Source organism: Dermacoccus nishinomiyaensis (assembly GCF_900447535.1).
Taxonomy (GTDB): Bacteria; Actinomycetota; Actinomycetes; order Actinomycetales; family Dermatophilaceae; genus Dermacoccus; species Dermacoccus nishinomiyaensis.
In genome coordinates, this window is sequence record NZ_UFXX01000001.1 from 560577 (window position 1) to 675919 (window position 115343).

Sequence of the window (115343 nt, forward strand, 5' to 3'; positions counted from 1 at the left end):
CGAACTGCGCAACAGCGGCGTCGACGCCGTCGTCGAGACGAACGCGGATCCGAGCCGTCACGTCGCGCGGACGGTGACGCTCACCGTCCACGCGCAGGGGCCCGGTTTCGACGACTTCCACTACCTCACGCACATCCGACGGGTGAAGGTCGCCTCGTACGGATCGCGCATGGTGGAGGCCGACGACACCTCGTGCCAGCTCGAGGTCGTCGTGCCCGGCGGCGGCACGTACGAGATCGACACGTACACGAAGGAACAGATCGCGCACGACGTGCTCGATCACTACCAGTGGTGGGTCGGCTCCGTCGACGCCGTCGCGACGGAGGCCGCCCGCTGACGCAGCCTCCCCCGCGTCGTTGACGTGCTGACGTGACGGGACGCGGGAGGCCGCGGTGAGGCCGCATGACGAAGGCCCGGTTCGAGTGAGAACTCGAACCGGGCCTTCGTCATGACCGGGCGACGATTGCCTCGCCCCGCGCGGCCACGCGAGAGCGTCAGCGCAGACGCGAGACGAACTTGTCCATCGTCGTCATCGGGCCGGTGAAGAACGGGATCTCGTGACGCACGTGACGGCGCGCCTCGGTGTAGCGCATCTCGCGCATGAGGTCGAGGATGCGGTGCAGGTCGTCGGCCTCGAACGCGAGGATCCACTCGTAGTCGCCGAGACCGAACGAGGCGATCGTGTTGGCGCGCACGTCGGGGTACTCGCGCGCGGCCATGCCGTGGTCGTGGAGCATCTTCTTGCGCTCCTCGTCGGGCAGCAGGTACCAGTCGTAGCTGCGCACGAACGGGTAGACGCAGATGTACTCGCGGGCACGCTCGTCGGCCATGAACGCGGGGATGTGGCCGCGGTTGAACTCGGCGACACGGTGCATCGCCATGTTCGACCAGAACGGCGTGAGGTGACGCCCGAGCTGCGTCGCGAGGAATCCGCGGTAGGCGCTCTGCAGTTCGTCGACGGATTCGCTGTGCATCCACAGCATGAGGTCGGCCTCGGCGCGCAGGCCGGCGAGGTCATAAGCGCCGCGGACGGTGACGCCCGTGTCGGCGAGCGAGTCCAGGAAAGCCTGCGCCTCGGTGGCGATGGCGTCGCGGTCGCCGTCGATCTCCTTGGAGACGGAGAAGACCGACCACATCGCGTACACCAGCGAACCGTTGATGCGATCGACCATGACGTGCTTCGGTTCGGCCTTGCTCGCGGTGTCTGCGGGGGTGTTCGTCTCGGACGTCATCGTCCGCCTCCTTGTCGTGGCACTTCTTCGGATTCTGGTGGAGAGTCTAGGCGCGGGGCGCGCTCGAGGTGACGGCGCGATCGGCGGCCGCGCGGGCCGTCGCGACGCACGCGGGGATGCCGACACCGTGCATCGCGGCCCCTGCGACAGCGAGTCCGGGCAGGTCGGCGAGCGCGTCCTCAGCCCGTTCGATGCGCGCCAGGTGGCCCAGGGCGTACTGGGGCAGCCCGTCCCGCCAGCGCTGCACGTGCTGATCGCGCGGCGTCGGCAGCGGGTGGCCGAGGGCGTGCTCGAGGTCGGCCAAGCCCGCTGCGGCGAGGGCGTCATCGCCCTCGCCGAGGATCGCGTCGTCGCGGTGACGCCCGAGCGAGACCCGCACGTACGTGACGTCGGGGGCAGCCTCGGCGAGCCACGGCCACTTGATCGACGAGAACGTCGACGCCTTGATCGTGCGGCCGTCGACGGGCGGGACGAGGAAGCCCGTACCCTGCGGAAGCTGCTGTGCGACAGCCGAATCGAACGCGTAGGTGACGATGGCCATCGAGGCGTACTCGATCTCGGCGAGCGCGTCGGCCGCCTCGGGCGCGAGGTCGGCGAGCAATCGGGCTGTGACGGGCGCCGGCGTCGCGAGGACGACGGCGTCGAACGTATGCGGCTCGGGCAGGCCCTCGACGTCGACCTCGACGTGCCAGCCGGCGCGGTGCGCGAGGGCGCGACGCAGGTCTATGACGGTGGCCCCGGTGCGGATCGCCACTCCCCTGGCGTCGAGGGCTTCGCGAAGTTTCTCGGGCAACGACCCCATGCCCCCGGCGGGTGCGCCGAACACCTGACGGGCGTCGTTCGACGAAACGGCCGACGACGCCGCCGCAGCAGCCTGCGTCAGCAGGGTGCCGGCGCGCAGCGCGGCGTAAAGGGCGGGGACGCAGGCGCGCGTCGACAGCTCGCGCGCGTGACCGGCGTACACGCCACCGAGCAGCGGTTCGACCATGCGGTCGACGACGGCCGAGCCAAGTGCCTGCTCGACGGCGTCACCGACGCTGATGTCGGCGTCAGCATCGTCGAGGGTGAGGCTGACGGCCCGTTCGTCGGCGGCGCGCGCGACCTCGGCGTCGTCGAGGAGACCGGCGGCGGCGTGTGGGTCGGACGGGATGCCCATGAGCGTGCCCGCGGGCAGCGCCTCGAGCGAGCCTCGCGACCACAGCATCGCTGGAAAGCGTTGCGGGTGAACGGAATCGACGCCGAGCTCGGCGAGCAGCGCGACGACTTCGGGCCGACGCCAGAGCGCCGACTCGGCGCCGACGTCGACGGCGTGCCCGGCGATCACCTCTTGGCGCAGCTTGCCCCCGACGCGTTCGTTCGCGTCGAACACCGTCACCTGCGTGTCCGGGTGCGTCGTGCTGACGTGCCACGCTGCGACGAGCCCCGAGATGCCACCACCGATGATGCCGACCTTCATGTGATCCAGCATTTCACCTCGCACCCCCAGCCACGTCGTCGAGGGGCGCCTGCGGCCCAGATGGTGACGAAGGTCCTACGTGCGTACCCGCCGTCATCATTGCGCCGCCTCTGCGCCCCTGGACACGACGCGCACGAGACTCGACTCGCCCCTAGGGTGACGCCATGCGCACGCCCCACCCGACCGCCGACGTTCCAGAGCAGGGCATGCCCACACCGCCACCTGCCGATGCGGCCTCGACCGGCGGCGTGCGGCGCCGTCACCGAACCTTGTCGAACCTGACGCCCGCCGAGCAACTGCGCGCCGGGCGTCTCGGGCTGCGTCTGCCCCAGTTGTTCGTCGGCCTGACGCTGTACGGCGCCGCGATGGGTCTGTTCGTGCGCAGCCATGTCGGCCTCGACCCGTGGGACGTGTTCCACATGGGCGTCAGCGAACACACGGGGCTCGACATGGGCACCGTCACGATCATCACGTCGTTCGCCGTGCTGCTGTTGTGGGTGCCGCTGCGCCAATGGCCGGGGCTCGGGACGATCGCGAACTCTGTCTGGATCGGGCTCGCCCTCAACGCGACGCTGGCCGTCACGCCCGACGTGCACGGCGTCGCCTGGCAGGTGGCGGTCTTCTCGCTCGGGCTGGTCCTCAACGGCATCGGCGGTGCGATGTACATCGGCAGCCAGCTCGGCCCCGGCCCGCGCGACGGGTTGATGACAGGCCTGCACCACCGCACCGGTGCGAGCCTGCGCCTCATCCGCACCGGCATCGAGGTGAGCGTCCTCGTCATCGGGTGGCTGCTCGGCGGCGTCGTCGGGCTCGGCACCGTGGCCTACGCCCTGCTCATCGGCCCGCTCGTGCAGTTCTTCCTGCCGTGGTTCATCGTCGACCTGCACCGTGGAGCTGCTACGCCCCATGAAGACGTCGGCCCCGAAGCGCACTGATCCACTGCCGCCGCCCTCCACCTTCACCGCGCTGCCCGCCTCCCGAGCGCAGCTGAGTCACTTCGTGCGACCCGCGTCAGTCAGGACTGACTCACGTGGCACGAAGTGACTCAACCGCAAGAACGAGCGCCGAACCTCAGGCACTCAGCCAGCGACGCACCCGTGGTGGTAGGTCGTCGCGACGGCGCGTCAGCGCGAACTGGTGCGACGCGACGACGACGGCCGCAACGAGCAGACTCGCGCCGGCGAGCGTCGTGTCCCACATGACGGTGAGCGCGGACGCCACCCCGAGCGTCATGACGAGGTGGATGCGGCGGGTGCGCATCGCGAGCAGCACACCGCACGGCAGCACGGTGAACGCGTACCAGGAGTGCACGACGGGCGCGAGCAGGACGACTGCGGCGAACACTCCCGCGTTCGTCACCATCGCCGACGGCAGTTTGCCCGTCGGCCGGCGCAGCGCCGCCCAGATGACAAGGATGACGGCGAGACCCATGCCGGCGCCGCGGATGAGCGACATCGCGAGGTCGCCGGCCTCGTCGCTGATGAAGCCGAAGAAGTAGCGGGGCAGGTAACCGAGAGCCGTGGGGATCGAGGCGGGCGTGACGACGACGCCCGGCACGCTGAGCGCGCGGATCCAGCCGACGCCGAGGCCATACGGGATGCCGCACAGCGCCGTCACGAGAGCCCCCAGCAGCCCCGCCTGTGCGAGGCGGGCGAAGCGTCGACGCAGGTCGACGCCCACCGGCAATGACAACAACACGACGGGGACGACGGCCACGATGGCGGTGAACTTGACCCCTGCGGCGATACCGACGAAGACGGTGGCCCACACCCAGCGCCCCGCCGCTGCCCACACGAGCGCGGCCGTGACGAGGCCCATGAGGAGCACGTCGTTGTGCTCGCCACCGAAACCGTGGGCGAGCATGAGCGGGGAGGCCAGCGTCAGGGCGCTCGCGAGCGCGGGGCTGACGTCGAGGCGACGCGCGAGACGCGGCATGGCCCAGGCGGTGAGGACGAGCCCGATGATGATCGGGACGCGCTGCAGCCACACGAGAACCGTCGGTTCCTTCACGACCTCGGTGCACAGGGCGCCCCACGTCAGGGGCAGCGGACCGTATGGCGTCGGGGTGTAGCGCCAGATCGGGTCGACCATCGAGGTGAGCAGTTCGGGCATCTCCCCCGGGGAGACGACGTACGGGTCGCGGCCCGACTGCGTCAGTGCCCCCTGCGCGAGGTAGCTCCAGCCGTCGTGGGAGAACATCGGCGGCGCGATGAGCCACGGCAGGGCCCACAGTGCCGTCAGGCGCCGGACGACGGCCGTCGCCGCGCGTTGCGCGACGCCGTCGCGGGGCGTGTGCCGGGTGGCGCGCACAAGGTCGACCCAGGCCCACGCGAGCAACAGCATGCCGGCAGCGACGATGATCCAGCCCGCGACGCGCCCCAGCTGCTGCTGGTAGAGCCAGTGCAGCGGCGCGAGCACGTCGCGCACCGGGCCCGGCGGCAGGTCGTTCGTCATGAACCCGCCGAGCATGGCGAGCGCGGAGCCGACGACGCCGCGCGCCGTCAGCCCCTTGCTCGTCGTGAGCGCCTGGGCGGGGCGCTCAGCGCGCGGAAACGCTGTGGACACGCTCTACGACCCGGGTGACGACGTCGGGGTCGGTGCTCGGCAGGACGCCGTGACCGAGGTTGAAGATGTGGCCCTTCGCGCGCCGCCCGGCTGCGACGATCTCGTCGACACGCGCCGCGAGCGGCTCCCACGGCGCGAACAGCAGCGCCGGGTCGAGGTTGCCCTGCAGCGCGTACTGGTTGCCGGTGCGCTCGCGGGCCGCGTCGAGGCTGACGCGGAAGTCGACGCCCACGACGTCGGCGCCCGCCTCACCCATCGCACCGAGCAGCTCGCCGGTGCCGACGCCGAAGTGGATCTTCGGCACGTCGATGCCGGGAAGATCGTCGACGGCGGCGAGGGCCGTGCGGGAATGGGGCTGGACGAAGCGCAGATAGTCGTCGAGCGGCAGGTTGCCGACCCACGAGTCGAACAGCTGGATGGCGCTCGCGCCCGCTGCTGCCTGAACGCGCAGGAAGGCGCCCGAGATCTGCGCGAGGCGCGCGCACAGGTCCTTCCACAGCTGCGGATCGCCGTACATGAGCGCCTTGGTGTTCTCGTGGTTCTTCGACGGCCCACCCTCGATGAGGTACGACGCGAGCGTGAACGGCGCGCCGGCGAACCCGATGAGCGGCGTGCCACCGAGCTCGGCGGTGATGAGCTGCACCGACTCGGTGATGTCGGTGACCATGTCGGGCGTCAGCTCGGGCAGACGCGCGAGGTCGGCGCGCGTGCGGAACGGTTGGGCGACGACGGGGCCGACGCCCGCGACGATGTCGAGGTCGACACCGGCCGCAGCCAGCGGCACGACGATGTCGGAGAAGAAGATGGCCGCATCCACGTCGTGGCGGCGCACGGGCTGCAGCGTGATCTCGGTGACGAGGTCGGGGCGGCGGCACGACTCGAGCATCCCGACGCCTTCACGCACCTTGCGGTACTCGGGCAGCGAACGCCCCGCCTGCCGCATGAACCACACCGGCGTGTACGGCACCTCCTCGCCGCGGGCAGCCTTGATGAGGACGGAGTTGCGCGGGTCTGCGTTCACTTCGGTCACGTCGTGGATTCTCTCACGCGCCCCTTGCCGCGACGCGGTCATCCGCGCGTCGAGGGTGTGACGTCTCGTCCGACATGGAGTTGGGCCCTGTCGAAGTCGCTCCCAGTCCGTCCCGCTCCTGCGGCGCGTCAGCCGCCCGCCCACGCTGGCCCCATGACGACCGACACGACGACGACGCCGCACGCCGACGACGCCCGACGTCCCACTGACGAACTGCGCACCCCGCGCCTGACGCTGCGTCGATGGACGAATGACGACGTCGACGCCGCTCACACCGGCCGCGGCTACGTGACGGAGGCTGCGCGCGCCATCCTCGACGAAGCGCTCGCCGGCGGCCTGCGCCGCGGCGTCGCCGTCACCGATCTCGACAACCACGCCTCGCAGCGGGTGGCCCGCAGGATCGGCATGCACCACGTCGGCCGCGCACGCGTCGACGACGACCAGGAACTGGAGTTCTTCGTCAGCTGACGACGGACGCGCGCAGCCCCGAGACGCGCTCGGCGCCGAGCCGACGTCCCGTCACAGCGTCACGAGGACCACGCCGACGACCGTCAGCGCTACCCCGACGAGTTGCACCATTCGCAGCCGCTCGGCGAGCACGACGCGGGCGAGAAGGAGCGTCGCGACGGGGTACAGCGAGCCGAGCACGGCGACGATCGACACCTGCCCCTGCGCGGACGCCGCCGCGAACAGCAGGTTCGCCGTCAGGTCGCCCATGCCCAGCAGCGGCAGCACGAGCACGTCGCGGCGCGTCAGCGGTTCACGGGCGAGCCCCTTCGAGCGCAGGGCGAACAGCGTCGGCAGCAGCAGCGTCAGCGACCCGCAACGCATCGCCAGCATGGCTCCCGACAGGTCGTGCCGCGCACCACCGTCCATGCAGTACAGCGACACCCCGAACCCGAGCGCGGAGATGCACGCGAGGACGACGGGGCGTCGTCCGACGTCGCCGCTCAGTTCCGGTCCGCTCGCGAGCACCGCACCGGCGAGCGCCACGAGCAACCCGATGCCGATCGAGGGCGTCCACGCGTCCCCGCGCACGAGGCCGAGGACGACGGGGACGATCGCGCCCAGCGCCGTGATCGGCGAGACGACACCCATCGTCCCGCTCGACAGCGCCGCATACAGACACATCAGCCCGACGGCGCCGCTCAGCCCCGCGCCGACGCCCCACGTCGCCCACGACGTCCAGTCGGACGAGCCGTGCGTGCCGGCGAGGGAGACGACGCCGAAGAAGATCAGTGCCGCGACGAGTCCCCCGAGCTGCGACAGGGCCACCACCTTGACGGGGTGGAAGCGTTTCGCCCACAGCCCGCCCACGAAGTCGGCCGTGCCCCACACGGCGGAGGAGAGCAGCGCCACGAACGTCACCATTCGCGCCACTCTAAGGCCATACGCCCGGCGAGACCCCAGCGCACCGCCCGGACCCATCTGCAATTTTCGTCCACAATCACTCCTGGTAACCGTGGACGAAAATCGCAGATGGGGACAGGAATCGCCGATGGGTCCGGGCGGGGCCCTTGACGACCCGCGCGGCGTGGCTCCCAGGTTTCGCGTGATAACGCCCCTAGGGTTACCGCCATGGGCATGCACACGTTGAGGCACGATGACGCGACGTATTTCGCCGACGTCGTCGAAACGGTCAAGGCCGCCGCCGTGCGCCCGCAGGTGCACCTCACCGAGGTGCCCGCGCCGCGTCGCATCGCCCCGCACGCCGTCGCGTTCTCGGCGGAGGTCGTCGACCCCAAGAACGCTGACGACGTCCTCGGCACCGGCCGTTTCGTCCTGCTGCACGACCCCGCCTCCCCCGAGGCGTGGCACGGTACCTGGCGCATCGTGACGTTCGCGCGCGCCGAACTCGAATCCGAGATGGCGACCGACCCTGCGCTCGGCGCCGTCGGTTGGGACTGGCTCCTCGAATCGCTCAAGGACGCAGACGCGACCTACTCCGCGGAGGCCGGCACTGTCACCCGTGTCGTCAACGAGAGCTTCGGCGGTCTCGGCGAGCGCCCCTCCGGCGTCGAACTCGAGGTCCGTGCGTCATGGACGCCCGACGAGTCGAACATCGCCGCGCACCTGCTCGGCTGGTCGAACCTCATGTGCACCGTCGCCGGTCTGCCCCCCGTTCCGGAAGGTGTGACGGCGCTTCCCGGGCGCTTCTGATCCATGAACGACTCCCCCACCTCACGACCCGCGGCGCACCGCGACGAAGCCCCGCCAGCGCGGCGAGCGAGCGACGAGCCGGTGTCGGCCCGCTCTTCCTCGAGTGAATCCCCGGAACCGCAGGAAACGCCCGCGTACCCCCTCCTCGAAGCACCGGCGGACGGCGTCCCGGACGTCATCACGACCGCTGCTCAACTCAAGGAATGCTGCGCCGCCATTCGTGCTGGCCACGGCCCGGTCGCCATCGACGCCGAGCGCGCCTCGGGTTTCCGCTACGGCAACGACGCCTATCTCGTGCAGTTGCGCCGCGAGGGCTCGGGTACGTGGCTCATCGACCCCGTCCCGCTCAACGATCTGAGCAGCCTCAACACCGCGATCGGCAGTGCGGAGTGGGTGCTGCACGCCGCGACGCAGGATCTGCCGTGCCTCAAGGCCCTCGGTCTGCGCCCGCGCAAGCTGTTCGACACCGAACTCGGCTCACGTCTCGCGGGTCTGCCGCGCGTCGGCCTCGCCGCCGTCACCGAGCACTTCGTCGGTGTGACGCTCGCGAAGGAGCACTCGGCGGTCGACTGGTCGACGCGCCCCCTGCCGCACGATTGGCTCGTCTATGCGGCGCTCGACGTGGAGCGGCTCGTCCAGGTGCGTGACGCGCTCGCCGCTGACCTCGAGGCGCAGGGCAAGGCCGAGTGGGCGCGTCAGGAGTTCGAGGCACTGCTCGACTTCGAGGGCCCGACGCCGAAGAAAGAGCCGTGGCGACGCACGTCCGGCCTGCACGCCCTGCGTGACCTGCGTCAGCTCGCCCGCGTGCGCGCCCTGTGGCAGACGCGCGAGGACATCGCGCAACGCCGCGACACGACGCCCGGGCGCGTTTTGCCCGACGCCCTCATCATCGACCTCGCACGACGCAACCCGCACGACACCTCCGGCCTCGTCGGCCCGCCCGCCATCCGCCCGCGCGTCGGTGACGGTTCCGCGCGACGCCGCCGTCCGCGTCCTGCGCACCGGGGTCTCGCGCGCTACGGCGAGCGTTGGCTCGCGGCGCTGAAGGCCGCCGACGCCTTGCCGAACCGCGAGCTGCCGACGGCGACGCAGCGAACCTCGGCTCCCCCGCCGATCCGCGCGTGGCATGACAAGAACCCGGCAGCGGCCGGGCGTCTTGACGACGTCCGTTACGGCTTGCAGCGCTTCAGCGAGGAGCGTCGCGTACCCGTCGAGAATCTCGTGACGCCCGATCTGCTGCGCCGCGTCATCTGGTCACCGCCCGCCGACACGAGCGAGGACGGCTGGCACGCGGCGCTGAGCGCCGGCGGAGCTCGCCCGTGGCAGTGCGACATCGTCGCTCCGCTGCTCGCCGAGGCGGCTCTCGACCACCCGTCGCGCTGACGCCCTGCACGCCCGGCCCACGGGTCCCCGCCGTGCCTGCACGCCCACCGAACGCCCGCTGCAGCTGCGTCACGTGCCGCTGCGTGCGGTCAGTCAGGACTGACGCACGCAGCGCCGGGTGACTCACCCAGCCCCCTCCCGTGCACGAATCCGCCCCCTTTCGTACTCAGCGGTAACAAAGCGCGTTAGCCTGGGCACGTCAGCTTCGTCTAGCTTCGGGAGGCATCGTGCCCCGCACGCTCCATGAGGTCGTCTTCGTCGACGGTGTTCGCACGCCGTTCGGCAAGGCCGGTGAGAAGGGCATGTACGCCCAGACCCGCGCCGACGACCTGGTCATCAAGTGCATTCGTGAACTCATGCGCCGTCAGCCGAACCTGCCGCCGGAGCGCGTCGACGAGGTCGCCATCGCGGCCACGACGCAGATCGGCGACCAGGGTCTGACGATCGGGCGCATGGCCGCCCTGCTGTCGGGTCTGCCCAAGTCGGTGCCCGGTTACGCCATCGACCGCATGTGCGCGGGCGCGATGACGGCCGTGACGACGTCCGCGTCCGGCATCGCGTTCGGCGCGTACGACGTCGTCATCGCCGGTGGTGTCGAGCACATGGGCCGCCACCCCATGGGTGAGGGCACCGACCCGAACCCGCGCATCGTCGCCGAGAAGCTCGTCGACCCGAGCGCCCTGGTCATGGGCAAGACGGCCGAGAACCTGCACGACCGTTACCCGGCGATCACGAAGGAGCGCTGCGACGCGTTCGCCGTCGCCAGCCAGAACAAGCTCGCGAAGGCGTACGCGGAGGGCAAGATCCAGCAGGATCTCGTGCCCGTCGCGACGCGCAACGTCGAGAAGGGCTGGGGCCTGGCCACGGCCGACGAGCCGCCGCGCCCCGGCACGACCGTCGAGGAACTGGCCAAGCTGAAGACGCCGTTCCGTGCGCACGGCAACGTGACGGCCGGTAACGCGGCCGGTCTCAACGACGGTGCGACGGCGTGCATCCTCGCCTCCGAGGAGAGCGCGAAGGAGCTCGGCCTGCCCGTCGGCATGCGCCTGGTCGACTTCGCGTTCGTCGGCGTCGACCCCGAGGTCATGGGCATCGGCCCCGTCCCGGCCACCGAGAAGGCTCTCGCCAAGGCGGGCCTGACGATCGACGACATCGACCTGTTCGAACTCAACGAGGCCTTCGCCGTGCAGGTGCTGGCCTTCCTCGACCACTTCGGCATCGACGCCGACGACGAGCGCGTCAACGCCTACGGCGGCGCCATCGCGACGGGTCACCCGCTCGCGAGCTCCGGCGTGCGTCTCATGACGCAGCTGTCGCGCCAGTTCGCCGAGCACCCCGAGGCGCGCTACGGCGTCACCGCGATGTGCATCGGCATCGGCATGGGTGGCTGTGTCATCTGGGAGAACCCCAACCACCCTGACTACGGCAAGGAGAAGACGGCCTGATGAGCGACAACCAGACACAGTCGAGCGCCGAGAACGCGCGCGCCGAGGTCGTCACGCACGCCCTCAGCCAGGACATCACGCTGCCGTCGACCGACGGCAAGGGCGCCGGGACGTTCGTGCTCGTCACCCTCGACAACGGCTTCGACCACACGAAGCCGAACAGCTTTGGCCCACAGGGCCTCGCGGAGCTGGAGAAGGCCGTCGACGCCGCCGCCGAGCGCGCCGCGAAGGGCGAGATCGTCGGTTTCGGTGTGACGGGCAAGCCGTTCATCATGGCCGTCGGCGCCGACCTCATGGCGCTGCCGTCGATCACCGACCGTGAGCAGGCCGTCGACATCGCCGAGCAGGGTCACCGCGTCTTCTCGAAGATCGCCGACCTCGACGTGCCGACGTTCGCGTTCGTCAACGGCGCATCGATGGGTGGTGGCGTCGAGATCGGTCTCTACTGCGACTACCGCACGATGAGCGCCGACGTGCCCGCCTACTCGCTGCCCGAGTGCTTCCTCGGCCTCGTGCCCGGCTGGGGCGGCACGTACCTGCTGCCGAACCTCATCGGCGTGGAGAACGCGCTGCAGCTCATCATCACGAACCCGCTGAGCAACAACAAGATGGCGACGGGTGCCCAGGCGTTCAAGCTGGGTGTCGCCGACGAGCTGCTCGCCCCCGTCACGTTCCTCGAGGACTCCCTCGCCTTCGCGGCCGCCGTCATCAGCGGCGAGAAGAAGGTCGAGCGCCCGGAGGTCAACAAGGACGAGGCCGCGTGGAAGGCCGCGTGCGACAAGGCCCGCGCCTTCACGATGCAGAAGACCGGTGGCGCCGCCCCCGCTCCGCTGCGCGCCATCGACCTCGTCGAGGCCGCCCGCACGAACACGCGGGCGCAGGGCTTCGCCGGTGAGGACCAGGCGCTCGGCGACCTCATCATGAGCGACGAACTGCGCGCCGGTCTGTACGCGTTCAACCTCGTCCAGAAGCGTGCGAAGCGACCCGCTGGTGCGCCGGACAAGGCGCTCGCGCGCAAGGTGACGAAGGTCGGCGTCGTCGGCGCCGGTCTCATGGCCAGCCAGATGGCGCTGCTGTTCATCCGCCGCCTCGACGTGCCCGTCATCATGACGGACCTCGACCAGGCACGCGTCGACAAGGGTGTCGGCTACGTCCACGACGAGATCGACAAGCTGCTCGCCAAGGGCCGCATCTCGCAGGACAAGGCGAACCGTCTCAAGGGCCTCATCACGGGTTCGACGAGCAAGGACGGCTTCGCGGACGCCGACTTCGTCATCGAGGCCGTCTTCGAAGAGATGGGTGTCAAGAAGAGCGTCTGGGCCGAGGTCGAGCAGATCGTCACGCCCGAGTGCGTCCTCGCGACGAACACCTCGTCGCTGTCGATCACCGAGATGGCAGCGGACCTGAAGCACCCCGAGCGGGTCGTCGGGTTCCACTTCTTCAACCCCGTCGCCGTCATGCCGCTGCTGGAGATCATCCGCGGCGAGAAGACGGACGACGCGACGCTCGCCACGGCGTTCGCCACCGGCAAGTCGCTGAAGAAGACGTGCATCCTCGTGAAGAACTCCCCCTCGTTCGTCGTGAACCGCCTCCTCGGCCGGTTCATGGGCGAGGCGGGCAAGATCGTCGATGAGGGCACGCCCGTCGAGGTCGTCGAGAAGGCGTTCGCCGGTGTCACCCCGATGCCGCCGTTCATGCTCATCTCGCTCGTCGGCCCCGCCATCGCGCTGCACAACTCGGAGACGCTGCACGGCGCCTTCCCGGAGCGCTTCTACGTCTCGCCGAACCTCGCGAAGGTCGTCGAGGAGAAGATCCCGAGCTTCTACGGCGCCGACGGCAAGCTCGACGACTCGATCTTCGAGAAGTTCAGCAAGCCGGCGGACGCGAAGGTGCTCACCGAGGAGCAGGTGCGCGAGCAGGCCCTGTCGGCACTGGCCGACGAGACCCGTCGCATGCTCGACGAGGAGGTCGTCGCGGCCCCGATGGACATCGACCTCGCGATGATCACCGGCGCCGGCTTCCCGTTCTGGAACGGCGGCGTGACGCCGCTGCTCGACCGCACCGGCATCGCCGAGAAGGTCACCGGTCAGCGCTTCCTGCCGAAGGGCGCCGCGAGCGTCGCCCGCTGATCGCGGTCCTGACGTCGGCGTGAGCCGCCCACGCGGGGCGTACCTCTTGACGGGGTGCGCCCCGCGCCCGCGTCTCGACACGCCGACCGCGACGATTCGGGGCGCTCGCGGCGGTGGCATACCATCGTTGAATCGCTGCGCATCGGCGAACCGCGACCGGCCACAGGGCCCGGTCGGCCGGCTCGCACCGGTGCGCGTGGGAATGACGGGGTGAACCGCAGTGTTCTTCCCGCCGACGCGTGACGTGCCCCCGGGTCGCGTCGCCGCTCGTCACACCTCGGCGTGATGGGTTCATCTGCACCAACTGATTCGGAGATTGTCACTGTGTCCAGCAACGCGCCCCTGAACCTTCGGATCATCGGCGGCAAGCAGCTGTCCGGGTCTATCGACGTGCGCACGAGCAAGAACGCCGCCGTCGCCTGCCTGTGCGCCGCGATGCTGAACAAGGGGCGCACGACGCTGCGCAACCTCGCGCGCATCGAAGAGGTCAACCGCATCACCGAGGTGCTCGACTCCATCGGCGTGCAGACGCGCTGGCTGCCGGGCACGAGCGACCTCGAGATCACGCCGCCCGCCAAGATCGACCTGTCGACGATCGACGAGGGCGCGGCGCGCCGCACCCGCACGATCCTCATGTTCCTCGGCCCGCTCATGCACGAGTTCGACTCGTTCGAGCTGCCCAACGCCGGCGGGTGCGACCTCGGTGCGCGCACCGTCGAGCCGCACCTGCACGCGCTGCGCGCGTTCGGCATGGAGGTCGTCGCGAAGGACGGGTACTACAACGTCGAGGTCAACAACTCGATCCGCCCGACGAAGCCGATCGTCCTCATCGAGCGCGGCGACACCGTCACCGAGAACGCCCTGTTCGCCGCAGCCCGCTACGAGGGCACGACGATCATCCGCAACGCCTCGAGCAACTACATGGTCCAGGATCTGTGCTTCTTCCTCGAGAAGCTCGGCGTGACGATCGAGGGCATCGGCACGACGACGCTCAAGATCACCGGCGTCGCCGAGATCAACGAGGACGTCGAGTACTTCCCGAGCGAGGACCCGATCGAGGCGATGAGCCTCATCGCAGCCGCCATCGTCACGAAGTCCGAGATCACGATCAAGCGCGTGCCGATCGAGTTCATGGAGATCGAACTGGCCATCCTCGAGGAGATGGGCTTCCAGTACGAGATGAGCGACGAGTACACCTCGGACAACGGCTTCACGCGCCTCGTCGACATCACGACGAAGCCGGGCCCGCTCAAGGCGCCGACGGACAAGATCCACCCGCTGCCCTTCCCCGGCCTCAACATCGACAACCTGCCGTTCTTCGCCGTCATCGCTGCGTGCGCCGAGGGCAAGACGCTCATCCACGACTGGGTGTACGAGAACCGCGCGATCTACCTCAACGAGCTGACGAAGATCGGTGCGACGGTGCACCTCATGGACCCGCACCGGGTCATGATCGAAGGCCCCGCCAAGTGGCGCGCAGCCGAGGTCATGTGCCCGCCCGCGCTGCGCCCCGGCGTCGTCATCTTGCTCGGCATGCTCGCCTGCCCCGGCACCTCGACGCTGCGCAACATCTACGTCATCAACCGTGGCTACGAGGAGCTCGACGAGCGTCTCAACGCACTCGGCGCCGACATCACGAGCTTCCAGGACTGATGCTCGACGGCTGCCTGCGCGGTATGCCATGACGAAGCCCGCCCGGTCGCGTACCGGGCGGGCTTCGTCGTGTCTGGGGCCGGCGTTCCTCAGACCTCCAGCGTCCGCGCGATCGGCACGCCCGGTCGGTAGCAGAGGTGACGGTGGCTGGGCGCGTCGAGAACGGCGAGGTCAGCGCGCGCACCGGGGCGGATAACGCCCACGTCGTTGCGCCGCAGCGCCTGCGCGCCGCCGGCCGTCGCAGCCCACACGGCTTCGGCGGCGCTCATGCCCATCTCGCGCACGGCGAGGGCGATCATGAACGGCATCGAGTCGGAGTAGCACGTGCCCGGGTTGCAGTCGGTCGCGATGGCGACGCTGACGCCCGCGTCGATGAGGCGCCGCGCATCCGGGTAGGGCGAACGGGTCGAGAACTCGACGCCCGGCAGGAGCGTCGCGACGGTCGACGAATCGGCCAGTGCCGCAACGTCACTCGCCGACAGATAGGTGCAGTGGTCGACGCTCGCCGCACCGAGCTCGACGGCGAGTTGGACGCCCGGTCCCTCCCCGAGCTGGCCGCCGTGCACACGCAGTTCGAGCCCCGCGTCTCGGCAGGCGCTCAGGATCGTCGCGCTCTCGTCGCCGTCGAAGGCGTGCGCACTGCCCGGCTCGCAGAACACGTCGGCCCAGCGAGCGTAAGGGCGGCACGCCTCGAGCATCTCGCCGCAGACGAGGTCGACGTAGGCGGCACGATCGCTGCCGCTCGGCACGACGTGGGCACCGAGATAGGTCGTCTCCGGGGTGAGCCGGCGGGCGATGCGCAGCGCTCGTGCCTCGTCCTCGACCGTCAGCCCGTAGCCCGACTTCACCTCGACGCACGTCGTGCCCTGCGCGCGCATCTCGGCGATGCGCCGCGCGACCAGCGCGGTGAGGCGGTCGTCGTCAGCGTCGCGGGTGGCGGCCACCGTGGTGGCGATCCCGCCCCCGTCGTAGCGCTCGCCCGCCATGCGGGCGGCGAACTCGGCCGAGCGGTCGCCGTCGAAGACGAGGTGTGCGTGGCTGTCGACGAAGCCGGGCATCAGTGCGGCGCCGTCGACGTCGACGCGGCGGTCGGCGTCCGGCGCTCGGCGCGCCTCGCCGACCCAGGCGATGCGGTCGTCTTCGACGACGATCGCCGCGTCGGTGAGGAGGCCGAGCAGGCGCTCGTCCTCGCTCGCGCCAGCGCGGGCGTGCTGCGGGTCGTTCGTCACGAGTTCGGCGATGCCGGTGACGAGCGTCGTCGTCATGTCTGCCTCCAGAAGGAGTCGATGGCGTCGTGCAGGAGCCGCCCGATGCCGCCGGGCGCGAGCGTCTCTTCGAGGCGGTGGCGCCCGCCGCGCACGACGACGCGTCCGTCGACGATGACGTCCGTGACGTCCTGCGCAATCGCGGCGAGCAGGATCTGGTCAGGCGAACAGCCTGCGGTGCGCAGGGATTCGGCGTTGACGACGACGAGGTCGGCGCGCGCTCCGACGACGATCTCGCCGGCGTCGGGCCAGCCGATGCCCGCGTGCCGCGTCGCCGCGGCGAGCAGGTCGCGCGGGCTCAGGCGACCGCGCTCGTTACTCGTCAGCCGCTCGTGCATCTCGAGGCCGCGGGCTTCTTCGAACATGTCGATGACGGCGTGCTGGTCGCTGCCGAGGCTGAGCCGCGCGCCCGCGTCGTGCAGTGCAACGGCCGGCCCGATGCCGTCGGCAAGGTCGCGTTCGGTCGTCGGGCAGAAGCAGGCCGTCGCGCCCGCGCGGGCGAGCGTCGAGACGTCGTCGTCGCTCAGATGCGTCGCATGAACGGCGGAGAAGCGCTCGCTCAGTGCGCCGGCCTCGTGGAGCAGACCCACGGGCGTGCGCTGGTAGTGGGCCACTGCGGCGGCGTTCTCCGCAGGCTGTTCGGAGACATGGGCGTGGAGGATCTCCCCCGGCGTCGCGGCGACGACGTCCGCCAGTTCGTCCCGAGCGACAGCGCGCACCGAGTGAATGGCCGCGCCGACCACGGTGTTCTCGTCACTGAGTGCGTCCTCGCGCAACTGCGCGTGACGCCGCGCCCAGGCGTCGACGGAGCCGTCGCTGAAGCGCCGCTGCTCAGCGCTCATCGCGGCGTGGCCATCGGTGTCGAGGCCTCCGTGGAGGTAACACGTGTCGAGCAGCGTGAGCCGGATGCCGGCCTCGCGGGCCGCTTGACGCAGCGCAGAACCCATGGCGTTCGGGTCGTCGTAGGGCGTGCCGTCGGGGCGGTGGTGGACGTAGTGGAACTCCCCCACCGCCGTGACGCCGGCCAGCGCCATCTCGGCGTACACGGCGCGCGCCAGTGCGAGGTATGTCGACGGATCGAGCTGCGCCGCAACGCGATACATGCGTTCACGCCACGTCCAGAACGTGCCGCCATCGTCATGCGTGCGCCCGCGCAATGCGCGGTGGAACGCATGGCTGTGGCAGTTCGCGAAACCGGGCAGTGCGACCCCGTCGAGCCTGATCACGTCGTCCGAGGATGCGTCGTCAGAGGAAACGCCACTCGGCGCCCCACCCGTCGATCCACCCGACAGCCCATCTCTCGGTGACGCATTCGCCGTCACCTCGACCCATCGCCCGTCCTCCTCGACGAGTCGGACGTCGCGCGCGAGGCCGTCGCGAAGGTGCGCGAACGGCACGTGGTAGATGGTCATGACGCGAGATCCTCGAGCACGCGGACGAGTGCGTCGACGCCGCGCAGGCAGTCATCGGTCTGCGCGAACTCCTCGGGCGAGTGCGACGTGCCCGTCGGGTTGCGCACGAACAACATGACGCTGGGGATGCCGTGGTTGGCGAGGATGCCGGCGTCGTGGCCGGCACCGGTGCCGAGCATCGGCACACCCTCACCGAGCGTGCGGTGCACGCGCGCGACGAGGTCGGCGTCGAACGGGGTCGTCGGCGTCCATGACTCCTCCCGCCATTCGCCACCGAGTTCCGCTGCGCGACCTGCGATCTCGTCGATCGCTGCGCGCACGTCGTCCTCGCGGACGCCGCGGGCGTCGACCCACGCCGTCACGTGGGAGGCGATGGCGTTGATGCCGCCGGGCGTGACGTCGAGCTTTCCGACGGTCGCGACGACGCGGCGCGCGGCACCGTCGTCACGCGAGGTGGCCGCCGCCCGCACCTGCTCGATGAACCGGGCGGCCTTGACCAGCGCGTCGTCGCGGTCGCCGAGCGCCGTCGTCCCGGCGTGGTCGGCGTGCCCGGGCAGGTCGGCGCGAAACCGTCCGTGCGGCCAGATGTCGGTGCCGACCGCGACGGCGGCGCCGAACGGATCGCCCGCTGCGTCACGGGGCAGGTCGACGAGGGCCCGCCCCTGTTCGACGTGCACCTCGACGAAGCACGCGAGGCGCGCGAGGGCCGCGTCGTCCCGCCCGAGATCCGACGGCTCACGCCCAGCGCGCTCCCACGCCTGTGCCATCGTGACACCGTCGGTGTCGCGTAGGCCGAGGGCGCGCTCGGCCGTCAGCGCTCCGGTGATGAGGCGCGAGCCCGCGCAGGCGACGCCGAAGCGCGCGCCCTCCTCGTCGACGAAGTTGACGACACCGATCGGGCGCGCGGGCGCGAACCCCGACTCCTTGAGTCGGCGCACCGCGAGCAACGACGAGACGACGCCCAGGGGTCCGTCGAACGCCCCACCGTCGGGCACCGAGTCAAGGTGCGATCCGGTGGCGACGCCAGGCGTCCGATCCGGCTCGCCCCACCACGCCCACTGGTTGCCTGCGCGGTCCTCGACGACGTCGAGACCGAGCGCTTCACACTCGCCGTCGAACCATTCGCGGAGCATGGAATCCTCACGGCTCCAGGCGAATCGGCGGTATCCGCCGCTGTGCTTGTCGCGCCCCACCGGGGCGAGGTCGGCCCACAGGCCCTCGAACGTGCGCTCGGTCATCGAAACCCTCCGGGTCCTCGTCGTCATCGGACATGTCCGGCCGGAAGCGGGGCGGGGCATGCCGAGCACGCCACGCCCCCGCGTCCGACGCCGTCCGGCTCAGCCCTCGCTCATCGGGATGCGGACGCCGCGCTCGGCGGCAACGTTCTCGGCGGTGTCGTAGCCTGCGTCGACATGGCGGATGACACCCATGCCGGGGTCGTTCGTCAGCACGCGCGCGAGCTTCTGCGCGGCCAGCGGCGTGCCGTCCGCGACGGAGACCTGCCCCGCGTGCATCGAGCGTCCGATGCCGACACCGCCGCCGTGGTGCAGCGAGACCCAGCTCGCGCCGCTCGCCGTGTTGACGAGGGCGTTGAGCAGCGGCCAGTCGGCGATGGCGTCGGAGCCATCCTGCATGGCCTCCGTCTCGCGGTAGGGCGAGGCGACAGAGCCGCAGTCGAGGTGGTCGCGCCCGATGACGATGGGGGCGCTCACCTCGCCGTTCGCGACCATGTCGTTGAAGCGCAGGCCGGCCTTGTCGCGTTCGCCGTAGCCGAGCCAGCAGATGCGCGCCGGCAGGCCCTCGAAGTGCACCTTCTCGCGGGCGCCCTTGATCCAGCGGTGCAGGCGCTCGTTGTCCGGGAACAGGTCGAGCACCGCCTCGTCCGTCGCGTAGATGTCCTTCGGGTCGCCCGAGAGCGCCACCCAGCGGAACGGGCCCTTGCCCTCGCAGAACAGCGGGCGGATGTACTTCGGCACAAAGCCCTCGAACTCGAACGCGCGGTCGTAACCGCCCTGGCGCGCCTCGTCGCGGATCGAGTTGCCGTAGTCGAACACCTCGACGCCCTTGTCCTGGAAACCGACCATCGCCTCGACGTGACGCGCCATCGACTCCTGCGCTCGCTCGGTGAACTCCTCGGGCTTCTTCGCGGCGTACTCGAACCAGTCGGCGACGTCGATGCCGATCGGCAGGTAGCTCAGCGGGTCGTGCGCGCTCGTCTGGTCGGTGACGATGTCGATGGGCACGTCGCGGCGCAGCAGCTCCGGGAAGACCTCGGCGGCGTTGCCGACGACGCCGATCGACACGGCTTTCTTCGCGTTCTTCGCAGCGACGGCGCGGTCGATGGCGTCGTCCAGATCGTCGGCGATCTCGTCGAGATAGCCGTGCTCGACGCGGCGGTGCAGACGCGCCGGGTCGACGTCGACGATGAGGCACGTGCCACCGTTCAGCGTGACGGCGAGGGGCTGGGCGCCGCCCATGCCGCCGCAGCCGCCGGTGAGCGTCAGCGTGCCCGCGAGGGTGCCGCCGATCGTGCGCTCGGCGATCGCCGCGAAGCACTCGTACGTGCCCTGCAGGATGCCCTGGGTGCCGATGTAGATCCACGACCCGGCCGTCATCTGGCCGTACATCGTGAGACCCATCTGCTCGAGGCGGCGGAACTCGGGCCACGTCGCCCAGTCGCCGACGAGGTTCGAGTTTGCGATGAGCACGCGCGGCGCCCACTCGTGCGTCTGCATGACGCCGACGGGCCGGCCCGATTGCACGAGCATCGTCTCGTCGGCCTTCAACGTCTCAAGTGTGCGCACCATCGCGTCGAAGCTGCGCCAGTCACGTGCGGCGCGGCCGGTGCCGCCGTAGACGACGAGGTCGTCGGGGCGCTCGGCGACCTCCGGGTCGAGGTTGTTCATGAGCATGCGCAAGGGGGCCTCGGTGGCCCAGCTGCGAGCGTTCAACTGGGTGCCGCGGGGTGCGCGGACGGGACGGGCGCCTTCCATGGGGTGCTCCTCGGTCAGGTTCGGCGGAACTGCGGGTGGGTCGATGCGGAGGGTGGAGGGACGATCGCCCGCTGGTGTGCGTGAGCAACCGTCCAGGACGCGTCAGTCGAGCGAGCCCGCGGCTCGGGCAGCGGCGTCACGGACGGCGCCGCTCTTGACGAGCGCGACGGCGCGTTCGATCTCCGGCGAGAGGTAGCGATCCCGCCCCGGCATGCCGGCGGGCTGGCCGGCCTCGTCCGTCAGCGCGTCGATGACGGCGGCCGCGACCGGCCCGGGCGTCAGCGGTGCGCGCAGCTGGATGCCGCGCGTCGCCGTCAGCGTCTCGATGGCGAGGACGCGGGCGAGACCGTCGACGGCCCGACGCAGCTTTCGGGCGCCGGCCCAGCCCATCGAGACGTGATCCTCCTGCATCGCGCTGCTCGGGATCGAGTCGACGCTCGCGGGGCTCGCGAGCCGCTTGAGTTCGCTGACGATGCCGGCGGCCGTGTACTGCGCGATCATGAGGCCCGAGTCGGTGCCCGGGTCGTCGGCGAGGAACGGCGGCAGGCCGTGGTTGCGGGCGACGTCGAGGAAGCGGTCGGTGCGGCGCTCGCTCATCGACGCGACGTCGGCGATGACGATGGCGAGGAAGTCGAGGACGTACGCGACGGGCGCTCCGTGGAAGTTGCCGTTCGACTCGACGCGGCCGTCGAGCGTCACGACGGGGTTGTCGACGGCGGCCGCGAGCTCGCGGTTCGCCACGGTCGTCGCGTGCTCGAGGGTGTCGCGGGCCGCGCCGATGACCTGCGGCGAGCAGCGCAGCGAATAGGCGTCCTGCACGCGGGTGCAGGCGCCCGGTTCACGGTGGGATTCGCGGATGCCGCTGCCCGCGAGCACCTTGCGCAGGTTCGCCGCCGAGAGCGCCTGGCCGGGGTGTGGGCGCAGCTGCTGCAGGTCGTCGGCGAAGACGGCGTCCGAGCCGAGCAGGCCCTCGACGCTGAGGCCGGCGGCGACGTCGGCGCTCGTCAAGAGCATGCGTAGATCGGCGATGGCGAGGCACAGCATGCCGAGAATGCCGTCGGTGCCGTTGATGAGCGCCAGGCCCTCCTTCTCCTGCAGCTGGACGGGCTCGATGCCGGCGGCGCGCAGCGCGTTCTCGGCGTTCGTCAGGTGGCCGGCGGCGTCGACGACCTCGCCCTCGCCCATGAGCGCGAGCGCGCAGTGCGCGAGCGGCGCGAGGTCGCCGGAGCAACCGAGCGAGCCGTACTCGCGCACGACCGGGGTGATGCCGGCGTTGAGCATCGCGACATACGCGTCGAGCGTCTCGGGACGGATGCCGGTGCGCCCGGTCGCGAGCGTCGAGATGCGCAGGAGCATGAGCGCGCGCACGACCTCGCACTCGACCGGTTCACCGCTGCCCGCGGCGTGCGAGGCGACGAGGCTGCGCTGCAGCTGCTGACGCTTCTCGAGCGGGATGTGCTGCGTCGCGAGCGCACCGAAACCGGTCGAGATGCCGTAGTGCGGCACCGGGTCGTTGGCGAGGGCGTCGATGATCGCGCGGCTCTTCGCGACCTCCGCGCGACTCGCCTCGCTGAGCACGATGCGCGCGTCATGGCGGGCGACGGCGACGACGTCGTCGATGCTGAGGGCGCCGATGCCGACCTCGACCTCGCAGGCAGCGCTCATGTCAGGGGGCGTGACGCCGGCGCCGGGCGTCGCGGCGGGGTCGTGGTGGTGCTGAGGCATCGAGGCGTTCGTCATGACACCACCTTCGCCCGTGACCACACTCGTGCGTGACCCAGGACGCGCTTTTTGTCTCGGATACGAGACACTGGGCGCATGTCGTCGTACGTCCCCGCCGCCGAGCACGTCCTCGCGCTCTTGCAGCGCATCGCCGCGCGCCCCTCGCCCGCACCGGCGGCGGCTCTCGCCCGTGAGCTCGACCTGCCCCGCTCGTCCGTCTACAAGTTGCTCGGCGTGCTGCGCGCCGCAGGGTTCGTCACGCACGACGAGGGGACACGACGCTGGGGGTTGGGGCCAGCCGCGCACGAGCTTGGCTCGGCCTACCGGCGTCAGGCGCCGCTGCAGCGCGCGGCGCAGAGCATCGTCACCGACCTCGCGGAGCGGACGGGGGCCTGCGCGCACCTCGCCGTCCTGCACGGGCGCGACGTCGTGTACGTGCTCGAGGAGCGACCGCTCGGGGTGCCGCCACTCGTCACCGACGTCGGCGTGCGGCTGCCCGCGACCGTGACGGCGAGTGGCCTTGCGATTCTCGCGGCCCTGCCCGCTGCGCAGGTGCGTGCGCTGTTTCCGCGCAGCGACGACCTCGTCCGACGCCGTGAGAACGGCAATGCGCCGGGGACGCTCAAGGAGCTGCGCTCACAACTCACGCAGGTGCGCCAACGCGGCCATGCCTGGGAGAACGGCTCGGTGACGGAGGGCTTTGCGTCCGTGGGGTGCGCGGTGCTCGACCACAACGAGCTACCGGCCGCGAGCCTCGCGGTGACGTGGGACGAGGGGCGTCTCGCGCGCCACGGTGAGGATCCGGCCGAGCGACACGATCGGTTCGTCGCGGCGTGTCGAGCGAGCGCGCAGGCCCTCACTCGCCGATTGAACGGGTGAATGATTGCGGGGCTGAACGGCGCGAGGCCCCCGTGGAGGTGAACTCCACGGGGGCCTCGGGCGAACGGCGCGCTGCTCAGGAGCGCCCGTCGTCCTTGGCGTGCTTGCCGCCGCCCCACGGGCCCGTCGTGCGACTGATGCGGTAGTCGATGCGGTTGTCGACGCGGTGGTCGACCTGGCGGCCGAAGTGCTCGTCGAAGTTCGACTGCAACTCCTGACGCACGTACTCGACGCGACCGAGGAACTCCTTCTCCTCACGACGGCGGTAGTCGTAGCGCACCGCCTTGAACGTCGCGACGCACATGAGCACGAGCACGACGCTGAACGGCAATGCCGTCGCGAGAGACGCCGCCTGCAGCGCCTTGAGCCCGCCGGCGAGGAGCAGGCCGATGGCGATGGCACCTTCCATGAGGGCCCACAGCACACGCGACCACGTCGGCGGGTTGGGGTGACCACCGGAGGCGAGCATGTCGACGACGAGTGAACCCGAGTCGGAGGAGGTGATGAAGAAGACGGCGACGAGCAGGATCGCGATGACGGACAGCACCTGCCCGAGCGGCATGTCCTGCAGCACCGTGAACAGCACCTTCTCCGCGACGACACCGTCGGTCTTGTCGACGAGACCGCCGTCACCGAAGAGCTGACGGTGGATGCCGGCGCCGCCCATGACGGCGAACCAGACGAACCCGACGAGCGTGGGCACGAGAAGCGTGCCGGCGATGAACTCGCGGATCGTGCGCCCGCGGGAGATGCGGGCGATGAAGACGCCGACGAACGGCGCCCAGCTGATCCACCAGCCCCAGTAGAAGATCGTCCACGCAGAGTTCCAGTCAGCGCCCTTCTCCCCCGTGTAGGCACCGACGTCGAAGGTCATGCCGAGCACGTTGGCGAGGTAGACGCCGAGCGCCTCGGTGAGGTTCTGGAACAGGAACAGCGTCGGGCCGAGCAGCAGCACCGAGATGAGCAGCAGACCGGCGAGGCTGAGGTTGATGTTCGACAGCCACTTGATCCCCTTGCCGAGGCCGGAGACACACGACAGCGTCGACAGGAACGTGATGCACACGATGAGGATGACGAGGATCGTGTTGTCCGTGCTGTCGAGGATGCCGATGGACTTCAGACCGGAGGCGATCTGTTGCACGCCGAGACCCAGCGACGTCGCGACACCGAACACGGTGCCGAAGATGGCCAGGATGTCGACGAGGTCGCCCATCCAACCCTTGACGCGCTCGCCCAGGATCGGCTCGAGAGCCCACCGGATCGAGATGGGGCGGCCGCGACGGTGGATCGCGTACGCGAGGGCCAGCCCGATGACGGCGTAGATCGCCCACGGGTGCAGACCCCAGTGGACGAAGGTCTGCGCCATCGCGAGCTGTGAACGCTCGGCCTCGCCTTCGGGCCAGCCGGGCTTCGGCATCGTCGTCGCGTAGGTGAGTGGCTCACCGACGCCGTAGAAGACCAGGCCGATGCCCATGCCCGCGGCGAACAGCATCGCGAACCAGGAGAAGACCCCGAACTCGGGCTTCTCGTCGTCGTTGCCGAGCTTGATCGAGCCGTAGCGGCTGAGACCCATGAAGGCGGCGAAGGCGATGAACCCGCCGATGACGAGCATGTAGTACCAGCCGAAGTTCGTGACGATCCACGACTGCATGTTCGGCAGCACCTCACCGGTGCCGTCGGGGAAGGCGACGCCGAGCACGGCCACCGCCAGGATGACGATGAGTGCCGGCCAGAAGACGCGTGGCGCGACTCCGCCCTTGCCGAGGCGCACGCCCTGGCGTCGCAACTTCTCTGCGATGACCTCGTCGTCGTCGTCCTCGGCGATCTGCGCGGCGTCAGACAGATCGGAGGGCAGCGGGTCCGACGACTCGCCCTCGTGGCGCGCCGCTTCCTCGGGTGTCTGCGGGGTTGCGGCCTCCGTCTCCGGCGCAGCGCTGTCGTCGGTGATCGCCGTTGCCGGGGTGGCGCCCGGCGGGCCGTCGGCCTTCGGTTCTTCGTCTTGCATGCGATGTCCTCCCTGGTGTCCATCGTGCGGTCGGAAGTCACGACTCTTCCGGATCGCAGGCCACATCTCAAGTTGTTACTGGCCGGTACCCGGTCGGATCTGCTCGCGATCGAGTTCGGTCCGCGGTGGTCTGCCGCGACCGTGCGTGCTGGACGATGCCGCCTGTCGACCGAACACTGCTGATGCCCGCGATGCCGAATGAGCGCCCCGGACGCCTGACTGTGGCACGATGCGGGAACCCGTTTCGTCTCCCGTCGCACGTGAGGACCGCTGCTCATGACCAAGGCAACCTCGCATCTCGCGTCGGGGCCCGTCGCCCTGGCCCACCGCGGTTTCTCCGGTTGCACCTCGCATGCGCTGGAGAACTCGATGGCGGCGTTCCGCGCGGCTGCCGAGCTCGGCTACCGGTGGGTCGAGACCGACGTGCACGCCACCGTCGAAGGGGTGCTCGTCGCCTTCCACGACACGACCCTCGACCGCACGAGCGACGGGGCCGGCGCGATCGCGCACCTGCCATGGGAGGTGGTCGCACGGGCGCGCATCGCCGGGCACGAGCCGATCCCGCGACTCGAGGAATTGCTGACGCAACTGCCGCAGGTGTGCGTCAACATCGACGTGAAATCGGCCGGCGCGGTCACACCGCTCATCGAGTGCATCGAACGGTGCGGCGCGCACGATCGCGTCCGCATCGCCTCCTTCTCCGACGCGCGGCGCCGAGCCGTCCTCGCCGGCCTGACGCGACCGGTCCGTTCATCGCCAGGGCAGTCGCGCACCACCGCGCTGTGGCTCGCGGCGCACCTGCCGGTGCTCGGTTCGCCCCTCGTCGCGCGCCTTGCGCACGGCATCGACGCCGTGCAGATCCCCGAACGTCAGGGCCGCCTGCGCGTGCTGACGCCGAGACTCCTGCGCGTCCTGCACGGCGCCGGGCTCGACGTCCACGTGTGGACGGTCAACGAGCGCGCCGACATGGAGCGTCTGCTCGACCTCGGCGTCGACGGCCTCATCACCGACCGCGCCGACGTGCTCAAGGACGTCCTCGTCGAACGGGGTGGATGGGGCTGAGCAGAGCGGCTCGACGGGCGATCGCCTGGTTTCGTCAGCCTGCAGCGCGGACCTCGTCTTTGATGGCGTGGCCGTGCAGAGGCCAGGTGCGGTGTGCTGGACGCACGTGGTTGGGAGTGCGCCGAAGTGGCGAGGCGCGATCGCTGAGCCGCGACCGTCGAGAATCGTTGACACGGCGGGTATCCGGCGAAAGTATCTTTACGTCAAGATACTTTCACCGGAAGGCGCCTCATGCTCACGTTGCATCATGTCCAGGTCTCGATGCCCGAGGGTCGCGAGGACGACGCCCGACGTTTCTACCGCGATGCCCTCGGCCTCGACGAGGTCGCCAAACCCGGCGTGCTCGCGCAGCGCGGCGGCGCGTGGTTCCGCGCGTTCGCTGACGACGGCGCCGTCGCGGCCGAGATCCACCTCGGGATCGACGAACCGTTCGTCCCCGCCAAGAAGGCCCACCCCGCCCTCGTCGTCGAATCGACAGCTGCCCTGGAGGCCCTTGGCGTGCGCATCGAGGGCGCCGGTTTCGACGTGAACTGGGCCGAGCGCCACACCCTCGACGGCTACGAACGCTTCCACTGCCGCGACGCGTTCGGCAACCGCGTCGAGGTGCTGACGCCCGAGCTCTGACGGCTCGCGAGCGCGATGCGTCAGTCGTGCGACGGCTCGGGCGCATGCCCGAGGGAACGGTTGATCTCGGCGATCAACCGGCGTCCGTGCACACCCCACGCGTGCCGCTCGTCGGCACTCGCGCGCGTCAGGGCGCGCTGCCACGTGAAGACGCGCCCGACCCGGGCGATGAGCAGGGCGTCGTCGACGGCGGCGCTCAGCGCAGTGCTCGAGACGACGTCGCTCCACACGCTGAGGTAGGCGCGCAGGATGCGCTCACGGGCTGCGCGGGCGGCGTCGTCGTCGAGGCCCTCGCCGATGCGCTCGAGCGGGACGAGCAGCGAGCACAGCGGGTTGCCGACGCTCGCGTCGCCCCAGTCGAAGATGCGCGCGTCGTGAGCGCCCGCCGAGGTGCCGTCGGCAAAGACGTTGCCGGCGTGCAGGTCGTCGTGCTGAATGGTCAGCGGCAACCCGACGGCGTCGAGCCGCTGCGCGGCGCGGCGCACCTCACGTGTCGTGTCGGGTTTGAGCCCAAGGCGTTGCCACCGGCGAGCAGATTCGCGCGGCGACATGTCGGGCACGCCCGCGTCGCGCAGTTGATCGACGACCCGCGTCGACGAGCGTTGCAGTCGCGCGTAGCGTCGCACCACGGACGACATGAGGCTGACGGCGTCGTCGTCACGCTGGACGTCACGCAGCACCGGGCCCTGATCGGGCATGAGCAGCCAGCCGCGCTCGGGGTCGTCGGCCCACACGACCGGAACCGCGTCGGGCGTGACGGAACGCAACGCGCGCAGGACGGCGGCCTCGGGGCTCATCTCCGGGCTCGTCGCCTTGAACCACACGCGCCCTTGATCGGTCGTCTCGGCGACGAGCACCGTCGACCAGGGACGCACCCGCGGCTGCAACGGCGTCGTTGGCACACGTTCGAGACCGCGCCGCGCGAGGGCCGTGTCCATCCAGCGCACAGCCTCCCAGCGCCACGTCTCACTGCTCCAGATCGCGCTCGCGGGCGCGACCTGATCAGAGCCGGGGAGAACAGGAAGATCGGGTGACTTCACCACGTCGTTCGACCGCTCAGTCGATGTCGGCGTGAGCGGCGACCGGCATGGCGTCCCCGAGATCACCCGTCGCACCGGCATCACGTCCCGCGGCCTGCGTGCCTGCGTCACCGTCGCGGGTGCCTGCACCGCCGCCAGGCGCGTGTGCACCACCGCCGTACGCATCGGCGCGCGTGAGTGCTGCGTCGTCGCACCCGAGAGCGTCGACGATGTCGGCGGCCGTCAGCCCCACGGTCGCGAGCACCTCGCCGCGCGAGGCGTGGACGAGGAACTCCTTGGGAATGCCGAACGTGTCGAGCGGCGTGCGCACACCGGCTTCACGCAGGCGTCGCGCGACGGCGCTGCCGACGCCCGCCTCGACGAGGTTGTCCTCGATGACGACGACCCGGCCCGCGGCGCGGGCGAGGTCGACGAGTTCGTCGGCCACCGGGTAGGTCCAGCGCGGGTCGATGACCTGGACGCGACGGCCCCGATCGGTGAGCAGATCGGCGACGCCGAGTGCCGTCGAGACCATCGACCCGACACCGACGACCAGCACGTCCACGCCGTCGCCGCCGTCGGGTTCACGCATGACGTCGAGGCGACCGAGACGTCTCTCGGCGACGAGCGGGTCGGCGACGTCGCCCTTGGGGAAGCGGATGACGCTCGGCGCGTCGTCGATGTCGACGGCCTCGCGCAGCAGTTCGCGCACCTGTGCGCCGTCGCGCGGGGCGGCGAGGTGCAGGCCGGGCACGATCGAGCAGATCGACATGTCCCACATGCCGTTGTGCGAGGCGCCGTCGGAGCCGGTGACGCCGGCACGGTCGAGCACGAACGTCACGCCCTGACGGTGCAGTGCGGTGTCCATGAGCAGCTGGTCGAACGCGCGGTTGAGGAACGTCGCATAGACGGCGACGACGGGGTGCAGGCCGCCGTACGACAACCCGGACGCCATCGTGACGGCGTGCTGCTCGGCGATGCCGACGTCGAACACGCGCTCGGGGTACTTCTTCGCGAACCCGTCGAGCCCGACGGGGATGAGCATGGCAGCCGTGATGGCGACGATGTCGTCGCGCTCGGCGCCGAGGGCGACCATCTCGTCGCTGAACTCGTCGGTCCAGATGCGGCCACTCACCTCGAACGGCAGGCCCGTCTCGGGGTTGAACTTGCCGATGCCGTGCCACTGGTCGGCCTCGTCGGAGAACGCGGGCTCGTAGCCGCGGCCCTTCTGCGTGATGACGTGCACGAGGGTCGGCCGGCCGTAGTCGCGAGCGCGGCGCAGCGCGGCCTCGACCGCCGCCTCGTCATGTCCGTCGATCGGGCCGAGGTACTTGATGCCGAGGCTCTCGAAGACGCCCGTGTCGGGGTAGACGATGTCCTTGAGACCACGCTTCACGCCGTGCAGCGCCTCGTACATCTTCGTCCCGACCTTCGGCGTCGCCTGCAGGCGGTTCTTGCCCCAGTCGAGCACCTGGTCGTAGGTGTGCATCGTGCGCATCGTCGCGAGGTGATGCGCCATCCCGCCGATCGTCGGGGCATAGGAACGCTCGTTGTCGTTGAGCACGATGACGAGCGGCAGGTCGGCGTCGGCGGAGATGTTGTTGAGCGCCTCCCACGCCATGCCGCCGGTCAGGGCGCCGTCACCGATGACGGCGACGGTGTGACGGTCGCTCTCACCCTTGAGGCGGCGCGCCTTGGCAATGCCCTCGGCCCAGCTCAGCGACGTCGAGGCGTGCGAGTTCTCGACGACGTCGTGCTCCGACTCCTCGCGGCTCGGGTAACCCGACAGTCCGCCGGATTTCTTGAGCTTGCTGAAGTCGTGACGCCCCGTCAGCAACTTGTGGACGTAACTCTGGTGGCCGGTGTCGAAGACGAACGTGTCCTTCGGCGAGTCGAAGACGCGGTGCATCGCGATGCTCAACTCGACGACACCCAGGTTGGGGCCCAGGTGCCCACCCGTCTTGGAGACGGATTCGACGAGGAACTGACGGATCTCGGCGGCGAGCGCGTCGAGCTCCTCGGCGGGGATTCGCTTGAGATCGTCCGGACCCGAGATGGTTTCCAGCAGCGTCACGTCTCACTCAGCCTTTCGAAAGTGCAGTCTCCTGAGTCTAGGTCGTCGACCGCGCAGCCGCCATGCGGGCGGGGGCACCCTCCCGTCGCGCCCCGTCGGAGCCGGTAGCGCCGTCGGAGATCAAAGGCCGGGACTCTGCCCGCCCACGCACCCGCCCCGAACGCCGGCGCATCACAGCCGAGGGACGAACGTCTTGCCGCGCATCGCCTCGTGCACGAGACGGACGGCGCGCGCCGTGGCACGCAACCGCAGCCCCTCCGCGGACAGGTGCTCCATCACCTGCGGCACCGCGCGCGGTGGCAGCTCGTCGGCGAGGTCGACGCGGATGCGGCGATATGACTCGCGCATCGCGCCGAGTTGAGCGTCGACATGCCACGTCGCCACCCAAGCGAGCGCCACCGGGTGACGGCGCCATGCGTCGTAGGCCCGAAAATCCGAGGGGCACTGATCGAGCAGCCACTGCGTCGCCGCCTCCTGCCACCCCGGTGCACCCGGCGGCGGCACACCTCTCGGCCAGCCCGGAGGGCCGGTGTTCACCTCGTCCGACATGACCCCAGCGTACCCCATTGTTCGAACACGTGTTCTATTTGATGACCGCCCCACGAGACCGCAGACCGGCGCGAGACACGCCCCCGAAGCCAGGTGCTCTGTGGCATGCTGAGCCCGTCACACGGGAGCCCGAGGCGCGGGCTGAGAGGGCATCGCCATGCCGACCGTCCAACCTGATGCGGTTCATGCCGCCGTAGGGAGTGTTCGATCGTGGCTACCCTGACGCCTGCCCCTTCCCCTGCCCACGACGATGCGCCACGCCTGGCGCCGGCCGCCGCCACCCCAGAACGGCGCGAGGCCCGCCGCAGCGCCCTCGTCGGAAACTTCGTCGACCAGTTCGACATCTTCCTGCCCGTCATTGCGCTGGGTGGGGTGCTGTCGACGCGTTCGACGATTCCCGACGGCCTCGTCTTCGCCGCGACACTCCTGGGCCGCCCCCTCGGGGCGTTCATCCTCGGCACCCTGGCCGATCGTCGCGGACGAGCCCGCGTGTCACGCGGCGCACTGCTCGGCCTGAGCGTGTGCACCGGCCTCATGGTGACGCTCCCCCTGCACACCTCGACGTGGGCCGTGGCCGCTCTCCTGGCGTTGCGCTTCGCCGCCGGATTCTTCCTCGGCGGGCAGTACTCCGCGGCCATCCCCCGCGCCCTCGCGCTCACAGAGCCGCAACGACGCGGCCACCTGAGCGGCCTCGTCATGGCGATGTCACCCCTCGCGAACGCCACCATCGCTGCCGCCACGATGATGCTGACGGCCTCACTCGGCGGCGCGTACACCACGTGGGGGTGGCGCCTGCTGTTCGTCGTCGGCGCACTCCTGCCGTTGATCCTGGCCCTCACCGCGAGGTCAGCGCACGCCGGGCCGGCAGGTCACAGCCACTCTCCCCACGAATCCGACAATCGCGATCCCGCCGCGCACGACGCGACCGACGACGAGGAAGAGCGCGTGACGGGCCGTGTCGTGGCCGCATTGTTCACCCTCATGACGGGGCTGTGGTTGTTCACGATGATGGGGGTCTCGGTGCTGACGAGTTCGCTGCGCCCGCACTTCTCCCCCCATGACGTCGGGCTCGTCATGCTCGTCGCGACGGCCGTCAGTGCGCCGACGATGGCCGCGGCGGGTGCCGTCTCGACGCGTGTGGGCCGTTCACGCTTCTTCATGGCGTTCGGAGCACTGGCCTGCATCGCCGCCCCCGCCGCCTATCTCGTGGCAATGCATGCCGCGTCATCGGGCAGCATCGTCGCCACGACGATCGCCGTCGCGACCGTCCAGATCGTCACCGTCTCCGCCTACGGCCCGGTCGGCGCCTACCTCGCCGAACACTTCCCCGAGTCGCGACGTTCGCGCGGTTACGGCAGCGTCTATTCGGCGTCGATCGTGCTGCCCGGCCTGTACCCGTTCTGGCTGCCCACCGTGACACAGTGGCTCGGCCGTTCGGCCGCCGTCCCGCTCGTGCTTTGCGTCGCGGGCCTCCTCGTCACTCTTGCCCCCGCGTGGATACGCGGAAGTAACGTTGGTGGTTACGAAAAAGTAAGTTGAGTGGGTGAAATCAGCTCGAACCGGTGGCGACGCCGTGATGATCTTGTTAACGTCGTGACTCGGTTCACATCGACTATCGAAGGATGAGCATGTTCACCACACGCCGTACCGCCAAGATCGCCCTCGTCGCCACCGCCGTGGCCGGCACCGTCACGATGGCTGCGCCCGGCGCGCAGGCCGCGACGAGCGACACGACGAAGGACACCATCTGGAACCTCGGCTACGACACGTCGGCGACGACGACGATCAAGAAGTCCGGGCAGTCCTCGACGACGACCGGCTTCACCTTCTCCACCCTCCACGTCGAGAAGGGTGACCTGAGCTCCGACATCATGCTCAAGGACTTCAAGATGCCGGTGAAGCTCGGCAAGCTGCAGATCGCCATCGCGACGATCTCGCAGGAACCCGTCGGCAAGGCCGTCGGAACGATCGACCCGAACACGCACAAGATCGTGCAGACCCAGAAGGTCAACCTCCACATCAAGGATGTCTCGGCCACGGGTAAGGGCCTCATCAACCTCGTCGGCAAGAACTGCCGCACGAGCAGCCCCATCACGCTGACCGTGACGGGCAAGCAGGGTGGCTTGTTCGACCCGATCAACCTCTCGGGCACGTTCACCATCCCGAACTTCGCCAACTGCGGCCTGTCGACGAGCCTCGTCAACAGCCAGGTGGCCGGCCCCGGCAACACGATCAACATGACGCTGACGCCGCACGGCTGATTACGGCCAGCCTCACACGCATCATCTCGGCCGCCGGTACCCCACGGGTGCTGGCGGCCGACGCGTCTCGACTGACGGCAACCGCCACCCGCCCCGATAGCCGCTCGAGCATCACGCACCTGCACGACGAATGTGCGGCACATGCTTCGTGCAGACGCGTAATCGTCGAGCAACTGATGGCCGGCGCGGTTCACCCAGCGGTTGCAACCTCCGTCACCGTCGTCACCCGACGAAGTTGTAGTGCCACCACTCGGGGTTGGACCCGCGCCGATCCATGTAGTCGGGGCGGTCGAATCCCCAGCGCTTGGAGTTGGCCGTCAGCCACACGTCGTAAGAACGCCCGAAGTACAGAGGCGAGTTGATCGCGTTCGTGCGGGCGATGCCGAAGTCGATCGCGTTGCCCAACCCGTGGTTCGAGGTGCCAGGGACGGCCGCGCGGGGGTAGCCGAGAGTGCGGTAGAGCAGCTGCTGACGGCTCAGGGTGCGGTAGGCCTCGGTGATCGTCAGCGCCACACCGAAACGAGCCTTGAAAGCCGCGGCCAGTCCGAGATATCCGACGGCCGCCGCGCGCGAGAGATACCGCGGCTCGTGCGGCAGGTTGCTGACGTTGACGCTCCAGCTCGGCAGTCGTGTGACGGCCGACATCGGCAGACGGCCGTTCACCGCGCGCGCCGTCGTCGCGACGAGGACTGCGGACGTCACCCACCGCCCCTTGAACCCACCCTCGGCGATGCGGAACCACAGGCCGCTCGCGTCGTAGGAGCCTGTCAGCGTCGTGGTGCTCGCCAGCGTCCCGACGATCCGGGCGCGCGGTTCCAGCGTGGGCTGATCGCGCACGTTGACGCGGTAGGAAAGCGTCGCGGTCGTCCGTCGCACGAGGACCGACGTTGCCCCCGCACGGGCCACCTGCCTCGACGCAGGAACCGCTGCGAAAGCCTGCGGCGCCCCTTCGATCACGAGGGCCGTCGTCGCCGCAGCGAGGCCGGCGTGTCGAAGTGCGCCACGTCGCGTCAGTGTCTGCATCGCAGAATTCCCCCGTCACTCGTCGGCGCGCTGCCCGCCCCGCCATCTGCCTCTTGAGTGTGACACACATCACCGCGGCTCGCGGGATCGTGCGTCACGCTCGTGAGACAGCGGCGCGCTGCGGCAGCACCGGTGCGGCCACCGCCTCGAGACACACCCCCACCCGGGGGCACCCACGCGTCGTGCCGTCCGCGCGAGAATGGGCCCATGACTTCTTTCGACGCCTGGCTCGAAGCCGCTTCCATCGATGACTCCGTGCGCGAACTGCGCCCCGATTACCGTGCCGTTCTCGTCGTCGCGCAGGGCCTGCACGGCGGTGAGTCGAACGAGGAGAGCGACACGCTGCTGTTCGCCGCCGAGGAGCACGTACGCGGCATGCTCGAGCACACGCCTCCCGAGGAACTGCCGCACATCGCGGCCTGGCGCGATGCGTACCGCGCGTTCGGCGCGAAACCGCAGCGCACACGCAACTCGGCGGAGGCGCTGCTGCGCCGAGCCGACGCCCTCCCCCGCGTCAACGCGCTGACGGATGCCTACAACGCGGTGTCCGTGCGTCACCAGACGCCCCTCGGCGGCGAGGATCTCGACGCCTACGACGGTGCGCTGCGCCTCACGCGCGCCACCGGCGACGAGGAGTTCTCGACGATGTCCTCGGGCGCCGAGACGATCGAGCACCCCGACGCCGGCGAAGTCGTCTGGCGTGACGACGCCGGCGTCACCTGCCGCCGTTGGAATTGGCGTCAGTGCTATCGCACGCGTCTGACGGGCGAGACGACGAACGCGATCTTCATCTGCGATGTCCTCGACGTCGAGCCCGGCGACGGCGAGCAGCGCGCCACCGAGGTGCGCGACGCCCTGTGCGAGGCGCTCGAGGCCGTCAGCCCCGGAGTGACGCTGACGAGCCGCATCCTCTGATCCATCGGCGGCGCCGATGTGGCCCGGGTTTCACGACATCGGCGCCCCGTTTCCCGGGCAACATCGGGGCGGGCGACGTCACGTCGCGCGCCTGCCGACTCACTAGAACTGCCGAATAACGCCCAAGAGTCGCCTCTCACCTCTACCGTGATTCACATCACGACGACATGAGGTGACGCATGCCGAACATGGCCGACCCGATCTGGAAGCACGCGACGAGCGCACCCGAGCGCCCCGCGCTTCGCAGCCCGAGCACGACCTGGAACTACGCCACGCTGAGGGACAAGGTGGCCGCGTTCGCGGGGCATCTGCGTGACCGCGGCATCAGCCAGGGCGACCGAGTCCTGCTCATCGCCCCCTCCGTTCCGGAGTTCGCCGTCGCCTACTACGCCGCGCAGGCCGTCGGGGCGATTGCGGTGACTCTCAACACGATGTCCACTCCCGCAGAGATCGAATACGTGGCGACGGACTCGGGCGCTCGGCACATCGTCGCGTGGCACGCGAGCGCCGTGGCTGGCGAACGCGTCGCGAGCAAGTTGACGATGGACCTCGTCATCCTCGATGCCGGCGCCGGCGCCGCCACGCGGGCTCCGCTCGACGAGCCGGTCGAGCGCGCTGACGACGACACGGCCATCCTGCTGTACACCTCCGGCACGACCGGCCGCCCCAAGGGGGTGCAGCTGACGGTGGCGAACCTCTTCGCTGTGGCGAGCGCGTTCATCACGCAGCTGAACTTCGCATCGACGGAGAAGTTCGGCACCGCGCTCCCCCTGTTCCACGTCTTCGGTCAGTGCGTGTGCATGAACACCGTCATGCTGGCCGGCGGGTCGTTCTCGGTGCTCTCTCCCTTCGAACCACGCGCGATGTTGGCGATGATCCGCGACCACGAGATCAACGTCGTCGCGGGTGTGCCGACGATGTGGAACTACCTCGTCCACGTCGAGGGCGACTTCGGGCCGAAGGACTGCCCCGACCTGCGCCTCGCGGCCTCCGGCGGTGCGAGTCTGCCGGTCGAGGTCATCGCCGCCTTCGAGCGTCGCTTCGCCTGCACCATCCTCGAGGGGTACGGCCTGACGGAGACGACGGGCGCCGCGAGCTACCACCGCGACGGCATCGAGCAGCGCGCCGGCACCGTCGGCGTCGCGCTGCCCGACACCGAGATCGTCATCGAGAGCCTCGACGGGGGCCGCGCGCCCGTCGGTGAGGTCGGACAGGTGCTCGTCAAGGGCCCGACGGTCATGAAGGGGTACTGGAACAACGAGGCGGCCACCGCCGCGGATCTGAGCGACGGTTGGCTGCGCACCGGCGACCTGGGCCGTCTCGATGGGGAAGGCTACCTGGCGATCGTCGACCGGGCGAAGGACCTCATCATCCGCGGTGGGTACAACGTCTACCCCCGGGAGGTCGAGGAGGTGCTCTACAGCCATCCCGACGTCGTCGAGGCAGCCGTCATCGGCGTGCCGGACGAGCGTTACGGCGAGGAGGTCGCAGCCGTCGCCGTCCTGGCGCCGGGGCGCGAACTGAGCGCCGACGAGCTGCGCGCGTGGCTCAAGGAGCAGCTGTCCGCGTACAAGGTGCCCCACCTCATCCGCTTCGACGACGCACTGCCCAAGGGCGCCACCGGAAAGATCCTCAAGCGCGCCATCGAATGGACCACCGACGAAGGAGCAACACCATGACGCAGGTCCAGACCGTCACCGGCCCCATCGAAGTCGAGCAGATGGGTGCGACTCTCGTCCACGAGCACATCTTCGTGATGAACGAGGAATACCGCCTCAACTACGCGGAGTGGGACGAGCAGGCCCAGATCGCCGATGCCGTCGAGCAGCTGACGCAGCTCGAGGGGCTCGGCATCGACACGATCATGGATCCCACCGTGCTGGGGCTCGGGCGCTACATCCCCCGGGTGCAGCGCATCGCGCAGCAGGTGAAGCTGAACATCATCGTCGCGACGGGCGTCTACACCTACAACGAGGTGCCGTTCCAGTTCCACCACAGCGGGCCGGGGCTGCTGTTCGACCAGCCCGAGCCGATGGTGCAGCTCTTCCTGAAGGACCTCAACGACGGCATCGCGGACACCGGAGTGCGTGCCGCATTCCTCAAGTGCGCCATCGAGGAGCAGGGCCTGACGCCCGGCGTCGAACGCGTCATGCGTGCCGTCGGCGCGACGAGCGCGCAGAGCGGCGCGCCGATCACGGTGCACACGCACGCCGCGAGCGAATCGGGGCTCGTCGCGCAACGCGTGCTGGCAGAGGAAGGCGCCGACCTGAGCCGGGTCATCATCGGTCACAGCGGCGACTCGACGGACCTCGACTACCTGTGCCGCCTCGCCGACGCAGGCAGCTACCTCGGCATGGACCGCTTCGGCCTCGACGTGCTGCTGCCCTTCGAAGAACGCGTCGACACCGTCGCGGAATTGTGCCGACGTGGGTACACCGAGCGCGTCGTCCTCGCGCATGACGCGTCGTGTTCCATCGACTGGTTTCCCGCCGAGGCACGCAAGGCGGCCGTGCCGAACTGGAACTACCGCCACATCAGCGAGGACGTCCTGCCGGCCCTGCGTGAGCGCGGCGTCGACGATGCTCAGATCACGACGATGCTCGTCGACAACCCGCGCGGCCACTTCGGCGGCTGACCCTGGCGTCGAGCACTCCGGCACCTGCGTCCGCACGAAACCCGCCCGAAGGTTGAGGTGATTCGCGCCTCATGGAGCGCGAATCACCTCAACCTCCCGCGCCGCCGAGGGGCCCGCAGCCTCAGACGGACGCAGCGTCGGCGAGTCGTTCGTAGCCGTAGAAGTCGCGCTGGCGTTCGTTCACCCAGACGCGAGGCCCGTCGGGGGCGCTGATGAGCGCGGTGCGCCCATAGGTCTCGTCGACGATCTCGACTTCCACCCCGGCCTCGCGACACAGGCGCTCGAGATCGTCGAGCGCGTCGATCTGGAACGACAGTGCGGCACCGCCCTCCCCCTCGTGGACGAGCACCTCGCCGCCGCCCGCCGCAACCATCTCGACGAAGGTGCCCGCGTCACTGCGCAGGACCGGGTGGAGACCCAACGCCTCGAACGCCGTGACGGTCGTGTCAATCTCGCCGACCAACGACAGCGGCGTCACCATGAGCGCACCCGGTCGTCGCGGCCCCGTCGGCACCCGTCCTTCGACGACGGCGACGTCCGGCCCCGCAGGGCCGCGGTGCACGTCGAGCACGCGGCCGAAGTCCTCCGTCACCATCGTTCCGCCAACCCCCACCGCGGCCAGGGCGCCGCGCGCGGCATCGAGATCGGCGACGACGACCTGCAACGCGCAGGAGCCGGTCGGCGCCTCGTCGGAGGCGGCATGCACGCCCAGCAACCCACCGCCCGACATCTCGAACTCGGCGTACTCGGGCGAGGTCACGACCGGGTCGCCTCCCAAGGCCCGCGCCAGGTCACTCCATCGCTCGGCATCGCCGGTGAACACGATCTGCCTCACCGCCACGCGCTGCGTGCCCTGCTCTTTCATCGCTTCTCCTCGAGGTAGTCGCTCATGACGTGCTCGACGAAGGCGGACAGGCTCAGCCCCTCGTCGATGCTGCGGTGCTTGATCTCTCGAACTAGGTCCGCAGGTAGGTAGACGTTGAACTGTGCCTTTTTCGGACGATTCTCGACCATCACCCCTCCTTGTTATCTTGCTAGCAATTTAGCATGGACGACGACGTTACCGCGCCAGAAGCAGGAAGTTGCTCGACACGACGACGCGGCCCGGCTCCCCGAAGGGGAACCGGGCCGCGTCGCTCGTGCAGGTGGGTCAGATCGCTCAGGCGGCGTTCTTCACCAGGTTGCGTAGCACGTACTGCAGGATGCCGTCATTGCGGTAGTAGTCGGCCTCACCGGGGGTGTCGATGCGAACGACCGCGTCGAACTCGATCGGCTCGCCGCCGTCCTTCGACGCGACGACCTTGACCGTCTTCGGCGTCGTGCCCTCGTTGAGCGCCTCGATGCCGGTGATCTCGAACGTCTCGGTGCCGTCGAGGCCCAGGTCGTCCGCGGTCTTGCCGGCCGGGAACTGCAGCGGCAGCACGCCCATGCCGATGAGGTTCGAGCGGTGGATGCGCTCGAACGACTCGGCGATGACGGCCTTGACGCCGAGCAGACGCGTGCCCTTGGCAGCCCAGTCGCGCGAGCTACCCGAGCCGTACTCCTTGCCACCGAGGACGACGAGCGGAACGCCGGCCTCCTGGTAGGCCTCGGACGCTTCGAAGATCGTCGTCTGCTCACCACCGTTGAGGAAGTTGCGCGTGAAGCCGCCCTCGACGCCGTCGAGGAGCTGGTTCTTCAGACGGATGTTCGCGAACGTACCGCGCACCATGACCTCGTGGTTGCCGCGACGCGAGCCGTAGGAGTTGAAGTCCTTGCGCTCGACGCCACGCTCGGCGAGGTACTTGCCCGCCGGGCTGTCGGCCTTGATGTTGCCGGCCGGGCTGATGTGGTCGGTCGTGACGGAGTCGCCGAGCTTCGCGAGCACGCGAGCGCCCTTGATGTCGGTGACCGGCGTCGTCTCCATCTTCATGCCGTCGAAGTAGTTCGGCTTGCGCACGTACGTCGACTTCTCGTCCCACGCGAAGGTCTTGCCCTCGGGCGTCTGCAGGCTCTGCCAGCGCTCGTCACCGGCGAAGACGTCGGCGTACTCCTTCGTGAACAGGTCCTTCTTGATCGCGCCCTTGATCGCGGCGTCGACCTCCTCGGCGGACGGCCAGATGTCCTTGAGGAACACATCGTTGCCGTCGTCGTCCTTGCCGATGGCGTCGTTCTCGAAGTCGAAGTCCATCGTGCCGGCCAGCGCGTAGGCGATGACGAGCGGCGGGGAGGCGAGGTAGTTCATCTTGACGTCGGGGCTGATGCGGCCCTCGAAGTTGCGGTTACCCGACAGGACGGCCGTCGCGGTGATGTCGTTCGCGTTGATCGCGTCCGAGATCTCCTGCTCGAGCGGACCCGAGTTACCGATGCAGGTCGCGCAGCCGTAACCGACGAGGTAGAAGCCGACCTTCTCGAGGCTCTCCCACAGACCGGCGGCGTCGTAGTACGCGGTGACGACCTTCGAGCCGGGCGCCATCGACGTCTTGACCCACGGCTTGCGCGTCAGACCCTTGTCGGCGGCCTTCTTCGCGAGCAGACCGGCGGCCATCATGACCGACGGGTTCGACGTGTTCGTGCACGACGTGATCGAGGCGATCGCCACGTGACCGTGGTCGAGCGTGAACGAGCGACCGTCGTTCATCTTCACCTCGACCGGCTTCGAGATACGGCCCTCGGCCGACGGCACCGCGGCCTCGACGGGCGTGACGGGCGTGGAGTTGTCGGCCTGCTCGTCGCTGCCCGGCTGCATCGGGTCGGAGGCCGGGAACGTCGTGCCCTCGACGCCGTTGCCCTCGACACCCGAGGTGTAGCTCGGCAGCTGCTCGCGGAACGTCTTCTTCGACTCGGACAGGATGATGCGGTCCTGCGGGCGCTTCGGGCCGGCGATCGACGGGACGACGTCGCCGAGGTCGAGCTCGAGGTACTCGGAGAAGCGGGGCTCGTTGCTCGGGTCGTGCCACAGGCCCTGCTCCTTGGCGTAGGCCTCGACGAGAGCCACCTGCTCGTCGTCACGGCCCGTCAGGCGCAGGTAGTCGAGCGTGACGTCGTCGATCGGGAAGATCGCACACGTCGAACCGAACTCGGGGCTCATGTTGCCGATCGTCGCGCGGTTGGCGAGCGGAACCTCGGCGACACCGTCGCCGTAGAACTCGACGAACTTGCCGACGACGCCGTGCTTGCGCAGCATCTCGGTGATCGTGAGGACGACGTCCGTGGCTGTGACGCCCGGCTTCGTCGAGCCCGTCAGCTTGAAGCCGACGACGCGCGGGATGAGCATGGAGACTGGCTGGCCGAGCATGGCCGCCTCGGCCTCGATGCCGCCCACGCCCCAGCCGAGCACGCCGAGGCCGTTGACCATCGTCGTGTGCGAGTCGGTGCCGACGCAGCTGTCGGGGTAGGCCTTGCCCTCGCGCACCATGACGGTGCGGGCGAGGCGCTCGATGTTGATCTGGTGGACGATGCCCGTGTCCGGCGGGACGACCGCGAACTCGTTGAACGCCGTCTGGCCCCAGCGCAGGAACTGGTATCGCTCCTCGTTGCGCTGGTACTCGATCTCGATGTTCTTCTCGAACGCCTGCGGGTTGCCGAAGTCCTCGATGATGACGGAGTGGTCGATGACCATCTCGGCCGGGGCGAGGGGGTTGATCTTCGCCGGGTCGCCGCCGAGGTCGCCGACGGCCTCACGCATCGTGGCGAGGTCTACGACACAGGGAACACCGGTGAAGTCCTGCATGATCACGCGCGCCGGCGTGAACTGGATCTCGGTGTCGGGGTCGGCGTTCTCGTCCCAGTTGCCCAGAGCAGCGATCTGCTCCTTCGTGACGTTCGCGCCGTCCTCGGTGCGCAGCAGGTTCTCGAGGAGAACCTTGAGGCTGTACGGGAGGTTCTTGCTGCCCTCGACCGTGTTGATGCGGTAGATCTCGTAGCTGTTCGAGCCAACCTCAAGGCTGCCCTTTGCTCCGAAGCTGTCCGTGCTCTGACTCACGCCGACTCCTTCGTCTGTTGCCTGGGCACGCACCCCTCGGGCACGCGTCCCGCGTCATTTATCTTGACGTCAAGATAATCAAATCACACGCCGGGAACGGGCCTCAGCAAAGGCATGCCTAACTTCGACAGCCCCGTCGTGACGCCGCTCTCACGATCGATCGTAGGCCGATCCGACGCGCCTGTCTGCCCGTGCGCACACTTGGTCGCGCCTGTTCCTGCTCACTGCGTGCGCGCCGAAGAACGGCTGGCGATCAACCCCGCGGACGCAGCGTCGCGATGCACTCGACGTGCTGCGTCATCGGGAACGCGTCGAAGCCGCGCAGGTTCGTCAGCTCGTACCCGTGCGACACGAAGTAGCCGAGGTCGCGCGCGAGTGCCGCCGGGTCGCACGCCACGTACGTGACGACGCGCGGTGCGAGGCCGACGATCGTCGCGACGACATCGCGTCCGGCACCGGCGCGCGGTGGGTCGAGGACGACGACGTCGGCGCGCTCCAGCGGCAGGCGCGCCTTCTCCACGGGTGAGGTGAGGAGGTCGACGTGGCGCGCACCGCCCATGTTGGTGCGCGCGTGGTCGACTGCGTCCGCGTCGGCTTCGACACCGACGACGCGCCCGTCAGGCCCGACGAGGTCGGCGAGCGCCCGCGTGAACAGGCCGACACCGCAGTACAGATCGAGGGCGCTCTCCCCCGGCTGCGGGTCGGTCTCGTCGATGACGGCGTCGAGGAACGTCGCCGCGGCGCCCGGGTGGACCTGCCAGAAACCGCGGGCACTGACGTCGAACTCCGCACTGCCGTGCGCCGATTCGACGACCTCGCGGACGGTCGGCGTGATCTCACCCCTCGGCTGAGGCAGTTCGATGCCGATGATGTCGTCGCCGCCACTCGGGCGCACCAGGTCGAACCCGGTGACGCCGGCGTCGAAGCGTTCGTGCAGGGCGGGTGTGAACCCGGCATCGGCGATGAGGCAGTCGTCGATCTCGACGAGGCGGTGCGAGCGGTGCTCACGCAGTCCGGCCACGCCACCGTCGACGGCGAGTTCCAGGCGGGTGCGCCAGCGCAGACCTTCGGCTATCGGGCCGTCACCGGGCAGGGCCTCGACGGTGAAGTCGGGGAAGCGTGCGTCGACATCGAGCTTCGCGATGCGGGCGAGCTGTTCGCGCACGACGTCGGCCTTGAGGCGGCGCTGCGCGTCGAGACTCGCGTGCTGCCAGTCGCAGCCCCCACACAGGCCCGGCCCGGAGAACGGGCACGGCGGCGTCACCCGATCCGGTGAGGCGTTGAGGATCTCGATGGCGTCGGCGCGCAGGAACTTGGACTCGCTCGTGCCGTCCGTGATGCGCGCGACGACGCGCTCCCCCGGCAGCGCGTGACGCACGAACACGACGCGCCCGTCGTGACGCGCGACGCAGTGACCACCGTGCGCGACGTTCTCGACGTCGAGCTCGAGGCGCTGCCCCTCCATCGCAGTGCCCTTGCGGGTGCGTCGACGGTTCTGCGCGCTGCGGCGCCCGGGTGCGGTGCGAGAGGTTGCCATACGCCCCAGGGTTCCTGTCGTCGCCGCGAAACGCAACGAAGGTGGGCTTGGCTCGGATGGACACGGCTTCGATAAGGTCGAAGCGTGCACTACGTCATCATGGGTTGCGGTCGCGTCGGCTCCTACCTCGCGCGCAACCTCCAGGACGCCGGCCACTCCGTCGCCGTCGTCGACCGCGACGAGGCGGCGTTCCGTCGCCTGCCGAGCTCGTTCGAGGGCAGGCGTGTCGTCGGCATCGGTTTCGACCGCGACACCCTCGTCGCCGCGGGCATCGAGCAGGCGTATGCGTTCGCCGCCGTGTCCAGCGGCGACAACTCGAACATCCTCGCCGCACGCGTCGCGCGCGAGACGTACGGCGTCGACCACGTCGTCGCCCGTATCTACGACCCGGGCCGCGCCGAGATCTACGAGCGCCTCGGCATCCCCACCGTCGCGACGGTGCGCTGGGCCGCCGACCAGGTGATGCGGCGGCTCGTACCGCAGCAGGCCGTCACGGTCCACCAGGACCGTACGGGCAGCGTCAGCATCGTCGACATGCCCGTGGACGCCGCGTGGATCGGCACCCGTTACCGCGACCTCGAAGCCGCGACGGGCACGCGCGTCGCGTACGTCGCGCGCACCGGCACGGCGCTGTTGCCACGCGAGGATCTCGTGCATCAGGACGGCGACACCGTGCATCTCGTCCTCGCCACCCGCGACGTCGAGCGTGTCGAGGCCGTGCTCGCGGCACCGCCGTCGAGCATCACGGGTGTGCGCCCTGCGTCGTCAGGAACCGCGTCCTCCGGACATGCAGAAGCGTCCAACCCGACGACCCGCCGGCCCTGAGTCGACCCGCCGCCCGTCCGATCCGAACCGAAAGGCCCAGCATGCGCGTCGTCCTCGTCGGAGCAGGCAGCGTCGGACGTTCCATCGCCCGCGAACTACTGCTCAACGACCACCAGGTGCTACTCATCGACAAGTACGCTCGCGAGTCCCGCGTGCAGTCGATTCCGGAGGCCACCTGGCTGCTCGCCGACGCGTGCGAGGTCACGACGCTGCACGAGGCCCAGCTCGAGGCAGCCGACGTCGTGGTCTGCGCGACCGGTGACGACAAGGTCAATCTCGTCGTCTCTCTGCTCGCCAAGACCGAGTTCGGCGTGCCGCGCACCGTCGCACGCGTCAACAACCCGAAGAACGAGTGGATGTTCGACGACGGCTGGGGCGTCGACGTCGCCGTCTCGACGCCGCGGCTCATGACGGCGCTCGTCGAGGAGGCCGTCAGCGTCGGTGACCTCGTGCGCCTGTTCGAGTTCCAGCAGGGCAAAGCGACGATGGTCGAGCTGACGCTGCCCGCTCACGCGCCGTTCGTCGGCAGCCGCGTCGACGAGGTGCACCTGCCCGCCGACTGCGTGCTCGTCGGCATCATCCGCGACCAGCTGCCCATCGCACCGAGCCCGCACGACACCCTGCATGCCCTCGACGAACTGCTGTTCCTCGCGACCCCGTCGGCCGAGCGCGAGCTCGCGGCGACGCTGACGGGCCGGCGCCCCGAGGAGATCTCGACCGTGCACTCCGACCCGCAGGCCTGAGGCCGCTCTGGGCTCGCGTCAGCGACCCTCGTCGGTCTCGACGGGCCCGCTGTGCTGCCCGCGCCCGAGGTTCTCACCGCAGGGGATGTTCTCGGCGCGCGCGTTGTTCTCGACGAGCCCCGTGTGCTCGGCGTGTTCAAGGCGCTCGTGGCCCTCGGGGTCGTCGTGCAGCAGCGGGTCGTGCGACTCGAGCGGCGTCTCACCCTTGACGAGCAGCAGCACCATGAGCCCGAGCGCCGCGAGGTACAGCGGCCATCCGAGCACGATCTTGCAGACGCCGAGCGCGGTGACGTCGTCGGCGAGGTACAGCGGCACCATGACGGCGAGACGGATGGCGAACAGCGCGGCGAACACCCACGTCAGGCGCGTGCAGACGCGCACCATCGAGTGGCTGCGCTGCCATGCCGTCGGGTCGTCCTTGAGGTTTGGGTCGCCCCCCGCGACGATGAAGCCCACGAGCGGCCAGCGCACGGCGATCGACAGCACGCTGATCGCGAGCATGACGCCGCCCTGGATGAGCCCCGGCAGGAACACGTCGGAGGCGTGCCCGGAGCGCTTCGCGAGGAACGCCGCGAGGGCCGTCGCGAACGCCGCCATGAGCACGAACCTCAGCGTCTGACGCTGCACGAGACGCAGCAGCGCGGCGAGGACGAGAACGGCGCCGGCGGCCAGCAACGCGGCGTTGAGGTTCTTCGTCGCCGTCCACACGATGACGAAGGCGACGGTCGGCAGCGCGGCCTCACAGGAACCGCGCCAGCCGCCCATCGCGGTTGACAACCGCTCGCGGATGACGGCCTCGACGGTGTTCGGTGCGTTCACGGCTGCTCCTCGGTGCGTGGGCTCGGCACCAGTTCGTACGCGGGGTTGAAGATGGCAGGCCGGGTGCGGTGCGTCGCGGCAAGACCGCGCGCCCGCACGACGACACCGGGCTCGATGCCGCCGATGTGGCGTCGCCCCAACCACACGAGCGCGACCTCGTCGCCGTCCGCCTCACGGACCTGGGCGACGACGGCGGGCACGTGACCGTCCGCGGCTCGCTCGTCGACGGAGGCGATGACGCCCTCGACGACGCGCGGTGTGCGCACCGGCGCGAGGCCCGGCATCGACGCCGGTTCGCGTTCCGGTGGCGAGTCGAGGCGGTGCGAGCCTCGCCGACGCTCGACGCGGCGTCGCAACCCGGTGGGCGCGACGCGGCGCGCGAGCCACGGACACATCAGCGGGTCTCCGTGATCTCCGGGCCGCGCTCGAGGGGGCCGACGGTGGGGGCGTCGGTGTGCTGCTCGTGCTCCTGCGCGCTCGCCTGAGCCTGCGCCATGAGCTCGGGCGGCAACGTCAGTTCGAGCAGTTCGCGCGGGGCGCGCGGGTCGGAACCACGGTGCACGACGACGGTGCGGACGAACTCCATCGCGCGGGATGCGGCCTCGTCGTCAATGGCTGCGTCACCGGAGAGGACGGCGCGCAGGAACCAGCGCGGGCCGTCGACGCCGACGAACCGAGCCGGCGAGAACGTCGTGCGTCCGTCGGGTCCCTGGCTGGGCATCCGCACGCGCAGTTCCGTGCCGAGCGGCCCGTCGACCTCCTCGGCCGTGCCTCCGCCGGCGACGATCGCCTCGGCGATCTCGCGCCGGATGCCGTACCAGACGCCCGTCGTCTTGGGCGCGGCGAACACCTGCAACTGCACCGCGGACGTGCCGGCCTCGCCGAAGACGGCCGTCATGCCCGTGAGGGTCTGGGACGTCTCGTCGACGTCGAGACGCAGCTCGATGTCCTCGGTCGGCACGAGGCGCAGCGAACCGAAGTCCATCTCATCGCGCGTCGGGGCCGAGGCGGAGTCGTAGGGGCCGTCGCTCAGGTCGACCTCCTCCCGCGGACGCAGCTTCGAACGGCGTCGGCGCACAGCCTCGTCGTCCTCGGCGCTCGGCTCGTCGACGTCGACAGCGTCGGCATCGAGGTCGCCGGCGTCGAGGTCATCAACATCCGTGGAAGCGTCGTCAGCGGGCGTGGTCGGTTCGACCTCTTCGCTCGTCGCAGCGTCCTGCGCCGCGTCGGCGCCCTTCTTGCGTCGTCCGAAAACGGCCATGTTCACTTTCCCTCTCGCTGGGGCGCGCGCCCTGTGTCGAAACCACCGCTGGAGCCGTGGCCGGATTCACCGCGTTGCGTGCTCGTCAGCGATTCCACGTGCTCGAACACCACGTGCTCGACGCGCTGGATGACGAGCTGGGCGATGCGATCGCCGCGTGAGATCGTGAAGGACTCGCGCGCGTCGGTGTTGATGAGGTTGACCTGGATCTCGCCGCGATACCCCGAGTCGACGACGCCCGGTGCGTTGAGCACCGTGATGCCGTGGCGCGCCGCGAGCCCCGAGCGGGGGTGCACGAAACCGGCCCAGCCAGGCGGCAGTGCGAGCGCGACGCCCGTCGGGACGAGCGCACGGTGGCCGGGCGCGAGCGTCAGGCCGATGCGGGCACGCAGGTCGGCGCCCGCATCGCCGTCGTAGGCGTAGGCGAGCGGCTCGAGACCGGCGTCGAGCTGGAGCACCTCGACGTGCAGGGCTTCGGCGGCACGCATCCTCAGGCGCAGTCGCTGCAGACCGGCAGGCCGCCGTCTTCCTCGGCGAGCTGGCTGCGGTGGTGGACGAGGAAGCACTTGCTGCAGGTGAACTCGTCGGCCTGACGCGGCAGGACTCGGACGGACAGCTCTTCGCCGGACAGGTCGGCTCCCGGCAGCTCGAAGCCTTCGGCGTGCTCGGTCTCGTCGACGTCGACGCTGCCGGACGACTTGTCGGTGCGCCGGGACTTCAGCTCCTCGATCGAATCCTCGTTGACGTCGTCGTCGTTCTTGCGGGGGGCATCGTAATCAGTTGCCATCAGTGTTCTTTCTTCGCTACGTGCGTGAGGGTGGGCGAAGCGCCCCCATCACTTGATTCCCCGCTGTAACGCGCGGCTGAGCCATTTTGTGCCCGCATACTAACGCGCCGCGGGGAAAAGGCAACCGCGAAGCGCCTCGTGAATCTTCGGGGTCGACGCGACGGCCATGGTCTTACCCGCGGGTAGCCCGGGCATGCCGCTCATGAGAGCGCCCGCCTCGGTTGCGATGACCTGGCCTGCGGCCTGATCCCAGGCGTTGATCCCCGACTCGTAGTACGCGTCGAGAATGCCCTCGGCGACGAAGCACAGGTCGATGGCGGCCGCGCCGGCGCGACGCACGTCACGCACCCGCGGCAGCAGCGATGCGAGCATCTGCCCCTGCTCGCGGCGTTTGTCGGCCTCGTAGCCGAACCCGGTGCCGACGAGGGCAAGCTCGAGCCGCTTGCACCCGCTGACGGCGAGCGGGCGTCGCCGTCCCGCCCGGTCGACGACCTCGGCGCCCTGGCCGTGGCCCGCGACGTACGTGCGATCCAGCTCCGGAGCCGCGACGGCGCCCGCGACCGGCAGCCACGCGCCCTCGCGGGCGGTGTCGCCGACGCACACGGCGACGGAGACGGCGTAGAACGGGTGGCCGTAGAGGTAGTTGACGGTGCCGTCGATCGGGTCGATGACCCACGTCAGCCCGGACGTGCCGGCGCTCGCTCCGTCCTCCTCACCGAGGATGGCGTCGTCGGGGCGCGCCGCGGCGATGCGCGCGCGCAGCAGTTCTTCGCTGCGACGGTCCATGACGGTGACGACGTCGACCTCGCTCGACTTCGTGTCGGCGACGCCGAGCGCGTCGGGGCGTTCGTCGACGATGAGCTCGCCCGCCTCGCGCGCGAGGTCGAACGCGAGATCGCGCAACACGCGCACCGTCGCGTCATCCGGCACGAGGTGCGTCAGCGCGCCGAGGCCGTGCCCGCCGGCCTGTTCGCTCACCGCGTCAGTCCCGGCCGCACAGCGCCGGCTTCGCGGCGCGCAGGTTGGGGCAGCAGCCGGGTTCGCAGACGCTGGGTCGCGCCTCGCCGGGCCACGCGGGGTGCTCGGGCGATTCGCCGCGTGTCTCCGCGGCGCGTTCCTCGAGCAGGTCGACGAGGCCATGGACGAACTCGGGGTCGACGCCGACCGTCGGCACGCGACGCATCGTCAGCCCCAGGCGCTCGGCGGTCTCGGCGGCCTCGGTGTCGAGGTCGAACGCGACCTCCATGTGGTCGGAGACGAACCCGATCGGCGCGACCACGACGTGCGTCACACCGCGCTCGGCGAGGTTCTCGAGGTGGTCGTTGATGTCCGGTTCGAGCCACGGCTGCGACGGCGGGCCCGAACGCGAGCAGTACACGAGCGCACCTTCGAGCTCGCGTGACAGCGTCGCGTTGGCCTCCGAGAGGATCGCCGCGCCCAGCTCGTCGTGCTGCTGCCAGTACAGGTTGCCGTCGCCGTCACCGGGGCCGGAGGTGTCGTCCATCGCGAGCGGGATCGAGTGGGTGACGAACACGACCTGTACCTGCTCGTCGGGAACGCCCGCGAACTCACGCAGGGCGTCCGTCACGAGGCGCGTGTTGGTGCGCGCGAAGCTCGGGTGCGTCGCGAACTGACGCACCTTGTCGATGCTCAAGGCGCCCTCGGGGACGCTGCCGTCCTCGGACAGCTCGTGCGAGGCCGCCGCGAGATCCTCACGGTACTGACGGCACGAACTGTAGGAGGAGTAAGCGCTCGTCGTCAGCGTGACGACGCGGCGCGCGCCGTCGGCGTACGCCTCGCGCAGCGTGTCGGCGAGGAACGGTTCGGAGTTGCGGTTGCCCCACACGATCGGCGTCGTGATGCCGCGACGCTCGAACTCGGCGCGCAGCGCCGCGATGAGGGCACGGTTCTGATCGTTGATGGGGCTGCGCCCACCCATGATCTCGTAGTGGTGCGCGACGTCGGCGAGCCGCTCGTCGGGGATGCCGCGCCCGGCCGTCACGCGGCGCAGGAACGGCATGATCTCGTCGGCCTTCTCAGGGCCGCCGAACGACGCGAGCAGCACCGCGTCGTAGGGCTCGAGGGCGTTCGCTTCGGTCATGGGCGATCTCCTGTTCGAAGGGGCTGCGGCGCGTTGAGGTCGAGGATGACGGCCACGATGCGCAGCACGAAGACGATGACGACGCAGCACCACAGTACGGGCACGCTGTAGTGGTGGCTCTCGTGGGCCACGACGACGAGGGACGAACCGAGCAGCGCCGGCACCGCGTACAACTCGCGGCGCAGCACCTCGGGGACCTGGCCGACGATGACGTCACGCATGAGCCCGCCGCCGACGGCCGTCAACACGCCGACGAAGATCGACGTCGTCGCACCCATCCCGTACGACAGCGCCTTGATCGATCCGGCGACGCAGAACAGGGCGAGGCCCGCGGCGTCGAGGATGCGCACGAGGCGCGCGATGCGGCTCACCTCGGGGTGCAGGACGAACGCACAGATGCCGGCGAGCACGCAGACGCCCATGAGGCGCCAGTCGCTGACGCCGACGGGCGGCGTCTGGCCGATGAGCAGGTCGCGCAGCACCCCGCCGCCGAGGCCTGACATGCCGGCGAGGACGATGACGCCGAGTACGTCGAGGCGTTTGCGCACCCCGACGAGCCCGCCCGACAGGGCGAAGACGAAGACGCCGACGAGGTCGAGGACGAGCTGCAACGAGTGGCTTTGCGTGAGCACCATGGCAGGCGACACGCTATCGCGGGCGGGGCGGCCTCCCGGAATCGTTCGTGGGAGCATGGCAGGGTAACGCCCAAGGTCTGGTTACGGATGGAGTTCGTCGTGCAGGAATTGCGTTTGGTGGGGGTCGCGGAAGACGGGGCGAACCTCCTGCTCGCCGACAGTGACGGCGGGCGCTTCACCCTCGCCATCACCGACGAGTTGCGCACGACGATCCGGCGCGATCGTCGTGAGCCGGCCAGCGCCGACGGCCAGGCCAAGCAGGAGAACCCGCTGCGTCCGCGCGACGTGCAGGGCCTCATCCGCGGCGGCGTGCCGCTCGAGGAGATCGCCGAGCGCGCCGGCTGGTCGCTCGAGAAGGTGCAGCGCTACGAGGGCCCGATCCGCGCCGAGCGCGACTACGTCTCCGAACTTGCCCAGAGGGTGCAACTGTTCGGTCGCGGTGAGACGACGACGCTTCGCGAGCGCGCCGACCGCCGTCTCGCCGAACGCGGCGTCGAGGCCGAGCGCGTCGTGTGGGACAGCTGGAAGAACGACGACACGCACTGGACCGTCATCGTGCGTTTCCCCGCAGGCGGCCGTCAGCGCGAGGCGACGTGGCTGTTCGACCCGGTCAACCGCGCGCTGCGCACCGTCGACGACGAGGCCCGCTGGCTCGGCGGCGACGAGATCGCCGCGGCCGACGAGGACTCGCCGGAGCGTCAGAAGGCCGCCGCCCGCAAGGGCGGCGCCCGCACGCACCGTGACGCGCCCGTCTACGACGTCGAGGCCGAAGGTGGCCTCGCCGACGCCCAGGACCCGCACCTCGGTGCGCGCCTGTCACCCTCCGACCCGCGCGCCGGCGCCGGTGACCTCACCGCGTCGATGCGCGCACGTCAGGCCAGCCGCGGCCGTGGCCGCTCGTCGTCGCAGCGTTCGAGCGGCGGCGCGGGCACGACGTCGGCGACGTCACGGGCCACCCAGTTGCCGGCGTCGATGGCACCGACCGAACGCACCGAGCGCATCGACGTGGGCACGACTCCCCCGCCGCTGCCCTCTCACCCGCGTCCCGAAGAACTCAGCGAATCCGGCGACGAGTCGCGTGAGGCGCCCGTGAATACCGCTGGGGGCGAACGTGATTCGTCGGGTCGTGACGGCGGCGCCGTCACGAGCGATGCGGTGACGACGAGTGCCGCGGGTTCTGGTGCCGACGCTCGGGGCGTGACCGGCGCGAGCGACGACGACTCGCACGCCGGCGCGCAGAGTGACGACACGAACAGCGAGACGCCGCGCCATGAAGACGTCGACGAGGCGTCCGGCAAGGCCGCGCGCGGCTCCCGTCGTCGCAAGTCGCGCCGCCCGCGCGCCCGCGTCGAACAGGCATCTGTGCGTGGCGCACTGCGCGATGACGACGACGAGCACGACGAGTCGCTCTTCGGCGAACTGCCCGGCCACCACGACGGTGGCGACGTCTACGAGGACGATGCCATCGACGCGGAGCACGACGGCGAACACGAGTTCGATGACGTCGCGTCCGACTCGTCCGCGGAATTCGACGACGAGGTAGCGGCACAGGCCGAGAACGAGTCTTCCGACGATGCCGAGATGAGCGCGTCGGCGGCCCACGAGGAAACCTCCGGCACCGACACCCGCGAAGCTGCGCCGACGAAGAACGACACCACATCGAGGGACGCGTCGTCGAAGGACACCTCGAAGGGCGCCTCGCCCGCGGTGCCGCCGCGCGCGAGTCAGAGCCGCAAGAGCTCGCGTCCGAGCGTGCCGAGCTGGGACGACATCATGTTCGGGGGCCGCGGCCCCAAGAAGTGAGGCGCGGACCGCGCCCTGCGTTCCATGCGACGACGAGTGCGGTCCACGTCAGCAGCACGACCGCGGCGGCGTACATGCCGATCGTCGCGTCGGTCGGGATGATGCAGGCGAAGATGCCGCCGAGCACCCACGCGAGCTGCAGCACCGTCTCCGATCGCGCGAAGGCGCTGGTGCGCACGGCCTCGGCGAGATGGTCCTGGATCAGCGTGTCGAGCGCCAGTTTGCCGAGCGCCTGCCCGAGGCCGGCGACGAGCCCGACGATGACGGCCGTCATGAGATCGAAGTGCACCGCGGCGACGACGACGGCCGCGGTGTCCGCGAGCAGGCACGCGAGGATGACGACGCGCGGCGCGAGCGCGCGCACGACAGCTCCGGCAACGGAACCGAGCGCGTTGCCGATGGCGGCGGCGCCGACGACGATGGCGAGCAGCGTCGTCACCTTGTCCTCCCACCCGGGCAGCGGATGGGTCTTCATGAGGAACGCCATGAACATCGTGAGGAAGCCGCTGACCCAGCGCAGCCCGGTGTTCGTGCGCAGCGCAGCGACGACGGCGGGCGGCATCGTCAGCTTCGGGGCGCGCAGTGAACCGTCGTGGCGGTCGGAGTCGATGTTCGCCGGCAGCAGGATGGCGAGGATGGTGCCGAACACGAACAGCAGGAACGCGGCGCGGAACGCCCACGTCGCCCCGAACAGCGCGGCCGCGCCACCGGCGAGCGGGCCACCGATCGTCGCGCCCGTGACGCCCGCGAGGCTCATGCGGCTGTTGGCGCGCACGAGGGTCATTCCGTCGGGCAGCAACCGCGGCGTCGCCGATGATCGGGTGACGATGTAGGCCTTGCTCGCGACGAGGATGGCGAGCGCCGCGGGGAACTGCCAGACGGAGTCGCGTTCGATCGCGTCGGCGAGCACCCAGCACAGGAAGCCGCGCAGCGCGAACGTCGCACCCATCGCCCACCGACGACCGTGACGATAGCGGTCGAGCAGCGGTCCGACGAGGGGCGCGACGATGGCGAACGGCAGCATCGTGAGCACGAGGAAGAGCACGACGTGGCTCTTCGCCTCCCCCGGCTGGGCGGAGATGAACAGCGTCCCGGCGAGTCCGACGGTGACGGCGGCGTCCCCGGCGTTCGACAGCGCGTGCACCTCCATGAGGCGCCCCAGGCCGCTCTCGCCGGCGCCCTGGGCGTTGCTCGCGCGGCGGGCCGCGCGCAGGGACGCCTTCGTCGCCCCCGCGCTCAGGCGAGCAGCACCACGCACGCCCTGGCCGGCGAGGCGCCCCGCGGCGAGTGCGCCACCGGCCATGCGTCGGGCGTTGTCGGATGCGGACGTTCCGGCCGTGCCCTGGGTGGCGTCAGGCGCCGGGCCGTCCGTCTCGTCGCCTCGATTCGATGCAGCCGCGCGTGCGAGCTCGCGCGTCTCGTCCAGCTCCCCGGCGTCACCGCGCGCGGTCGTCTCGTCCCACCCGCGGGTGTCATCGTCCGCGGCGGGTCGCCCGGCGCGCCAACTCGGAGCGTACGAACCGCGCGCCCAGTACGGCGTCTTGTCGTCGGCGTCGTCGTCTCGAGGGCCGGAGCCTGGCGTGGACATGGCGACTCAGGGGCCTTCGTGTGCCGTCGACGATTCGCCCGCAGGCTCGGACGCGACGAACGTCGAGGCGGGCACCGGGCAGACGTCGAGGTCGAACGGCATCTGCTGCGCCCCGATCGTGCGCGCGGCATGTGACGTCATCCGACGCATGAAGTGGCGACGACACAGCACCTCGTACTCGACGAGCGGCGTCTCGCCCTGGTCGCCGGTGTCGCCGACGACGACCTGCTCGCCCTCGACGACCATCGTGCCGTCGACGACGCGGGCGTTGTGCGTCGCGCGCTTGCCGCACCAGCACAACGCCTCGACCTGCAGCAGCTGCGTGCGGTCGGCGAGTTCGAACAGGCGACGCGAGCCGGGGAACAGTTGGGTCTTGAAGTCGGCGGTGATGCCGAACGCGAAGACGTCGACGTCGAGTTCGTCGACGACGCGCGCGAGCTGATCGATCTGCTCGGGCTCGTAGAACTGCACCTCGTCGGCGATGACGTAGTCGAGCTCGCCGAGGGTGACGCGCGCGGAGACGGCGAGATCCCACAGGTCGAGGCCGGCGTTCACCTCGAGGGCCTCGCGGCGCAGGCCGAGGCGGGAGGAGATGACGGCCTCACCGGCGCGGTCGTGCTGGGTGAGGACGATGCCGCGACGGCCGCGCGCGGCATGGTTGTGATCCATCTGCAGCGCCAGCGTCGACTTGCCGCAATCCATCGTTCCGGTGAAAAACACGAGCTCAGCCACGGTTAGTCACCCTAGCGCGCGCCGAGGTGGAGGAACGGCACGTCGAGTTCGTCGGGCGTCATCGCACCGTGCTGGCCGAGCAGCGTGAGCACGCGGTCGCTCATGACACGCGAGTCGACGTACCCGCGTGCGCTCGTGACGGAGACGACGACGTCGCCGAAGCGTCCGGCGGTGGCGGGATCGAGCGCGCCGACCCAGCCGGCGTCGGCGAGCTGTTCGCGGGTGAAGACGTGTCCGTGCGCGCCGATCTCGGCGCGCCAACGCGACTCGACGTCCGCGAGCGCCCCCGGCTCGACGTACAGGTGCAGCGCGCGCATCTCTCCCCCGACGCGTCGGACGCCGTCTCGCAGGTGCGGCGTCGTCGCGATGTCGACGCGCGCGTCGAGGGGGACGTCGACCATGCCGTGGTCGGCGGTCAGCGTGAGAGACGTGCCCGCGGGGCGCCCGAAGTCGAGGCGCGCCATCGCGTCGTCGAACACGGCGAGCTCGTGCGCCCACTGCGGCGAGCCGACGCCGTGGACGTGGCCGGCCTTGTCGATCTCGCCCCAGTAGAGGTAGACGAGTCGGTGACCGCGCCGGGTGGCGGCCAGCGCCGCGTCGACGCGGTCGTCGAGCCCCTCGGCCGGGTAGAACGTCGCGCCGCGCAGGGCGGCGTTCGTCAGGCCCGAGCCGTCGAAGTAGCCGGGTCCGATCATGGCGGGACGCAGCCCGGCGGCGTCGGCGCGTTCGAACACCGTCGGGTTCGGTTGCCACGCCTGCGGATTCGGCCCGTCCTTCCACGTCAGCTCGTTGAACACGCGCCCCGTCGCGGGGTCGACGACGAGGTAGCCGGCCAGGCCGTGCGCACCGGGGGGCAGGCCGGTGCCGAACGTGCCCATCGACGTCGCCGTCGTCGTCGGGAAGCCCGCGGCGAGGGTCTGCATCCGCTCGAGGTGCTCGCGCAGGAACGGTGCGTGCGCGCTCTGACGGCGCAGCAGCCGCGCGCCCAGCCCGTCGGCGAGGACGACGATCGCCGCGCGCGCCTGCGGCAGCTTGCGCCCGGCCCCCGCGAACGCGACGGGGTCGAGGCTGCGTGCCACGGACGGCAGCACACCGGCGAGCCCGTCGGCGTCGTAGCGGGGAGCCTTCATCGCGGGCGTCAGCGGGCCGCGGAGCCGACGACGGCCGACAGGGCGTGAGCGAACGTCATCGCCTGCTGCAGGTGACCCTCTCCCTCGGCGTCGGCGGAGATGCGTAGGCTGATGTCGTCGCCGGTGATCGTGCCGTCGTAGCCGTGGTCGGCGTCGCAGTTCGGGTCGCCGCACGTCGCGGGCAGCAGGTCGATGCGGCTGATCGTGCCCCAGCCGATCGTCAGCGTCACCTCGCGCCCGAGGCTGCCGGAGCGGTAGCGCTCCGGGGAAGTGACGACGTGCGTCAGCGTCACGCCGCGCACGAACGACAGCGCGACCGTCTCCGACGTCGCCGTCACGGCCTGACGCGTCGAGCGCACACCCCCGGCGGCTGAGTCGTCGTGGTCGTCGGCGTGAACGATGACGAGCTTCGTCGGCGTCAGCACGAGCACCGTGATGTGACGCAGCAGTTCGTCCTGCTCGAAGGTCGTCTCCACGTGCACGAGGTGCTGGCGCACCTCGTCACCGGCGAGCGCGGTGGCCACGACGTCGCGCACGAGCGCGGGAAAATAGCCAGCCTCGTCGATGGCACGAGCGAGGTCGTCGGGAAGGTTCTGAGCCATGCCTGCCATCATCCCATCCTGCGGCCCGCGCTCGCCTCTGGAGGGCGACCTCACGTCATGGCCCGTCGGCCCGAGTCCTGACGCAGCGACGCGGGCGCCAGCGTGATGCGCGCGCCGAGGACGTCGAGGCCGCCGGGGTGCGTGCTCACCGGGTTGAGTTCGAGGTGGGCGATCTCGGGGTTCTCGTCGGCGAGCACCGACACCCGCGCCACGAGATCCTCGATGGCGGCGCGGTCGATGCCGCGCCCGCGACTGCCGTCGAGCAGCGGCCACGCCTTGATCGAGCTGACGAGTTCGCTCACGTCACCGGTCGTCAGCGGCGGGTTGCGGTAACCGACGTCGTCGAGCAGGTCGGTCGGCGGGCCGGAGACGGAGAACGAGACGACGGGGCCGAACAGCGGATCCTCGACGCTCGTGACGGAGCAGCCGATGCCGGGGGTCGCCATCTTCTGCACGACGAACTGGTCGGGGCCGTACTCCTCGAGACGCTCCGCGAGCGCCTCGTAAGCCTCGACGACGGCGAGCGGCGAGCGCAGGTCGGCGCGCAGCGCGCTCGCGACCTGGTGACGCACCTGCGGCGCGATCGACTTGACGACGACGGGGAAGCCCAGCTCCTCGGCCGCGTCGACCGCCTCCTTGGGCGAGCGCGCCGGAACGGAGGGCCACACCGAGATCCTGGCGAGCGCGAGCAGCTGCGCGGTCTCGTCGGCGGTGAGCTCCCGCCCGTCGGGCGATTCGGCCATGATCGAGCGCACCATCTCGTGCACGCCCTTGCGGTCGATGCCGAGCGGCGCGACGGGTTCACCGCGATCGCGCCCGCGCCACTCGGCGTAGTTCGTCGCGGCGGCGAGCGCTCGCACGCCGTCCTCGGGCATCGGGTAGGAAGGCACGATGCGCGTCGAGCCGTCGGGCGCGGACGCCGACAGGTCGCCGCTCACACCGTCGATGCCGAGGAACGTCGTGACGCAGGGCTTGTCGTACTGCGCGCTGACGGCGGCGACGGTGCGCGCGACGTCACGCCCGCCCGTGATGAGCGGCGGGATGAAGCTCGCGACGACCGAGTCGACGTTCTCGTCCTCGAACGCGGCGACGAGCGCGTCACGGAACGCGTCCTCACTCGCGTCCGCGGCGACGGCGACGGGGCCGCGGGTGACGTCGAGCTTCCAGCTCAGCGCCGCGTCACCGCACAGCGCGCCGAGCGCGTCGGAGTTGGCGACGACGGCGACGCGCCGCCCCTTCGGCAGCGGCTGGTTGACGACGAGCTGCGCTACGTCGAAGAGTTGGTGGACGTTGCCGACGCGGATGACGCCGCTCTGGCGCAGCATCTCGCGGAAGGCACGCGGAGGCGTCCGTGTCTCCCGGACGCGGTGCCCGGGCGGGCGTCCGAACGCGGAGACCTCGGACTTCACGACGACGACGGGTTTGCGCAGCGCGAGCTGCCGCGCGATACGCGTGAACTTGCGCGGGTTGCCGACCGATTCGAGGTAGAGGCCGACGGCGTGGGTGTCGTCGTCGTCGATCCAGTACTGCAGGAGGTCGTTGCCGGAGACGTCGATGCGGTTGCCGGCGGAAGCGAAATCGGACAGGCCGAGGCCGCGCCGTCCGGCGCTCGCGAGCACGGCGATGCCGAGCGCACCGCTCTGCGCGAATAGCCCGAGGTGGCCGGCGGGCGGCATCTCGTAGGCGATGGAGGCGTTGAGGCGCGTGTCCTCGCGCGTGTTGATGAGCCCGAAACTGTTCGGCCCGACGACGCGCATGCCGTGTCGGCGGGCCAGCGCGAGCAGCTGGGCCTGACGCTCGGCGCCCTCGGGGCCCGACTCAGCGAACCCGGCGGAGACGACGAGCAGCGCTCGCACGCCCGCGCCGCCGCACTCGGCGACGACGTCGAGCACCTTCGGAGCCGGCACGGCGATGACGACGAGGTCGACCGGTTCCCCGATCGCGCTGATCGAGGGCACTGTCGGCAGGCCGTCGATCGTCCCCGCCTCGGGGTGCACGACGTGGAGCGTGCCGCGGTAGCCGCCCTCGACGAGGTTGGCGAGCACGCGACCGCCGACGGAGCGTCCGTCGCGCGAGACGCCGACGACGGCGATCGACGACGGGTTGAGCAGCGCACGCACCGACTGCGACTCGGCGCGCTGCTCGCGCGCGAGGCGCACGGCCTGCGACTTCTCGTTGGGCTCGATCTCGAAGCGCACGGAGATGACGCCGTCGTCGAAGTTGCGGCTGACGTCGTAGCCGGCCTCGGTGAAGACCTGGATCATCTTGCGGTTCTGCGGCAGCACGTCGGCGACGAACTCGGCGACGCCGTTCTCGGCGCCGATCGCCGCGAGATGCTCGAGCATGACGGAGCCGACGCCGCGGCCCTGGAAACTGTCGGCGACGTTGAACGCGACCTCGGCGCTCGTCGCGTCGCGCCCTCCGAGGCGGTCGTAGCGGCCGATGCCGATGATGTCGTCGCCAACGGTCGCGACGAGGGCGACACGTTCGACGTAGTCGACGTGCGTGAAGCGGCGCACGTCACGATCGCTCAGGCGCTTGATCGGGGCGAAGAAGCGCAGGTAGATCGATTCCTCGCTCTGCGCGGCGTGGAAGCGGTGGATGCGTTCGGCGTCGTCGGGGCGGATGGGGCGCACGTGGGCCACCGAACCGTCGCGCAGGACGACGTCGGCCTCCCACTCGCGGGGGTAGTCGGCCGGGATGCTGGGCTCCACATCGCTCATGTCGTCATTCAATCACCGTGCGCCGACAGCGTGGCGTGACCAGTGCACGCCGTCGTCGGCGGAGGTCCAGATGTCGCCGTCATGGCGCGTGACGGCGGCGACGCCGGGCTGGCTCGCCTGCAGGGAGTCGAACCCTCCCGGGCTGGGGCGCGGCGTCGGGGAACCCTCCGTCCACGACGCGCCGCCGTCCTTGCTCGCGGCGACGGCGATGTCGCTGAGCGATCGCGTCGTGCCGTCGAGGGCTTCGCGTGGGCCGCCGCTGACGGCGACGACGTGTGTCGGATCCTTCGCGGCGATCGTCACGTGTCCCTGCGTGGGCAGTGTGAGGTTGCCGGCGCCGACGAGCTGCCACGTCGCGCCGCCGTCGACGCTCGTGACGGTGGAGTAGCTCGTCGAGCGGGACGTGACGACGGCGTCGCAGACGGCGACCATCCGTGACGTCGCGCCGAGGCCGGTCGCCGCTTCGATCGTCTTGCCGTTGCACGCGGGCGGGGTCGACAGCGGCGTGAGGGCGTCGCCCGTGAGTCGCCACGCGCCGGAGGCTTCGCCGCCGCTGCGTTCGGCGTGCGCGAGGACGAGCAGGTTCTCGCCGGCCGCCGTGATGCCGGCGTCGCTCACCTCGCCGGGCGGCGTGACGCCCGCGACGGCGTCGGTGACAGCGGGCGTGCGGCCGGTGCCGATGCGGGCGACCTCGAGGCGTCCGGTGCAGCCACCTTGGATGCAGCTCGCGGCGGTGAGGGCGTGGGCCTGGCCGTCGTGAACGGCGACGTCGAGAACGCTGACGCCGGGGTGCTGCACCTGCGTGAAGCTGCGACCACCGTCGTGGGTGACCCACAGGTCGGAGCCGAACAGGTACCCGGTGCGCGCGTCGAGGAAGCGCAAGTCGCTGATCGCGCCGGCGGGTTGGATGAGGGGTTGCGCGTCGCCCTGCGCGGACGACACGTCGGCCTGCGTGAAGGAGTGCACCTGCTGCCAGGTGCCGCCGCCGTCCTGGGTGCGCAGCAGGGCCGGGCAGTGTGTGCCCGCGCACGTCGTCTGCGCGAGCGCGAACTGGGTTTGGCCGAAGCGCGCTGACAGCGCCCACACGATCGACGACGTCGACGCCGGCGTCGCGGCCTGCGCGGTCTCGACGTTCGGCGACGAGCCGGACGACGGCTCGGCCGCCACGCCCCCGCCGACCGGTTCGCCGGCGCGAACGGTGCTCGTGCCCAACGGATCTCGCACGATGGCACGCGCGCCGTAGATGACCGCAACGACGCCCAGGGCCGCAAGCACGAGCGCGAGCGCCGCCCGCATGCTCGGCGAGCGGCGCAGTCGATGCCACCGGTCGGCCGTGGACGTGGCGCGCCGTGCCCCCACGCCTTCCCCCTCACCGACCTGCCGGTCCTCGTATGGCCGCCTGCGGGGCCTGGTTCACCCCGTGCGTGCGATGGTCAGCCTACGTCGCTACGCCGACATCGCCGCCCGAGCAACCCGCACCGGGAACCACGAGGCGTGCTGGCCACGGCGGGCTTTTGGTCAGGCCGGGGGCTCTTGGTCAGGGCGGCACAAGAGCACACATGGGGTGGATACGGGCCCGCGTCGGCTATGACAGGAGCGGCAGCCATCATCGTGACCACCCGTGCCGCTGATGTCGTAGCTCTCACTACTCCCCGTGAGTCATCGGCCCAGGCGCCGAACGCGCCGTAGCCGCCACCCGTGCCTTGCGTCACTCCAACCACGATGCCAGGCTCAGGCCATACGCCTCCACCCGCCAATCAGAGGTCGAGATGAAGACGCAGTGCTGCGTCGAGTTCGAGCATCTGTCGCGCGGAAAGTTGCCCGATCTTTCGACCGAGACGGTCCAGCTAGACGGCTCGTACTTGCTCGGCCTGCGCTTTGGAATGACGCTGCAGGCCGCATGAGCCGTCAGGAAGGTCGACCTGGAACGGCCGCGCAACGCTGACGTTCGACGTCACCGGAACGATGGTGACGACACCACGCTCCACACGCGCTGCGGTGCTGTTGGCCCGATCGTTGCTGACGATGATCGCGGGCCGCCGTTTGTTCACTTCCGAACCCTGCGCAGGGTCGAGGTCGACCAAGCAGATGTCACCGCGTCGCATCGTTGAGGCCGTCTCCGGTGACGGTCTCCTGGGCCGCGTCGTTCCCGCTATCAGCCCACTCGGCCCAGGCCGCCTCGTAGTCCCGCTCGAGGTCGGGGTGCTTGAGGTTCCTCACAGCACGCTGCACAGCCGCCGACCGCGAAGCCAGTCCGTGCTCGGCGGCGCCCAGTGCGCCGCGTGTGTCTCTATGTCCTAATGCAAAAGACATAGAGACATGACTGCCACGAGCGCGCTCACGCCCCCGCCGCGTGTCGCGAACCCCCGTCAGCGCGCGGATGCGCGAGGATGAGCGATGCACCCTGCCCGGGCACCGGGCGTCAGCGAGCTAGTGAGGAAGCGCAGTGGCACGCACGAAGAAGCCCGAGATGCCGGACGAGGACATCGTCGAGAACATCATCGACATCGATGTCGAGGACGAGATGCGGGCGGCTTTCCTCGAGTACAGCTACTCCGTCATCTACTCGCGTGCCCTTCCCGACGCGCGTGACGGGCTCAAGCCGGTGCAGCGGCGCATCCTGTTCTCGATGGACGAACTCGGCCTGACGCCGAACAAGAACCACGTCAAGTCCTCGCGCGTCGTCGGCGAGGTCATGGGCAAGTACCACCCGCACGGCGACTCGGCGATCTACGACACGCTCGTGCGCATGGCGCAGGACTTCACGATGCGCCTGCCGCTGATCGACGGCCATGGCAACTTCGGCTCGCTCGACCAGGGCCCCGCGGCGTCGCGTTACACCGAGGCGCGTCTCGCGCCCGCATCGCTGACGCTCGTGGCCGGCCTCGACGAGAACACCGTCGACTTCGTGCCCAACTACGACGACTCGCTGCAGCAACCGTCCGTCCTGCCCGCCGCGTTCCCGAACCTGCTCGTCAACGGCGCGAGCGGTATCGCCGTCGGCATGGCGACGAACATGGCGCCGCACAACCTCGGCGAGGTCGTGCAGGCCGCGGTCCACCTCATCAAGAACCCCGACTGCAGCCTCGACGACCTCATGCGCTTCGTGCCGGGCCCCGACCTGCCGATGGGCGGGCGCATCATCGGCCTCGACGGCATCCGCGACGCCTACCTCACCGGCCGCGGTACGTTCCGCACGCGCGCGACGGCGACCATCGAGAACGTCACGCCGCGCCGCAAGGGCATCGTCGTCACCGAACTGCCGTACCTCGTCGGGCCCGAGAAGGTCATCGACAAGATGAAAGACCTCGTCGGGCAGAAGAAGCTGCAGGGCGTCTCCGACGTCAAGGACCTGTCCGACCGCCACCACGGCCTGCGCCTCGTCATCGAACTGAAGAACGGCTTCAACCCCGAAGCGGTGCTCGAGCAGCTCTACAAGCTGACGCCGATGGAGGAGAGCTTCGGCATCAACAACGTCGCACTCGTCGACGGCCAGCCGCGCACCCTCGGGCTCAAGGAGCTGCTGCGCGTCTACACCGACTTCCGCATCGACGTCGTACGCCGGCGCACCACGCACCGCCTCGGCAAGAAGGAGGACCGCCTCCACCTCGTCGACGGCCTGCTCATCGCGATCCTCGACATCGACGAGGTCATCCAGATCATCCGCTCCTCCGACGACTCCGCGACGGCGCGGGCGCGCCTCATGCAGGTGTTCGACCTGTCCGAGGCGCAGGCGACGTACATTCTCGACCTGCAGCTGCGCCGCCTGACGAAGTTCAGCCGCCTCGAGCTCGAGAAGGAAGCCGACGAGCTGCGCGCCGAGATCGAGAAGCTGCGCGCGATCCTCGCCGACGTCAAACTGCTGCACAAGGTCGTCTGCGACGAACTGCTCGCCGTCGCCAAGGAATTCGGGACGCCGCGTCGCACCGTCCTGCTCGAGGGAAACGGCACGCAGGCGGTGGCGAAGACGGCATCCAAGTCGTCGATGCCGCTGGAGATCCCCGACGACCCGTGCTGGGTGTTGCTGTCGTCAACCGGCCTCATCGCGCGCACCACCTCGGCCGATCCGCTGTCGACCGACGGTGGCCGCCGCAAGCACGACGTCGTCCTCGCCGCCGCGCGCACCAGCGCGCGCGGTGAGTTCGGCGTCGTCACGTCCGCAGGTCGGCTGTTCCGTGTCAGCGCGCTCGAACTGCCGCACCTCGTCGACACGCACGCAGCGCCCGTCCTCGACGGCGGCGCGCCCGTCGCCGCGTTCGTCGACCTCGCACCCGGCGAGAAGGTGCTGACGGTGACGTCGCTGCGCGCCGACTCCCCCGGCCTCGCACTCGGTACCGCAGCGGGCGTCGTCAAGCGCGTGACGACGGAGTACGCGAACAAGCCGATCATGGAGGTCATCACGCTCAAGGGCGACGACGTCGTCGTCGGTGCCGTCGAACTGCAGACCGGCACCGAGGAGCTGACGTTCGTCACGAACGAGGCGCAACTGCTGCACTTCAACGCTGCGAACGTGCGCCCGCAGGGCCGCACCGGCGGCGGTGTCGCCGGCATCAAGCTCGGTGCCGGCGCACGAGCGATCTTCTTCGGCTCCGTCTCGCGCGACGGCATCGTCGTCACCGGCGCGGGGCACCCGGGCTCGCCGAACGGTGAGATCACCTCGCTCAAGGTCGCACCGTTCACCGAGTTCCCCGCCAAGGGACGCGCGACAGCCGGCGTCCGCGCCCACCGCTTCCTGCGCGGCGAGAACCACCTGACGTTCGCGTGGGTCGGTTCCGCGCCGGCGCGCGCGGCGGATGCTTCGGGCAAGGCGATCGGCAAGCTGCTCACCCTCGACGACGCAGACGGCAAGCGCGACGGTTCCGGCGACACCGCCCCCGGCCAGATCGCCGCGATCGGCACGACGGCGCCCTACGCGTCGGTGGCCGCCGATGCGTCGTCCGCCGAAGTGGCCGAGCAGACGCCGGTGACGGCGGGCGAAGAGACTGACGACGGTGCGATCGGCGACGACGGAAGCCGCCTCAGTCTGTTCGACGGTGACGACGCCTGACGTTCGGCGGGGTGGGTGCTGGCGCGGGGCGCTGCGGGCCTCTATGGCGGCCCCTGGTGCAGTTCGCATCGACAGCTGAGTCACTTGGTTACCGCTGTGTCAGTCAGGACTGACTCAACCATCACCAAGTGACGCAGCTGCCTCGCCTTCATCCGTTTATGGCGACGGTGGCACTCCGAGCCACCGCGGTGCATCAGCCTGTGTCGGCCAGCTGAGTCAGTTGTTCGCCCGTGCGGCAGTCAGGACTGACACAACCACCACCACGTGACGCAGCTGCGGCGGGCGCGCCGGGTGACGGCCAGGGTTCTGCTGAGCGCGTGTCATCTGAGGCGCTCGCATCAGAGCGCGAGACCCACCGTGCCTTGGCGCGCCTCTAGGCTGGGGGCATGATGACGTCACCCAGTTCGTGCTCGCTCGATTGGGAAGCGGCCGGCATGCCTGCGTGGGGGACGGCGAAGGTGGCGCGCGTCATCGTCGCCGTCGAGGTGCCGGGCGCGTGGGGACGCGATGCCGTCGGCGATTCCGGGCTGCCGCAACCTGCAGACGCAACGCTGTACCTCATCCGTCGTGTCGGGCGACATGCCGTGGCGGGTGAGACGGCCCGGGTGTTCGTCGGCGGTGGTTTCGGTGACGAACCGTGGCTCGTCGAAGCGACCCTGCGACGCGAAGACGTGACAGGTCTGCTCGCCGGCGATGTGGCAGAGCGCGCGAGGTTGGCGTCTTTCGGTTTCGCCGCACGCCCCGAGCCTGTGCTGCTCGTGTGCACGAACGGCCGCCGCGATGCCTGCTGCGCCGTCCGTGCCCGGCCCGTCGCGGAAGCTGCGCATGCCGCCGCACCCGACAACGTGTGGGAGGTCTCGCACATCGGCGGCCACCGGTTCGCGCCGACGGCCATCCACCTGCCGAGCGGCCAGACCTTCGGTCGACTGACCGGCGACACTGCTGCCGCGCTGGCGACGGCCTCGACGAGCTCGCCGGCGAATCCGGTTGTTCAGCAGCTCTTCTCGTCGACCACTCACCGCGGCCGTATCGATCTGGAACCGGTCGCGCAGGTGGCGGAGACGTGGTGGCGCCAGCAGCACCCCGATCTGACGTTGGCCCCCGTCTCCGGGATCGGTGCGCCCGTGGCGAACGGCGACGACGGGTGGCTCGTCTCCTTGCCCGACGGCACATCGCTCACCATCACGTCGGTACCTGGCCAACCTCTGCGCGACTCGTGCCTCAAGGCTGCGAAACCTTCGGCGTCCTTCGTCGCGCGACTGAACTGAAGCCGCAAACCTGCCCGAGCAGGCGCCGCCCACCGGCCCCGAGCTAGGGCCAGTGGGCGGCAAGGCAGCCGGCTCAGTCGGGCACGTGGGCCTACTTGCGTGCGGTGTTGCTCGTGACACCCCACGTCGTGGCGGTTGTCGAGTAGACCACTCGGTAGTCTCTGGTCGCGCTGGTCCGGTACGAATACGACGTGCTTCCCTTGACCGACTTCGTCACAAGAGTCCTCCACGTAGACGAGCCCACGTCCTTGTACTGGAACGAGGCAGAGGTCTCGAAGGCAATGGGCTTGCCCCAGTACGACGACCAGCGAGCACCGTTCGAGCTGAGTGTCACTGACGTCCCTGAACGCGTCGCCTTGATCGTCGACCAAGAGCCGAGTCGCACGTCGGTCGTGGGCGAGTTCTGTGTGAACTCGTTGTAGTTGACCGATTCACCCGCGTTCTCCGGACGCCATGTGACCTTCCCCAGGGAATGCCAGTCATAGACGTCCCAATGCTCCGAACTCGAACGATCGAAGTAGAGGAAATCCTCCGCACCCTGCGAGGTGTACCCCGACCACGCCGCAGACAGACTCGAGGCGTAGTAGGAGCAACCGCCCGTCACCGTGGGTGTGAAGTGCTGGTAACTGCTGGTGATGCGCACAGTCGACGGGACGACGAGGCGGCAACTTCCGATGACGGCAGCGTCCGCCGTCGGTGCGACTGCGACAGCGGCGAAGGTGGCCAGAGCCGTGGCGCCAGCAGGCGCGAGTCGCATCATGTTCTTCATGGGGATCCTTGGTTGGTGCGAGGGGTGACCCCTGTCACGCGACGGGGCACCTTCACTCTAGCCTGCCGCTCCTTGCCACCCGTTCCGTTTGTGTCGCTCGGTGCCATCGGTCGTCGGCCACGATGACAGGGACAGGAGCGTGGAGCGCGCCCCAAGTACAGAGCACCGGCTGCCACGCTTGGCCTGCCATGCAATCCCGGACGCGATGTATGTCTCGCGGCACGAGGGCAGCGAGGACGGAAGGCGGCCCCCGGCCGGTCAGGCCTTCGTCGCACCACCGGAGCTGCGGTTATCGTCGCGGTTCACCGCAGCGGTGTCGCCGTGAGTGGTCGACGTGGCGTCGCTGTCACGAGTCGCGTGGTCGGAATCATGGCGCCCGCCCGTCTCGACCGCCTGGTCACGCGCGTCGCCGGCGGCGTCGTCAGCTTCTGCGAGTTCGACGGGGTCGCGCTGGCCCGGTGGGTCGTCACTCGTCGCAGAGTCGTCGTCGTCGAGATCCTTCTTCGCGTCGCGTTGCGCGGCGTCGAGCGTCGAGCTCTTCACCTCGTAGCGCGTCTTGTAGAGGTCGAGGATGGCCATGGCCGTCGCGGCGGCGGGCACACCGAGCAAACCGCCGGCGAGGCCGAACATGTTCGCGCCTGCGAGGGCGGATGCGAACGAGACGGCCGGGTGGACGTCGACGGCGCGTGCGCTGATGTTCGGCTCGATCGTGACGTTCTCGATCTGCTGGTAGACGATCGCGAAGATGAGGACGAACAGGCCGTTGATCGGTTTGTCGCTCGTCGCGCCGACGAGGACGGGCAGGACGATCGAGATGTACGTGCCGATGTTGGGCACGAACTGCGCGATGATGCCCGTCCACAACCCGAGCGCCAGCCAGTACGGCATGCCGATCAGCATCATGAACGTGCAGTGGATCGTCGCCGAGATCGTCGCGAGGATGAAGCGCGCCGCGACGTACCCGCCGACCTTTGCGACGAACACCTCCCACACCGTCAGCACGACACGTTGCTGACGCGGCGGGAACAGCCCTGCCACCCAGGTGCGCAGACGCGGTAGGCCGGCCGAGATGTAACAGGTGAAGAAGATGAGGACGAACAGGTTGAACGCCGTCGACACGACGCTCGTCACGAGCCCGAGGACGCCGCCGGCCAGCTGCGAACCGTAGTTCGCGACGTTGTCGGGCGTCAGGTTGACGCTCGAGAGCAGCTTGTTGATGTCGTAGTCGGTGTCGAACTTGCGGTTGACCCAGTCGACGCAATCCGTGACGAGGCCGGGCGCCGCACTGATGAGCGCCTGCACCTCGTCGACGAGGAGGCCCCCGAACGCGGCGAAGAACCCGACGACGGCGCACGCCAGCAGCAGGACGACGAGACCCGTCGCGAGCGCACGCGGCATGTGCATCGCGAAGCGCGACACGGCCGGTTCGATGGCTGCGGCGAGGAAGAACGCCATGACGACGTTGAAGACGACCGAACCCGCCGACCCCGTCAGATAACCGAGGGCGGTGAGCAGGGCGAGGGCGCCGATGACGATCCAGGTGGCATGCCACACCGACTTGAGGTCCAGAGAGACCTTGAGGTGCTGCGGTTCGTCGTCACCGACATCGGCGCGCCTGAACAGTGTCATGTCGTCGTCGTTTCGCTCGCTGAGTGATCTGGCGTGATCCTCTCACGAGGTGGTGACATCGACATGTTCCTTGGGCCGCGCCGCCCTACGATGCCTGCATGCCCCGATTGCACATCGCCCAGAACGACCGTGCCGACGCCGTCATCTCGGAGCGTCTGTTCGGGCTGCTCGTCGGAATGCTGCTCGACCAGCAGATCGCGATGGAGGTGGCGTTCTCCGGCCCCGCCAAGATCTACGACCGGTTCGGCACGCTCGATCCGACGAAGATCGCCGCGATCGAACCGGGTGAGTTCGTCGAGAAGTGCACGACGCCTCCCGCCCTTCACCGTCACGGCCGCTCGATGGCAGAGCGCGTGCAGAAGCTCGCCGCCGTGCGCGACGACTACGACGGCGGCACCCACCCCATATGGGCGACGGACGACGCCGCCGACTCGCTGCAGAAGGTTCGCGAGACGAAACGTGAGATGAAGGCGGCGAAGAAGGCCGCAGCCCGATCGTGACGGCGGCGTCAGCGGCACCTCGCCGACGTTGGGCGAGGGACGCCGCGCTGCCAGGGGGGCTCAGGTGCGAAACCACGCCACGAGACCCGCGCAGCCGCACGCCCACAGGACGCTGACGAACGTGCCGATGATGAACCGCTCGGCGACGGCCGACTTCTCGCCGCTGCGCAGCTCCGGATAACGCCCGAGCCCCTTGACGGCGAGAACGATCGCGATCGCCTCCGGCCACGACGCGACGAGCCCCGCGAAGATCGCCAACCGCTCAAGCGCGCCGATCCACGCGCCGCCGCGCAGGATCGTGGCGGCCTGTGCGACCCCGTCCGAGGACTCCGGCAGGCTCTCCCCCACCTCGGACGCCCGACGATCGACGCTGCGGAACACGAGCGTCGTCACGACACCACCACCCGCGAGCGCCAGTGACCCGAACAGCGCGACGACGAGAACATCCCTGACATCCATGACCCGACGGTAGACGCCGCCACCGACAGTGGTGAGGACACAGGCCGGGACGATCCGTTCCGTCGGGCGCAACGCCGAGCCGGGTGAGGGCCGGGCTGGTGATCCGAGCGCGCCCACAGCCGTCATGCCGCGGGCGCACACGATCAGAGCATGTCGGCTCTCGAGCGACGCCGCCCCTCAGCAGAGCGAGCGCGCGCAGCGTCCATGAGGCGCGCGGCGAGGCGCATGCCGGCGTCGCTCTCCTCGACGGCTGCGGCCCGCGCGCGTTGGCTGACGGCCGAGGGGGTGATGTCGAGTTCGGCGGCGACCTCGCGCCCCGTCAGCCCCTGCCCCAACAACTCGGCAACAGCCCACCCCGCAGGTGTGCGGCGATGCCAAAGCAGGTGCAGCAGCGCCAGCGCCGCGTCGAGGTCGGCCCCCGCCTCGGGCGCCGAAGGAGCCCGAACGGCCACGCGCGCCGGCACGAGCCGGGATGCCTCGACCGCCTCACGCGCCGCGATGAACGCCTCACCCGAGGCGGCACGCACATCGTCGGGTACGGGCGTCACGACCGCGCCGATGCCGACCCCCACCCGCCAGCACCCGAGGCGCGCCAGCCGTTCGAGCGCCTCGACCGTATCGCTCGAACGCGTGAACAGGGCCTGGATCTCATCCCCCGCCGTCCGCGCGAAGCCGCGCGCAGACCCCCCGCTCGACGGGAGAGCGCGCAGCGCTCGCAGGGCGGAGGGCACGGCGTCGCCGCCAGAGCGGCTGTCGACCTGATCCGCCGTCAGCACCACGAGAGAGGATCGGAGTGAAGGCATGGACCTAAACTAGCGTAAGTTAAGGGGAAAAACTTCATTCATAGAATCGTCCAGATTTACCATCCGCCGACGCTCAGCCTGACCACAGGGCGCCAGAACGACGGGGACGGCCCCACTCCCCCGGCCAGCCGTCATCGCGGACACCCCTGCCCGAGACCGACGAAGCCAGATCACGGTTGCCGCACCCCGCTCGGCCCGGCGCGCCCCACGAGTCAGGCAGCGAGTCGATACCGCCGGAAGGACGGGACAAGCAGGCCCACGAGCACGACACCGATGACGACGCACACGCCGCCGAGCCACGCCGTCGTCGCCGCTCCGATCGCGGTCGCGCCGGCGCCGTGGATGACGTCCGCGATGCGTGGGCCGCCGGCGACGACGACGAGGAACACGCCCTGCAGCCGCCCGCGCACCTCGTCGCTCGCGGCCGTCTGAAGCATCGACGTGCGGAAGGCCGCGGAAACCATGTCGGCCGCACCTCCGATGACGAGGGCGATGAACGCGAGCCAGAACACGACGTCGACGCGCCCGTTCGCGAGCGCTACCGCCGCACCGAACCCGATGATGGCGAGGCCCCATACGAGCACCGCGGCCAGCACGGCGACGCCGTGTCGTCGCACGCGCGACACCCACCCGGAGAACACGCCGCCGAGCACGGCGCCGACGGGGATCGCCGCGAACAGCCACGCGAACGCGAAACCACCCCCGAGCGGACCGCCGAACGACTCGTGCGCGATCTGGGGAAACTCCGAGCGCGGCATGCCGAACACCATCGCGATGAGGTCGACGACGAAGCTCGCGAGCAGGACGGGGTGACGCGTCAGGTAGCGCAACCCGTCGAGAACCGACGAAAAACCGGCCTTGACGACCTCACCGATCGGCGGCAGCGCGGGCATGCGGAACACGGCCCACAGCGTCGAGAGCAGGCAGATCGTGTCGATCGCGTACATCCACGAGAACCCGAGTACGGGGATGAGCGCGCCGGCGAGCAGCGGGCCGGCAATGCCACCGGCCATCGCGACCGTCATGAGCAGCGAGTTCGCGGCGGGCAGCAACTCGGGTTCGAGCAGGCGCGGCAGCGACGATTGCAACGCCGGTTGATGCAGCGCGAACAACGCCTGCTGTGCTGCGAACAGACACAGCAGCACCCAGACGTTGACGCCGCCTGCTGCCGCCTGCGCCCAGAACAGCGCGCTCGCGACGACCAAGCCGCCCGAGGTGAACAGCAGGATCCGTCGACGATCGTGCGCGTCGGCGAGCGATCCGCCGTACAGGCCGAACACGATGAGCGGCACGAGGCCGAACAACCCCGTCAGCCCGACGTAACTCGAATCGCGCGTCTGCGCGTAGATCTGCGCGGGCACGGACACGATCGTCAGCTGCGCGCCGACGACGGTGACGATGTCGGCGATCCACAACCGCCGGAAGGCGGGGTTGCGCAACGGCCGCGTGTCGGCGAGAACCGAGCGAAACCGTTGCAGCCGAGTCGAACTCATGCGTCGATGCGCTCGGTGTCGAGATCGTTGGCGCTGGAGATGATGAAATCCTTGCGCGGCGCGACCTCGCTGCCCATGAGCAGGTCGAACACCTGCTCGGCCATCTCGGCGTCCTTGAGCGTGACACGACGCAGCGTGCGGTGGCGTGGGTCCATCGTCGTCTCCGCGAGCTGGTCGGCGTCCATCTCACCGAGGCCCTTGTAGCGCTGCGGCTGCTTGAACGTGCGGCCCTTCTTCTCCCACGCCGCGACGGTGGCTCGCATCTCGTCCTCGGAATAGGTGTAGATGACCTCACCCTTCGCGCGGCCCTGCGCGCTCACCTCGAGACGGTGCAGCGGCGGCATCGCGGCGTACACGCGCCCCGCCGCGACGAGCGGACGCATGTAGCGGAAGAACAACGTCAGCAGCAGCGTGCGGATGTGGGCGCCGTCGACGTCGGCGTCCGTCATGAGGATGATCTTGCCGTAGCGCACCATGTCGAGGTCGAAACTGCGCCCCGAACCCCCTCCGACGACCTGGATGATCGAGGCGCACTCCGCGTTCTTCAGCATGTCGCCGACGGACGCCTTCTGCACGTTGAGGATCTTGCCGCGGATCGGCAGCAGCGCCTGGTACTCCGAGTTGCGCGCCGCCATGCCCGTACCTAGCGCCGAGTCGCCCTCGACGATGAACAGCTCGCTGCGCTCACCGTCGGTCGAGCGGCAGTCCTTCAGCTTGCCCGGCAGGCTCGAGGACTCGAGCGCCGTCTTGCGACGCTGCGTCTCCTTGTGGGCGCGCGCGCTGATGCGCGACTTCATCTCGGCGACGACCTTCTCCAGCAGTAGCGCGGCCTGCGCCTTGTCGTCACGCTTCGTCGACGTCAGGTGCGCGCTCAGCTCTTTCTCGACGACCTTGCTGACGATGGCGCGCACGGCCGCGGTGCCGAGCACCTCCTTCGTCTGGCCCTCGAACTGCGGCTCCGCGAGGCGAACGGTGACGACGGCTGTCAGACCGGCGAGGACGTCGTCCTTCTCGACCTTGTCATTGCCGACCTTGAGCTTGCGCGCGTTGACCTCGAGCTGCTTCTTGAACACCTTCATGAGCGCCTGCTCGAAACCGGTGTTGTGCGTGCCGCCCTTCGGCGTCGCGATGATGTTGACGAAGCTGCGCACCTTCGTCTCGTACCCGGTGCCCCAGCGCAGCGCGATGTCGACGCCGCACTCGCGCGTCACGTCCTGGCTCGTCATGTGGCCGCTCGATTCGTCGAGCACCGGCACCGTCTCGGTGAACGACCCGCTGCCCTGCAGGCGCCAGATGCCGGTGACGGCGGCGTCGGGCGCGAGGTACTCGCAGAACTCGCTGATGCCGCCGTCGTGGAGGAAGGTCTCCTCGTGCGGGCCGTTCTCCCCCGGCGTACCGGCGAGACCCCGCTCGTCACGAATGATGATGGTGAGGCCCGGCACGAGGAAACTCGTCTGACGAGCGCGCGCGATGAGCTGGTCGTAGTCGAACTGCGCGGTCTTGAGGAAGATCGTCGTGTCGGCCCAGTAGCGCACGCGCGAACCGGTGACGCCGCGCCTGGCCTTGCCGACAACCTCGAGCTGGCTGCCGGACTCGAACGGCGTGAACGGGTTCGTCGGGCTTTTCGCGAGCGGATCGGAGGAGTCGCCGTCGGCGAACGTGCCGGGCTCGCCGCGGCGGAAACTCATGCCGTACGTCTTGCTCGCACGGTCGACCTCGACGTCGAGACGCGAACTGAGCGCGTTGACGACGGACGCACCGACGCCGTGCAGACCACCGGAGGCCGTGTACGACCCGCCACCGAACTTGCCGCCCGCGTGCAGTTTCGTGAAGACGACCTCGACGCCCGACAGACCCGTGCGCGGCTCGACGTCGACGGGAATGCCGCGGCCGTTGTCGCGCACCTCGACGGAGCCGTCGGGCAGGAGGATGACCTCGATGCGGTCGCAGTACCCGCCGAGCGCCTCGTCGACGGCGTTGTCGATGATCTCCCAGAGGCAGTGCATGAGGCCGCGACCGTCGGTCGAGCCGATGTACATGCCGGGACGCTTGCGGACGGCCTCGAGCCCCTCGAGCACCTGGAGGTGGCGGGCGGTGTAGTTCTCTTGGTTCTCGCTGGGCGACACCTGGGGAATCTCCTTGACCTTCGTCACGCGCACACTCGACATGTGCCTCGACACGCTATCGGACGAACCCCGTCGTTCCGCGTCGCCACGCGCAAGCCACCTCTCGTGGGCGCTCCGTCATGTGGTGTGCATGGTGGTGTGCGGCCGCGGGTGCACGCGGGTCGAGGCAATCACTCGGGCGCGCGAGGAGGCCCGCAGATCGAAACCGGCTTCGCGGGAATGCCTCCACGTGGAAGACTGTTGTTCATTGTCGAGAACCACATTCGTGTGGGTTCACGAATACGCGTGAGACGGCCCCCGCGCCGTCCGACGAGGAGGATGGATATGACCGCAACGATGGAACAGACGATGACCGCCGCCGACCGCTGCGACCGCTGTGGCGCCCAGGCGTTCATCAAGGCCGTCATGTCCGAAGGTCTCGAACTGCGCTTCTGCGGCCACCACGGCCGTGAGCACCTCGACAAGCTGCGGGAGGTAGCCGTCGAGGTCATCGACGAAACCCCCCGCCTCAGCGAGGTCTGAGCATCTCGCCCCTTCGGCACAGCGAACCGTTCGGCCCCGTGTTCTCGATCATCGAGGCGCGGGGCCGAACGCATGCCGGGGGCACTGTCGGACGCACCCGGGCATGAGGCCTCGCGCGATGGGTGTCGTGCGATCGGTGCCGTGCGACTGCCGCCGCGCGACGGCGGTGATCTCGGGCGCAGCGATGCGCTGATGGGCCATGATGAACACCATGGTGGTCTCCACAGAAACCTTGACGACGCTCGGTGCGGCCCTGCTCGTCGCGGTCGGCATCGCCGGCCTCATCGTGCCCGTCCTACCGGGCCTCGCGTGCGTCGTGCTCGGCGTGCTCGTCTGGGCCATCGGCCAGTCGAGCACGGCGGCATGGGTGGTGTTCGCTGTCGCGTGCGTCCTCGCTGTCGCAGGCTATGTCGTGCAGGTTCTCGTGCCGGGGCGTCAGCTCTCGCGGGGTGGGGTCGCGCGGCGCAGCAACATCGTCGGGCTCGTGTGCGCGGTGGTCGGCTTCTTCGTCGTCCCCGTGATCGGGCTGCTGCTGGGCTTCGTCATCGGCGTGTTCTTGGCGGAGAGCGCACGACTGCGTGATCGCGCGCAGGCGTGGACAGCGACCCGCGTCGCCATCCGGGCAGCGCTGACGTCGGTGGGCATCGAACTGGCCGCAGCCGTGACGATCGCCGTCGGCTGGGCCATCGCTGCGTTCGCGCTGGCACGGTGAGCGGGGCGCGCCGAGCGTCATCGCTGCAGACGAGCAGCGAACACTCACGTCAGCGACGCCGCTGCCGGTTCACCATCCCTGGTTCTCGTAGCGGCGACGCTCCCAGCGCTGCTCCATCCGCTGCATGAAGTCGCCCTGCGGACGAGGAGCCGAGGAGCGCGGCCGAGCGGTGCGCGCCGGACGAGCCATGCGCGGCATCCGCGACGCGGGGTGCGCGCCGGTCTGGGCCGTGATGCCCTCGAACGAGTTCGGGTCGACGACGTGCAGGGCGGGCCGTGACGGCGTCTGCACGGACAGCAGGGCACCCGCGGCGATGACCAGCATGCCGACGAGACCCAACCACATGTGCGAGGAGTACGTGCCGACGGCGGTGAGGCCGAGGCCTGCGAGGCAGACCGCGCCGGCGAAGAGGGCGCGCCTGCGTCGACGGCGGCGCTCCGGGTCGGCCTGCATCGTCGAGGCGAACTTGGGATCCTCGGCGGAAAGCTGCGCCTCGAGCTGCTCCAACGTGCGCAACTCATGCTCGGACAACGGCATGGTGGCCCTCCATCCCTTCGTCACCCCACATGATGCACACCTCGTGCGGCGGGTGACACATAACGTCAGTTGTAGCACTTCAGCGCGGTGCACGACGGGGAAAGTGCATCACACCATGACCTTTCACGCCAGAGCCTGCCGCCATGGGCCGCCCGTGCCCGCTCATCCGACGAGGCTCGCCGGGCGCACGATGCCTGCCCCGAAGCGCGCGCTCGCCCGATCGATCGCCCGATCCGCCTCCCGCCATCCGTTCTCACGCTCCCCGAGCCGGATCTGCCGCGACGTCTGACGCACGTCCTTCAACCCCTGCACCCGCACCCCGACGAGCCGCACCCGCGCGCGCTGCAGGGCGAGCGCGTCGAACAATTGCGCTGCGACGTCGTAGATCTCGCGGCTGACGTCGGTGTGCTCGGGCAGCGTGCGCGAGCGCGTGATCGTCGTGAAGTCCGAGAACCTCACCTTGAGCACGACCGTCCGACCCGCGACCTGCGCCGCCCGCATCCGCGCCGCCACCCGATCGCTCAGCTTGAGCAGCTCGCGCTTGATCTCGACGGCGTCGTCGAGGTCGGCGGGAAACGTCTCGTCCGAACCGATGCTGCGCTCGGGTTCGTGCGGGACAACGCGGCGCTCGTCATGCCCCCAGGCGAGGCGGTGCAGGGTGACGCCCGCGCTCTGCCCGAGGGCGCGCACGAGCGTGCGTTCGGGCAGGTGTGCGACATCGCCGACGGTGCGCAGCCCGAGGCGATGCAGTTTCTCCTTCGTCGTCTCACCCACGCCCCACAGCGCCTCGACGGGCAGCGGGTGGAGGAAGTCGAGGGTCTCGTGGCGCTCGACGAGGAGCAGCCCGTCAGGTTTCGCGCGCGTCGAGGCCAGCTTGGCGACGAACTTGACCGGCGCGATGCCGACCGAGCACGTGATCATCTGCTCGTCCGCGACGGCGTCACGCAGTTGGTGCCCGAGCGCAACCGCCTGACGCGGTGTCGGTGCCACCCCGCTCACGTCGAGGAACGCCTCGTCGAGTGAGATGGGTTCGACGAGCGGCGTCACCTGAGCGAACAGGTGCATGACGGCTCCCGAGATGCGCGAGTACAGCTCGGCGTCGGGTGGCAGCACCACCGCCTGCGGGCACAGCCTGCGCGCGCGCCCCATGGGCATGCCGGAGCTCACCCCGGACCGTCGCGCCTCGTACGTGGCGGACAGCACCACCCCGCGACCCGCACCCCCGACGATGACGGGGGTGCCCACGAGTTCGGGGCGCTCGATGAGCGACGCCGAGGCGTAGAAGGCGTCCATGTCGACGTGCAGGATCATCGTTTCCATCCTCCTGAGCTTCCCGGGCTCGCGTGCCACAGGTGTGACGGAGCCTCACCCTCGCCGGGCAGTTCGGCGCGCGAGGCACGAAGCGCCTCCCCCGCCGGTTTGATGTCGGTGTACGGCGACTGCGCGAACCCCGACGCGTGCACGAGCTGACGCCGCCCGCGCGCGGCCCCGACCGAGCGCTCCGCCCCGCGCCGCTCGCTCTCCTCGACGAGACGGTGGACCCCGGCCTCGCCGTCGTGCTCCCACGCCTTCCACGCCTGCGCCAGATCCCACGCTCCCGTCGCGCGGATCGAGACCCCACGCGGGCCGGTGCGGCGCACGACGCCCCGCACGAGGAGCATCCACGCGTGGAAGACCGTGTCGGCGTAGGGGCCCTGGACGTCCTCGAAGAACGTCGCGTCGGCCGGGCCCGTACCGTCGTCGACGGTGAGGAAGATGACGCGTCGCCCCGAACGCACCGGCGGTGTCTGCGTGGCGACCTTGATGCCGGCGCACCACACTGTCTCGCCGCCGTGCAGCGACGCGAGGTCACAGGCCCGGCTGACGCCCAGCGCCCGCACGAGAGGCGCGTAGAACTGCATGACGTGCCCGCTGACGTCCAACCCGAGGATGTCGAGCTCGGCCCGCACCTTCTCGGCCGGGGTGAACTCGGGCAGGCCACTGCTCACCGCCTCACCGTCGTCGAGCATGTCGAAGGCCAGCTGCGAGCCCTGCGTCTCGTACCGCTCGTGCGGCCGTCGCCCCTGCGCCTGACGACGCGCCGCCTCGACGCTGTCGAAAGCCATCACCGTTCCTGCGGCCCCGTCCGCGTTCACAGACGCGCCCACGCCCGGGGCCGAACTGATCATGCGACGGCGAGCGCCACGCGTCAGACGCGCCGAGGCGTGCCGATCCAACCGTTCGAGGTCGTCGAGCTCGAGCAGCAGATCTCGCCGCGTCGGTGCGCCGCATACGCCGGGTCGTCCGGTGCCGTGCAGTGCGTCGAAGGCGCCGACGAGCAGCAACCGCTCGACGACGGGCCGGCTCAGACCCGCCCGGCGCCACACGTCCGTCAGGCTCGTGTAGGGCTGGCCCTCCACGAGTGACGTCATCTCGCGCTCGCTCATACCCTTGACGTCGAGGAAACCGATGCGCAAACCGAGATGGTCGTCATCGCTGCCCTCGCCCGGCACGCGCTCGACGCGGTACTCGCGGCGCGAGGCGTTGATGTCGACGCCCAGCACGGGCACGCCGAACGTCCGCACGTCGGCGAGGATGAGTCGCTTGGGGTACATCCCCGGGTCGTGGGTGAGAACGCCTGCGACGAACGCGGCGAGGTGATGGGTCTTCAACCACGCCGACTGGTAGGTGGGGACGGCGAACGCGGCGGCGTGAGCCTTGCAGAAACCGAACGAGGCGAACGCGGCGAGCACCTCCCAGATGCGGTCGCGTTCCGCGCTCGTGTAGCCGCGGTGCTGCGCGGCCTCGCGCCACCACAGTTCGATCTTCTCCTGCCCGGTGCTCGAGCCCATCGCCCGTCGCACCTCGTCGGCCTGCGCCAGCGTGATGCCGGTCGTCTGCGCGAAGATGCGCAGCACCTGTTCGTGGAAGACGACGACACCCATCGTCTCCTCCAGTGCCGGGCGCAGACTCTCGTGCAGGTACTCGGGCGGCGCCCACCCCTGCCGCGCGCGCAGGAACGGGGTGATCATGTCGCTCTTGACCGGCCCGGGGCGGAACAGCGAGATGTCGATGATGAGGTCTTCGAAACGCTGCGGCCCGAACTTGCCGATGAGTTCCCGCTGCCCGGGCGACTCGATCTGGAAGCACCCCAGGGTGCGCGTCGTGCGGATGAGCTCGAAGGTGGCCTCGTCGTCGAACGGCACGCACTCGGGGTCGTCGAGGTCGACGACGGCACCCTCGACGCGTTCGATCTCGGCGACGGCGTGGGCCATGGCCGACTGCATGCGGATGCCGAGCACGTCGAGCTTGAGCAGCCCCAGCGTCTCGACGTCGTCCTTGTCGAACTGACTCATCGGGAAACCGAGCCAGCTCGCCTCCATCGGCGTGCGCTGCGCCAGCCCGGCGTTCGACAGGATCACCCCGCACGGATGCAGCGCGATGTGCCGCGGCAGCCCGTCGAGGCGCTCGACGAGGTCGAACAGCCGGTCGAGCTCCGGTTCGGCGAGCCCGCGCGCCCGCAGCTCGGGCAGCTCCTCGATCGCATGCCGCACGTCACGGGCCGCGACGTGCGGGAAGGCCTTCGCGATGACGTCGACGTCGGCCGGCACCATCCCGAGCGCGGCACCGGCGTCACGGATGGCGTGGCGCACCCGGTAGGTCTCCATCATCGACACGCACGTCACCCGCTCCCCGCCGAAGCGCTCCATGATGCGTTCGTAGATCTCGGTGCGGCGCGCCGACTCGACGTCGATGTCGATGTCGGGCAGTGACGCGCGGGCCCTCGTGCAGAACCGCTCCATGAGCAGTCGGTGCTCGATGGGGTCGACCCCGCTGATGCCGAGCAGGTAGGTGATGAGGCTGCCCGCGCCCGACCCGCGGGCCGCGACGCGCCCGCCCATGTCGCGGATGAGGTCGCAGACCTGCGCGACGGTGAGGAAATACGTCGGGTACCCGAGGTGACGCACCACGTCGAGCTCCTCCTCGAGCCGCTCCAGCACCTCGCGCCGTTTTGCCTCCGACGCGTGCGGGTAGCGTCCGTTCACCGCGGCGTGACAGCGCTCGGTGAGCACCCGCTGCGGGTCGGTGCCCGTCAGGCCCAGCACCTCGACCTCGGGCAGGTGCACCGCCCCGATGCCGATGTCTCGGAACGGGTGCTGGACGCACGCCTGCGCCAGCCGGTCGCTCGCCCCGACGAGCTCGAGCGCGGCGCCGAGATCACCCAGCCCTTCGGCGAGCGCCTCGGCCTGCGTCAGCATCTGCGCCTCAGGGCGCAGATGGCCCTGAACGCTCGTGCGATCCAGGTGACGCAGGTCGAGCGCCACCCCACGGCGTGCCGCGTCGAGGACGTCGGCAGTGATCGCCTCGTCGACCTCACCATGACGCACCCAGCCGCTCAGCACGGCGGGCACGCCGCACCGACGGGCGAGGCGCCACAGGTTCGTCGCGTGACGCCGACTGGCCATCGCCTCGGGCGGGCCGTCGTGGCAGGCCACCTCGAGGGCGAGCGCGCCGTGCGGGAGAGCGGTTCGCCAGCGACGCACCAGGGCCTCGGCCTCGGCGTGACGACCGCGCAGGAGTGCCTGCCCGACGTCCGAATCCGGGCCGAGGAGCACCGTGAGTGCCGGCTGGTTCGGTTCGCTCTCGTGCGTGACGTGCGCGGCCACCCGGTCGAGACTCGTGGCGGGCGCGCCGCGCTCACCGCTCAGATGAGCATCGGTGACGAGACGGCACAGCTGGGCCCACCCCAGCCCCGGCGCGAGCCCCGACGCCGCACCGCGGGCGAGGACGGTGACGCGCGGGCTCCGCTCGTCCCGCGCCGGGCCACCCTTGGCGGGGGTACGCGCCCGCAGCACGCGCTCGGGCGCCAGCGCGAGGTCGACGCCGAGGATCGGCTCGAGGCCTGCGGCGGTGCACGCCTCGACGAACTTGACGCTGCCGTACAGACCGTCGCGGTCGGTGAGCGCGAGGCGTCCGTACCCGAGCTCGGCGGCGCGGGCGACGAGTGTCGCGGGTGGGGTCGTGCCGTACTGCAACGAGTACGACGAGGCGACCCGAAGGTGCGTGAACTGCATGGTTCACCTCACCTGGACCGGGGTCATGCGCGAACCGACCGGCGCGAGCGGCGGGAGACCGGCGTGCTCGAGGACGATCTGCAGGAACGTCTCGGCCTGCCGCACGAGATCGTCGGCCTCCCGTGCGGCGGGCACGAGGATGCCTGCGCTCACGGCGCGGCTGCGGCGCCCGCTCTCGGTGAAGAACGCCGCCCATTCACCCAGCTCGGGCGCGTGCTGGGCGAGCGTCACCCACGCACTGCGCGGCTTGGAGCTGAGGCTGCGCGGCGCCTTCCACGCGAGCAACCCAGCAGCGGCGCGCAGCGCCGCGAGATGCGCCGCGACGTAGCGCTGCGAACTCGTCGAGACGGTGCAGGCCTCGACGAGGGTGTCGTGGGAACGCGCGACGAGGTCGAGCAGATCGGTGGAGCAGACGGCAGGGGCGGCGTTCGTCGAGGTGACCGACGTCGACGTGGTCGGGGCTGTGGTCAGGGTCGTCATGGGGCACTTCCTTCGTCGATGGGGCGGGAACGGGCGGTTCAGTCGATGAGCTCAGTCGGTGAGGGCGCGCAGCGACCAGCGCTCACCGTGGTGCACGAGGTGGAAGACCCCGCTCGAGGCGCGGCGCCCGGCCGTCGCCTCGACACGCCAGGTGCGTTGCTCGAGCCGGCGCTGGACGTCAGGGGCGCTCTGCTCGTCAGGTGTCGTGGGACGGGCCGGATCACGCCACCACGGCACCCGTTCACGCCAGGTGTCGAGCACCTGCGTCACCCGGTAGCGACGCCCGCGCCACTCGAAGACCACGGGCTTGCCGCACGCGTCGACCCCCATGGCGACGACGTCGTCGTACTCGCGCATCACACGACCTCCTCCTCGGTGGAGGGCAGAGCCCTCCCCACGAAAATCGAACTTCTGTTCGATGAGAAGAATGTACGACCGACGTCTGACAACCCCGTCAGGTCGCGGTTCTCACGCCGCTACGCGTAGGCTCACTGGTAGCCGATCTGGAAAAGGAAACGCACCGTGCCCGACTCTCTCGATGCGCCGCGCCTGCTCGAACGACTGCAGGAGACCCTCGATGCCGAGGTGAGCCATCAGCGCGACGTCCTCGCCCCCCTCGGCGGCCAGACCGACCTCATGCTCGACGCCGTCGCCACCCTCCTGCGCGGAGGCAAGCGTGTGCGTGCGTCGTTCCTGTACTGGGGTTACCGCGCCGCCGGTGGAGCCGACAGCGACGCCCTCGTGCGCTGCGCCGCGTCGATGGAGCTGTTCCAGGCCGCCGCGTTGCTGCACGACGACGTCATGGACGCGAGCGACACCCGACGCGGCATGCCCGCCGCGCACCGGGCGATGGCCGCCGCGCACCGCAGCCGCGGTCTCGACGGTGACGCCGACCGCTTCGGCGAGGCCGGCGCCATCCTGGCCGGCGACCTGTGCCTGACGTGGGCCGACGAGATGTACGCGACGAGCGGCCTGCCCGCCGACGAGGTCGCGCGCGGTCGCGCCGTCTTCGACCTCATGCGCACGCAGCTCATGGGCGGTCAGTTCCTCGACGTCCTCGAGGCCTCGACGCCCTGGGCGACGATGGGCACGCCCGAGCGCATCGAGCGTGCGCTGCGCGTCATCCGTTTCAAGAGCGCCAAGTACACGATGGAGCACCCCCTGCTCATCGGTGCGGCGAGCGCGGGCGCCTCCCCCCACGTCACGCAGGCCCTGTCGCAGTATGGTCTCGCGCTCGGTGAGGCCTACCAGCTGCGTGACGACCTGCTCGGCGTCTTCGGCGACCCGGCCCAGACGGGCAAGCCCGCCGGCGACGACCTACGCGAGGGCAAGCGCACCGTCCTCGTCGCGCACCTGCTCGACGCCGCCGGTGACGAGCCGGAGGTCGGCACGTTCTTCGCCGAGCGTTTCGGCCACGACGACCTGCGCGAGGACGAGGTCGAACGCATCCGTGTGCTCGCTCGCGAATCAGGGGCCGTCGACGCCGTCGAAGCGCGCATCGCCGAGGGCGCTCAGCGGGCCCGCGCGGCGTTGGACGGTGTGCGCAGCCAGGTGCCGGCCGACGCCTACGCCGCGCTGGAGGCGTTCATCGAGTCGACGACGGCCCGCACGTTCTGACGCGGCAGCTCGCGATCAGAACGCGTCCTCCATGGCGCGCTTGCGCACCTCGGCCTTGCGGCCCGCGCGCAGCATGTCGATCGGTGCCCCGTCGATCGGGAGGGTCTCGTCCGGCGTGCACAGCCAGCGGATGGCCTCGTCGTCGTCGAACCCGCCGTCGTTGAGCACCGTGACGGTGCCCATGAGCGAGGCGAGCACGCCGCCGCCCTGGATGAAGGCGGCCGGCACCGCGACGACGTTGCGCTCCCCGACGCGGCTCGCGATGATCTCGCGGTCGGCGATCATCTGACGCACCTGGCGCAGCGACATGCCGAGCGCCTCGGCGAGGTCGGGTACGGTCAGCCAGTCGCCGACGAGGGTCTCGAGGTCAGGTGCGGTTGCGTCATTCACCCTCACAGGGTGCCAGAGACTCTCTCATCGGCGCACGTCGAGCGCGCCTCCACCAAAACGTCACAGCCGCGACCTAGCGTGGACACATGCCCGCCCTTCTCGCCCTGCCCGTCGCCGTCCACAGCGCCGCCCAGCCCGTGCACCACCAGCTGCGCGGCCCGCAGTCGCACGCCGAGACGCCGACGTCACACCGCGCGAACTCCGCGAAGAAGCCGGTGCGCAGGATGTCGACGACGCGCGTGCGCGCCGGCGACACCGTCTACGGCATCGCGCGACGCATGCACTCCAGCGTCGCCGCCATCGTCAAGGCGAATCCCGGCATCGAGCTGCGCCGCCTGCTCCCCGGCACGACGCTGCGCGTCCCCGTCGCTACCTCCGCCGCGCACACGCCGTCACCCCACCCGGCGACGAAGCCCACCCGCCCGGCAACGAAGCCCACCCGCCCGGCGACGAAACCCGCAGCCACGCCGCACCCGGGCCCCTCGACGCACGCCCCGAAGCCGAAGCACGTCGTCCGCTACGCCGGGACGGCGGCGGCGCGCGGCTATCCGGCGTCCCTCGTCGCCTCCGGTGACCGCCACCGCCGTCAGCTCGCCGCGGCCGACCTGCCCGGGCAGGCGCAGATCCGCGCGATGATCACCTCGACCGCGAAGCGCTACGGCGTCAGCCCGAAGCTCGCCCTCGCGATCGGCTGGCAGGAATCGGGTCACCGGCAGAGCGCCGTCTCGGTCTGCGACGCCCTCGGCACGATGCAGGTCATGCCCACGACCGGGCAGTGGGCCGGCTCCATCGTGCATCGTCACCTCGACCTGCTCGACACACAGGACAACATCACCGCCGGCGTCGTAACGCTGCGTTTCCTCACCGAGCACGCGCACGATCAGAACGAGGCCATCGCCGCCTACTACCAAGGTCTTGGAGCAGTGCGCGCGCACGGCATGTACCCCGACACCCGCCGGTACGTCGCGAGCGTCAATACCCACATGAAGCGCTTCTCCTGACGCGGGCGTGCACAGCCGACGCACACGCGGAGCCGCCTAGACTGCGCTCGTGGAGCCGATCCAAGCCGACCCCCTCATCGGGCAGCTGATCGAACGCCGCTATCAGGTGAGAAGCCACCTGGCCGACGGCGGGATGGGGCGCGTCTACGTCGCGCACGACACACGCCTCGAGCGCGACGTCGCGTTCAAGGTGCTGCGCGCCGACCTCGCACGCGACCCCGCCTTCGTCACCCGCTTCCAGCGCGAGGCGCGCGCCGCCGCACGGCTCAGCCACCCGCACGTCGTCGCCGTCCACGACCAGGGGCGCGACGGTGACGTCGTGTTCCTCGCGATGGAACTCGTCGACGGCGTCACGATGCGCGACGTCATCAACCGTGGCGGACGCCCCACCGGCGAGCTGCTCGCACTGTTCGAGCAGGTGCTCGACGGGCTCGGCGCCGCCCATCACGCGGGCCTCGTCCACCGCGACATCAAGCCCGAGAACATCCTCATCAGCTCGCGCGGGGTCGTGAAGATCGCCGATTTCGGTCTGGCGCGCGCCGTCTCGTCGGCGCGCTCGTCCGTGAGCGCCGACAACGAGATGCTCATCGGCACCGCCTCCTACCTCGCGCCCGAGCAGGTGGAACCCGCCCGATTCGGCCACTCCGGTCCGCGCGGCGACGTCTACGCCTCCGCCCTCGTCCTCGCCGAGATGTTGACGGGGCGTCGCTCGTTCGACGGCGACTCCCCGGTCCAGGTCGCCTACCGCCACGTCCACGAAGCGCCGCATCCACCCTCGAGCGCTGACGCGTCCCTGGCCCCCCTCGACGCCTGGTTCACCCGCGCGACGAGCAAGATGCCCGCCGATCGTCCGGCCGACGCCACCGCCTCCGCCCACGAACTGCACGCCGCGCGCGCCCGGCTGACGCCCGAGGCCCTGGGTCACCCCGCCCCGCCGGCCGCCCACGTCACCGCGCCAACCGCCCAGCTTGACGTGCCGGCCGCCTCGCCGGACGCCTATGGCGTCGAGGGCACGATCGCTCCTGGTGCCATCCCATCCACCGGCCAGGACGGCGGCAGGCCGACCGGTGCCCCGACCGGCCCACAGGGTGCTGACGAAGGCCGGAGCGCGGCGCTGCGCCCTGCCCACACGCACGTCATCCCGGCGACGACCACCCAGACGCTCGGCGCGACACCCGCGGGCGGCCCGCGCCGTCGTCGTCGCTGGCCGTGGGTCGCCGCAGCCGCGACGGCGATCGCTGCCGGCGGCCTCGCGCTCGCCCTGACGGTGGGGCCGCTGACGTCGACCGACATCCCCGAGGTAAACGCTCGACCTCAGGGTGAGGCCATTTCGACCCTCCGTTCCGCCGGATTCGACACGCGCGTCACGCTGGCTGATTCCGACTCCGTCCCGGCCGGCCGCGTCATCTCGACCTCACCCGAGCAGGGCTCGAGCCATCGTCGCGGCACCGACGTCACCCTCGTCGTGAGCAGCGGACCGAAGATGGTCGACGTCCCCGCCGTGGCCGGCCTGCAGCGCGACAAGGCTGAAGCCAAACTCAAGAGTGAGGGTTTTGGCCACGTGACGCACACCGAACGGCACGACGTCCGTGAGGCGGGAACGGTACTGTCGGTCTCTCCCGGGGCGGGCGCCCACATCCGTCACGACACCACCGTCACCCTCGTCGTCAGCTCGGGGCCGGAGGAGTTCCACCTGCCCGACGTGGCGAAGCAGACGCAGGAGAACGCGACGACGGCACTGCAGGAGCGCGGCCTGACGGTCACGACGCGCGAGGAGTTCTCCCCCGACGTCCCTTCCGGCTCGGTCATCGGCACCGACCCGACGAGTGGAACCCAGGTGAAGACGGGTGACACGATCACGCTGCGCGTCTCGAAGGGCGTCGAGATGGCCGACGTGCCCGACGTCACCGGAATGAAGGCAGCCGAGGCCCGTTCTCGCCTCGAGGACGCGGGCTTCCACGTCGACGGGGCGTCCTGGCTCGACGAGCTGCTCAGCTCCACCGTCAGCTCGCAGACGCCGTCGGGCGGCTCGCGCACCCCCAAGGGGAGCAGCGTCACCCTGAGCTTCTGACGGCGCACCGTCGGAACATACGACGATGCCCGCCCACCATGAGGCGAGCGGGCATCGTCGTCAGTTCGACACGGACGTCACTGCGCGCGAGCGCTCAGCATCTCCGCGACGAGGTAGGCCAGTTCGAGGCTCTGCTGGTGGTTGAGACGCGGGTCGCAGGCCGACTCGTACCGGCTCTCCAGATCCTCGTCACGCACCTCGACGCTGCCGCCGAGGCACTCGGTCACGTCGTTGCCCGTCAGCTCGACGTGCAGGCCACCCGGGACGGTGCCCGCCGCCTCGTGCACCTCGAAGAAGCCGCGCACCTCGTCGACGATGTCGTCGAGACGACGCGTCTTGAAACCGCTCGCGGATTCGAACGTGTTGCCGTGCATCGGGTCGGTGATCCACACCGGCGCCGCGCCCTCGGCCTTGAGTCGCTCGACGATGGGCGGCAGCGCCTCACGGATCGTGCCCGCGCCCATGCGCGTGATGAACGTCAGACGGCCGGGCTCACGCTCGGGGTCGATCTTGTCGATGATGCGCAGCAGGTCGTCCGGGTCGGCCTTCGGCCCGACCTTCATGCCCACCGGGTTCGACACGCGGGAGACGAAGTCGATGTGCGCACCGTCGATCTCGCGCGTGCGCTCACCGACCCACAGCATGTGCCCGGACGTCGCGTACGGGCGGCCCGAACGCGAGTCGACGCGCGTCAGCGGACGCTCGTAGTCGAGCAGCAGCGCCTCGTGGCTCGAGAAGAAGTCGACGGCGCGCAGGGCGTCGAAGTCGACCCCGCAGGCGGCCATGAACCGCATCGCGCGGTCGATGTCCTTCGCCGTCTTCTCGTAGCGCGCGTTGGCGGCGTTGGCGATGAAGCCCTTGTTCCAGTCGTGGACGTTGCGCAGGTCGGCGAAACCGCCCTGGGTGAACGCGCGCACGAGGTTGAGCGTCGCCGCACTCGTGTTGTAGGCCTGCAGCAGTCGCTCGGGGTCGGGGCGACGCGCCTCGGGCGTGAACGCGAAATCGTTGACCATGTCACCGCGGTAGGCCGGCAGAGTGACGTCGCCGCGCGTCTCGGTGTCCTTCGAGCGCGGCTTGGCGAACTGCCCGGCGATGCGGCCGAGCTTCACGACGGGCGTGCTCGCGCCGTACGTCAGCACCGCAGCCATCTGCAGGATCGTCTTGACGCGGTCACGGATGTTGTCGGCCGTCGCCGAGGCGAACATCTCTGCGCAGTCACCGCCCTGCAGGACGAACGCCTCACCGCGCGACGCCGCGGCGAGGCGGGTGCGCAGATCGTCGCACTCGCCCGCGAAGACGAGCGGCGGATAGGTGGCCAACGTCTCGCGCACGCGCTCCAACGAACCGTCATCCGGCCACGACGGCTGCTGCTTGGCAGGCAACTGCGGCCACTCGAGACCCACAGGACGCGTGGGCACGGACGGGGTGTTATGCGTTTCGGGCGTGGTACTCACCCGAGCGAGCCTAGGCGCCGAACCACGATGGCGCACATCGGCCCTGACTGTGAGACATCACGGGCGACGTGCGAGCCGGACTCGGGGCGGCGATGCCAGGTCGACGCCCCGGCCCGAGAGCCCGGGGCGATGCCCGGTACAGCGTCGGCGATCGTCAGCCGCCGGCGTCGCGAGCGCCGTGCGCGTCGCCGTCGGTCGTGATGGATTCGACGCGCTCGACAGATTCGACACGCTCGACGGACACGGACGTCTCGCCGTCATCGATCGTGACGGCGTCATGAGCCTGGGCGTCATGAGCGGCGTCGTGGACCGCGATGTCCTCGACGTCGGCCGTGACGTCGGCTGCCTCGCCGGCGGGCGCGTCGTTGTTCTTGATGTCCTTGCCGTCCTTGTCCGAGCCCTTGCGCGGCAGGCGGGCGGCAGCGTCTTCGAGGGCCGCGGTGGCGCTGCCCTGGATCTCCTTGGCCACCTGCACGGCGCCTTCACCGAGGGAGCGGGCACGCTCGCCGACCGACTTCTTGCGCGACGCGGCGTACTCATCAACGTACTCCTGGCCGGACAGCAGCATCAGTTCATACATGATCTCGTCGGTGATGGAGCGCAGCACGAAACGGTCGGAGCCCATGCCGTCGAAGCGCGAGAAGTCGAGCGGCGCGCCGAAGCGCACGTGCGGCTGCGCGTAACGGCCGAACTTCTCGCCGGGAGGTGCGACGGTGTCGGTGTCCATGACGGCGACCGGGATGACGGGCACGCCACTCTCGAGCGCGAGACGCGCGATACCGGTCTTGCCCTTGTAGAGACGGCCGTCGGGCGAGCGCGTGCCCTCGGGGAAGATGCCGAACAGCTCACCGGCGGCGAGGATGCGCTTGCCGGTCGCGAGCGCACCGGCCGCGGCGGAACCGCTCGTGCGATCGATCGGCACCTGACCCGTGCCGGAGAAGAAGCCCTTCTGCAGGCGCCCCTTGACGCCGGGCGTCGTGAAGTACTCCGACTTCGCGACGAACGTGACGCGGCGTTCGACGACGAGCGGGACGAACAGCCAGTCCGAATAGGAGAGGTGGTTGATCGCCAGGATCGCCGGGCCGGCGTCGGGAATGTGCTCGAGGCCCTCGACCGTCGGGCGGAAGACCGTTCGAAGCGCAGGCCCGACGAGAACCCTCTTGAGAAGCCAGTAGAGCACGGGAAGTCTTCCTCTCGGGGTGCAGGACGGCTTCACTCTACTGGGTCACACCGGCCTGCACATGCCGCCACGGCGACGCAGCGTGCCAGGATGAGCACATGCGAACCCGGCCCCGCACCTGCCCACCGACGTCCGCGCCCGGGCGGGCCACCTCGCGCATCGGCGAGGCGCTGCGATGAGCACCGAGCCCCGCGACCGCGACTGGGACGCCGAGTTCGCCCAGATCACCCGGCATCTCGACCTCGACGCAGCGTCGGAATCCGCGACGCGCCGCGGCGCCCACCGGGATCTCTTCGAGCCCACATCCGACGAGACCACGCCCATGACGCCCGCCTCGCCGGCCCCGGCTGACGACGGTCCTGTACCCGGCTTCCGACCGCAGTGGCGCATGCCGGACGAGCAGCCATGGGTGATGACGCCGCCGCCTCACGGGCAGGCTGGGAGCGCTGCAGGTCAATACGACCACGACGATCTCGATGACCTGGACGAGGAACCCTTCGTCCCGCCTGAGCCCGCACCGTTCGAGACCGGTGACCCGGCGAGCGTCATCATGCTCGCCTGCTTCGTCCTCGGGCCGGTGTGGCTGCTCTACCTCACCCTGTTCGATCGTGAGGCGGCCACGCTGTGGTGGCTCGTCGCGGCGGGGCTGCTCGTCGGCGGCTTCGCCCTCGCCGTCGCGAGGCAGCCGAAGAACCGCGACGAGCACGACGATGACGACGACGGCGCCCGCGTCTGAGCCTCTGCGACTGCCGGCCCGAGCGGCCTCGTCCGATCCCCCGGGCCCTCCCAGCGGACGTCAGTCGGTCGTCAGTGCGACGTCACCGTGACGTCGACGACGAGCGGGCGGTGATCGGTCGCGACCGTCATGTCGTGCTCCACGGCGCTCATGTCGACCGTCTCCAGCGTCAGCGACGGCGAGGCGTAGACAAAGTCGATGCGCTTGTGCGGTTCGGCGGCGTTGAACGTGTTGATGCGCGGCCCTGCGTCGACGAGCCCGTGTGCCTTGAACTCCCGCCCCGCGGGCCCGTTCTCGAGCTCGTTGAAGTCGCCGGCGATCGCCCACGGCACGTCGCCCGGCAGGTTCGGGTCGGCGATGAGCTCACGCGCGTGCCCGGCGCGCATCGAGCTGTAGAGCGACAGATGCGTGCTGATCGCGAGCCACTTCGCCTCGCCGGGCAGGCACACCTCGGCCCATGCGTAACCGCGCGGCTCTTGCGGACGCGGCACGGTGTAGAGGCCGTGGCCGCTCGCGGCGACGTCGAGGCGCGGCGCCGTCACGATCGCGGTGCTCATGCGGTGACGGTTGCCTCCGCCCCACACGAGCCCGACGGATTCGGCGAACTCGGCGACGCGATGGTCGGAGAACGGATGGCGCGGCATCTCCTGCAGGCACAGCACGTCGGGCGCGGCGTGCCGGATGACGCGCAGCAGGGCCGCACGGTCGTCCTTGAGGCCGCGCACGTTGTACGACATGAGACGGGTGGTCATGCGATGTCCTCCTCGACGGCGCTGCGCGCCAGGTCGGCCGCGCCGATGAGCCCGGCCTCGTTGCCGAGCTGCACCTGCACGATTCGTGCCTCCGGGCGGTACCCGCGCCCCGGCAGCTGCTTGCGGAAGGCCTCGCGCGCCGGCGTCAACAGCATCTCGCCGGCTGCCGACACGCCGCCGCCGATGACGAACGCGCCCGGGTCGAACGCACTCGCGAGGTTCGCGAGGCCGGTGCCGAGCCACGAACCGATCTCGGCGAGCAGTTCGGCCGCCGTCGCGTCCCCTGCAGCCGCGGCCTGGGTGATCATGGGCCCGGTCAGCTTCGTCAGGTCGCCGCCGATCTCGGCCTCGATGTCGTGCGCCATCGGCGACTGCGCCGCGAGCAGCGAGCGCGCCTCGCGCACGAGCGCGTTACCGCTGGCGTACTGCTCCCAGCAGCCGCGGTTGCCGCACTCACAACGGATGCCGCCGGGCACGACCTGCATGTGGCCGAACTCGCCCGCGATGCCGTACCGGCCGCGCTGCATCACCCCGTCGACGAGGATCGCGCCGCCGATGCCGGTGCCGAGGTTGACCATGATGACGTGGCTCTCCCCCGCCACCGCGCCGAAACGCCACTCCGCCCAGCACGCGGTGTTGGCGTCGTTGTCGACGAAGACGGGGAACGCGCAACGGGCGCGCAGGTTCTCGCGCAACGGCTCGTTGCGCCACGACAGATGCGGCGCGAAGACGACGGTCGAGCGGTCGGCGCCGACGAATCCCGCCGCGCCGATGCCGATGGCGCTGACCTCGCCGAGGTCGTCGCGTTCGGCGGCATCCTGCAGTTCATCGACGACGCTGACGAGTAGGTCCTCGACGACGGCGGCCTTCGTCGAGCGGTGCGGCGTGTCGCGGCGAGCGCGCGCGATGACGGTGCCGCGCTCGTCGACGAGGCCGCCCGCGACCTTCGTGCCGCCGATGTCGATTCCGATGGCGAGACTCATGCACGCCCCCTCTCTGCGAGCGCTGCGGCGCCGATGACGCCGGCGTCGTTGCCCAGTTGTGCGACGACGAAACGCGGCGACGGACGGTGCCCGCCGCCCGTCAGCTCGTCGGCGAAGTGGATGCGAGCCGATTCCAGGACGAGGTCGCCCGCCTCCGCGAGCCCCCCGCCGATGACGAAAACGGCCGGGTCGAGCACGGCCGCGAGTGACGCGCAGCCCTCGCCGACCCAACGGCCGATCTTGCTCAGCAGCGCCAGGGCTGCCGCGTCGCCCTCTTGTGCCGCTGCCGTGACGTGCGCGCCGCGCAACGCCTCCGGATCGCCCGCGCAGGCTTCGCGAAGCCGCGCGGCCTCGGTCGCGCCCGAAGCAACGAGATCGCGCGCCTCACGCACGAGCGCGGACCCGGAGGCGTACACCTCGAAACAACCGCGATTGCCGCAACCGCACAGGTGACCGCCCGGCACGACACGCATGTGCCCGATCTCGGCGGCGATGCCGTGGCTGCCGCGCATGAGTTCGCCGTCGAGGACGATGCCGCCGCCGACACCGGTGCCCAGCGTCACCATGACCATGTCGTCGACGTCCGCGCCGCCACCGTGGAGGAACTCGCCGTAGGCGGCCGCGTTCGCGTCGTTCTCGATGACGACGGCGTGCCCCGTCGCTTCTTCGAGGCGTGCGCGCAGCGGCTCGTGCCGCCAGGCGATGTTGGGGGCGAACAGGACGTTCGCGCCCTGCTTGTCGATGTATCCGGCGCACGCGACCCCCACCTTGGGCGCCTCGACGCCCTCGGCACGCGCCACGGCGCCCAGCTCGTCGATGAGTTCGACGGTGGCGGCCACGATGGCGTCGGGCTCCTGCGCGGGCGTGTCGCGGCGCGCGCGGCGCACGATGGTGCCGCCGGAGTCGACGAGGCCCCCGGCGATCTTCGTTCCACCGATGTCGATGCCGATGCTGAGTGTCACGCTCGTTCCTCACTGCTCGCGGACGGCGACGGCGCATGGGCCGTCACGATCATCCTGACGGGGCGGGGCGCCGAGCCCAAATCGGGTGGCGCCCCGGTGGCGGGGCCGTACATGCGGCGCCTCAGGCGGTGGCGTTCGCCCCACCGTGATCGAGATCCGGCGCCTCGGCGTGCGCCTTCAACGCATCGAGGGCCGCGGTGATGATCTGCGTCTCGACCTTCCGGCGCAACGCCGTGTGCAGCGGAAAGCCGGGCCGTGCGTGCAGGGCATACGCGACGTCGGTGGCGTCGCCGTCAGCACGCAGGTCGTAGTGGCCTTGCATCGCCTCGATGTGCTGCGCCTCGACGAGTTGCCACGCCACCCGTGCGCGGTCGGCGCGACGAGCCACCGTGTACGCGAGCGTCACGACGTCCTTGAACGGGCCGGAGGCGAACGTCAGCTGTGCCTGGTCGACGTCGCCGGAGGGCGTTCGACTCAGCACGACGGCTCGCGCGACGTCCTTCGACCACTGCGGGTAGGCCGGCAGGTCGAGCACCACGTCGAGCACCCGAGCGCAGCTCGCCTCGATCCGGATGCGGCCCTCGCTGAGGGCGTCGCTGTTCGTCGTCATGACACCGAGGGTATGCGCCGAGCGGCGGCAGGGTCGTAAGGTACGCATGACGACGGGCCTCACCGACCGCCGCCACCGACCCAGTACCGACCCAGCGAGGATCCGCAATGCGTGAAGTGAGCACGAAGCTGCTCGTGCCGTTCGACGAGGAGCTCGCGCTTCCGCACATCGTGGTGCGCAACGCGTCCGAGGATCCGCGAGGCATCGGTTACGCCCGGCGTGAGGGCGCGACGTGGGCCGGGGTGACACACGAGGAATTCCTCGCGCAGGTCGAGACGCTCGCCAAGGGGTTCATGGCGGCGGGCGTCGAAGCGGGTGACCGCGTCGCGCTCATGAGCACGACCCGCTACGAGTGGACGCTCACCGACCTCGCGCTGCTGACGTGCGGCGCTGTCGTCGTGCCGATCTACGAGACGTCCTCGAGCGACCAGGTCGCCTGGATCCTCGCCGATTCCGAGGCCGTCGCCGTCGTCGTCGAGAACCAGGAGATGGCGCTCACCGTCTCGCAGGTACGCGAGCGCTGCCCCCATCTGCGCGACGTCTGGCAGATCGACGCCGGCCACCTCGACGAACTGCTCGAGGGTGCCCCGGAGGTCAGTGACGCGCAGATGCGTGCGCGCCGCGACGCCGTCGACGCCGACCACGTCGCAACGATCATCTACACCTCGGGCACGACCGGCCTGCCGAAGGGATGCGTGCTGACGCACGGCAACTTCGTGTCGTTGTCGCAGAACTGCCTCGCGCTGATGGACGACCTCGTCAACGGCGGTGAGGAGAACAACGGCACCCTGCTGTTCCTGCCGCTCGCCCACGTCTTCGCCCGCCTCATCCAGTTCGTCGCGATCGCCTCACGCACACGCCTCGCCCACACGACGATCGGGACGCTCGTCGACGACCTCGGCACGTACGCGCCGTCGTACCTGCTCGGCGTGCCGCGCGTGTTCGAGAAGGTCTACAACTCCGCCGAGCAGCGCGCGCAGGGCGACGGCCGCGGCAAGATCTTCGCCGCCGCCGCCGACACCGCGATCGCCTACAGCGAGGCGACGAACGCCGGACGCCGCGCGCCGCTCACCCTGCGCGTCAAGCACACCGTGTTCGATCGACTGGTCTACGCGAAGCTGCGCTCGGCGTTCGGCGGTCATCTGCGCTACTCCATCTCCGGGGGCGCTCCCCTGTCGGCCCGGTTGGCGCACTTCTACAACGGCATCGGCCTGCCCGTTCTCGAGGGATACGGACTCACCGAGACGACGGCTCCCGCCTGCGTCAACCCGCCGAAGGCGCTGCGCATCGGCACCGTCGGCCCCGCCTGCCCCGGCGTCGGCCTGCGGATCGACGACGACGGCGAGATCCTCGTCAAGGGCATCAACGTCTTCCGCGAGTACTTGCACAACCCCGAGGCCACCGACGAGGCGAAGATCGACGGCTGGTTCCGCACCGGCGACCTCGGTGAACTGGACGCCGACGGCTACCTGACGATCACGGGGCGCAAGAAGGACATCCTCGTGACGGCGGGCGGCAAGAACGTCAGCCCCGCCAAGCTGGAGGATTCCCTGCGCTCGCACCCCCTCATCGCAGAAGCCGTCGTCGTGGGCGACGCCAAACCGTTCATCGCGGCGCTGCTGTGCCTCGACGAGGAGATGCTGCCCGGCTGGGCGAGCGCGCACGGCATCACCGACCTGGACCCCGCAGACGCAGCACAGGATCAGCGGGTACTCGACGAACTGCAGAAGGCCGTCGACCAGGCCAACACCCTCGTCTCCCGCGCCGAGTCGATCCGCGCCTTCCGGGTGCTGACCACGCCTCTGACTCAGGAATCCGGGCACCTGACGCCGTCGCTCAAGGTCAAGCGCAACGTCGTGCTCGACGACTACGCCGACGTCATCGACTCGATCTACTCCTCTCCCCGCACCTGAGACAGCTCACGCCGCCTCGTCGCCGTCGTCACCCCTCACCGGAGCCGACCTGACAGCCAGGTGGTGAAGCTCTCTCGACCCGCGACGAGTGGCGCCGCGACTGCGGTCGCGTCACGCGGTCGGGCGCGCACTAGGGCGACGACCCGTGCGGTGCCTGCACCATCGGCGAGATACGTGACGTAGGCGTGCGCCCATTCGTATCCGAGCTCGGTGCCCACCTGCTCCTGCGGGGGCGGTGAATCCCCGATCTTCTTCTGCGGCGCCGCTTGGGCGAGCGTCGGCCAGCGGCTGCGTTCAGGCACCGACACGAGAGGTGCGGCCGTCCACTCGGCGGCTCCCTCCTTCAGCCACCACTGCGTCGCGTCCGCGCCGAACTGCCCGAGCGACAGATGCGTCAGCTCGTGCGCGAGAACGACCCGGCGGCCGCCCTCCGTCAGCGACGAGGCGACAGAGGGCGCGAGGAACACACCCTGCCTCGTGGTGACGCCCGCGGTGTCGGCGTCCAACCCGTCGGCACTCGCCGCGAACTCCGCGTCGTCCCGGCAGAGCGTCACCCGCAGATCACCTTCGAGACCCGCCGGCCGCGTGGTGCCCCACACCTCAGCGATCCGGTGCGCGGCCGCCTCGACGCGCGCGCGCCACTGCGCCGAGGCATCGTCCCCGGCCCCTGATGGCGAGGACGCGCCTTCGTCGAGCGCGTTCGGCAACCGCAGCACCACGCGCCCGAGGACGGTGTCGATCGTGAGGCTGGAGACCCCGCCATCGGTTCCGCCACTTGCCTCGGCTGACGACGATGTGCCCCCGGGTCGGCGCTCGCACCCTGCGAGCCCCAGGATCGCCCCCGCGGGGGCGCTGACGCCTCCCAGGACGAAGTGGCGTCTCGACAGCATGGCGCAAGCGTAGGAGGTTCTCACACGGCGGCGCGCAGACCGGCGAACGGAGCGCTCTCCAGCAGCGCTGACGCCGCGTCCTCATCACCGACGAGACCGGCGCTGCAGAGCATGTCGAGAACACGGTGGTCCTCCTCCTCCCAGACGGGGCCGCTGGTGACGGCGGGCATGTCCAGGAACGTCTTCATGACGCACGTGTCGCACGCACGACCTCGTGCCGGGCACGAATCACAGGTGATGAGCATGACGCCTCCTCGAAGCGCTGATCGGTCGATTCCCCAACGGGTCTCGATGTGTTTCGCACGCTAGGTTCGAGCACCGACAACCCCGCCGTCCCGGGCGATTCGGGGGTCATCGACACGTTCGTCGCGGTCGAAGATCGCCCGCGTCCGACCTCCGCGACCGCCCGTCGCGGCGCGCCTCGTCCCTGCCGCGCCGCCTGCCCGTCCCCACCCCCTTGAAAGGCACCGGCCACCGCCTCATCCGGGGGTTGTCACCACCGCCGTCTAGCGTTCGCGACATGGTGACGAACACGCAGACGAATCCGACCGCGGTGCAGGGCTGCCTCGACGATCTCGGCACCCCGTTGCACGACGTCACCTTCGTCATCGTCGACCTCGAGACCGCCGGGGGTCGCCCGGGCGCGCAGGGCATCACGGAGATCGGCGCCGTCAAGGTCCGTGGCGGCGAGGTGCTCGGCGAGTTCGCCACCCTCGTCGACCCCGGCTGCGCGATCCCACCGCAGATCCAGCGGCTCACCGGCATCACGACGGCGATGGTGCACGACGCGCCGAAGCTGGCATCGGTGCTGCCCGCATTCTTCGAGTTCCTCGGGCCCGACGCCGTCCTCGTCGCCCACAACGCACCCTTCGACGTCGGCTTCCTCACGGCGGCCGCACGGGATCTCGAGGTCCCGTGGCCCGCTCCTGCGGTCGTCGACACGGTCAAGCTCGCCCGCGCCCTCGTGCCGCGCGACGAGGTCCGCAATCACCGCCTCGGCACGCTCGCGGCCCACTTCGGCGCAAGTGTCAACCCGAATCACCGCGCCCTCGCTGACGCCCAGGCCACCGTCGACGTCCTGCACGCCCTGCTCTCGCGAGCCGGCAGTCTCGGCGTCACCTCGCGTGAGGAACTGCTCTCCTTCAGCGCGAAGGTGCCGGCGGCGCGGCGCCGCAAGGCCACCCTGGCCGACGGCCTGCCCGCCGAGCCCGGCGTCTACGTCTTCGAGAACGAGGACGGAAAGCCGCTGTACGTCGGCACGTCCGGCAACCTCCGCACCCGCGTGCGTTCGTACTTCACCGCGTCGGAGAAGCGTCGCGAGATGGGGCTCATGGTCGATCTCGCCGCCCGCGTGACGCCCATCCCCTGCGCGACGGCGCTCGAGGCACACGTGCGTGAGATCCGGCTCATCGCCGAGCATCGGCCACGGTTCAACCGACGCTCGAGCCGGCCGGAGAAGATCGCATGGCTCAAGATCACCGACGAGAAGTTCCCGCGCCTGTCCGTCGTGCGCGAGCAGCGAGCCGACGAGGCGACGTACCTCGGCCCGTTCCGCACGATGGTCGCCGCGCGGCTCGCCCGCGATGCGGTGCACGACGTCCGCCGCATTCGCCAGTGCACCACGCCCATCCGCGCCAAGGGCGGCACGGCGTGCGTCCTGGCGGAGATGGATCGGTGCGATGCGCCCTGTATCGGAGGCATCACCCAGCGCGATTACCTCGACCTCGTGTCGAGGTTGAGGCAGGAACTGCTCAACGAGCCCGGGTCCATCGTCAATGACGTCGAGGCGCGCCTGGCCCGCCTCGCGGGGCAGGAACGCTTCGAGGAGGCCCGCGCTGGGCGCGACGCCCTCATCGAGCTCCTGCGTGGGCTCGACCGTCACCAGCGCCGGGCACCCATCGTCAACAATCCGCATCTCATGGCGGCACGGCCACGTCGGGGCGGCGGCTGGGAGTTCGCCGTCATCCGACACGGTCGGCTCGCGGCGAGCGGTGCCTCACGACCCGGTCAGGATCCACGGCTGACGATCGAGGCCTTGCGGGCGACGGCCGAGGCCGCCGCGACCCCGCCTGCACACCGTTCCGCAGCGCTTGAGGAGGAGACGGAGGTGCTCCTGCGCTGGATCGCGCGCGCAGGCACCCGCATCGTCGAGACGGACGCGCCGTGGGTCAGCCCGCGGGATGCCGCGACACGCTACCTCGACGATCTCGATCCCGTCGTCCGCCGCGCGCACGAAGCGGCAGCCGTCGAATCCGGCGTGCTCGCGCATCCCGGACAGGGGCGGGCGACGACCCGTCAGTCGTCGAGCCCCAGATCGAACCCCGCGTCGAGATCGCGTTGGGAGTAGGTGCGAAAGGCCAGGTGCGTGTCGGTCTCGAGCACGCCGTCGACCTTGTTGATGCTTCCGGAGATCACCTCGGCGAGTTGCTCGTACGCCGTGACGCGCACCATCGCGATGAGGTCGACGCCTCCGGTCACCGAGTAGACCTCCGTCACCCCGGGCACGTCGGCGACGTGCTGGGCCACCTCGGGGATGCGTGCGACGTCCGCCTTGATGAGGACGATGGCGGTGATCATCGGGTCTCCTTCATGAGGGGCTCGGAATCGGCGTCTACGGCACTCGAACCGTGGATCCAGACGTCGAGGGTGCGTTGCGCGGCGCTGGAATCGACGGCCTCGGCAGCGCGCGTCATGCCCGCACGGATGCCGGACGCGAGGTCGTCCGCGCCACCGAAGAGGCTGCCGCGCTCGTACTGGGCGACGAGTGCGAGAGCCGCGCCGGCGTTGAGCAGGACGGCGTCGCGCACGGGCCCGCGCTTCCCGGCGAGTACGTCACGGACGACCTGAGCGTTGAACGACGCGTCTCCGCCGCGCAGCGCCTCGATCGGGGCTGGCGACAGCCCGACCTGCTCGGGCGAGATGCTCTCTTCGATGACCTCGCCGTCGTGCACCCACCACAGGCTCGACGTCGTCGCCAGGGTGAGCTCGTCGAGGCCGTCGTCACCCCGGAAGACCGCCGCATCGGCGCCGCGTTGCGCGAAGACGCCAGCCATGACCGGTGCCATCCTACGGTTCGCGCAACCCACAGCAGCGATGGCTGGGCGCGCCGGATTGGTCAGGGGGCCGAGGAAGTTGAACGCGGTCGGGACGGCGAGCTCCCGCCGCGTCGCGGCGGCGTGCCGCATGGCGGGGTGGAAGCTCTGGGCGAACAGGAACGTCATCGGGGCATGCGTCACGTCTTGCTGCAGCTCGTCGACGTCCGCGCTCAGGTCGACCCCGAGCGCTTCGAGAACGTCAGCCGTCCCGGTCGAGCTCGAGCTGGCTCGGTTGCCGTGCTTGGCCACCTTGACCCCGGCACCGGCGCACACGAGCGCGGCCATCGTCGAGATGTTGACGGTGTGTGCCATGTCGCCGCCCGTGCCGACGATGTCGAGGGCCGGCACGTCGAGCCTGAACGGCCGGGCGTGCTCGACCATGACGTCGGCGAGCCCCCGCAGCTCCTCCACCGTCTCGCCCTTGCTGTGCAGTGCGACGAGGAACGCCGCGAGCGGAACGGGGGCGACCTCCCCGTTCATCACGGCCGTCATCGCGGCGTGGGTCTGCTCTGGCGTCAGGTCCTCCCCACGCATGAGCTGGGCCACGAGGCTCGGCCACTTCATGACGGATCTCCTTGCACGTCGTTCGTCGTACCACCACCCTAAGCGGCGCCGTGACCGTGCGACAGGCGCGTCCACCGACGTCCCGCGTCACCGTGCTAGGCGCTGACGTGCGGGGTTGCAACCGCGTCAACACACACAGGAAGAACACCCTTCAACACCCAGCGAGCACACAGAGCAGATAACGAATATGTGTCCAATTGGGGGGCCGCTGTCATGATCGCTGCCAGGGCAGGACATAATGTCCGGGTGGCGACCGCAACTACAGCTCAGACGAGCGAACACGGCATCCCCGCCGGGCACGCACCGGCGACCCGACCCAACCTGACTGCCGTAGGCACGATGGTGTGGCTCGGGAGCGAACTCATGTTCTTTGCCGGATTGTTCGCGATGTATTTCACGATCCGCTCCGTGGCAGGCGACCTGTGGCACGAACGCACGTCGCACCTGAACGTGACGCTGGCGGCCATCAACACGACGATCCTCGTGATCTCGTCCGTGTGGTGCCAGCTCGGCGTGTTCAAGGCGGAGCACGGCATCCCCCACCGCACGGGCAAGCTGCTCGAGGTCGGCAAGTGGGGAATGCGTGAGTGGTACTCCCTCACCTACCTGTTCGGCGCGATCTTCGTCTCCGGCCAGATCATGGAGTACGCCACGCTGCACGAGGAGGGCATCTCCCTCGACAGCGACGCCTACGGCTCGATGTTCTACATCACGACCGGCTTCCATGGCATCCACGTGACCTGTGGCCTTCTCGCGTTCCTGCTCATCATCGGACGCACGTTCACCTCGCGCACCTACAGCCACCACCAGGCCACGGGCGCGATCGTGACGTCCTACTACTGGCACTTCGTGGACGTCGTGTGGATCGCGTTGTTCGCTGCCATCTACCTCCTCAAGTGATGCGCGACACCACTAGCAGAACCCGAACCCTGACTCCCCCGACCGCCGACAGGATGTCCTTGTGAGCACTCTCGCCGCCCGCCGCCGACACCCGGCCTCCCTGTTCGTCGTCCTGCTGCTGGCCCTGGTCGTCACCGGTGGCCTGTACGCAGCCTTCGCGCCGAAGAGCGCCAAGGCCGAGACGACGTCCGCCAGTGACGTCAACGCTGGCAAGCAGCTGTTCCTCGCGAACTGCTCGACCTGCCACGGCACGAACGCCACCGGCACGTCCGCCGGCCCCTCCCTCGTGGGCGTCGGCGCTGCCGCCGTCGACTTCCAGGTGGGCACCGGCCGCATGCCGCTCGCCGCGCCAAACACGCAGGCGCAGCGCAACACGAAGCAGTTCAGCGACAAGGAGATCGCCCAGATGGCCGCCTACGTGGCCTCGCTCGGCACCGGTCCCAACGTCCCCGAGAAGCAGTACACGACCCCGGGTGGCAACTCGGCCAAGGGTGGCGAACTGTTCCGCGTCAACTGCGCCATGTGCCACAACTTCGCCGGCTCGGGTGGCGCGCTGACGCGAGGCAAGTACGCGCCGCCGCTGACGTCCGTCTCGGGCAAGCACATCTACGAGGCCATGCAGACGGGCCCGCAGTCCATGCCGGTGTTCAACGACACGAACCTGTCGCCGCAGGACAAGAAGGACATCATCACCTACCTCAAGGACATCGAGAAGCAGCCTGCGCAGGGTGGTCACACCCTGGGCAACCTCGGCCCGGTCTCCGAGGGTCTGTTCGTGTGGACGTTCGGCATCGGCCTGTGCATAGCGGTGGCTGTCTGGCTCGGACGTAAGGCAGCGTGATGAAATTCCCCCGCTTCGGCTCTGACTCGTCAGACAGGAAACGCAACGAAATGAATGAAACCGGCGCGCATGCGCTCCCCGGTGACGGCCACCCGGACAACGCTCCGGTGAGCCCGAACGACGGGTACGTCGAGCGTTCGGGCGCACTACCCGAGCACTTCTCCGACCCGGGCCTGCCCCCGCACGTCCACCGTCTCGGTGACGAGGATCCGGCTGCGGCCAAGCGCTCCGAGCGCCAGGTCGCCATGCTGTTCCTGCTCTCGATGATCGCGACGATCGCGTTCGTCGTCTGCTACTTCGCGGTCGGCCGCGAGTCGATCATCTCGGTTCCTTTCATCGGCCCGATGAAGGCGCTGCACTTCGCTCTCGGCCTCACGATGGCGATCTCCATGCTGGGCATCGGCCTGGGTGCCATCCACTGGGCTAAGACGATCATGCCCGACGAAGAGGTCGTCGAGGAGCGGCACGAGCTCAAGTCCGACGACGAGGCCTGGGAAGCCGCCGCCAAGATCATGACGGGTGGCGCGGAGGCCGCGCAGCTGAAGCGTCGCCCGCTGCTCAAGTGGACGCTCGGTGGCGCTCTCGGTCTGTTCGCCGTCCCGGTGGCTCTTCCGCTGCTCGGTGGTCTCGGCCCCATGCCGAAGAACGACCTCGCGACGACGCTCTGGGACGAGAAGATCAACGGCCGCGGCCGCCGCCTCATGCGCGACCCCGAGGGCACCGCGATCCGCGCCTCGGACGTCACGCTGGGTTCGGTCTTCCACGTCCTGCCGGAGGGCATCAACACGACGGAGCACCCCCTCAACGAGAAGGCGAAGGCCTCCGTGCTGCTCGTGCGGCTCGACGAGGAGAAGATCAAGTCGGAGCGTCAGCGCAAGTGGGGTGTTGACGGCATCGTCGCCTACTCCAAGATCTGCACACACGTCGGCTGCCCCGTCGGCCTGTACGAACAGCAGACGCACCACCTGCTGTGCCCGTGCCACCAGTCCACGTTCGACATGACGGATGACTGCAAGGTCATCTTCGGCCCCGCCAAGCGTCCGCTGCCGCAGCTGAAGATCTCGGTCGACGACGAGGGCTACCTCGTTGCTGACCAGGGCTTCAAGCGCCCGGTCGGCCCGAGCTTCTGGGAAGACAACGGGAAGGAACTCAAGTCATGAGCACCGCTGCCTCTTCCGCGAGCGCAACGCACCCCACAACACAGCGTCAGGACCCGCAGGGCGGCCTGGCTGGCATGTCCAACTGGTTGGACGAGCGCACGGGCGGCGCCAAGGGCGTTCGCTTCCTCATGAAGAAGGTGTTCCCCGACCACTGGAGCTTCATGCTCGGTGAGGTCGCGCTGTACTCCTTCGTCATCCTCATGATCACCGGTACGTTCCTCACGTTCTGGTTCGTGCCGTCGCAGGGCGAGACGATCTACAACGGTCAGTACGTCCCGATGCAGGGCATCCAGATGTCGGAGGCCTACGCCTCCGCGATCGACATCTCGTTCGACATCCGTGGTGGGTTGCTGATCCGTCAGCTCCACCACTGGGCGGCGCTGCTGTTCATCGTGTCGATCATGATGCACATGTTCCGCGTGTTCTTCACGGGCGCGTTCCGCAAGCCCCGCGAGATCAACTGGGTCATCGGCACCCTGCTGTTCATGCTCGCGATCATCGAGGGCTTCATGGGCTACTCGCTCCCGGACGATCTGCTCTCGGGTACGGGTATCCGCGCCATGGAGGGCTTCATCCTTTCGGTCCCGATCGTCGGCACGTACATCTCGTACGCGCTGTTCGGTGGCGGCTTCCCCGGCGAGATGATCATCCCCCGCTTCTTCACGCTCCACATCCTCATCATCCCGGCGATTCTCGTCGCGTTGCTCGCCGCACACCTCATCCTGCTCGTCGTGCACAAGCACACCCAGTACCCCGGCCCGGGCCGCTCCGACAAGAACGTGGTCGGCTTCCCCCTCATGCCGGTGTACATGGCGAAGGCCGGTGGCTTCTTCTTCGTCGTGTTCGGTATCACGGCGCTGATCTCGGGTCTCATCACGATCAACCCGATCTGGATGTACGGACCGTACGAGCCGACGCAGGTGACGGCCGGTTCGCAGCCTGACTGGTACATGGGCTTCGCCGACGGTGCTCTCCGTCTGCTGCCCGGCGTGTTCGAGTTCCAGCTGTTCGGCCACACGTGGAGCATGAACATCTTCCCGGGTTCGATCGCCTTGCTGCCGTTGTTCTTCGGCGCCATCGCGGTCTACCCCTTCATCGAGGCCTGGGTCACGGGCGACAAGCGTGAGCACCATGTGCTCGACCGTCCGCGCAACGCTCCGACGCGCACGGCGATCGGCGTGGCGTTCGCGACGTTCTATGCGGTCCTCATGTTCGCGGCCGGCAACGACCTGATGGCGATCAAGCTGCACATGTCGATCAACGACATCACGTACTTCTTCCGCGTCATGGTCTTCCTCGGCCCGATCCTCGCCTACCTCGTGACGAAGCGCATCTGCCTCAGCCTGCAGCGTCGCGACCGCGACCTGGTGCTGCACGGGCGCGAGTCCGGACGCGTCATCCGCACGCCGGAGGGTCGATTCTTCGAGGCGCACGAGCCGCTCGACGAGTACACGCGTTGGCAGCTCGTGAGCTACGAGGCCGGTACTCCGAGCCAGATCGAGCTCGATGGTCTTTCGGGCAAGGAGCGGAGGAAGGCGAAGCGTCGCAACCGCTGGACCAACTTCTACTACAAGGACAGCATCGCCCCCGTCACTCCGGCCGAGCTCGAGGCAGCTCACCACCACGGTGACGACCACGCTCTCGAGGGCGCTCACTGAGTCGCCCGCGAGGATAACGCCGAAGGCCCCCGACATCACTGATGTCGGGGGCCTTCGGCGTATCTCGGCCGGGAGGCGTCAGGACGACGCTCCATGGCCACCTCAGGTGGGCCGGCCAGGGAGGAAGGGCAGCTTCCCGGGTGCAGGCGTCTGCGGGTGCCAGGTCGCCACGCGCTTCGGGTGGCGGAGTTCCGCGAGGCTGCCGGCCTCGCCCGGGATGGTGCTCTGGACGCACCGCATCGCCTCGATCCCCCTCGCCCGCGTTTGTCTCGCATTCGTCACCGGTCGTGAGGGTGTCGCCCACGCATCAGCTCATGCGTCCACGTGGTCCGGAGGGATTCTCCCCCGTCTCATCGTGCCGTACAGCGGTGCCTCGCTCGGCGGCCGGAGCCGTTCGCTCATCGCGCCCGGAGCCGCCTCGTGCTCACGTCAGGGCAACGTCGACATCGTGGCCGGAGCCGCCTCCTACTCGCGTCAGAACAATGTCGCCATCGTGCCCGGGGCCGTTTCGTCGTCGCCTCCCGGCCCCGGTCGTCGCTCAACGGCTGGTGGTCGTGGGGAGACGGCCGACGCCATACCAGCCTGCCCTGCCCCCGCCTGCGAGCGGGCACCCCTACAAGCGGGCATGAGGGCGCCGCCTCGGGAGGCAAGGAGCGCGCACCACGCTGTGAGAGGCGGCGGGCGCCCAGCAGCGTCTCTGCATGGTCCTTCGCCTGAGCTGATGGCGGCGCGCCCAGCAAGTCGCCCGTCGGTGCCCTGCGATGACGGCGGCGATTGGCCCTGGCCTGCTGTGCCGGCAGCGTAGCCGCGGCGCAGATGAGTCCCTGATTGTGGTGAAACACCGGTCGTCGCGCCCCCGGCCTCTTGGACGTGGGCGCAGCCACCGCGTGATCCTTCGAGTCAACCTCCTACAGAATCCTCGAACGGAGTCATCACGATAACCGCACCTCACATTGTCGACCCTGCCAGCGTGCTGGGCGAAGCCTTGTCCGAAGCAACCCGGACATGGTGCGCCACCTACTGCAAACCATGCTCAGCGCTCTGCTGTCCGCCGACGCGGACGCCGTGACCGGCGCCGAGTGGGGCCAACCCAGCCCGACACGCACGACCCACCGCAACGGCTACCGCCACCGCGACCTCGACACCCGCCTCGGCACCCTCGACATGGCTGTGCCGAAGCTGCGCTCAGGCGCCTACTTGCCGGACTGGCTCATGGAACGACGCAAACGAGCCAAGTCCGCACTCATCACGGTCGCCGCTGACTGCTACCTCGCCGGCGTGTCCACGCACCGCAGGGCTCCCCCGCTGCGCGCGACGCGGGGTTCGTAGCGGGTGATACCCCCAAGCTGGCGAAAAACCCTCGGCACCAACGCGCCGTCGAGTCCCAGGTCAGCCGTATGGGCGCCGACCTCGACCCGCTCCACGACGACTTCCGCCACCGCCCCCTCGACGATGCAGGCCCGTTCACGTTCGTCACCGCCAACGCCCTCACGATGAACGCGCGGGAAGGACGCCGCGTGATCAACACCGTCGTCTCGCTCGCCACCGGCGTCAACAATGACGGCCACCGTGAAGTGCTCGGCCTGCGCGTGGCCACGAGCGAAACCGGGTCAGCGAGGAACGAGTTCTTCGCCGACCTCGTCGCCCGCGGCCCGAGCAGTGTCCTGCTCATCACCAGCGAGGCCCACCGGTCTGTGCGAAGCGATCAGCGCGAACCTGCCCGCCGCGAGCTGGCAACGATGCCGCACTCACGACGCCGCGAACTCGTCGGAATCTTCCCCAACCGCGACGCGATCGTGCATCTCGTCGGCGCCATCCTGGCCGAACAAACCGATGAACGGGCCGAAGGACGACGCTACCTCGGCCTCGACGTCCTCGCCCGCTCACACGCGGCCATCCTCACCGACCCGCCCACCGAGCCAGGACACGAACCCATGCCCGCACTCACCGCCTGAACCCACCCCGCGAAGGAACACACCGTTACACCACCGCCAGAGACTTGACCGCCGGGGCGCCCAGGAGCGACGCGCGCGAGCGCGAGCGAGCCGCCGCGATCCCCGCACTCTCGCAAGATCCGCTGCGTGAGTTGATCGTGCTTCGCAGTAGTTTGATCGTGCTTCGCAGTTGCCGACGCGATTCGCAGATGGGCACGTCATTGGCGAAAGGGGGACGGAAATCGCAAACGTGGACGAAAATCGCAGGTACGCACGGGCCGCTGTGGGGCGCCCGGGCGGCTTTGCCGGCCCCGCCACTGTCATCACCGCATGCTCGCGTGACGTCGCACAGCCGAACTAGCGAGTCCGCTTCATCCCAGACATGCAGATCGCCCCGCCCTTCCAGAGGAAGGGCGGGGCGATCTTTGGTGCGAGTGATCAGATGGCGTGCTCGCCACTGAAGTATTCGAACGTCCACAGCACGACTGCAACGCAGACAAGCGGAGCGGCGATGAACACGATCCACCAGCCGACAGCCATCCCGAACGCGAGCAGCGCAATCGCAGCGGCGAGCCACAGCGGCGTCCACGAGTAGGGCGAGAAGAAGCCCTGCTCGCCGGACACTTCGCTGATCTCGCCCTCGGGGCGGTCGCTCGGGCCCGCACCCAGCTTGCGGTCGGTGACCGCGAAGTAACCGGCGATCATGAGGCCGAAGCCGGTGCTGAGCGCGAGGCCGACGACACCCACTGGCTCGTCCCAGTGGCTGAAGTGACCGTAGATGAAGATCAGCGGCAAGTAGAAGAGGCCGAGCACGAGGAAGAGCTTGTATGACGTCTTCATGCGGTGTGAGCCTTTCCACCCAGCTGGTCAACCGTGTCCTGCGCCGGCAGGACGGAGAAGACCCCGACCTCCGGGTGGTGCAGGTCGAACGCGGGGCGCTCGGAACGGATGCGCGGGATGCTGTTGAAGTTGTGACGCGGCGGCGGGCAGGACGTCGCCCACTCGAGCGAGGCCCCGAAGCCCCACGGGTCGTCCTCCGTGACGAGCGGCGCCTTCTTCCACGTGATGTACACGTTGTAGAGGAACGGCAGCATCGAGGCACCCAGCAGGAACGAGCCAACGGTCGAGACCTGGTTCAAGGACTGGAACCCGTCCTCCGGGAGGTAGTCGGCGTAACGACGGGGCATGCCCTCGACACCCAGCACGTGCTGAACGAGGAACGTCAGGTGGAAGCCGACGAACAGCAGCCAGAAATGGATCTTGCCGATCGTCTCGTTCAGCATGCGGCCGGTGAACTTCGGCCACCAGAAGTAATACCCCGCGAACATCGCGAACACGACGGTGCCGAAGACGACGTAGTGGAAGTGCGCCACGACGAAGTAAGAGTCGGACAGGTGCAGGTCGAGCGCCGGGCTGGCGAGGATGACACCCGTCAGACCACCGAAGAGGAAGGTCGCGAGGAAGCCGAGCGCCCACAGCATCGGAGTCTCGAAGGTGAGCGAGCCACCCCACATGGTGCCGATCCAGTTGAAGAACTTCACGCCGGTCGGGACGGCGATGAGCATCGTCATGACGGCGAAGAAGGGCAGGAGCACCTGGCCGGTCGCGTACATGTGGTGAGCCCACACCGAGACCGACAGCGCGCCGATGGCGATCGTCGCGAAGACCAGTGTCTTGTAACCGAAGATCGGCTTGCGCGAGAAGACCGGCAGGACCTCGGAGATGATGCCGAAGAACGGCAGCGCGATGATGTACACCTCGGGGTGCCCGAAGAACCAGAACATGTGCTGCCAGAGCATGGCTCCGGCCGTTTCCGAGTCGAACACGTGCGCATTCATCGTGCGGTCGAGGCCGAGGCCGAACAGCGCAGCGGCGAGGACCGGGAAGACGAGCAGCACGAGGATCGAGGTGATGAGCACTGTCCACGTGAAGATCGACGTGCGGAACATTGTCATGCCGGGAGCGCGCATGCAGACGATCGTCGTGACGAAGTTGACCGCACCCATGATCGAGGCGAAACCGGTCAGCGCGAGGCCGTAGACCCACAGGTTGCCGCCGAGACCGGGGCTGTAGGTGGTGCTCGACAGCGGCGCGTACGCGAACCAACCGAACGAGGCCGCACCCTGCGGCGTCAGGAAGCCGGCCACTGCGATGAGGCTGCCGAAGAGGTAGAGCCAGTAGGCGAACATGTTGAGTCGCGGGAAGGCGACGTCGGGCGCGCCGATCTGCAGCGGCATGAGCGCGTTCGCGAAGCCCGAGAACAGCGGCGTCGCGAACATCAGGAGCATCACCGTGCCGTGCATGGTGAACAGCTGGTTGAACTGCTCCGGGTTGTCGACGATTTGCAGGCCGGGCGACCACAGCTCGGCACGGATGACCAGAGCCATCGCACCACCGAGCAGGAAGAAGATGAACGACGTGATGAAGTACAGGTTGCCGATGACCTTGTGGTCGGTCGTCGTCAACCACTTGACGATGGTTCGGCCCGCGTTGAAGTCCTCAGGACGCCGTGCCTCGGGGCGCTGCTGAAGGCCTGCGGCGGGAGTCGTAGCCGTAGCCATTACTTACCCTCCTTGACGATGTCCGGCGCGCCGACACCCTCGGGCAGGTACTGCTGGTCCTGCGGGGCGACGCTGGAACGGTTGAGGGAGTTCGACAGGAAGCCGGACTTGCCCTGCTTGCGCAGGTCGTCCATGTGCTTGTCGTACTCCGCCTGCGAGACGACCTTCACGTTGAAGAGCATCTGAGAGTGGTACGCACCGCACAGCTCGGCGCACTTGCCCTTGAAGGTGCCCTCTTGCGTCGTGTCGACGGCGAACTTGTTCACCTTGCTCGGGATCATGTCGAGCTTCTGCAGGAACTGCGGCACCCAGAACGTGTGGATGACGTCGCGCGTCGTCAGCACGAACTCGACGCGCTTGTTCACGGGCAGGTACAGCGTCGGCAGTCCGGCCTCGGCGCCCGGCTTGCCGGCCTTCATGTCACCCATGACGCCGGTGTCGTAGGTCTTGGCGTCGACGTAGTTGAAGTCCCAACTCCACTGCTTGCCGACGACGTTGATCGTCACGTCGGGCTTCGGCTTGGTGTCGAGCAGCTTGTTCTCCAGCCCGACCGTCTTGCCGAACAGCACGGCGACCATGAAGATCGGCACGACCGTGTAGAGGATCTCCATCGGCACGTTGTACTGCATCTGCGCCGGGAAGCCCGTGTCGCTCTTGCGACGGCGGTAGCGCAGGATGCACCAGAGCATGAGGCCCCAGACGAGCACGCCGACGGCGAGCGCCCAGTACCAGGTGTCCACCCAGAAATCGATCACATGGTGGGAGTTCTCGGTGACGCCCTCGGGCAGCCAGCCGCGGCTGACCTCTCCGGAGCACGCGGTCAGCGGCAGTACCGCTCCACCGACACCGACAGCAGCAATTCGACGACGCCACGAGGGGCTCGTCTTCCGTAAGGGCCGACGCACAGCGTCCACCTTCCTCAGATCCATACCAGGCACATTCAAACCTTATCCCAGGCTCAGACTTCGCCAAGGGTCGGGGGGTATCTCCTGGCTCTAACGATTGCCTAACGGCACCCGCGCGCCCGGCACCAGACCGGTGATCGGCGGCGAGGTGACGAGGTGCGCGACGGCGTCGCGGTACGCCGGACGCTCCATGGTGGTGATGCCCAGGCTCGCGAGGTGGTCCGTGCGCCACTGCACGTCGATCAGACGCGGCCCGGGCTCGGCGAACACGACCTCGCTCAGCGCCCACAGCGCCACCTTCGATGCGTCAGTCGCGACGTGGAACTTCGACTCGCCGGCGAACAACCCACCGAGCGCGAGCCCATAGAGGCCGCCGACGAGTTCGCCGTCCTGTCTCACCTCGATCGAGTGCGCCACCCCGAGGCGGTGGAGTGCGCCGTAGGCCGAGGCGACGGCGGGGGTGATCCACGCGCCGTCACGGCTCGGGTCGGCGCAGGCGGCGACAACGTCGTCGAACGCGGTGTCGATGCTCACCTCCATCGTCCGGCCCGAGCGACGCAGGCTGCGGGAGACGTGGAAGTCACCGCGACGCAGGACGCCGCGCTCCAGCGGCGACCACCAGCCGAGCGGTTCGCCGCCGCCCTCCCCCAGACCCATCGGGAAGACGCCCTGGGAGTACGCCCCGACGATCGTCGCCGGTTCGAGGTCGGCGCCGAGGGCGACGAGGTCGTCATCGGCGTCGAAGTCGGCGTCGGCGAAGTTCCACCGGCACTCGAGCTCGAGCGGGTTCACGACCGCCGATCACGCAGGCGCGCCGCCACCTCGCCTGCCGCGGCGTCACCGTAAGCCGCGCGGAAGCGGTCGAGGAAGGCGGGCGCCTTCAGCACGTACTCCTGGGTGCCGACGGTCTCGATGACGTGAGCGGCGAGCACCGAACCCAGCTGGGCGCAGCGCTCCAGCTCGAGCTGCCACGACAACCCGGCCAGGAATCCAGCGCGGAAGGCGTCGCCGACGCCCGTCGGGTCGACCGCCTGCGCGATCTGGGCGACGGGCACGTCGATCGTCGGCTCACCGCGGCGGTGGATGCTCGCGCCGTCCTTGCCGCGGGTGATGACACGTACCCCGACGCGGTCGAGGATCTCGTCGGCGCTCCAGCCCGTCTTCTGCTCCGTGAGGTGCGATTCGTACTCGTTGGTGAACAGGTACTGCGCGCCGTCGATGATGTCGCGGATGAACGCGCCGTCGCCGAAGGCCAGCTGCTGGGAGGGGTCCGCGACGAACGGGATGCCCCGACGCCGGCACTCCTGCGTGTTGCGACGCATGCCCTCCGGGTCGTGCGCGCCGATGAGGACGAGGTCAAAACCCCCGTGGCGCTCGGCGATCGGGCCGAGTTCGACCTCGCGCCCCTCCGACATCGCACCCGGGTAGAACGACGCCATCTGCGCCATGTCGTTGTCGGTCGTGCAGACGAAACGCGCGGTGTGCTGCGTCTGCGAGATGCGCACCTCAGAGGTGTCGACGCCATGACGCTCCAACCAGGAGCCGTAGTCGGCGAAATCGGCGCCCACGCACCCGATGAGGATCGGGCGCAGGCCGAGGTTGCCGAGGCCGAACGCGATGTTGCCCGCCACGCCTCCGCGGCGGATCTGCAGGTCGTTCACGAGGAACGAGACCGAGATCTTGTCGAGCTGCTCGACGACGAGCGAATCGGCGAAACGCCCGTCGAACGTCATGAGATGGTCGGTTGCGATGGAACCCGTCACTGCGATCTTCACCGCATCAACCTACCGTGAAACGCGTTCGGCGCCCACGCTGCCATCGCAGCAGTGGGCGCCGAGGCGGAGCCGATCGGATCAGCTGAAGCTGTCACCGCACGCGCAGGAGCTGCCCGCGTTCGGGTTATCGATCGTGAAGCCCTGCTTCTCGATCGTGTCGGCGAAGTCGATGGAGGCGCCGTCGAGGTACGGCGCGCTCATGCGGTCGACCACGACCTCGACGCCACCGAAGTCGCGCACGAGGTCACCGTCGAGGGTGCGCTCGTCGAAGTAGAGCTGGTAGATGAGGCCCGAGCAGCCGCCCGGCTGCACGCCGACGCGCAGGCGAAGGTCGTCACGGCCCTCCTGCTCGAGCAGGCTCTTCACCTTGGCTGCGGCGACGTCCGTCAGAATGACGCCGTGGGTGGCCGTCTCGGCCTGGGTGTTCGTCTCCACCGTCATCGTGGATCGATCCTCTCTCACGTCTTCGGTCCTGGTGGTCTCCAGGCCGTTCTTCGTGCAACACCGCGGCGGCCCGCCGTGTTCCCGCCCCACCTTACGCGCCGCCGAGGCGCGCCAGTGACGAGCGGACCGGCTCGAGCACTCCGACGACGGCGGCAGCCGCCGTCAGGCACGCGATGGCGGCGAGCAAGAACACGAACCGCCAGACGAACGCAGGGACGTGACCGACGCGCGCGAGCTCCATCGCGTCGTCACGCCCGACGTGGGGGCGTAACAGCTCGAGCGCGGAGCGCAGCCCGCCGACGAGCAGGAACCACGACGCGCTCGCCACGACGACGTTCGTGACGGGATCGGAGGCCCAACGTAGCGTCGCGACGAGCAACGCCCCGACGCACGCGATGACGACGACGCCGAACGCGTTGCGCAGGAGCAGTGCCATGAGTGCGACGACAACGGCGCCGGCGACGAGCCAGATCCGCGCCTGGTCTGCGCGCAGGGCGACCAGACCCCCGAGCCCGACGATCCCGGGCGCCGGGTACCCGGCCAGGAGGGTCAGCACGACGCCGAGCCCACCCTGTCGGCCGACGCTTACCGCCTCACCTGACGAATCACGGTTGAGCCGCACCGAGCGGACGCTGCGCCCCGCGAGAAGAGCGACGAGGGTGTGCCCCGCCTCGTGGACCGCGGTCACGGCATGACGCAACGGGCCGAACAACCAGCCTGCCAGCGCGCACACGGCACCGACGACGGCGCTCAGCAGCATGAGGTCGTCATTCATGTCCCGACATCGCCCCCTCGGGATGGATGAGGCTCTTGACCCCGGCCTTCACCACAGGCACCCGACAGCGGGTGAGGCCACGCGCCATCACGCAGGCCTCACCCGTCGTCGTCGAGCGCCCGGTGTCACGCGCCGTCCGAGGCCTTCGCGACGCGCTGCAGGAGAACCGCCTCGGCGAGGCAGACCTTCGCGAACTCGCCGAGGTGCAGCGATTCGTTCGCGCCGTGCGCGCGGGTGTCGGGGTCTTCGACACCGGTGACGAGCAGCGCAGCGTTGGGCATCATCTCCGCGAACAAGGAGACGAACGGGATCGAGCCGCCGATGCCGACGTCGACGGGGTCGCTGCCCCAGGCGTCACGGAAGGCGGCGCGGGCCTCGTCGTAGAGCGGGCCGGTGGCGTCGGCGTCGAAACCGGAACCGATCTCCTCGAGCTCCACCTCCACCTGCGCACCCCACGGTGCGTGGGAGCGCAGGTGCTCGGCGAGCGCCTCGTAGGCGGCCTGCGGGTCCTGCCCGGGGGCGACGCGCAGCGACAGCTTGGCTCGCGAACTCGCCGCGAGCGTGTTGCTCGCGACGTCGACGCCCGTCGCGTCGAGCCCGATGACGGTGATGCTCGGCCCACGCCACAACCGCGCGGTCAGCGGGCCCGTGCCGATGAGCTGCGTGCCCTCGAGCATGCCGGCGTCGCGGCGCAGCTCCTCGGGCGTGTAGTCGATGTCGACGTTCTCGTCGGAGTCCAGCCCGGCGACGGCGACGCTGCCCGCGTCGTCATGAAGCGTTGCGAGCAGGCGGCACAGCGTCGTCAGCGAGTCGGGGACGGCGCCCCCGAACATGCCCGAGTGCACCGAGTGCGCCAGGGTGCGGACGGTGACGACGGCGCGGACGGTGCCGCGCAGGGTCGTCGTCAGCGCCGGCGTGCCGACGGCCCAGTTCGCTGAGTCGGCGAGCACGAGGACGTCGGACGTCAGCTCGTCCGCGTACGTGCGCAGCAGTGCGGGCAGGGAGTCGGAGGCGATCTCCTCCTCCCCCTCGATGAAGAGGGTGACGGTGCAGGGCAGGTCGTCGCCCCAGGCGCGGATCGCGGCGATGTGCGCCATGACACCGGCCTTGTCGTCGGCCGCGCCGCGGCCGTAGAGGCGACCGTCGCGCTCGGTCGGTTCGAACGGCGGGCTCTGCCAGTCGGCGTCGTCACCGGGGGGCTGGACGTCGTGGTGGGCGTACATGAGGACACGCGGCGACCCTGCGGGTCCTTCCTTGTGCGCGATGACGGCCGGGCGGCCGCCCTCGGAGACGACCTTGACGTCCATCCCCTCGGCCTCGAGCAGCTTCGCGACGGCGCGCGCGGAGTCGTCGACGTGCTGTTGGTCGAACGATCCGAGGGAGACGCTGGGGATGCGCGTGAGGGCCTTGAGGTCCTCGACGACGCCGGGCATGAGGGTGGCGATGCGCTGGCGGAGATCCTCCGGGGCGCCCGCGTTCACGGTGGCAGTCACAGCCGCCACGGTATCCCCCGCGCGCCCGTGTCGGGGATGGGAGGCGCGCGGGCGTGACGTAAAGTGGCGCGGGTGCGAGCAGTGAAGAAGAAGACGAGCAGCGGCGCCACCGCCGTCGGAGCCACCGCGGTCGAGAAGGATGCGACGCGCGAGCCGGCCGCCCCGACGAATGATGCGGCGCACACTCCGCGCCCCGGTGCGAAGAACCGCCCGACGCCTAAGCGCAGGGACCAGGAGGCCGCTCGTCGGCGCCCCCTCGTCGAGACCGACCGCAAGGCAGCCAAGGCGGCAGAGAAGGAGCGCGCACGCGAGGCGCGCGCCCAGCAGCGCGCAGCCGCCGATCGTGGCGAGGAATCCGCGCTGCCGCTGCGCGACCGCGGCCCCGAGAAGCGCTACATCCGTGACCGCGTCGACGCCCGCCTCAGCCTGGGCGAGGTCGCGATGCCGCTCATGTTCATCCTGATCTTCTCGTGGTTCCTGCTGCCCAAGCTGGCCGCCATCACCCTGGCGCTCGTGTGGGTCATCGTGCTCGCGGGCCTCATCGACTCTGCCCTGCTGTGGCGCCGCATCAAGAAGGACCTCATCGCCAAGTTCGGTGCCGTGCCGCGCGGCGGCGCCCTCTATGCGGTGACGCGCTCGATGCAGATGCGCCGCCTGCGCTTCCCCCGTCCGACGGTGAAGCGGGGCGACACGGTCGCCTGACGCGCCTCACCTCGGCACGTCCAGAACGAACGCATGACGAAGGGGGTCGCACCATCCGGTGCGAGCCCCCTTCGTCATGTCGTCAGAGGAGACGCCGCCGAGGCGGGAGGCGCTCATCGCGTCAGCTGCTGCGCGTCTGCACCTCGACGAACGGCGGCTTCGTGACGACGGCCTCGAGCATGCGACCACGCACGTCGACGACGACCTGGTCGCCCTCGGCGAGCATTGGCGAGACGAGCGCGAGCGCGACGCCCATGCCGAGAGTCGGCGAGAACGTCCCGGACGTCACCTCGCCGAGTTCAGCGCCCTCGGCGTCACGCACGATGCAGTGCGCGCGCGGGATGCCGCGGCCGGTGAGCTTGAGGCCACGCGAGATGCGGCGCGGGCCCTCGGCCTTCTCCTTGGTCAGGGCGTCCTTGCCCCAGAACGCGTCCTTCTTCCAGCCGACGGCCCAGCCGGAGCGCGCCTGCACGGGCGTGATGTCGAGCGAGAGATCCTGCCCGTGCAGGGGGTATCCCATCTCGGTGCGCAGGGTGTCGCGCGCCCCGAGGCCACAGGGCAGACCCTCGTAGGGGGCCGCGGCCTCGACGAGGGCGTCCCACAGCGCGAGGGCATCGTCCCAGCGGCAGACGAGTTCGTAGCCGCGCTCACCGGTGTAGCCGGTGCGGCACACGGTGACGGGGCGGCCCTGCCAGTCGGCCTCGTCGAAGCTCATGTAGTCGTGGTCGACGGGCAGAGCGAGTGCGGAGACGACCTCGTCGGACTTGGGACCCTGGACGGCGAGCACGGCGTATTCCTCGTGCGCGTCGGCGACCTCGATACCCTCCGGCGCGGCCTCCTTGAGGCGGCGCACGACCTCGGCCGTGTTCGTGGCGTTGGGGATGAGGAACAGATCGTCCTCGGCCTTGACGTAGACGATCAGGTCGTCGACGACCCCGCCGCTCTCGTCGCAGCACATCGTGTACTGGGCCTGGCCGGGCCCGATCTTGCGCAGGTCGTTCGTCAGGCACGAGTTGACGAAGTCGAGCGCGCCGGCACCCTTCACCGTCGCCTTGCCCAGGTGGCTCACGTCGAAGATGCCGACGCGCTCACGCACCGCGGTGTGCTCGCGCACGACACCTCCGCCCGGATACTCGATGGGCATGTCCCATCCTCCGAAGTCGGCCATCTTCGCCCCGAGGGCGCGGTGACGCTCGTCGAGGGGCGAGAGCTTGTTCTCAGTCATGCCTCGAACCTACCGCGCCCACCGCGTCCTACGGGCCGTTAAGCTCGGCCCAGCAGCACGCACGCCGATGACCTCGGCATCACCCACGAAAGGGGCCCCACATGGTCGACATCACCCTCAGCGACAAGAGCGCGGACGCCATCGCAGCCGACGCCACCGTCGTCCTCACCGCACCGACGAAGGACGGCGCCCGCGTCATCGACCCCGTCGGAGTCTCCCCCGCCGCAGTCAAGGCGCTCAACGAGGCTCTCGCGACGCTCGAGGCGAAGGGTCGCGCCGACGAGGTGCTGCGCCTGTCGGGTGCCGGCGACCTGAGCGGCCTCGTCATCGCCGTCGGCTCGGGCGTCGACGCCGAGCAGGCGCCGACGAAGGCCTCCGCGCTGCGTGACGCCGCCGGTGCCGCCGCGCGTTCGCTCACGGGCACCTCGAGCGCCGTCTTCGCCTTCCCCGCGGTCGCCGACGACCTCGTCCAGGCCATCTGCGAGGGCATCGCCCTCGGCGCGTACGCCTACACCGCGTACAAGAGCAAGCCGAAGGAAGCCCTCGCCAAGGCAACGCTGCTCGTCACCGACGCGAAGTCGTCCGGCGCCCTCGCGGGCGTCGAGACCGCGG

General features: G+C 69.7%; 101 protein-coding genes, 2 pseudogenes and 1 riboswitch (2 of these 104 cut by a window edge). Of the genes and pseudogenes, 37 read left to right on the top strand and 66 right to left on the bottom strand.

The window, feature by feature from the left end; genetic code table 11:
- Window positions 1–337, top strand: the 3' portion of a protein-coding gene (gene betT / locus DYE07_RS02785) for a choline BCCT transporter BetT (protein ID WP_115296286.1). The gene continues 1703 nt to the left of window position 1, outside the view; the window shows 337 of its 2040 coding nt (coding positions 1704–2040); its start codon lies beyond the left edge, outside the window; it ends in the stop codon at window positions 335–337.
- Window positions 338–494: 157 nt separating this feature from the next.
- On the opposite strand, the gene hemQ is transcribed toward betT, so the two are convergent.
- Complete coding sequence (hemQ, locus tag DYE07_RS02790; RefSeq protein ID WP_074039210.1) at window positions 495–1232, bottom strand: hydrogen peroxide-dependent heme synthase; 738 nt, start codon at window positions 1230–1232, stop codon at window positions 495–497.
- Between the two features lie 46 nt (window positions 1233–1278).
- Complete coding sequence (hemG, locus tag DYE07_RS02795) at window positions 1279–2688, bottom strand: protoporphyrinogen oxidase (protein ID WP_237723720.1); 1410 nt, start codon at window positions 2686–2688, stop codon at window positions 1279–1281.
- 206 nt (window positions 2689–2894) lie between these two features.
- Between hemG and yczE the strand changes: the two genes are divergently transcribed.
- Window positions 2895–3623 carry a membrane protein YczE gene (gene yczE / locus DYE07_RS02800; protein ID WP_115297062.1) on the top strand — a complete coding sequence of 243 codons (729 nt, stop codon included), beginning with the start codon at window positions 2895–2897 and terminating at the stop codon, window positions 3621–3623.
- A gap of 136 nt (window positions 3624–3759) precedes the next feature.
- Here the strand turns inward: yczE and mptB are convergent, their stop codons facing one another.
- Window positions 3760–5253 (bottom strand): polyprenol phosphomannose-dependent alpha 1,6 mannosyltransferase MptB, encoded by a 1494-nt coding sequence (gene mptB / locus DYE07_RS02805; RefSeq protein WP_115296288.1) that lies wholly within the window; start codon window positions 5251–5253, stop codon window positions 3760–3762.
- The gene (hemE, locus tag DYE07_RS02810) at window positions 5228–6325 is read right to left on the bottom strand and encodes a uroporphyrinogen decarboxylase (RefSeq protein ID WP_115296289.1); all 1098 of its coding nucleotides are present in this window, start codon (window positions 6323–6325) and stop codon (window positions 5228–5230) included. The genes mptB and hemE overlap by 26 nt, the downstream gene beginning before the upstream one ends.
- 111 nt (window positions 6326–6436) lie before the next feature.
- On the opposite strand from hemE, the gene DYE07_RS02815 reads away from it, so the two are divergent.
- Complete coding sequence (locus DYE07_RS02815) at window positions 6437–6751, top strand: GNAT family N-acetyltransferase (protein ID WP_074039207.1); 315 nt, start codon at window positions 6437–6439, stop codon at window positions 6749–6751.
- Window positions 6752–6802: 51 nt separating this feature from the next.
- On the opposite strand, the gene DYE07_RS02820 is transcribed toward DYE07_RS02815, so the two are convergent.
- Complete coding sequence (locus DYE07_RS02820) at window positions 6803–7654, bottom strand: DMT family transporter (protein WP_165584899.1); 852 nt, start codon at window positions 7652–7654, stop codon at window positions 6803–6805.
- Between the two features lie 207 nt (window positions 7655–7861).
- On the opposite strand from DYE07_RS02820, the gene DYE07_RS02825 reads away from it, so the two are divergent.
- The 5 genes and pseudogenes from DYE07_RS02825 to DYE07_RS02845 all read left to right on the top strand — a co-directional run.
- Entirely contained in the window at window positions 7862–8443 is a 582-nt protein-coding gene (locus DYE07_RS02825) for a DUF3000 domain-containing protein (RefSeq protein ID WP_115296291.1), read from the top strand.
- A gap of 3 nt (window positions 8444–8446) precedes the next feature.
- A complete protein-coding gene (locus DYE07_RS02830) occupies window positions 8447–9826 on the top strand; it encodes an HRDC domain-containing protein (RefSeq protein ID WP_115296292.1) in 1380 nt (459 codons plus the stop codon).
- A gap of 227 nt (window positions 9827–10053) precedes the next feature.
- Entirely contained in the window at window positions 10054–11271 is a 1218-nt protein-coding gene (locus DYE07_RS02835; protein WP_115296293.1) for a thiolase family protein, read from the top strand.
- Window positions 11271–13400 carry a 3-hydroxyacyl-CoA dehydrogenase NAD-binding domain-containing protein gene (locus tag DYE07_RS02840; protein WP_074039205.1) on the top strand — a complete coding sequence of 710 codons (2130 nt, stop codon included), beginning with the start codon at window positions 11271–11273 and terminating at the stop codon, window positions 13398–13400. The genes DYE07_RS02835 and DYE07_RS02840 overlap by 1 nt, the downstream gene beginning before the upstream one ends.
- 306 nt (window positions 13401–13706) lie before the next feature.
- Window positions 13707–15053, top strand: a pseudogene (locus DYE07_RS02845) (UDP-N-acetylglucosamine 1-carboxyvinyltransferase); the annotation flags it as partial.
- Window positions 15054–15142: 89 nt separating this feature from the next.
- On the opposite strand, the gene hutI reads toward DYE07_RS02845, so the two are convergent.
- The 5 genes from hutI to hutH all read right to left on the bottom strand — a co-directional run bounded on the left by hutI (window position 15143) and on the right by hutH (window position 22388).
- Window positions 15143–16318, bottom strand: coding sequence for an imidazolonepropionase (gene hutI / locus DYE07_RS02850; RefSeq protein WP_115296295.1), 1176 nt, complete (start codon window positions 16316–16318; stop codon window positions 15143–15145).
- Window positions 16315–17730: a formimidoylglutamate deiminase gene (locus DYE07_RS02855; protein ID WP_115296296.1), complete on the bottom strand. Its 1416-nt coding sequence runs from the start codon at window positions 17728–17730 to the stop codon at window positions 16315–16317. Before DYE07_RS02855 ends, hutI begins: the two co-directional genes overlap by 4 nt.
- Window positions 17727–18968 (bottom strand): allantoate amidohydrolase, encoded by a 1242-nt coding sequence (locus DYE07_RS02860; RefSeq protein WP_115296297.1) that lies wholly within the window; start codon window positions 18966–18968, stop codon window positions 17727–17729. The genes DYE07_RS02855 and DYE07_RS02860 overlap by 4 nt, the downstream gene beginning before the upstream one ends.
- A 99-nt stretch (window positions 18969–19067) precedes the next feature.
- The gene (hutU, locus tag DYE07_RS02865; RefSeq protein WP_115296298.1) at window positions 19068–20723 is read right to left on the bottom strand and encodes a urocanate hydratase; all 1656 of its coding nucleotides are present in this window, start codon (window positions 20721–20723) and stop codon (window positions 19068–19070) included.
- A gap of 102 nt (window positions 20724–20825) precedes the next feature.
- On the bottom strand, window positions 20826–22388 hold the full coding sequence (gene hutH / locus DYE07_RS02870; protein WP_115297063.1) for a histidine ammonia-lyase: 1563 nt from the start codon (window positions 22386–22388) through the stop codon (window positions 20826–20828).
- 153 nt (window positions 22389–22541) lie between these two features.
- On the opposite strand from hutH, the gene DYE07_RS02875 reads away from it, so the two are divergent.
- Window positions 22542–23324 (top strand): IclR family transcriptional regulator, encoded by a 783-nt coding sequence (locus DYE07_RS02875; protein ID WP_006945301.1) that lies wholly within the window; start codon window positions 22542–22544, stop codon window positions 23322–23324.
- Window positions 23325–23400: 76 nt separating this feature from the next.
- Here the strand turns inward: DYE07_RS02875 and DYE07_RS02880 are convergent, their stop codons facing one another.
- Window positions 23401–25329 carry a BCCT family transporter gene (locus DYE07_RS02880; protein ID WP_115296299.1) on the bottom strand — a complete coding sequence of 643 codons (1929 nt, stop codon included), beginning with the start codon at window positions 25327–25329 and terminating at the stop codon, window positions 23401–23403.
- 276 nt (window positions 25330–25605) lie between these two features.
- Between DYE07_RS02880 and DYE07_RS02885 the strand changes: the two genes are divergently transcribed.
- Complete coding sequence (locus DYE07_RS02885; protein WP_115296300.1) at window positions 25606–26391, top strand: glycerophosphodiester phosphodiesterase family protein; 786 nt, start codon at window positions 25606–25608, stop codon at window positions 26389–26391.
- Between the two features lie 231 nt (window positions 26392–26622).
- Window positions 26623–27015, top strand: a complete 393-nt coding sequence (locus tag DYE07_RS02890; RefSeq protein ID WP_115296301.1) for a VOC family protein — start codon at window positions 26623–26625, stop codon at window positions 27013–27015.
- 20 nt (window positions 27016–27035) lie between these two features.
- Here DYE07_RS02890 and DYE07_RS02895 read toward each other — a convergent pair whose 3' ends face one another.
- The 3 genes from DYE07_RS02895 to DYE07_RS02905 form a co-directional block, all read right to left on the bottom strand.
- Window positions 27036–28055 (bottom strand): phosphotransferase family protein, encoded by a 1020-nt coding sequence (locus tag DYE07_RS02895; RefSeq protein WP_237723719.1) that lies wholly within the window; start codon window positions 28053–28055, stop codon window positions 27036–27038.
- 16 nt (window positions 28056–28071) lie between these two features.
- Window positions 28072–30108, bottom strand: a complete 2037-nt coding sequence (gene dxs, locus DYE07_RS02900; RefSeq protein WP_115296303.1) for a 1-deoxy-D-xylulose-5-phosphate synthase — start codon at window positions 30106–30108, stop codon at window positions 28072–28074.
- A 171-nt stretch (window positions 30109–30279) separates the two neighbouring features.
- On the bottom strand, window positions 30280–30657 hold the full coding sequence (locus DYE07_RS02905; RefSeq protein WP_074039193.1) for a hypothetical protein: 378 nt from the start codon (window positions 30655–30657) through the stop codon (window positions 30280–30282).
- A 111-nt stretch (window positions 30658–30768) separates the two neighbouring features.
- A riboswitch (TPP riboswitch) is annotated at window positions 30769–30874 on the top strand.
- Between DYE07_RS02905 and DYE07_RS14470 the strand changes: the two genes are divergently transcribed.
- Together DYE07_RS14470 and DYE07_RS02915 are read left to right on the top strand one after the other, a co-directional pair.
- The gene (locus DYE07_RS14470) at window positions 30868–32196 is read left to right on the top strand and encodes an MFS transporter (protein ID WP_144708188.1); all 1329 of its coding nucleotides are present in this window, start codon (window positions 30868–30870) and stop codon (window positions 32194–32196) included. It overlaps the preceding riboswitch by 7 nt.
- A gap of 83 nt (window positions 32197–32279) precedes the next feature.
- Window positions 32280–32918: a hypothetical protein gene (locus tag DYE07_RS02915; RefSeq protein ID WP_038567868.1), complete on the top strand. Its 639-nt coding sequence runs from the start codon at window positions 32280–32282 to the stop codon at window positions 32916–32918.
- 222 nt (window positions 32919–33140) lie between these two features.
- Here DYE07_RS02915 and DYE07_RS02920 read toward each other — a convergent pair whose 3' ends face one another.
- Window positions 33141–33755, bottom strand: a complete 615-nt coding sequence (locus tag DYE07_RS02920; protein ID WP_172462934.1) for a M15 family metallopeptidase — start codon at window positions 33753–33755, stop codon at window positions 33141–33143.
- A gap of 393 nt (window positions 33756–34148) precedes the next feature.
- Between DYE07_RS02920 and DYE07_RS02925 the strand changes: the two genes are divergently transcribed.
- The 3 genes from DYE07_RS02925 to DYE07_RS02935 all read left to right on the top strand — a co-directional run bounded on the left by DYE07_RS02925 (window position 34149) and on the right by DYE07_RS02935 (window position 37491).
- Window positions 34149–34856 carry a B3/B4 domain-containing protein gene (locus tag DYE07_RS02925; RefSeq protein ID WP_115296305.1) on the top strand — a complete coding sequence of 236 codons (708 nt, stop codon included), beginning with the start codon at window positions 34149–34151 and terminating at the stop codon, window positions 34854–34856.
- Between the two features lie 179 nt (window positions 34857–35035).
- Complete coding sequence (locus DYE07_RS02930; RefSeq protein ID WP_115296306.1) at window positions 35036–36535, top strand: AMP-binding protein; 1500 nt, start codon at window positions 35036–35038, stop codon at window positions 36533–36535.
- Complete coding sequence (locus DYE07_RS02935; RefSeq protein ID WP_115296307.1) at window positions 36532–37491, top strand: phosphotriesterase family protein; 960 nt, start codon at window positions 36532–36534, stop codon at window positions 37489–37491. Before DYE07_RS02930 ends, DYE07_RS02935 begins: the two co-directional genes overlap by 4 nt.
- A 121-nt stretch (window positions 37492–37612) precedes the next feature.
- Here the strand turns inward: DYE07_RS02935 and DYE07_RS02940 are convergent, their stop codons facing one another.
- From DYE07_RS02940 to DYE07_RS02955, 4 genes are all read right to left on the bottom strand, one after another.
- Entirely contained in the window at window positions 37613–38356 is a 744-nt protein-coding gene (locus DYE07_RS02940; protein ID WP_062255861.1) for a VOC family protein, read from the bottom strand.
- Window positions 38353–38505 (bottom strand): ribbon-helix-helix domain-containing protein, encoded by a 153-nt coding sequence (locus tag DYE07_RS02945; protein ID WP_062255911.1) that lies wholly within the window; start codon window positions 38503–38505, stop codon window positions 38353–38355. Before DYE07_RS02945 ends, DYE07_RS02940 begins: the two co-directional genes overlap by 4 nt.
- Before the next feature lie 145 nt (window positions 38506–38650).
- Entirely contained in the window at window positions 38651–41455 is a 2805-nt protein-coding gene (acnA, locus tag DYE07_RS02950; protein ID WP_115296308.1) for an aconitate hydratase AcnA, read from the bottom strand.
- 253 nt (window positions 41456–41708) lie between these two features.
- A complete protein-coding gene (locus DYE07_RS02955) occupies window positions 41709–42992 on the bottom strand; it encodes a class I SAM-dependent RNA methyltransferase (RefSeq protein ID WP_115296309.1) in 1284 nt (427 codons plus the stop codon).
- 84 nt (window positions 42993–43076) lie between these two features.
- On the opposite strand from DYE07_RS02955, the gene DYE07_RS02960 reads away from it, so the two are divergent.
- Together DYE07_RS02960 and DYE07_RS02965 are read left to right on the top strand one after the other, a co-directional pair.
- Window positions 43077–43817: a potassium channel family protein gene (locus tag DYE07_RS02960; protein WP_006945206.1), complete on the top strand. Its 741-nt coding sequence runs from the start codon at window positions 43077–43079 to the stop codon at window positions 43815–43817.
- Between the two features lie 41 nt (window positions 43818–43858).
- Window positions 43859–44560, top strand: a complete 702-nt coding sequence (locus DYE07_RS02965) for a potassium channel family protein (protein WP_006945289.1) — start codon at window positions 43859–43861, stop codon at window positions 44558–44560.
- Window positions 44561–44578: 18 nt separating this feature from the next.
- Here DYE07_RS02965 and DYE07_RS02970 read toward each other — a convergent pair whose 3' ends face one another.
- The 8 genes from DYE07_RS02970 to DYE07_RS03005 all read right to left on the bottom strand — a co-directional run bounded on the left by DYE07_RS02970 (window position 44579) and on the right by DYE07_RS03005 (window position 50163).
- The gene (locus tag DYE07_RS02970) at window positions 44579–45379 is read right to left on the bottom strand and encodes a DUF3159 domain-containing protein (RefSeq protein WP_115296310.1); all 801 of its coding nucleotides are present in this window, start codon (window positions 45377–45379) and stop codon (window positions 44579–44581) included.
- A complete protein-coding gene (locus DYE07_RS02975; RefSeq protein WP_115296311.1) occupies window positions 45376–45774 on the bottom strand; it encodes a single stranded DNA-binding domain-containing protein in 399 nt (132 codons plus the stop codon). The genes DYE07_RS02970 and DYE07_RS02975 overlap by 4 nt, the downstream gene beginning before the upstream one ends.
- The gene (locus tag DYE07_RS02980; RefSeq protein WP_115296312.1) at window positions 45774–46640 is read right to left on the bottom strand and encodes a DUF3710 domain-containing protein; all 867 of its coding nucleotides are present in this window, start codon (window positions 46638–46640) and stop codon (window positions 45774–45776) included. Before DYE07_RS02980 ends, DYE07_RS02975 begins: the two co-directional genes overlap by 1 nt.
- A gap of 2 nt (window positions 46641–46642) precedes the next feature.
- The gene (dut, locus tag DYE07_RS02985; protein ID WP_115296313.1) at window positions 46643–47128 is read right to left on the bottom strand and encodes a dUTP diphosphatase; all 486 of its coding nucleotides are present in this window, start codon (window positions 47126–47128) and stop codon (window positions 46643–46645) included.
- 2 nt (window positions 47129–47130) lie between these two features.
- Window positions 47131–47427, bottom strand: coding sequence for a DUF4193 domain-containing protein (locus DYE07_RS02990; RefSeq protein WP_006945221.1), 297 nt, complete (start codon window positions 47425–47427; stop codon window positions 47131–47133).
- Window positions 47428–47526: 99 nt separating this feature from the next.
- The gene (locus DYE07_RS02995) at window positions 47527–48405 is read right to left on the bottom strand and encodes an inositol monophosphatase family protein (protein ID WP_115296314.1); all 879 of its coding nucleotides are present in this window, start codon (window positions 48403–48405) and stop codon (window positions 47527–47529) included.
- Window positions 48406–48409: 4 nt separating this feature from the next.
- Window positions 48410–49528, bottom strand: a complete 1119-nt coding sequence (locus tag DYE07_RS03000; protein ID WP_074039178.1) for a ferrochelatase — start codon at window positions 49526–49528, stop codon at window positions 48410–48412.
- Window positions 49525–50163 (bottom strand): trimeric intracellular cation channel family protein, encoded by a 639-nt coding sequence (locus tag DYE07_RS03005; RefSeq protein WP_006945303.1) that lies wholly within the window; start codon window positions 50161–50163, stop codon window positions 49525–49527. The genes DYE07_RS03000 and DYE07_RS03005 overlap by 4 nt, the downstream gene beginning before the upstream one ends.
- Before the next feature lie 87 nt (window positions 50164–50250).
- On the opposite strand from DYE07_RS03005, the gene sepH reads away from it, so the two are divergent.
- Window positions 50251–51966: a septation protein SepH gene (sepH, locus tag DYE07_RS03010; protein ID WP_115296315.1), complete on the top strand. Its 1716-nt coding sequence runs from the start codon at window positions 50251–50253 to the stop codon at window positions 51964–51966.
- Here the strand turns inward: sepH and DYE07_RS03015 are convergent.
- From DYE07_RS03015 to DYE07_RS15050, 8 genes are all read right to left on the bottom strand, one after another.
- The gene (locus tag DYE07_RS03015; RefSeq protein ID WP_115296316.1) at window positions 51935–53554 is read right to left on the bottom strand and encodes an MFS transporter; all 1620 of its coding nucleotides are present in this window, start codon (window positions 53552–53554) and stop codon (window positions 51935–51937) included. The genes sepH and DYE07_RS03015 overlap by 32 nt on opposite strands.
- A gap of 6 nt (window positions 53555–53560) precedes the next feature.
- Complete coding sequence (locus DYE07_RS03020; RefSeq protein ID WP_062255883.1) at window positions 53561–54286, bottom strand: thymidine kinase; 726 nt, start codon at window positions 54284–54286, stop codon at window positions 53561–53563.
- Window positions 54287–54297: 11 nt separating this feature from the next.
- Entirely contained in the window at window positions 54298–55416 is a 1119-nt protein-coding gene (locus DYE07_RS03025) for an alkaline phosphatase family protein (RefSeq protein WP_038567839.1), read from the bottom strand.
- Between the two features lie 8 nt (window positions 55417–55424).
- Entirely contained in the window at window positions 55425–56027 is a 603-nt protein-coding gene (locus DYE07_RS03030) for a DUF5998 family protein (protein ID WP_115297064.1), read from the bottom strand.
- A 41-nt stretch (window positions 56028–56068) separates the two neighbouring features.
- Window positions 56069–58741 (bottom strand): bifunctional acetate--CoA ligase family protein/GNAT family N-acetyltransferase, encoded by a 2673-nt coding sequence (locus DYE07_RS03035; protein WP_172462935.1) that lies wholly within the window; start codon window positions 58739–58741, stop codon window positions 56069–56071.
- A 12-nt stretch (window positions 58742–58753) separates the two neighbouring features.
- Complete coding sequence (locus DYE07_RS03040; protein ID WP_115296318.1) at window positions 58754–60100, bottom strand: WD40/YVTN/BNR-like repeat-containing protein; 1347 nt, start codon at window positions 60098–60100, stop codon at window positions 58754–58756.
- Between the two features lie 488 nt (window positions 60101–60588).
- Window positions 60589–60825, bottom strand: a complete 237-nt coding sequence (locus DYE07_RS03045) for a type II toxin-antitoxin system PemK/MazF family toxin (RefSeq protein WP_273542637.1) — start codon at window positions 60823–60825, stop codon at window positions 60589–60591.
- Window positions 60826–60832: 7 nt separating this feature from the next.
- Window positions 60833–60961, bottom strand: coding sequence for a hypothetical protein (locus DYE07_RS15050; RefSeq protein ID WP_256594770.1), 129 nt, complete (start codon window positions 60959–60961; stop codon window positions 60833–60835).
- 226 nt (window positions 60962–61187) lie between these two features.
- Between DYE07_RS15050 and DYE07_RS03055 the strand changes: the two genes are divergently transcribed.
- Complete coding sequence (locus DYE07_RS03055; RefSeq protein ID WP_062255895.1) at window positions 61188–63788, top strand: DNA gyrase/topoisomerase IV subunit A; 2601 nt, start codon at window positions 61188–61190, stop codon at window positions 63786–63788.
- Window positions 63789–64174: 386 nt separating this feature from the next.
- On the top strand, window positions 64175–65056 hold the full coding sequence (locus DYE07_RS03060; protein ID WP_006946901.1) for a sucrase ferredoxin: 882 nt from the start codon (window positions 64175–64177) through the stop codon (window positions 65054–65056).
- A gap of 91 nt (window positions 65057–65147) precedes the next feature.
- Here DYE07_RS03060 and DYE07_RS03065 read toward each other — a convergent pair whose 3' ends face one another.
- A complete protein-coding gene (locus DYE07_RS03065) occupies window positions 65148–65825 on the bottom strand; it encodes a hypothetical protein (protein ID WP_006946886.1) in 678 nt (225 codons plus the stop codon).
- 258 nt (window positions 65826–66083) lie between these two features.
- Window positions 66084–67454, bottom strand: coding sequence for an AI-2E family transporter (locus DYE07_RS03070; protein WP_115296320.1), 1371 nt, complete (start codon window positions 67452–67454; stop codon window positions 66084–66086).
- Window positions 67455–67552: 98 nt separating this feature from the next.
- Here DYE07_RS03070 and DYE07_RS03075 point away from each other — a divergent pair, with 98 nt between their 5' ends.
- Complete coding sequence (locus DYE07_RS03075) at window positions 67553–67954, top strand: HhH-GDP family DNA glycosylase (RefSeq protein WP_115296321.1); 402 nt, start codon at window positions 67553–67555, stop codon at window positions 67952–67954.
- A 60-nt stretch (window positions 67955–68014) separates the two neighbouring features.
- Here the strand turns inward: DYE07_RS03075 and DYE07_RS03080 are convergent, their stop codons facing one another.
- The 4 genes from DYE07_RS03080 to DYE07_RS03095 form a co-directional block, all read right to left on the bottom strand.
- Window positions 68015–68413, bottom strand: coding sequence for a hypothetical protein (locus DYE07_RS03080; protein WP_237723718.1), 399 nt, complete (start codon window positions 68411–68413; stop codon window positions 68015–68017).
- 143 nt (window positions 68414–68556) lie between these two features.
- Complete coding sequence (locus DYE07_RS03085; RefSeq protein WP_040015027.1) at window positions 68557–69216, bottom strand: hypothetical protein; 660 nt, start codon at window positions 69214–69216, stop codon at window positions 68557–68559.
- Window positions 69217–69428: 212 nt separating this feature from the next.
- Window positions 69429–70709, bottom strand: a complete 1281-nt coding sequence (locus tag DYE07_RS03090) for an MFS transporter (RefSeq protein ID WP_006946897.1) — start codon at window positions 70707–70709, stop codon at window positions 69429–69431.
- Window positions 70706–72877, bottom strand: coding sequence for a DNA gyrase/topoisomerase IV subunit B (locus tag DYE07_RS03095; protein ID WP_006946863.1), 2172 nt, complete (start codon window positions 72875–72877; stop codon window positions 70706–70708). Before DYE07_RS03095 ends, DYE07_RS03090 begins: the two co-directional genes overlap by 4 nt.
- A gap of 282 nt (window positions 72878–73159) precedes the next feature.
- Between DYE07_RS03095 and DYE07_RS03100 the strand changes: the two genes are divergently transcribed.
- Together DYE07_RS03100 and DYE07_RS03105 are read left to right on the top strand one after the other, a co-directional pair.
- Window positions 73160–73357 (top strand): DUF7455 domain-containing protein, encoded by a 198-nt coding sequence (locus DYE07_RS03100; RefSeq protein ID WP_006946873.1) that lies wholly within the window; start codon window positions 73160–73162, stop codon window positions 73355–73357.
- A 211-nt stretch (window positions 73358–73568) separates the two neighbouring features.
- Entirely contained in the window at window positions 73569–74069 is a 501-nt protein-coding gene (locus DYE07_RS03105) for a DUF456 domain-containing protein (protein WP_207623486.1), read from the top strand.
- A gap of 69 nt (window positions 74070–74138) precedes the next feature.
- Here the strand turns inward: DYE07_RS03105 and DYE07_RS03110 are convergent, their stop codons facing one another.
- The 5 genes from DYE07_RS03110 to DYE07_RS03130 form a co-directional block, all read right to left on the bottom strand.
- Complete coding sequence (locus DYE07_RS03110) at window positions 74139–74606, bottom strand: SCO2097 family morphological protein (protein WP_115296323.1); 468 nt, start codon at window positions 74604–74606, stop codon at window positions 74139–74141.
- Window positions 74607–74768: 162 nt separating this feature from the next.
- On the bottom strand, window positions 74769–75926 hold the full coding sequence (gene dinB, locus DYE07_RS03115) for a DNA polymerase IV (RefSeq protein ID WP_440588208.1): 1158 nt from the start codon (window positions 75924–75926) through the stop codon (window positions 74769–74771).
- Window positions 75914–79660, bottom strand: a complete 3747-nt coding sequence (locus tag DYE07_RS03120) for a DNA polymerase III subunit alpha (protein ID WP_115296325.1) — start codon at window positions 79658–79660, stop codon at window positions 75914–75916. The genes dinB and DYE07_RS03120 overlap by 13 nt, the downstream gene beginning before the upstream one ends.
- Window positions 79661–79663: 3 nt before the next feature.
- Entirely contained in the window at window positions 79664–80140 is a 477-nt protein-coding gene (locus tag DYE07_RS03125) for an SAV_6107 family HEPN domain-containing protein (RefSeq protein WP_006946864.1), read from the bottom strand.
- A 51-nt stretch (window positions 80141–80191) separates the two neighbouring features.
- Window positions 80192–80497, bottom strand: a complete 306-nt coding sequence (locus DYE07_RS03130; protein WP_131940850.1) for a DUF6504 family protein — start codon at window positions 80495–80497, stop codon at window positions 80192–80194.
- A gap of 165 nt (window positions 80498–80662) precedes the next feature.
- Here DYE07_RS03130 and DYE07_RS03135 point away from each other — a divergent pair, with 165 nt between their 5' ends.
- A complete protein-coding gene (locus DYE07_RS03135; RefSeq protein WP_006946859.1) occupies window positions 80663–81757 on the top strand; it encodes a polyprenyl synthetase family protein in 1095 nt (364 codons plus the stop codon).
- A gap of 15 nt (window positions 81758–81772) precedes the next feature.
- Here DYE07_RS03135 and DYE07_RS03140 read toward each other — a convergent pair whose 3' ends face one another.
- Window positions 81773–82147, bottom strand: a complete 375-nt coding sequence (locus DYE07_RS03140; protein WP_006946890.1) for an Rv2175c family DNA-binding protein — start codon at window positions 82145–82147, stop codon at window positions 81773–81775.
- An 86-nt stretch (window positions 82148–82233) separates the two neighbouring features.
- Between DYE07_RS03140 and DYE07_RS03145 the strand changes: the two genes are divergently transcribed.
- Both DYE07_RS03145 and pknB read left to right on the top strand, forming a co-directional pair.
- On the top strand, window positions 82234–83148 hold the full coding sequence (locus DYE07_RS03145) for a transglycosylase SLT domain-containing protein (protein WP_115296326.1): 915 nt from the start codon (window positions 82234–82236) through the stop codon (window positions 83146–83148).
- Between the two features lie 49 nt (window positions 83149–83197).
- Window positions 83198–85219 (top strand): Stk1 family PASTA domain-containing Ser/Thr kinase, encoded by a 2022-nt coding sequence (gene pknB / locus DYE07_RS03150; RefSeq protein ID WP_115296327.1) that lies wholly within the window; start codon window positions 83198–83200, stop codon window positions 85217–85219.
- A 77-nt stretch (window positions 85220–85296) separates the two neighbouring features.
- On the opposite strand, the gene DYE07_RS03155 is transcribed toward pknB, so the two are convergent.
- Both DYE07_RS03155 and DYE07_RS03160 read right to left on the bottom strand, forming a co-directional pair.
- Complete coding sequence (locus tag DYE07_RS03155; protein WP_006946641.1) at window positions 85297–86637, bottom strand: class II 3-deoxy-7-phosphoheptulonate synthase; 1341 nt, start codon at window positions 86635–86637, stop codon at window positions 85297–85299.
- Between the two features lie 190 nt (window positions 86638–86827).
- Window positions 86828–87853, bottom strand: a complete 1026-nt coding sequence (locus tag DYE07_RS03160; protein WP_115296328.1) for a lysophospholipid acyltransferase family protein — start codon at window positions 87851–87853, stop codon at window positions 86828–86830.
- A gap of 175 nt (window positions 87854–88028) precedes the next feature.
- Between DYE07_RS03160 and DYE07_RS03165 the strand changes: the two genes are divergently transcribed.
- Complete coding sequence (locus tag DYE07_RS03165; RefSeq protein WP_074045444.1) at window positions 88029–88589, top strand: hypothetical protein; 561 nt, start codon at window positions 88029–88031, stop codon at window positions 88587–88589.
- Window positions 88590–88660: 71 nt separating this feature from the next.
- On the opposite strand, the gene DYE07_RS03170 is transcribed toward DYE07_RS03165, so the two are convergent.
- The 4 genes from DYE07_RS03170 to DYE07_RS03185 all read right to left on the bottom strand — a co-directional run bounded on the left by DYE07_RS03170 (window position 88661) and on the right by DYE07_RS03185 (window position 91896).
- On the bottom strand, window positions 88661–89341 hold the full coding sequence (locus DYE07_RS03170) for an endonuclease/exonuclease/phosphatase family protein (protein ID WP_062258368.1): 681 nt from the start codon (window positions 89339–89341) through the stop codon (window positions 88661–88663).
- Window positions 89338–90324, bottom strand: coding sequence for an ROK family glucokinase (locus DYE07_RS03175; protein WP_115296329.1), 987 nt, complete (start codon window positions 90322–90324; stop codon window positions 89338–89340). Before DYE07_RS03175 ends, DYE07_RS03170 begins: the two co-directional genes overlap by 4 nt.
- Complete coding sequence (locus DYE07_RS03180; protein ID WP_006946531.1) at window positions 90321–91286, bottom strand: ROK family glucokinase; 966 nt, start codon at window positions 91284–91286, stop codon at window positions 90321–90323. Before DYE07_RS03180 ends, DYE07_RS03175 begins: the two co-directional genes overlap by 4 nt.
- 121 nt (window positions 91287–91407) lie before the next feature.
- Entirely contained in the window at window positions 91408–91896 is a 489-nt protein-coding gene (locus tag DYE07_RS03185) for an SRPBCC family protein (protein ID WP_006946556.1), read from the bottom strand.
- 107 nt (window positions 91897–92003) lie between these two features.
- Between DYE07_RS03185 and DYE07_RS03190 the strand changes: the two genes are divergently transcribed.
- Complete coding sequence (locus DYE07_RS03190; protein ID WP_074039154.1) at window positions 92004–93809, top strand: AMP-dependent synthetase/ligase; 1806 nt, start codon at window positions 92004–92006, stop codon at window positions 93807–93809.
- Window positions 93810–93844: 35 nt separating this feature from the next.
- Here the strand turns inward: DYE07_RS03190 and DYE07_RS03195 are convergent, their stop codons facing one another.
- Window positions 93845–94699, bottom strand: coding sequence for a hypothetical protein (locus DYE07_RS03195; protein ID WP_147286879.1), 855 nt, complete (start codon window positions 94697–94699; stop codon window positions 93845–93847).
- Window positions 94700–94719: 20 nt separating this feature from the next.
- Window positions 94720–94887 carry a hypothetical protein gene (locus DYE07_RS03200; RefSeq protein WP_006946593.1) on the bottom strand — a complete coding sequence of 56 codons (168 nt, stop codon included), beginning with the start codon at window positions 94885–94887 and terminating at the stop codon, window positions 94720–94722.
- 332 nt (window positions 94888–95219) lie between these two features.
- On the opposite strand from DYE07_RS03200, the gene DYE07_RS03205 reads away from it, so the two are divergent.
- Window positions 95220–97046, top strand: coding sequence for a DEDD exonuclease domain-containing protein (locus DYE07_RS03205; protein ID WP_115296331.1), 1827 nt, complete (start codon window positions 95220–95222; stop codon window positions 97044–97046).
- Here DYE07_RS03205 and DYE07_RS03210 read toward each other — a convergent pair.
- Together DYE07_RS03210 and trpD are read right to left on the bottom strand one after the other, a co-directional pair.
- The gene (locus DYE07_RS03210) at window positions 96995–97276 is read right to left on the bottom strand and encodes an Lrp/AsnC family transcriptional regulator (protein ID WP_038567799.1); all 282 of its coding nucleotides are present in this window, start codon (window positions 97274–97276) and stop codon (window positions 96995–96997) included. The genes DYE07_RS03205 and DYE07_RS03210 overlap by 52 nt on opposite strands.
- A complete protein-coding gene (trpD, locus tag DYE07_RS03215) occupies window positions 97273–98358 on the bottom strand; it encodes an anthranilate phosphoribosyltransferase (RefSeq protein ID WP_006946543.1) in 1086 nt (361 codons plus the stop codon). The genes DYE07_RS03210 and trpD overlap by 4 nt, the downstream gene beginning before the upstream one ends.
- Window positions 98359–98604: 246 nt before the next feature.
- Here trpD and ctaE point away from each other — a divergent pair, with 246 nt between their 5' ends.
- The 5 genes and pseudogenes from ctaE to DYE07_RS03240 all read left to right on the top strand — a co-directional run bounded on the left by ctaE (window position 98605) and on the right by DYE07_RS03240 (window position 104872).
- On the top strand, window positions 98605–99258 hold the full coding sequence (gene ctaE / locus DYE07_RS03220) for an aa3-type cytochrome oxidase subunit III (protein ID WP_006946553.1): 654 nt from the start codon (window positions 98605–98607) through the stop codon (window positions 99256–99258).
- 61 nt (window positions 99259–99319) lie between these two features.
- Window positions 99320–100099 carry a cytochrome bc1 complex diheme cytochrome c subunit gene (qcrC, locus tag DYE07_RS03225; RefSeq protein ID WP_006946652.1) on the top strand — a complete coding sequence of 260 codons (780 nt, stop codon included), beginning with the start codon at window positions 99320–99322 and terminating at the stop codon, window positions 100097–100099.
- Between the two features lie 50 nt (window positions 100100–100149).
- A complete protein-coding gene (qcrA, locus tag DYE07_RS03230; protein WP_115296332.1) occupies window positions 100150–101259 on the top strand; it encodes a cytochrome bc1 complex Rieske iron-sulfur subunit in 1110 nt (369 codons plus the stop codon).
- Complete coding sequence (gene qcrB, locus DYE07_RS03235; RefSeq protein WP_006946606.1) at window positions 101256–102917, top strand: cytochrome bc1 complex cytochrome b subunit; 1662 nt, start codon at window positions 101256–101258, stop codon at window positions 102915–102917. The genes qcrA and qcrB overlap by 4 nt, the downstream gene beginning before the upstream one ends.
- A gap of 937 nt (window positions 102918–103854) precedes the next feature.
- Window positions 103855–104872 (top strand): annotated as a pseudogene (locus DYE07_RS03240) (IS256 family transposase).
- Window positions 104873–105289: 417 nt separating this feature from the next.
- On the opposite strand, the gene DYE07_RS03245 reads toward DYE07_RS03240, so the two are convergent.
- From DYE07_RS03245 to DYE07_RS03280, 8 genes are all read right to left on the bottom strand, one after another.
- Entirely contained in the window at window positions 105290–105691 is a 402-nt protein-coding gene (locus tag DYE07_RS03245; RefSeq protein WP_062258761.1) for a cytochrome c oxidase subunit 4, read from the bottom strand.
- Entirely contained in the window at window positions 105688–107412 is a 1725-nt protein-coding gene (gene ctaD, locus DYE07_RS03250) for an aa3-type cytochrome oxidase subunit I (protein ID WP_062258759.1), read from the bottom strand. Before ctaD ends, DYE07_RS03245 begins: the two co-directional genes overlap by 4 nt.
- The gene (ctaC, locus tag DYE07_RS03255) at window positions 107412–108341 is read right to left on the bottom strand and encodes an aa3-type cytochrome oxidase subunit II (protein WP_006946600.1); all 930 of its coding nucleotides are present in this window, start codon (window positions 108339–108341) and stop codon (window positions 107412–107414) included. The genes ctaD and ctaC overlap by 1 nt, the downstream gene beginning before the upstream one ends.
- Window positions 108342–108407: 66 nt before the next feature.
- Complete coding sequence (gene aat, locus DYE07_RS03260) at window positions 108408–109109, bottom strand: leucyl/phenylalanyl-tRNA--protein transferase (protein WP_006946588.1); 702 nt, start codon at window positions 109107–109109, stop codon at window positions 108408–108410.
- Entirely contained in the window at window positions 109106–110092 is a 987-nt protein-coding gene (locus tag DYE07_RS03265; protein ID WP_006946602.1) for a carbohydrate kinase family protein, read from the bottom strand. The genes aat and DYE07_RS03265 overlap by 4 nt, the downstream gene beginning before the upstream one ends.
- 78 nt (window positions 110093–110170) lie before the next feature.
- On the bottom strand, window positions 110171–110533 hold the full coding sequence (locus DYE07_RS03270; RefSeq protein WP_006946562.1) for a HesB/IscA family protein: 363 nt from the start codon (window positions 110531–110533) through the stop codon (window positions 110171–110173).
- Window positions 110534–110627: 94 nt separating this feature from the next.
- Window positions 110628–111311: a M50 family metallopeptidase gene (locus DYE07_RS03275; protein ID WP_115296333.1), complete on the bottom strand. Its 684-nt coding sequence runs from the start codon at window positions 111309–111311 to the stop codon at window positions 110628–110630.
- A 125-nt stretch (window positions 111312–111436) separates the two neighbouring features.
- Window positions 111437–112804 carry a dipeptidase gene (locus DYE07_RS03280; protein WP_006946573.1) on the bottom strand — a complete coding sequence of 456 codons (1368 nt, stop codon included), beginning with the start codon at window positions 112802–112804 and terminating at the stop codon, window positions 111437–111439.
- A gap of 72 nt (window positions 112805–112876) precedes the next feature.
- Between DYE07_RS03280 and DYE07_RS03285 the strand changes: the two genes are divergently transcribed.
- The gene (locus tag DYE07_RS03285) at window positions 112877–113506 is read left to right on the top strand and encodes a DUF3043 domain-containing protein (RefSeq protein ID WP_006946565.1); all 630 of its coding nucleotides are present in this window, start codon (window positions 112877–112879) and stop codon (window positions 113504–113506) included.
- A gap of 121 nt (window positions 113507–113627) precedes the next feature.
- Here DYE07_RS03285 and gcvT read toward each other — a convergent pair whose 3' ends face one another.
- The gene (gene gcvT, locus DYE07_RS03290; RefSeq protein WP_115296335.1) at window positions 113628–114731 is read right to left on the bottom strand and encodes a glycine cleavage system aminomethyltransferase GcvT; all 1104 of its coding nucleotides are present in this window, start codon (window positions 114729–114731) and stop codon (window positions 113628–113630) included.
- A gap of 101 nt (window positions 114732–114832) precedes the next feature.
- On the opposite strand from gcvT, the gene DYE07_RS03295 reads away from it, so the two are divergent.
- Window positions 114833–115343: the 5' portion of a leucyl aminopeptidase gene (locus DYE07_RS03295; RefSeq protein WP_115296336.1), read on the top strand. It continues 974 nt past the right edge of the window; only the first 511 of its 1485 coding nucleotides appear in the window; the start codon lies at window positions 114833–114835; the stop codon falls past the right edge of the window.

Coding starts and splice junctions, on each gene's coding strand:
- DYE07_RS03245 (WP_062258761.1), bottom strand. CDS start 105,691: ATGAAGACGTCATACAAGCTCTTCCTCGTGCTCGGCCTCTTCTACTTG.
- DYE07_RS03145 (WP_115296326.1), top strand. CDS start 82,234: ATGCCCGCCCTTCTCGCCCTGCCCGTCGCCGTCCACAGCGCCGCCCAG.
- DYE07_RS03085 (WP_040015027.1), bottom strand. CDS start 69,216: ATGCCTTCACTCCGATCCTCTCTCGTGGTGCTGACGGCGGATCAGGTC.
- DYE07_RS03035 (WP_172462935.1), bottom strand. CDS start 58,741: ATGAGCGATGTGGAGCCCAGCATCCCGGCCGACTACCCCCGCGAGTGG.
- DYE07_RS02830 (WP_115296292.1), top strand. CDS start 8,447: ATGAACGACTCCCCCACCTCACGACCCGCGGCGCACCGCGACGAAGCC.
- DYE07_RS03275 (WP_115296333.1), bottom strand. CDS start 111,311: ATGAATGACGACCTCATGCTGCTGAGCGCCGTCGTCGGTGCCGTGTGC.
- dut (WP_115296313.1), bottom strand. CDS start 47,128: ATGCGTGCCGCCGAAGCCCTGCACGTCGAGGTGCTCCAGCTCGACGCC.
- DYE07_RS03130 (WP_131940850.1), bottom strand. CDS start 80,497: ATGCGCGAGTACGACGACGTCGTCGCCATGGGGGTCGACGCGTGCGGC.
- DYE07_RS03175 (WP_115296329.1), bottom strand. CDS start 90,324: ATGAGTCTCGCCATCGGAATCGACATCGGCGGCACGAAGGTCGCGGGC.
- DYE07_RS03025 (WP_038567839.1), bottom strand. CDS start 55,416: ATGAAGGCTCCCCGCTACGACGCCGACGGGCTCGCCGGTGTGCTGCCG.
- DYE07_RS02840 (WP_074039205.1), top strand. CDS start 11,271: ATGAGCGACAACCAGACACAGTCGAGCGCCGAGAACGCGCGCGCCGAG.
- hutH (WP_115297063.1), bottom strand. CDS start 22,388: ATGAGCGCTGCCTGCGAGGTCGAGGTCGGCATCGGCGCCCTCAGCATC.
- qcrA (WP_115296332.1), top strand. CDS start 100,150: ATGAATGAAACCGGCGCGCATGCGCTCCCCGGTGACGGCCACCCGGAC.
- ctaD (WP_062258759.1), bottom strand. CDS start 107,412: ATGGCTACGGCTACGACTCCCGCCGCAGGCCTTCAGCAGCGCCCCGAG.
- gcvT (WP_115296335.1), bottom strand. CDS start 114,731: ATGACTGAGAACAAGCTCTCGCCCCTCGACGAGCGTCACCGCGCCCTC.
- DYE07_RS02930 (WP_115296306.1), top strand. CDS start 35,036: ATGCCGAACATGGCCGACCCGATCTGGAAGCACGCGACGAGCGCACCC.
- DYE07_RS02905 (WP_074039193.1), bottom strand. CDS start 30,657: ATGTCGGACGAGGTGAACACCGGCCCTCCGGGCTGGCCGAGAGGTGTG.
- hutI (WP_115296295.1), bottom strand. CDS start 16,318: ATGACGACGACGCTCGTCACCGGCATCGCCGAACTCGTGACGAACGAC.
- ctaC (WP_006946600.1), bottom strand. CDS start 108,341: ATGGATCTGAGGAAGGTGGACGCTGTGCGTCGGCCCTTACGGAAGACG.
- yczE (WP_115297062.1), top strand. CDS start 2,895: ATGCCCACACCGCCACCTGCCGATGCGGCCTCGACCGGCGGCGTGCGG.
- DYE07_RS02880 (WP_115296299.1), bottom strand. CDS start 25,329: ATGCAAGACGAAGAACCGAAGGCCGACGGCCCGCCGGGCGCCACCCCG.
- DYE07_RS03105 (WP_207623486.1), top strand. CDS start 73,569: ATGGTGGTCTCCACAGAAACCTTGACGACGCTCGGTGCGGCCCTGCTC.
- DYE07_RS03070 (WP_115296320.1), bottom strand. CDS start 67,454: ATGACACTGTTCAGGCGCGCCGATGTCGGTGACGACGAACCGCAGCAC.
- DYE07_RS03120 (WP_115296325.1), bottom strand. CDS start 79,660: ATGCAGTTCACGCACCTTCGGGTCGCCTCGTCGTACTCGTTGCAGTAC.
- DYE07_RS03170 (WP_062258368.1), bottom strand. CDS start 89,341: ATGACCACCCGTCTCATGTCGTACAACGTGCGCGGCCTCAAGGACGAC.
- DYE07_RS03205 (WP_115296331.1), top strand. CDS start 95,220: ATGGTGACGAACACGCAGACGAATCCGACCGCGGTGCAGGGCTGCCTC.
- DYE07_RS02955 (WP_115296309.1), bottom strand. CDS start 42,992: ATGGCAACCTCTCGCACCGCACCCGGGCGCCGCAGCGCGCAGAACCGT.
- DYE07_RS02885 (WP_115296300.1), top strand. CDS start 25,606: ATGACCAAGGCAACCTCGCATCTCGCGTCGGGGCCCGTCGCCCTGGCC.
- DYE07_RS02875 (WP_006945301.1), top strand. CDS start 22,542: ATGTCGTCGTACGTCCCCGCCGCCGAGCACGTCCTCGCGCTCTTGCAG.
- DYE07_RS03270 (WP_006946562.1), bottom strand. CDS start 110,533: ATGACGGTGGAGACGAACACCCAGGCCGAGACGGCCACCCACGGCGTC.
- DYE07_RS03185 (WP_006946556.1), bottom strand. CDS start 91,896: ATGACGACGAACAGCGACGCCCTCAGCGAGGGCCGCATCCGGATCGAG.
- DYE07_RS02935 (WP_115296307.1), top strand. CDS start 36,532: ATGACGCAGGTCCAGACCGTCACCGGCCCCATCGAAGTCGAGCAGATG.
- DYE07_RS03090 (WP_006946897.1), bottom strand. CDS start 70,709: ATGAGTTCGACTCGGCTGCAACGGTTTCGCTCGGTTCTCGCCGACACG.
- DYE07_RS02825 (WP_115296291.1), top strand. CDS start 7,862: ATGGGCATGCACACGTTGAGGCACGATGACGCGACGTATTTCGCCGAC.
- DYE07_RS03125 (WP_006946864.1), bottom strand. CDS start 80,140: ATGACGACCCTGACCACAGCCCCGACCACGTCGACGTCGGTCACCTCG.
- dinB (WP_440588208.1), bottom strand. CDS start 75,926: ATGGAAACGATGATCCTGCACGTCGACATGGACGCCTTCTACGCCTCG.
- DYE07_RS03005 (WP_006945303.1), bottom strand. CDS start 50,163: ATGGTGCTCACGCAAAGCCACTCGTTGCAGCTCGTCCTCGACCTCGTC.
- DYE07_RS03200 (WP_006946593.1), bottom strand. CDS start 94,887: ATGAAGACGTTCCTGGACATGCCCGCCGTCACCAGCGGCCCCGTCTGG.
- DYE07_RS02945 (WP_062255911.1), bottom strand. CDS start 38,505: ATGGTCGAGAATCGTCCGAAAAAGGCACAGTTCAACGTCTACCTACCT.
- DYE07_RS03110 (WP_115296323.1), bottom strand. CDS start 74,606: ATGCCGTTGTCCGAGCATGAGTTGCGCACGTTGGAGCAGCTCGAGGCG.
- DYE07_RS02890 (WP_115296301.1), top strand. CDS start 26,623: ATGCTCACGTTGCATCATGTCCAGGTCTCGATGCCCGAGGGTCGCGAG.
- trpD (WP_006946543.1), bottom strand. CDS start 98,358: ATGAAGTGGCCGAGCCTCGTGGCCCAGCTCATGCGTGGGGAGGACCTG.
- DYE07_RS03030 (WP_115297064.1), bottom strand. CDS start 56,027: ATGGCAGGCATGGCTCAGAACCTTCCCGACGACCTCGCTCGTGCCATC.
- DYE07_RS03210 (WP_038567799.1), bottom strand. CDS start 97,276: ATGATCACCGCCATCGTCCTCATCAAGGCGGACGTCGCACGCATCCCC.
- DYE07_RS03060 (WP_006946901.1), top strand. CDS start 64,175: ATGATGACGTCACCCAGTTCGTGCTCGCTCGATTGGGAAGCGGCCGGC.
- DYE07_RS02965 (WP_006945289.1), top strand. CDS start 43,859: ATGCGCGTCGTCCTCGTCGGAGCAGGCAGCGTCGGACGTTCCATCGCC.
- DYE07_RS03195 (WP_147286879.1), bottom strand. CDS start 94,699: ATGCTGTCGAGACGCCACTTCGTCCTGGGAGGCGTCAGCGCCCCCGCG.
- DYE07_RS03095 (WP_006946863.1), bottom strand. CDS start 72,877: ATGTCGAGTGTGCGCGTGACGAAGGTCAAGGAGATTCCCCAGGTGTCG.
- DYE07_RS02855 (WP_115296296.1), bottom strand. CDS start 17,730: ATGACCATCTACCACGTGCCGTTCGCGCACCTTCGCGACGGCCTCGCG.
- sepH (WP_115296315.1), top strand. CDS start 50,251: ATGGAGTTCGTCGTGCAGGAATTGCGTTTGGTGGGGGTCGCGGAAGAC.
- hemE (WP_115296289.1), bottom strand. CDS start 6,325: ATGACCGCGTCGCGGCAAGGGGCGCGTGAGAGAATCCACGACGTGACC.
- DYE07_RS03075 (WP_115296321.1), top strand. CDS start 67,553: ATGCCCCGATTGCACATCGCCCAGAACGACCGTGCCGACGCCGTCATC.
- DYE07_RS02990 (WP_006945221.1), bottom strand. CDS start 47,427: ATGGCAACTGATTACGATGCCCCCCGCAAGAACGACGACGACGTCAAC.
- DYE07_RS02820 (WP_165584899.1), bottom strand. CDS start 7,654: ATGGTGACGTTCGTGGCGCTGCTCTCCTCCGCCGTGTGGGGCACGGCC.
- DYE07_RS02915 (WP_038567868.1), top strand. CDS start 32,280: ATGAGCATGTTCACCACACGCCGTACCGCCAAGATCGCCCTCGTCGCC.
- DYE07_RS03000 (WP_074039178.1), bottom strand. CDS start 49,528: ATGACCGAAGCGAACGCCCTCGAGCCCTACGACGCGGTGCTGCTCGCG.
- DYE07_RS02975 (WP_115296311.1), bottom strand. CDS start 45,774: ATGTGTCCGTGGCTCGCGCGCCGCGTCGCGCCCACCGGGTTGCGACGC.
- DYE07_RS03080 (WP_237723718.1), bottom strand. CDS start 68,413: ATGGATGTCAGGGATGTTCTCGTCGTCGCGCTGTTCGGGTCACTGGCG.
- DYE07_RS03190 (WP_074039154.1), top strand. CDS start 92,004: ATGCGTGAAGTGAGCACGAAGCTGCTCGTGCCGTTCGACGAGGAGCTC.
- DYE07_RS03015 (WP_115296316.1), bottom strand. CDS start 53,554: ATGTCCACGCCAGGCTCCGGCCCTCGAGACGACGACGCCGACGACAAG.
- DYE07_RS03065 (WP_006946886.1), bottom strand. CDS start 65,825: ATGAAGAACATGATGCGACTCGCGCCTGCTGGCGCCACGGCTCTGGCC.
- DYE07_RS02980 (WP_115296312.1), bottom strand. CDS start 46,640: ATGGCCGTTTTCGGACGACGCAAGAAGGGCGCCGACGCGGCGCAGGAC.
- hemQ (WP_074039210.1), bottom strand. CDS start 1,232: ATGACGTCCGAGACGAACACCCCCGCAGACACCGCGAGCAAGGCCGAA.
- DYE07_RS02815 (WP_074039207.1), top strand. CDS start 6,437: ATGACGACCGACACGACGACGACGCCGCACGCCGACGACGCCCGACGT.
- DYE07_RS02925 (WP_115296305.1), top strand. CDS start 34,149: ATGACTTCTTTCGACGCCTGGCTCGAAGCCGCTTCCATCGATGACTCC.
- DYE07_RS02860 (WP_115296297.1), bottom strand. CDS start 18,968: ATGACCGAGCGCACGTTCGAGGGCCTGTGGGCCGACCTCGCCCCGGTG.
- qcrB (WP_006946606.1), top strand. CDS start 101,256: ATGAGCACCGCTGCCTCTTCCGCGAGCGCAACGCACCCCACAACACAG.
- DYE07_RS02940 (WP_062255861.1), bottom strand. CDS start 38,356: ATGAAAGAGCAGGGCACGCAGCGCGTGGCGGTGAGGCAGATCGTGTTC.
- DYE07_RS03165 (WP_074045444.1), top strand. CDS start 88,029: ATGAGCACCGAGCCCCGCGACCGCGACTGGGACGCCGAGTTCGCCCAG.
- DYE07_RS03100 (WP_006946873.1), top strand. CDS start 73,160: ATGACCGCAACGATGGAACAGACGATGACCGCCGCCGACCGCTGCGAC.
- hemG (WP_237723720.1), bottom strand. CDS start 2,688: ATGAAGGTCGGCATCATCGGTGGTGGCATCTCGGGGCTCGTCGCAGCG.
- hutU (WP_115296298.1), bottom strand. CDS start 20,723: ATGGAAGGCGCCCGTCCCGTCCGCGCACCCCGCGGCACCCAGTTGAAC.